Below are 115,343 nucleotides of genomic sequence, written 5' to 3' on the forward strand. Positions count from 1 at the left end.
CGTTATTTCCTAAGACACGCTTTGGAGCATATTAAACCTCTAAAGGCTGCAGAAGTCAAAAATATGACGGAAGTAGACCATGAAGAGTATGGGAAGAAAGTGGATAAAAATGAATACTATCATCAATCTAATGAGTACCTTGAGTTAATCAATGAGGGTAGAAAGCAACCTATCGTTTATAATCATAAGGCAAGATTTAATAATGAAAATGACCGAGAAATTTATCGTCGACTCGAACAAGGGGAAGACTCCACAAGTGAACGTGTAAAAGATATAATGCCATATCAGCATCGTAGCCATATCTTTAAGGACAAATATTTCAAGTTAGTTGAAGATAAACCTTCTCGTACAATCACAGCACATATGAAAATGGATTGTCATTCCCATATTCACCCAAGGCAGGTTCGAAGTCTGACACCAAGGGAAGCAGCAAGAATCCAGTCATTTCCGGATGACTATGTATTTCTTGGACCATACTTGAAAACATATATGCAGATTGGAAATGCGGTACCACCACTAATGGCTCGTGGATTTGCGAGTGTGTTGAAAGGGTATTTAAACAAACTAACTGAAAAAGATCAATTAGTTAAAATTTAATTTATTGTACAGTAAGACTCTATTAGTGTTTGGGAGATTTTCCTCTCTTCATGTTAATAGGGTCTTTTCTATTTCAAGCATTTTCGATATAGTAAAAGTATTATATGTTTTTGGCAGGAGGAATTTTATGCGAATTATTAGTTTTTCAACAAGATTAACTCCAACTTCGATCGGTCAATCAGGTACAAATGATAGCTATATTTATTTTCCAAAAGCAGAGTATATTACAGATCTGTTTTTTGATATCCATTCTAATCATACAATGACATTTACAAGTAAAAAAGATGGTAGTTCACATCAATTTAATATGAAATTTACAAATGAAAATAGATTGTATCAATTTGGTCCTTATGCTAGAAGTGAAGCATTGGAACCGGGAGATGAAGTGATTTTACAAAAAGTTGAATATGATGATGGGCAAAGTCAATATTATTTTGATTATATTAAATATGATAATATCGTTGTTCTATATTATTTAGGAAATCAAAAGTATTTTACAACTTGGAATCAAGAGCGATTTAATCGCTTCGTTCCTTCTCTTCCTTTCGAAATTAATGTTTTGACTACAAGTGGTCAATCAACAGTAACAATCGAGGATAATGGATTGATACGTAAGAGAGCAGATTCTCCGAATGCGTTTCAATCTTATCGTATTGATGGATTATTTAATTTGGTTGAACAGGATGAGTTCAAAAGCAAAAATAAGTTAATTCTAACCAAGTTAGATAACGGAAATGAATATACAATTAGTAGACCAATCAATTGGGAATTTAGTGTTATCGAAAAGGAAGGTGTTAACTGATGAGCTATTGGGTTTTAACGATTCATTCATTAAACAATCCGTTTACATATATCGAAGGACAAAATGTTTTTCAATTTGATATACGAATTAATACTGACGTACAACGTGATGGTGCCGTATTTCGAGGTGATAATATTGAAGTGGGAGATGAAATTTTCGGATTTGTTTCTCCCCCAACAAATGAGATTCGGTATATTTTTGAGGTTATGGAAGTGAATAGTCCTTCCATCACACTCCGTAAAAAATTAGAGTCCGTGCATGGTTTTGGTCTTGAAGAATTAAGAGGGTTGGATCAAGCTCTTTACACAAAAATGATTCATGCTGATCCGAATGAGGTAGGAAAGCTAAATCAAATTGAAGAATCTAATTTTAGAATAATTGAGACGAGATTAGTTGAACCATTTTTCAATGAAGATGACTCGGGTATAGACGATGAAGAACAAGAAGTCAGAGAACCCGACGTAAGTTATGAGCGTCCTAGTGAAGATCCAAAGACTGCAAACAAACCACATAACCGAATCGTATTTGGATCACCTGGTACTGGTAAGAGTTATAAACTGGAAGAAGAGCGTAAAAAGTATTTCGCAAATAACTATGAACGGGTAACCTTTCATTCCAATTACTCTTACGGGCAATTTGTTGGAACGTATAAGCCTAGACCATCTGACGGAGCTAATCCAATTACATATGAATTAGTACCAGGTCCATTCCTACGGTTGTTAGCAAAGGCGTTGACGTATGAAAACCGCAATTATTTATTGATTGTGGAAGAAATAAATCGAGCAAATACAGCTGCAGTATTCGGGGATATCTTTCAGCTTTTGGATCGTGATGATACTGGAAAGAGTGAATATAACATCATGGTATCCGAGGATATAAAGGAGTACTTAGAGAACAAAGCAGGAATTAACCTATCGAATAATGAGCTATACTTACCAAATAACTTTTATATATGGTCAACAATGAATACTGCAGATCAAGGAGTACATCCGATCGATAGTGCATTCAAACGGAGATTTGATTTTGAATACATAGGTATTAATGAAAACGAGAGTGAAGTAGAAAATATATCGATTACACTTCCAGGGATCGGTGATATCGACTGGAACGTTTTTCGTAAAGAATTGAATGATTTCCTACTAGAACATGTACGCCATATGAAGGAAGATAAGTTAATTGGGCCATTTTTTATTAAAAAGTCCGTGTTAAGTGGTGATACAGAAACATTTAACCAAACTTTTAAAAATAAATTGATGATGTACTTAGCAGAAGATGTCCTGAAGACTAATAAAAACATTTTATTTGGACCATCATCTTTTTCAAAAATAATGGAGACATTTGATAGGGACGATGATAACAATGTCTTTTCAGAGAACTTTACAAGAGTGCTTCAAGCTCATGTAAATTAAAAGCAGGGATAACAATGATAGCTTATTTAAAAGAGTGGCAAGCATATACTGAATCAGAGCTAATGACGATCCTTCGTTTAGATATCGAACAATTAGCTGAATTTAAGCGCCGGATGCGTGAAATGAAAATATTAGAACAAAATGAGGATTCGACTTATAGTTTTAAATTTGTTGGGTTATTAGAGTACAATAATCAGTTTGTGTTTTTCATTCCAAAATATATTACAGGCATACCTGATTTATATAACCAAAGGCAATTAATTGACCTTTTTCTCGCCTATTCGAAGCGTGAAAATTTACTGAGCTCTGAAAAGGAAACACTAGGAAACATGGAAGAGGAATCTGAATTTGAGTTGTTTTCTGTTATCGATTTTTTGTTAACGGATTACCTAGAGAATGGACTCTATACTAACGAGAAAACGGAAACGATTATAAATGGCGAAGGAGAAATCGGTTGGAATAAAACTATAGAGGAGCAAGATGCTTTTTTAATTCAAGAAACTCCTATCTATTTTGATTTGTTTACTAATGAGTCACTAAATGATGAGACATACATCATTAGGCAGATTCATCAATATGTTTTATCCCAATGCAGTTCTTACATGGAGCAACTGGTCAATATTGGTTTATTTGATTACCCTAGTGTTGATTTTGATATCGAAATAGATGAGCTGGGATCGGTCGATTATTTATTATATGTTATTGAAAATGAGATGCAGCAGCAATTCTACGACCACAAACTAAAAGTGTTACGGGGACTTTTTTATTTCCTTTCTAAGGAGAATGGAATTGAAGCAGAAGACAGTGTTCAATTGTTTGGTACTAGAACTTTTCATGTGGTTTGGGAGAAGGTTTGTTCATTTGTTTTAGGAAATCAATATGATCAATATAAGGAACGAATTCCTAAGCCACAGTGGACGGGTTTTGTTACGGAAGAAATGGCTGAAACGGATACTTTAATCCCCGATTTAATAGTGGATCAACCGAAAATTCAAAGCTTTTTTGTGATGGATGTCAAATACTATAATACAAGCTTTAGTACATCAGGAAAAAGTGTGTTTCATAATCCAGGTATAGGAGACGTCTCGAAGCAATATTTATATGAAAAAGCGCTACGCTCTGTTTTAACCTTACAGGGCTACAATTGGTATAATATTTTCTTAATGCCCACGGAAGACGAAGAAGGAATTTTTGGGAAAGTCGAGTTGCCATTTATGTCGGAATTTCATCCTATCTATTTACAACGTCTAGATGCTGCGAAAGTTTTTGATTACTATATAAAGAGCGAAATTTATCCGGATGATTTTTATGAGGGAATACAAGTAGTATTGAGGGACAAAAATGGTTAAGACGTTAGTATTTGAAATGAATTTGAGTAATTTGTGTCATATTCTCGCTGCTCTTGACTAAAGCAGCGAGAATATCTCTTTGATTTCAAAGAAATTATTAAAGCATAAAACCCATTTAATATATCAATATATTATAGGGTGTTGAATCTAAAAGAATTTAATCTAATTATAATCTCCCCATTCCTCTCCATCTGCCTAACCAACCCATCCCGCCCAACATTCACAAAAACCTCAACCCTATTCCTAAACACTACAACCGACTGATACGGATTCTGAACATCTTCCTCAATCCCCAAAACATGCTGATAAAACACCCAACAACAATCCAAATCCTTCAACGGATGGGTTGGAAAGGCATAAATACCTTTACTCACACTGATCGGAATAGGAACCTTCCGTTTAAATCCAGTGTGATGCGTAACAGCAGCTTTTCTACCTTCATACGTACTATAGTGGTCCAAGCAACCTCTTTTGATTATTTCAAAAGGGGTTTTCTTGATGTAGAGTTTTCGATCATGTTCTAGGGCAATGGTTTGGTAATCGATATGCTTTCCTGGGAGTAATGCTAAGGTGTGTTCATTGATGTGATAGTGTGGCAGGATATTTTTCAATGAGGGGCACTCCTTTTGGAGAGATACCTTGTCGAAAGGAAGGGGGGATGAATGGTGAGGGTACCTATTCATCCGCCTGACTTTTATCGGATTCGGCTAGGATCTCATCAATCCATTGATCGATGCTGACGTTTAAATGTTGTCTTAATTTAACCAAGGTATCCATACGAGGGACTTTCCCAGCACCTTCCATTTGTACAATTTGCGACATGGAAAGGTCGACATCCTCAGCAAACTTTTCCTGACTTCGGCCTTTTTCAATGGTTCGAATGAGTCTTACTTGTTTTCCAACATATTGTGCAATGTATTTTTGTTCTTCCTTATTCACGGGCTATCTCCTCTTTTAGCCCCATTGTCTAGTTAAATATCAAGCTATTCTATATACGATCGTGTAAAAATTGGTAATAAATGGTATAAATACGAAATTTATTTTTGATGTGCCATCAATTTGAAAAACACCCTAACTTCTTCAATCCAAACTAAAATTCAATTTTCATGATGAAAGCACCTGCCAAAATTGAATTTTCCCCTAGCAAAATTCAATTTTGAAGCGATTTCCCAAAAGTTAGGAAACAGGACAGCTTGTACCCTTTTTTTCTATCCTTAGTTTGCCGGCACAATAAACAAGAATGGAGAGGAGTATATGAGCGATGATGAAAAACGGACCTTCGAAGAGATTTTTAAACAGAATGAAAACAAAATTCATTACTACATCCACAAGCTGCAGATCAACGATACGCATAAGGAGTTTTATGTGGAAGGGCTATATGCCATGTGGATGGCCTATAAAAAATATCAACCAGATAAAGGACCGTTGTCCACATATTTTAACTATATGATCAAGAATCGCATGATTGATTTGATTCGAAGTAAGGCTAGAGACGAAGAAAAAACAGATGCCTATCTCAAGCAAGAACAGATCCATCAAGATGATGGCAATCGATTTGGGGGCTCGGAGCTTCCGATTGTTCCGCCTACGGATATTACCATATCGGATCAAACGATTTGGGAGCAAGTCCAAGCAACCTTAACCGACAACCAATGGAAGTGGGTTTATTACGCCATTATCCAAGAGATGCCCCAGAAGGAAATTGCGGAGGCTGAACAAGTCAGCATTAACACCGTAAAGAGCTGGGGACGAGAGGCTCGGAAAAAGTTACGAGCATCTGGTATTTATTCGGAACCTTGATTGATGAAATGGAAGTCGATACGAAAGTTCGGCTTCCTTCTATTCAATCTTACAATCGAAACGAACGGATCAATCGTGGCATGATTTTTCGGAATATATTTTGGAAAATATGCCACCAAGACCATCTTCTTAGCGATTACTATAGGATAAGAAATGATCGTTTCCGATTAAGTCGATGGAATGTAAGGTAGTTGAAATTAGAGAGGCAAACCTTAACGATAAAAGAAGATGCGGATTACGAAGGAGCTCATACGGAAAAAGTCTACTGCATGGTGTAACTCAAACAAATTTCCCATAGTAAATGAAGGTTCATAAGAGAGTCGATCCATCCATGGCTGGTGGATCAGGAAAAGGAAATTCGAATAGAGAGAGGTTGGAAGTGAAATGGAATATTTTAAAGAGATGAAAGCTTTTAAGGAATGGTTATTATTAAACGAATTATCCACGAGTGCTGTTGCTCTCTGGTATACGTTGATGACGATAAATAATTCAGTTGGCTGGAAAAGTAAATTTAATGTGGCAAACGCTACGGTTCAAAAGCTAACAGGGTTGTCCAAGCAAGGGTTAGCGGATGCAAGGAAAAAGTTAATGGAACATGATTTAATCATGTTTGAAAAAGGGGCAAAAGGGCGTGCTCCGAAATACCAAATGGTGTCATTGGTCAGCCACATTGACCGATCTCCTGACCCAAAGCTTGACCAATCCCTTGACCGATCTGCGGACCAATCCTTGACCATACCTAGAGAAAGACATAGACAAAAAGACAGAAGAGGAGAGACGCGCGCGGAAAAGCTCATTCAATTGCATGAAACATCTATTGGCCGACTTAGCCCAGTAGCGAGGGAAGAATTTTTGCTATGGATGGAGGAGGTAGGAGCAGACATGCTGGAAGCTGCCATTAAGCATGCAGCCAAACACGGTGCAAGGAGTTTTCGGTATGTGGAGAGGATTTTGGAGGAATGGGTGGATAACAATTTAGTGACCGTTGAGGCGGTAAACGCATTCCAGAAACAGAAAGGACAACGTATACATAACACAATTCCATTTCCAAACAAGGAGCGGGATCAGACAAAAGCGTTATTTGATGAGATGCGGAGGGAAGGATCATGAATCGTCAGGAAGCAATAGATATTCTTGAAACGATTAAGGAATTGTATCCAAAGTTTGAGGTGACAAAGCGGAAAGTGAAGATGCTCATTCCACAGCTCGAGCAAATGGAGTATCGCTTGGTGATGGACAAGTTAGCTGCCTATGTTGCCAAGAGCCCTTTTGCACCAACGATTGCAGATATTGCTGCCTTTCCACCAAAGGAAAATGCTTATCTCGATAAGATGAACAAATGGCAAAAGGAAGCTGCAGCGGTTCCGGAAGACATGAAGCTTCGGTTTCGAAATGAATTGATTCGACTCGTAAAGGAGAAGGCTGTGCATGAAGACGGAGAACTTTGAAGCAGAAGCCACGGTGCTTGGAGCAGTAATCCTAGACGGAACACTTTTTAGCGAGCTCATTGTGAATGAGATGCATTTCCATTATGCGGCTCATCAGAAAATCTATCAGGCAATGAAGCGGGCAGTTGATCATGGCGAGTTCATTGATATGGTTGTGGTCACGACCTATCTTGGAAAAGGATTAGATGAGGTTGGGGGCACGATGTATCTTCTGGAAATGGTCGAATCTGTTGCATCTACGGCAGGCTTAAAGCATCATGAACGGTTGATCTTAGATGCTTATCGCAACCGGGAAACAAGAAAGCAGGTCTTGGCTTATGCTTCTGATCCGAGTGATCAGGAATTGGAGTTGCTGATTCGTAGGTTACAAGATTTTCAGAGGATTGGGGGAAAGTCAGTGGGTAAATCAACCTATGATCATTTGCTCGAAATAACGGAGGAGATGTGCTTTCCAAGTGATGAGACAACGGGATTTTTGACAACGTATCATGAGCTAGACGCGATGACAGGAGGGCTGCAGCGTGGGGATTTAATTATCGTTGCTGCAAGACCATCTGTTGGGAAAACAGCTTTTGCCTTAAATTTAGCTGCTGGACATTGCAGAAATGGTGGGACGTCTGCAATATTCAGTTTGGAAATGGGGACGAAACAGCTTCTGCAACGAATGATTTCAGCAGAAGGACGGATTGATAGCCAAAAATGGAGAAGCATGGCTTTTTCAACGAAGGATTACGGAAAAGCTATGGGAGCGATCGGTGCGATTTCCGATTGGCGGTTGAAGATACATGATCAGAAGCGGACTGTAATGGAGATACGAACTGCAATCCGAAAAATGGTTCACGATCATCCGGATGAAAGGCATGTAGCCATCATTGATTACTTGCAGCTGATTAGTCCAGCGGTGAGACGGGATCGAAGGGATTTGGAGGTAGGGGAGATCACAAGAGAGTTGAAATTATTGGCAATGGAAATGAATATCCCCATTGTATTATTGTCGCAGTTATCCAGGGGAGTGGAATCCAGACAGGATAAACGACCTGTCATGTCAGACCTGAGGGAGTCAGGAAATATTGAACAAGATGCGGATGTCATCTCATTTTTGTACCGAGATGATTATTATAACCGCCGAACTGATGATGCCGATCGAGTTGAGATTATTATTGGGAAGCAACGGAATGGGCCAGTGGGGACGGTGAGGATGGTGTTTCGGAAGGAGTTTGGGGTTTTTGAGGGGGAGGTGCAGTTAGTGAACTAATGTATGTTAGGGTGGAACTGGGAAGCTTTTTTTGTCTACAGATTAAAGTTATTAAATGAGGAGACTGTGAAAGAATCTAATATATTAGCTAATTGGTGAAATAAATAATATTATTATATGGGGAAGTTAATTGAGTGGAAGAGGGAAAGAAAAGTGACTAATAAGCTTAAATTCTTTAACGAAAAAGACATTGCTACAAAGATTCATGAATACCTAATCCAGCTTCCAAATGTAGAGTTTGATGATGAGGCTAAGGGTCCTACTATTGGTTACAAGGTAAAAAACCAAAATTATAAATTTGCAACTCTTCACGGTGGAAATTCCTATCAATCACTTGTATTGCATGTTTTGCCTGGTAATCCGCATACATTAGTAGGCAAAGAATTACAAAAAGAGGTTCAAAATAAATTTAATTTTGATATTAGAAAGATTAGAAGTCATGTGTTAAAAGGTCATGAAATTTTTATACCTTTAGAACTGTTGAATAACAAGAATCCATATAATGGTATAAAGCATATTATTTTTTATGCTTTATATGTACAGGAATAATTGAACTTTAGATATAGGAGATATTTATGTTACTAAATTTATTTAAGAAAAAGAAAAAAGTGGATAGTAAGAACAAGCAACATAAAAATAGTAAAACAAAAGGTAATAGCCAGCATGTAGCAAATAGGAAGGGGGAAATCGGAGAATATAAAATAGATATACAGCTTTCTCAACTTCCAAAGGAATATAAGTATTTAAATGATATTATGATAGAAAATTCAAAGTCTATTACTGGTTATTCGCAAATTGACCATCTTGTAATTACACCATATGGTATCTTTGTAATAGAAACGAAAAATTATCAAGGAACAATTTATGGTGGCAAGAATCGGAAAACGTGGCTTGTGAATGGAAAATTTAAGATGTTGAGTCCGATAATCCAAAATTATGGTCACATCAAAGCGCTTAAATATTATATTAATAAAAAATATCACGATACGTTTTTCTCCATTGTCTCGTTTACGAAACGCTGTACGTTGAAAATAGATTCAGAGCTTAGAGATATAAAATCAGATGAATTCGTGATTTATGACCTTTATCTAACAGAATCAATAGAAAGAAAAGTATCTATTCTAAAACTGATACATAAAGAGCCATTATTGACAGAAAAGGATTGTTTGGAAATATATCATGTATTGAAGGATGCTAATATCACGGATGCAAAAGCTCGTGCAGACCATAATTTTAAAATAAAGCAAAATAAAGAAGAAAAAAGTCGTACGGAAAGCCATGCTAAATGTGTGGTTTGTAATAAGTCAGTATCCCAAAAAGTGGCTAGCTTTTGCCTATCTAATAATAGATTTAAAGGGAAAGTATACTGTTACGAGCACCAGAAGACCGTAGTCTAGTTGATATTTTTATGATCTAATCCGAGGTTTTAAAAGCCCCTACTATTGAATGAAAGGGGCTATTCCTACACCAATAGAAATATTTAGAAGACATAATTGTAGTGGGTTTCTATAACTAATGATTTGTTATCGTTACTTGTGAAGGGAGAGGTTTCCATGGCAGTGTGGGTGAATATCGACATACCAACAAAGCATTTTGGGATTCATAGTGAGAATCGGTCTAGAACACCTAAATACAAAGGGATTAACAAACTTTTAAGAGATGGAGGATGGCTAAAATTTACTTCTAAAGAGGAGGCATATAGGTTATATAAAAGTGAATATCCAACGTATCAATTAGTAGATTATATAGAACATTAATAGTAGAGTGAAATGGTTTGTACTTTATCATTGGATAGTTTGATATAAGTAATGGTGGGTTATTTTCTTATTGGGCTTTTACAAATGAACTAGTAAGTAATAAGTTTACTATAAAGAAACTTCTTTTTAACCACTTGTTTCCCCCTCAAGGAAGGATTTACCAGTAATTTGTCGAATAATTTATAAATGTCAGTGTAAATTTTTTTGAAAGAAGGGGAATATAAATTGAACAATCGCATGTCGTGGGACAATATATTAAATGAAAATAGGCCGAGACATAAAAACGATTCGGAGGAAGAAAAGCGGAAAAGAGAAGAAAAACGGAAATTAGATGATCGAAATGAATTTGAGCGTGATTACGACCGTATTGTAGGTTCGTCGTCATTACGGAGGTTACAAGATAAAGCGCAAGTATTTCCATTACAAGACAATGATTTTATTCGAACTAGACTTACACATTCCATTGAGGTGTCTGCAATCGCTCGTTCATTTGGAAGATGGTTAGAAAAGTGGTTACTTAAAGCAGACGAAGGGTTCACAGAAGACCATATCGGGAAAATACCTGCATTATTAGCTGTTGCCGGTCTGGTTCATGATATTGGTAATCCCCCATTCGGGCATTATGGGGAGGATGTAATCAAGGACTGGTTTACGAGATTTGTAGCTGAACATGGCTCGGAAAAACAGGATGCGGAGGAAGCATTTTTACAACAATACTATATTGCAAAAGATGAACTGTACGATTTCTTACACTTTGATGGCAATGCTCAGGGCTTACGTGTTTTAACTAGGCTACAATTTTTGAATGATGAATATGGGATTAATTTTACATATGGTACGCTTTCTGTTTTATTAAAGTATCCGTGGGATTCATCTCATAAAATAGCAAAAGAAGATAAAAAGTTTGGTTATTTCAAACAGGATGTTGATACCGCTTCAGATATTATTAATGGAACAGTTGGAGTGAAAGAAACAAGAAATCCGTTAACCTATCTATTGGAAGCATCGGATGATATCGCCTATTTAGGGTCGGATATTGAAGATGGTGTAAAAAAAGGGATCGTCCCTTGGGAAAGTATATTCGAACAGTTCCTAGCTGGTGAAGGTGAGGAAATAAAGCCACTTATTGAAAAATACTCAAAAGAAATGAATGAGCTAAAAGAAACGTACAAAGATGGGATCAAGGAATTAAAGGAAAAACATGATAAAGCAAAGAAAAATAAATTCCCTGATTATGAATTAACAAGTGTTCAGAACTTTCGGGTTTGGGCACAGGGAGTAATGATAAAAGAAGTGAAAAATGTATTCGAAGAAAACTATGATGATATAATGGAAGGTAATTTAGGGAAGCAAGAGCTGCTTAAAAAATCTTCTAAAGCGAGCGTGTTAAAAGGGTTTTTTACTACTTTGTTGGTAAACTATATCTTCCCTAATAAAGAAGTTTTGTCGTTAGAGCTAGTTGGTGATTCCATCATTCGAGAACTTTTGGATGTTTTTGTTAAAGAATGCATCTTGTCAGACGAAGATTATGAAAGTGACCATAAATGTAAGTCAGGAAAAATATTTAGGATTTTATCGGATAATTTTGTTTTTGTACATTTACTCGAAAAAACAGAGGATGGAGCGTATAATAGAAGAAAGATATCTTCATTAAGCACGTACGAAAAATTATTGATTATTACTGATTTTATTTCTGGCATGACTGATTCATATGCTTTGGATTTGCATAAGAAGATAACTGGGGTTAAAATGCCATAAAGACAAGGAGAGGTGGTTAGTTCATTGAAATATAATCCGAAAATCAAAGAGTCTTTATTTCGATTGTTATCTAGCCGTCCTCAAGCAATGTCATTCATTAAAACATTAGAAGCAGAAGGGGACTTAATATTATTTGGTGGTAGTGTAAGGGAATATTTAGATCACGAATATAATGAGGTTCCGAGGGATTTTGATTTTGTTATTAATACAAATAAAGATATAAGCAACTTAGTTGAAACGTTTGAGCTCCCTTATACGAAGAATAAATTTGGTGGGCTAAAGATCTACTTGGACGGTTTGAAATTTGATATTTGGCGAATAGATGAAACGTGGGCTTTTAAGGAAAGAAAAATTGTATTTGGTGATATTTCTGATTTAAGAAAGACAGTATTTTTGAATGTCGATGCTTTATTTTATAATTTGAATAACTGTCTGCTATATGATGAGGATTTTTCAAAGGCAATGAATAAAAGTATGCTAGATATTGTATTAGAAGATAACCCGTTTCCAGAGTTAAATATTGCTCGAGCTTTCCGATTAAAATACAAATACAATTTAGATTTCTCCAAAGAATTGTATTCCTTCTTAGAAGAATGGTTGAAGAAGTTTGATGACATAGCCGAAGCACTAACTGAATTGCGTAATATTGAAATGAAACGATATAAGCAATCCAGTGTTGATTGGGTGAAGGAATTTGAACAACTATCACATAACAGTAATTCGTTGAAAGGAATTACGAACGATCATGAACGGTATTTGTCTAGTGTTTATAAGTGAGACTCTCTTGCCAAATTGTAAAGAACTTTAGCCACCTTGTAATAGGGTGGCTATTTTACTAAGGTGAAAATAGGATTTTAAAGATGAAGAGGTAGCGTTGCCCTTACATGAGTGAACCCCAAATGAAATGGAGGTCCAACCAATGTCAAATAAATTATTTATTAGCGTTGACAGTCCCATGGTAAATCAGATTATGAATACAGATGAGAGAATAAAATCTCTTATTACCCATATTGGAGACATAGAATTTCCTTTAAGAGAGAATTTTTACGAGTCATTAATTCGATCCATCAATGGTCAGCTATTGTCGGTGAAGGTCGCCGATATCATTCATTTTAGGCTTGTCAATTTGCTTGGTGCGCAGGATGTTACGCCAAATTCAGTAGCACAACTGTCAAATGATGCGTTAAGGGAAATAGGTATCTCAGAAAGAAAGGTTTCCTATATTAGGGATTTGACAGACAAGATTTTACGGGAGGAGCTTATTCTTGAGGAGCTTTCCCAGAAAGAAGATCAGGAAGTATTGGATATATTAACCTCGATTAAAGGTATTGGCGAGTGGACGGCAGAGATGTTTCTATTATTTTCACTTGGAAGAAAAGATGTATTAGCATTAAAAGATATTGGGCTGCAACGAGGGGCCAAATGGTTGTACCAGTTGGAATCCAATCAAGCTGGTTTGGAGAAGCTTAAAGAAAAAAGTGAGCATTGGAAGCCATATCGAACGATTCCCTCTATTTATCTATGGGAAGTCGTAACAAGAAATTACATTCATGATTATGAGAATATATCTGAATTGACGGGGACGTAGGGACAGGGGGACAGGTTTACTGACCCAGTTAAAGTATGGTAATTATATTTCTAGAGGTTACTAGCTAATCTTGGGACAAGGAGCCTGTCCCCTTGTCCCTACCTTTACCATTACTTTCTCACGCTCCAATAGTCTGTTTTTCGTCAAAAGATGATATTTGAGGGTTAGGTGAGCTAGGAGAAGAACCTTAACTGGAATATTTTCACAAAAGGAACGCTTGTTCTTTTTGTGTGGTGTTGTTATAATATGAATAGAATTACTCCCACCTATATCCTCATTATATTCAGAGGAAGTGTAACCATGTCTATAGCTACTATTATAAGAGAAGAAACATCTCATTATCTCCATCACGATCAATTGTTTAAGGTGTTGATTCACCACTTTTTTGAAGAATTTCTCGAAGCATTTTTCCCACAAGTTCATCATCATATTGACTTCAAATCTATGAAACCACTATCAGAAGAAATGTTTACAGACCTACTGGAAGGTGAAAGTAGAAAGGCAGATATTGTCGTAGAAACTAAATTAAAAGGTCAAGATACGGTGTTAAATTATTCATGTCGAACCTCAAAGTTATTACCAAAATAGCCCAAAATTCAATGAACGAATGTATCAATATTTCAGTCTTTTGTATAATAAATATAGAAAACCAATATTACCCATTGCGGTCTTTAGCTATGATGAAAATCGAATAGAACCTGATGAGTATAGAATGGGGTTTCCCTTCTTTCATGTATTGACTTTTCATTTTCTGAAGTTAGAACTTAGAAAAAAGAATTGGCGAGCATACATCGAGTCAAATAACCCAATCGCTGCCGCATTATTAAGTAAAATGGGGTTTTCGAAGGAGGAAAGGGTCCAAGTTAAATTAGAATTTCTTCGTATGATGACAAAGCTGGAGCTCAATCCAGCTAAAGCTAGACTAATTCAAGGTTTCTTCGAGAGCTATCTCAAATTAAATGAGAAGGAGGAGGAACAATTAATGGAAAAGATTAAACAACTGGACGAAGCAGATAAAATATTAGAACTCCCAATATCGTATGAGGAAAAAGGGCGGAGAGAAGGAAAAAAAGAAGGAAAATTGGTTGGAAAACTAGAAGGTGAGCTGATCGCTAAAAGAGATATAGCTCGGACCATGCTGGAAAAGGGCTTTTCGGAAGAAGTGGTTTCAGAAGTAACTGGGCTAGATGAAGAAGAAATTCAAAAGGTAAAGGCTCAACGATAATAGCTTGGAATATTTAAGGGATAGTTTTTCATTGAGTGGCCAACTAATACTATATATTTAGGAGTGCAAATTATTAAATATACTATGCACTCTTTTTTCATTTTAGTTCTAGAAGTCTTTAGATATTGTGAAATGTATTAAGTAGAAAGAAAATGACGTTTTAATAAAGTAGGGACATGGGGACAGGTTGTCTGACCCAGTTAAATTATGGCAATTATATTTCTGAAAGTTACTAGCTAATCTTGGGACAAGGAGCCTGTCCCCTTGTCCCTTTTGTCCCCTTGTCCCTTTCAATTTCACTTCACTTTTCTCACAAAATAAACCGAATCCTCTAATTCAGTAAATCCATTCTTTTGGTAAAAGGAATACGCAGGAACATCTCGTTCCGTCATTAATGTAATATGCTTTATATTTTCCGTTGCTAAGATGTCATAGATTTGTTCCAGGAACAACTTACCTAATCCTTGGTTTTGTTTATTCCTCGAAATGAATAGCTCTTTAATAAAATACTCTTTTCCTTCCCACCAGTGAAATACATAGCCCAGGGATCCACCGACTATGCTTCCCTCGTCATCGACTAAAATTAACGACAATGAATTTTGGTTATCGATTAAATCACGTATGTACAAGTCTAGTTGCTGATCATCTTCCCATTTATCAAACCATGGTTCATTTGAAAACACATCTAGGAATAAAGCTTTTAATCCCTCAACGTGTTCTTTTTGAATGTAAACTGTTTGCATGATATGAATTCCCCCCCCTATTTATACAACATAAGTTTAGTAATGCATAGTCTCTAACTATTACTACTTAACTGAACGTATTGACCTTAACTAAATTACATGTTAATTATATACTAATCTGTTTTTTGTTTCATTGAATCCTCTAAAAAATATAGAATAGTTGTAAAACAACAGTCGATATTGGGACAACAAACCTGTCCCCCTGTCCCAAAATCACATCCATTCCAAAGGAGTTTTTAAATGCTCAACTTTTTAATTCTTTTTATTGTAGTTGTTAACCTAATTGCTGCTATCGTTGCATATTATATAAAGGAAAAATACACCTATGTCACGGATCATCAGTATCCGCCATTTACCAATACCCATAAATGGGGAAATCGTATTCTTACGCTTCTTATTATCTTTAGTGTAGTTGGAGCATTTGTTTTTTCTTATACGGAGGTCTATCTCTTCATCGCAATTGCACTTCTTATGATTCAACATGGATTTAGTGCTTTCATGAAGTATAAATATGAACGAGAAGATAAAGAGTATTTGATAAATTTTGTCTGGATGATATCATCTTTTGTTATTTTAGTTGGATTTCTCTTTTTTACCCTTCCAATAAAAACGATTGATGACGTTACTCAGATTAATCCAGACGAAATCGAACGGTTGGAAATGGTAATGGACGTATGGGACGGAGAAGAAATCCACTATCACCGTGGCACGATTGAAGATAAGCAGACAATAGATACCATCTTATCAGAACTGTCAAAGGTAGAATTTCGAAATAATTTGTTTGACTTTGAGAAGCAAGATGGATCCTATGATTTAACAATTAGGAACAGTGATTATTATTTCATCCGAATCTACGAAGATTATCTGACCATTGATTTTGAAGATTATAAAGTTGTGGGTGAAAATAATCTTTATAGAATGCTAGAAGAAAGTGACATTGATTGGGAAAACCTAGATTAAATGAGTGATTGGCAAAGGGGATCGCTTCCGCTTACACCCGGCTTGAATAAAAACACCTCCATCTCAGTAGATTATGTATGGAGGTGTTTTTTTCATTTATTTGGGAAGTTGCAACACTTGAGGAAATTTATTGTTGCTTTTCGGCAAGCTGTAGAAGTTTGTCATCATGTTGAGCTACTTTACCTAATAGAAAATTGGTGGTTTTTTGTGTGTCCGTTAAATCCATTCGTATTCCGTCTACTTTCTTCTCTAATTGATCAAATTTTTGGTCAAACTTTTTTTCGAGTTGCTCAAATTTGGTGTTCATTTGTTCAGCATGAGTATTTAACGCATGTAATATTTCTTTCAACATCGTTTCTTGTTCCATTTTATGAGTCACCTCCTTGTGAATAGTATAACTGAAGGAAGACAGCTTGAAAAGATAAGTTTTTAACTGGAAGATAGAATTGGAAGCATACAGAAAATGATTGCTTGTCCTTTATTCTGGTAGAATTACTCCGAAATAGATGCTTAGCAGAAAGGAGAAAGTTTAAAATCTTACCACCTTCTCCTTCTTGATTTGTCTCGATGGCTATCCTTCTTCTTTGTAGTTTTATTTCCATTTTTAGAACCACTATTCGTAGATAACCGTTTTAATTTCCGAACAGCGGAATCAAATTCAGACTGCGATAGTTGTTTAGATGCTAGAAGGGAGCATAACATAGCGAATGCAATTGGTGTTGTATCAACTTTTACTTGCACATCTACGTCTGAATTGCCACTTTGACGGATGAGGGATGTATTTTCTATTGTATCTGCAGTTAATAGATTCGTTTTCTCCTCATTAGCAGCGCGCCGTTTTTTTACGTTTCCCATTGTTATTTACCTCCAATGCCTATAAGGTAAAATTAAAGTGGGAGCGTATCCCACTTTAATTCTAGTCCTCAATTTCTACGTCTTGATCTGCATCTGCCTCTGATTCCGAACGAACTTTTGATCTTGAAGCGGAATCAACCTCAATATCTACTTTAGCATTTCCACTATTAATGACTCTTGCAATATTGGTATTACGATTCTTATTCTTTAAGTCGTTCTCGTTATCATTATCGTTGTCATTGTCTAATTCGATGTCACTGTCAAAATCTACTTTCGCTCTAGAATCCGTATCAGATCTCAAGGAATTTTCGTTATAAACATCCCAATTATTTCTCCGTCTACCCATATTTCTTCCCCCTCTCTATGTTAGTTGGTATCACTATATTCAAACTTGGTTTTATTGCAACGTTATATGGCTCATGTCAATACACTATATTTGATAGAAGGAAGATAGAAACCCATTTCGTGATAGAGAAAATAGGATTTTGGAATAAAAAAATTATCATTGCTTTTCAAAAATAACTAGATATATTCACTTCTAATATGAAATAGATACGTGTTTTTTATCAGTAATTGGATACGATAAAAAGAACGAAATAATCTGAAGGAGATGAATGTATGGATGGCAACAAAGAGACACGTACTATATAACCTAGTGATCATAATCCTTCCATGGTTAACAGTACTATTTGTAGGGAAACGGAATATTAAACGCTACTCCTTAGCATGCGTTATTATCGTTGTATTTGAAATCATAAACCATCTTTATGGTCACCAGAAAAAGTGGTGGAAGTTTTTTGATAAGCGGAAGTCATTTATTAGGGATGAACTCCCATTTGATATTGGGCCTTACATGCCGCTTTCTTTGTGGATCCTTAAATTTTCCTATGGAAACTTAAAAAGATATGTTTTGCTGAATGTAATTGCAAATGGTTTATTTTCCTTTGTCGTCGTTAATTTGCTAAAAAAATTTAAGATATTTAGTTTAGATCGGATGAATCATTTCCAATTCTTTGTGTACTTTCATTATAAAGCGTACATATTGTATGGCTTGCAGTATCTATTGGAAAAGGGGAATATTGTCGAGCGTTCTTGAATCATATGTAACCATCGCTTTACCCTAAAAATTATTCCCCATTTTTTCTTGACGCTTACCAGTGTACTTGAAGTTTATTGCCATTTGGATCATAAAAGTGGAAATAGGCATGCCCATTATCTTCTTTAAATTCCTCCACCTCAACCCCATTATTCTTAAGGTGTTGGTGAAATTTAGATAGCTCTGGACTTGTGAAGCCAATGCTGAAGGCTGGTTCGTTGTTGATTGTAAAATGTGCAAATGTTTCATCCGGCGTAGGAACTAAGATAAGTAAAAAATGTCCTTCGTTTATTTTCATAATTGCGAATGGATCCTCTGTAATGGTTACCAATTGAAGACCTAATACATCTTTGTACCATGTCGCAGACTGATCTAAGTCCTTTACAGGAATTCGAATATAGTGTACTTTGTCAATGAATGATTTACTCAATAGATACATCTCCTTTGTTAGATGACTGAATCGGAAATAACAGCATTATAATACATTCGACAAGCAAGAAGTAATTCCTTCTTGAACTAACACGGAAGAGAGAGCGAATCAATTAACTAGGTCAGTGCTACGTTGCACGATTGATAACCACATTACCAATTAACAAACAGAACACTTGGAATTTTATCCAAGTGTTCTGTTTTACACTAGCACTCTTATTTTATTCCTCCCAATTCCACAACTCCACTTCGCCCAATTGCTCTCCTTGAACGAAGGTAGCATCTTGTAGTTTTAACAATTCTTTTGCAGGCCCTGTTACAACAGCGCCATATACAGTGAAACCTTCGTCTTTGATGTATTGATATTTTTCCTCTAAATGTCCGAGGCGCAAGAAATCTTGATAATAGCTTTCAGGCTTTTCCAGTAGTTCTTCTATATTTTTAATCATTAATTGCTTGCTTTCCTCTAACGAACCTTCGTCTAACCAATTTATCCGTAGGGATTGATGATAATTTTCATCATGGTCCATACCGCCTGTTAAACCAATGACATCGGATAGCATGATTAAGTTGTTACTACCACCCCAACCGGACGGATCATAATTGATAAATTCTCCCGTATACAAAGGCATCCATAACACAACGAGGTCGTACGAACGTAGCGCTTTTACTAATTGTTCAGCTTCCATAAAATCTGTCGTTGAAAAAGCTAACTCGCCAACCGTTCCTTCAGGCAGCATTTCTAATGTTTCCCAAACATTTGGGGAAGTATTGGCTTCTAGCTTTTTGTCGGAACGTGGGTCTTTAGGAAGTGAAAAGGAAAATTCACTTAATTGTTGTAGACCAGGATGGGAATACTGAATATTGGACAGTCTATTAGAAAGTTTCTTGGTAACTTGTGCCTCCCCAATAACAAGATCCTCTTTCCCTACCTTTTTCAGTAAATCAAAGGACAAACTTTTTGTTCCGAATGCAGATAAATCTTCTTCTTTGATATCAAAATCGCCTCGAACATTGGGAACCGTCCACTCAAGTGCAAGACTTGAATAATACATGTTTTCGTTACCAATGGCAAGTTTATCCGAAATAATATTCGTTACCATCATATACACTCCATAAATGAATAGGACTGCTACCAATATTCGTAAAATCCGTAATGTTAGGCTGAACTTTGATTTCTTTAAGATTCGTTTTTCTAGGTCTTTATTCCATTCTGTCATACTCCCACCCTTTCTTTTTGGCGAGGGCTGCTAAGCGTTTCCTCGCTCGATGGATCGTCACTTTTACTTGTTCTTCCGTTAGCTGTAACGCCTCCATTATTTCTTTATAGCTAAATTCCTGATACTCCCGCAAATAGATAATAGACCGGTATTGTTCTGGTAAATAGCCCAACAGATCTTCAAGTTGTTGATGCGTTTCTTGCGTTATTAGAGAGTCTTCAGGAATCCCGTACGGACTAATCATTTCTTTCTTCGACGAAACAAGTGATAGAAGAGGAATAGCCTTCCGTCGTTTCTGCTTTCGCCATTCATCTAAATACGCATTTCGCGCTACTTTAAAAAGCCAAGCCCGTGCTTCTTCTCCCTCATATTCATGAAGATGGATCGTTGCACGAACGAACGTTTCTTGAGTCAAATCCTCTGCAAGATGCGCTGAACCACTTAACTTCAACAGATAAAAGTAAAGGGTCTTTGCGTATTGTCTATATAGATTGTCTAATTTTAGTTGATTTCGCATCGGACCCTCCTCTTTACATTCCTATTACATACACGTTTAACCGATAAAAATGTTACAGTACTTTTTGAATTTTTCATAGAGCGTTTTTGCAAAAATTACGTTTGAAATGAATTTGAATGATCGTAATTTCTTTTTTGAATTATTTTTTCTTTATAACGTAATTATTATTGTTTTATAAAGTAAATTAATATATGATGGTTGTAAAGGAGGAGGTTAGCTTATGGATCGTTCATTCAAATTAAATACGCATTTATTGAAAAAACGAGTCCCGAATTTAACGGTTGCTGCTAAAAATGAGGGATTACGGCCTGCCACGGTTTCCAATCTAACAACTGGAAAGATTCCGATCGGTCGAGCTGAGGTTAGAACGTTAGTTGCTTTATCCAAAATAGCAGACTGCACATTGGACGAATTACTCATCTTTGAAGACGAAACCGAAAAAATTGAAACAGGAATCAAGACCATTGATTTATTCGCTCCATTTGTTCGAGGGGGAACAGCCGGCTTAGTCGCACAACCGGGGATGGGACAACTCGTTTTATTAGCAGAACTCTTTTATCGAATGAGAAGGCTGAACTTTTATACAATCCTATTTATGCCCAATGAAGCAATTCAAGGGATTGATGATGCCACTTCGAATGCGGATTGTTTTTGCTCGAATGTAGATGATATCTTGCGGCAAATAGAGACTGTAAATGCTGAGCAGGATATTCTAATTGGCGTCGACCGATCGATTTTACTATCTGGGGACCTCAATGAATTTAAGGAACGAATGAATAATGAGGTAGACGATCCAATTACTTATCTCATCGTTGATACAACGGGGCAAGCAGTAGATGATGATTCACTTTATGGTCCATTGGAATCGCTTTGGTCTTTTGATATGGACTTAGCAACAAGAAATATGTTCCCAGCCATTAATCCAGTTAACTCCACATCCACATTGTTAGAAAATGAATACCTAGAGGCGAGCCATGTAAACAGTATACGTGCTGCAAAAAAACTGCTAAGACGTTACCGAGAATTAGCTTTTCTTGTGGATCGTTTTGGTGAAACCAAATTAGCGGATAGAGACAGAGTGACTTATCACCGTGGCTTACGACTGGAAGCATTTTTTACCCAACCATTTTATATAACAGAACCCTTCACTAAAAAAACAGGGGTGTGGGTGAGCTTACAGGATACCATTAAGGATGTTCAGTCTATTATGGATGGAAAAGCGGATCAGCTTGCGGTAGATGAGTTGATGTATCGAGGGGGGATTTAATGGCTAAACACTATAACCTTGCTCCAACCACCGATACATTACATGGTTTTTTTAGTAAGGATTTAGATCCTGTAATAGAAATTGAATCTGGTGATACGGTTGTTTTTGAGACGTTAGATTCTGCATGGGGGATAGAGAAACGTCCTGCTTTAGGAAAAACAAGACCAAAGTTCACGAATATCAAACCGCATAGACGGCCAGAGCATTTTGGTCATGCTTTAGTTGGCCCTGTCTATATCAATGGTGCAAAACCGGGGCAAGTATTAGAAATCACCATTAACAACATTGTTCCAGGTACATGGGGGTGGACTTCAGCCGGTGGTTTTAAAAGTTATTGGAATGAAAAAATGGCTCTTGAACAAGAACCTGAAGTCATGTTAGATTTTGCAATCGATTACGAGAATAATGTAGCTTTCAGTCAGTTTCATAATTTTAGCTACAATCTCAAGGTGAATCCGTTCATGGGAATCATGGGGATGCCTCCTCCCATTGCAGGTAACCATTCCACGATTGTTCCTAGACCTTGGGGTGGGAATATCGATTGCAAGGAATTACAGGCTGGGAGTAAAGTCTATTTTCCAATACCTGTTAAAGGTTGCTTATTTTCAACAGGAGACGGCCATGCTGTTCAGGGAGATGGGGAAGTGAGTGGGCCTGGACTAGAATGTCCCATGAAGGAAGTTAATTTTACGTTTAACATCATCGATGACATGGAGTTAACGATGCCTAGAGCCAAAACGAATACGGGTTGGATCACAATGGGGTTTCATGAAAATCTTGAAGAAGCGATGTGGATCGCGTTAAATGAGATGGTTCATTTCATTTCTTCGCTGTATAACATCGAACGTACGGAAGCTTATGCTTTAGCCTCCTTAGTGGTTGATCTGCGAATTACCCAAATTGTAAATACGGTGAAAGGCGTCCATGCCGTTTTGCCCTTTGATTCGATTCGCTGATATTGGTCGATAAAAATTAAAAAAGGAGAGGTTTATTATGGCAAAGGGATATATTTCAAGGGATTATGCAACTGTTAATGGAGGTGAAATTTATTATGAAGTAGCTGGTGAAGGGGAAGCTATTATTCTATTACATGGGTTATTTTTAGATTCAAGAATGTGGGATCACCAATTTGAAACTTTATCAAAGACGAACAAAGTAATTCGAGTCGATTTACGAGGTTTCGGAAAAACAATGATTACGGAGGACCCCTTTTCCAATTCGGATGATTTAAAAGGGATATTCGAACATCTCAATATTGAAAACGCTCACATAGTTGGTCTATCTTTTGGTGCAATTGTCGCATTAGAATTTACGATCACATACCCAGAATTCGTTAAAAGCTTAACGTTGTGTTCCTTGAATTTAAACCGTGATGTGTCTCAGGAATTAAAAGAAGCTAGAGGAGAAATGTTTGGAGCATTTCAAAATGGCGAAATTGAAAAGTGTGCAACCATATCGGAAAAAATATGGCTAAACGGAATTTCGTCTCCAGTGGAAATTACAGATGAAGATCATACCCTTTATCGAACGGTGACAATCGATAATCTAAACAAACCTAGAATAAAATCCAATCCTATATTTATGAAAAATATAGCAGAACGGATAGAGGAAGTCAGTGTTCCTACGCTTATTCTTTTTGGGAGATCTGACTTTGAAGACTATCAAAACTTTGCTAACGTTTTAGAGCATTCCATAAAGAATAGCAGGAAGCTAGCTTTTGCTAACTCTGCTCATATGATTAACATCAGTGAACCTGATTTATTTACCAAGACTATCGAAAGTTTTGTAAATAAGAAACAATGACGGGGGAGTGCTGCGCAGAGGGTTGGTTAAACAGAAGGTTAGAAATAGAATTTTTTCAAGTTTGTGAGAAGGTTCATGAACTCCTTCGAGAATAGGTAACACCACGTGATGACTACCCCCAAAGATTTAAGTGGACTTTGGGGGCGGGGGTTTTATATACATCAACATGAAGCGTGTAAATTTCATGATAAATTATCGGAATATTGTGTTACTATATATGGAGGAGAAGAAAATGAATCAAACAAAGGGGAAGAACAATGGATAAATTACTTTTTGATAAGTTAGTAACAGATGCTTTATCAAAGAAGAATATATTTGGTGCCGTATTATATGTAGAAAGTGGAGACAATTCGATATCAATGCTAAAGGGAGCGGGGAATTTAAGAGCTGACCAACCTTATTTCATCGCAAGCGTCACAAAGATTTATGTTACTGCTGTTTTACTTAAGTTGAGATCCGAAAATCGTATCCATCTCCAAGATAACATCTTGCAATACCTCTCAGATGATATCCTCCATGAACTCCACGTATTCAAGGGAAAAGATTATTCCAGAGAAATAACAATCCACCATTTAATGGCCAATACATCAGGAATACCAGATTATTTTTCTTCTGAAGCAGTGAAGGACTTAACAGCAGGAAATGATCAAAGCTGGGGCTTTGAACGGGCAATCACGTACGCGAAACAAAAAAAGCCCAAGTTTGCTCCAGGAAAAAGGGTGCAATATTCGGATACAAACTATCAGCTATTAGGAAAAATTATTGAAGTGATAACGAAAAAAGACATCCATACAGTTTTTAAGGAGTACGTTTTTGAGGAATTAAAATTAGAGGATACGTATTTATACGAAAATGTAAATGATGATCGGCCAGCTCCTATCAATTACAAAGACAGGAAAATTTATTTACCGAACTATATGGCATCCATTGGACCTGAAGGAGGAATTGTATCGACTGCAAAAGACTCGATGATTTTTCTAAAGGCATTTATGAATGGTCATTTCTTTCCGAAAGAATATTTGAATGAGTTGTACGATTGGAAACTTCTTTTTGGTCCAGGATTATTCTTTTATGGTGTCGGGATCGCAAATCAACCTATATCTATCAAAGAATTAAAAAATGGATTGATTGGACATTGGGGACAGACAGGTGCATTTGCATTTTATCATCCAAAGACAGACCTATATTTTACGGGTACAACCAATCAGTTCTACGGGCAAAGTGTCGCAGCTAAAATGATGTTAAAAATGATAAAACATGTAGATCGGTAACGGTTATCTTGAAAGTGGAAGACGGGGATTTAGTAGAAGAAAGTTTAAAGTTGAGGGGGAATAGAATGGAAAATTGTGTGTTTTGTAATCCAGATTTAGAACCAAATCAAAGCGTTATTTTAAGTAATGAGCATTGTCTCTTTTTACAATTAGAACAATCACAACTAAAAGGTAGCACACTTGAAGGTGCAGGGTTAATTGTTCCTAAGAAGCATAGAGAAACAGCTTTCGATTTAACGCAGATAGAATGGGAAGCAACGTACAAGCTACTTCAGCAAGTGAAACAATACATAGATGAAGAACACGAACCTCACGGATATAATCTGGGTTGGAACTGCGGTGAAGTCGCTGGACAGCATATTTTTCATGCTCATTTTCATGTTATACCAAGATATGAAGATGAACCACTTGCAGGTAAAGGCATTCGCTATCTGTTTAAAGGAAAAGAAAATCAGAGGGGAAGTAATTGAGTTTTAACTTTGAAGTTGGTTAGTGGAGGGTTTAATTTTTATATACGAGGAGCATCGTAATGGAAACCTGTTAAGCTAAGAAATGACTGGCTATCCTTCGATAACTTTTCTAAGTTAAAAAAAGAACTAGAAGCATATTCCATAACGGTTAGATAAAACATCTTAAAGCGAGAGGGGAGTAGTATGAAGAAATTTGTAATTGGCATATGTATCATTGTTATCGGTTTTGCTGCTTTCATCATTTACAATCATAAACAAGAACCAACGAAGGAAGATGTATTTCATGCTACGAAGGATTGGTCTCCACGAACGGAGGATGTGTATTATATAAGTAAAATTAATGGCGACTGGTTAACGATCTTTAAAAATCAAAATTCCATCATGATTGGACAATTAAGGCAGAATTGGCTTGGCTCTTGGGAAATTAGAGACGAGAGTGGGAATGAAAGTACGTTGGCTTCCACTTACACTCCACCTGATATAGATGATGATATTACGTGGAGTGCAGAAGTAGATAAGGAAACAGAGACATCCTACTATTTCGGGCAAGTAATAAATTCGAAGATAAATACCATTACAGTGGAAACGAAGGAAGATGTTCATGAAGATGTACCATTACTAACTTCTAATGGAGGGCTTTTTTTCTTTAAGAGGGTAAAAGGACAGGTAAATACGCCAATTAACATAAGAGGTTTTTCTAAAACAGGTGAATTATTATTTTCAACGCTTCCAGAATAACTTAATAGATATGTAGGTTTGTTAAAATATCGGTGGCTTTTGGGAAAGAGGAAATTGTTATACGTAATGTAATGCTGTATTAGTAATTATAAACATTTATATATGTAAAATTAGGCTATTAGGGAATTATCCAAAACTGTCCAGGAAAATTTACACTTGTTTTACAAGAAGAAGATGAAGAAAAATCCATACAGTTTGAAGCGGAAGAAAATCCTGAACTTAAACGTATGTTAAAGGAAAGTCAGGAGCAGTATGAAAATAACCGTGGCATGACAACCTCAGAATTATTAAATTCTATGTCCAAGAAGGACTTTATGTAATGTATGATCGAAGTTATTTGTTCACCTAAAATTATTAAGAATGATGTTGTTATCCTTGCTATCCTTTTTCCAGGTGAAAACTAAATAAACCTTATACATGAATTCATATGAACATATATTAAAACAAGTTATGTTTTTTTTTATTACTATTCTTTCTTAATAACCGAAAATGATAAAGAATTGAGAAGGGGTACATGATAAAAACTTTAGGGGCGTTAATTCAAGAGGATTAACGTTATTATTATTGAACTTATTATACGAAAAAGCTAGTTTAGTGGAAGGTTGTTGGTTAACTTTCATTCCACAATCGGCCATTTTGCGGGATAAATAAACCTATACTGAAATGGGGTCATACAGTGTATCGGATAATCGGTAATGGGCTTATACTTATTTGTTTACTTGTTATAGTCGGTTGTAGTGGAGATGAAGAGAATGAGGTTTTTAAAATTTCCGATGGAGATCCAATTGTTTTAACTCACGATCTAGAAGGAGGTATGGATGCAGAACTTAGAGGTGTACTCGAATACGATACGGAAACGAAATGTTTGTATATTAAGAGCACCATCAAAAATGATTTAAACAAAATTATGGTACCCATTTGGCCAAAGGGTACTACTGCATATACAGAAACGAACCTACATGGTGTTAAAATTCCAAACCATGGAACCTTTCTTGAAGGAGATACGGTAGAAGGTGGTGGTGGGGGAGTTGATGCTTCGAGTTTAGAAAGTGATTGTCTGGATAAAGGGCTCACCTTTGGAGTTACAAGCATCAATAAATAAAAAACGTCGTTTCAGAATGGGGTGCAATAGCTAAAAAAGGCGATCTTAACGGATCGTCTTTATTCTACTTAAAATCTGAAACTATTTTTGGAATATTATGTTAGTATTGAATTGTGTAGATATTAAGCATCGCTTATTGGACTATAGTATAACAGGACATAAATAAAAATATATGGAGGCATCGTTATGTGGGTGATATTAGGCGTGATTGCTATAGTAGCAACTTTTGTAAATCTTATTATGTATAAAGCAGGTAAGGATTATAGGCTTGCTATGGCGATGGGATTATCATTTACAGCATTAACACTTTGTGCAGAATACAGTCTTGTATCTCGGTGGGTAAACGTGGAAGATTGGGCAGCTTTATTGGATGTAGTACCTGGTATGGAAAGGGCATTATGGTTTTTGACAATAGTTTCTATCTTACTAAATATCGCACCAATACTTTTAGAAATGAAAAATAAGAAATGACTATTTCGTGCTTCATTTATATACTATGCAATTATTGTGTAGGTGTTTGTGTAATAGGAAGGGTGCTTTAATGAATGATCATACGGATGGTTTATATTTAGGGAAATATTTATTCATGTTATTGGTGTAGTAAGGAATATTGTGAAATCCGTTTATTCCATTAATGGGTGTGATTGTTCAATTAGAACAGTGCTTTTTGTGCAACTGGCAGGATTGTTTATTAAGAAATAGATAATTGGGAGTTGAGAAAATGGAACACAATATGGGGCTCTATGAAATACCTTTTAATTCCATTAAGTCAGGAAGAAAGAAAGTAGAAGTAAGATTGAATGATGGGAAAAGGAGAAAAATAAGTGTAGGAGATACTATAAATTTCACAAAAATTCCAGATAGAGATGAAACATTAACTGTTGAGGTTATTGAATTAAGGGAATTTCCAACTTTTAAAGAAATGTATGAAACCATTCCTGCAAGTGATTTTGATGCTGTTGGTAGTTCAATTGAAGAAATGGTAGAACAAACTTATAGAATATATACTCCAGAGAAAGAAAAGGAATGGGGTACATTAGCAATTACAATTCAATTATTAGATTCAGGCTTAATAAAGTGAATGTGCGTTTCTGTAAAATGGCAGGAATGCTTTTTACTAACGCAGCAGGTTAGTGAAAGAATCCAAATTGTTGAAACTGATTGGAGGTGCATGTTTGAAAAGAGTACTATCTCTAATTTTACTTGTTGTTATTTTGGGAGCTTGTGGTCAACAGAATAATAGTTCCAATGAAGAAAAACACGAAGGCATCATTGTTAATATTGAGAAGGGTACCTCCACTGGAAAATACATCATATTAACTTTACCAAGTGTGGAGAACATTAATATCTCAGATAAAACAAGAGACGAATTGATTAACCTAGCACAAGAAAATGATGGTGTTTTCTACCATGTCAGCCAAGAAAAGTACGAAGAATTGGGCTTAGAAATAGGTAAACGAATAGTTGGTTATTATAGTGATGTTGGGGAATCAGACCCACCTGTACTTTTAACTGATAAAATAGAGGTAATTTCACAATAGTTATTCGGGTTTTGTTTAACGGAGGAGTTAATTCAAGAAGGATTAACGCTATTTTTGTAGTACGTATTGTACTAAAGTAGCAGTAATATTGAATAAAACATAGTATGTATATTCATATTGCAATTAGTTCATTTAATATAAATTCTTAAACATTCTTTAAACAGAGAGCTTCGGAAGGTGAAAAGAGGTACTCTTCTCATCATTGCCTTTATCGAAGCTAATTTTAACCATTCTTACATTTAACGAACCAAGCTCCTTGATCCATTAAAGCAGCAGGTGTGTGGAAAAAGAGTTTTTTACTTTTTAAAGGAGTATAAAACATCTAAATAATGTGTTATTAACAGAGTGATGGATTGTGCAGGATTACAGAATAAAGCCTGTATTTACATTTATTCCAAGAGGGGTGGAATTATTAATAAAACAGGTATGTTAAACCCTATTAAAAAGTTCATACTAGATAAAACCCGATTATTAAAAATAGAAGAACTGAAATTGCCTGACCAAGCTATTGAAGAGTTTGATAAAATGTTCATAAGATATATATCATCAGGTGATGGTAGTATCTTTACATATAACAGTAGATACCCATTATATATGTTTTTGAATTATGTAATTGAGAATAAGGGCGTATTAATACACGGGTCTAATAATTCCTCCATAAACAAATTTGAGCCAAGAAATAGTTCTCTCTTTAACGGTAAGCCTATTAAAGCTGTTTTCGCTTCATCTGACGGAATATGGTCATTATTTTTTGCAGTTCAAAACAGAAAAGGCTATATTGGATCAATTAGAAACATGTGCTTATCTGTTACTACAAACAAAGGAAAAAAACGTTATTATTATTTTTCAACGAATAATATTGCTCCAAACAGTTGGACAAATGGAACGATATATTTTTTTACAAAGAACCTATTTAAACAAGGTGGAATTAGAGACGAATGGGTTTGTGAAAGAGAATTGGAACCGCTCGCGAGATTAACCGTAACACCAAGCGATTTTCCTTTTTTAGATAAAGTCAGGGTCCATAGAGAAACTGAATCACTAGCTAAAACAATTATAAAAGCGCTACTTTTTAAGATGTGATAAATTTTCTTTTCTAGAATTGCTGAAGATGAAGTAGGCAATATGAATTTCAAATGGAGGGGATAATATGTACCGAAAGATAATAGTATTAATTTAAACTAGATATGCAATCAATGGTTGATATTAAACAAAAAGGTTAGGTTAAGAAGTAAAAAAACTTAGGGGGATACAATTGCAAAAGTGCGAGAAATGTCATACAAAATTTAAATGGATAGATATTTATAGATCAGTTTGGAAATCAACTAATAAAAAAACAATAGTGCATTGTAGGCAATGTGAAACCGAGCATATTATCAATATAGCATCCAGAATAATAAATGGATTTATTGCGTTTGTAACGGTATTTACTAGTTCCTATTTGGTATTTTTTCGTTTCGATATTTATGGGCTTCTTTCCTTTTTCTCATTTATCTTAGTACAGCTGGTTTTAATGGCTCTTGTCTTTACAATAACACCTTTCCTATTTAAGTTTCACTCCAAATATCATTCTAATTATAAGGTGTAAAATGAAGGAATTCTTCTTTTTCATCTTTAATGGAATAGGGAGAATGGCTAGTTCAACTATAGAGACATTTTAGCGAAAAGTTACTACATAACAGAAAGCTGGGATCGAATTGGAATTACTGATTTTTGGATTTCTATTTGCTGTTTTATTTGCAATATATGATGCAATAAGGAAAGTTAACAACAATATCCTTGCGCAGACCGAGGAGTTAAAAAAGATACGTGAAGAATTAAACGATAATAGGAAGAAGTAAGTATTATGTCGGTGAAGTTTTTTGCAAACGGGTTTCGTTACCTACCACAAACATTACAATATATAAGAAATTGACTATTAAATTGTGTGCTAATTTGGTAGTCAATTTTTGTTTTTATTCGTCTGAATTTTACAATAGATTGTGATGAATATGTTAAAATAAATGTAGAGTTTATGAGACTTTGTTCTTTAACTGACGTGGCAGAAGCGGTGAAGAAGATATGCCAAATTACATAAATAAAAATGTGTTGAATTTCAGTTGTATTCAAAAAAAGTTGTTGGAAGGGCTGTGTTAAATAAATGACCATAAGAAAACCGAATGAGTTAGAAATTGAAAAGATATTAACACATTCTCCCCAATCTATATTTGAGGGAACTTTAGGTGAAGCAAAAGCAACGATTGATAAAGCAAAACAACTGGTAGAACCTCTTTTAAGGAAGGGGAGTTATTATTTAATATCAACGGAAAACAATGTTATTACGGGTTGGATTCTTATAGGTGGAAGTAAAGACCAGTTTTCGAATAAGACAATTGGATTTATTTATGAATTGTTTGTTTTAGATGAATACAGAGGTAGAGGTATCTCAAAACAATTGATTAAAGCTGGTGTAGAACAACTAAAAAAAGAAGGATACCTCGAAGTACGTTTAAGCGTATTTGAAGGAAATCAAGCAATTAAGATATATGAGAGTATGGGCTTTAAAAACAGAACAATTACGATGAGTATCTCATTATAAGTAGTCTTGTTTCATTAGTAACCCGTGCAAACCAAAAGATTGATATTTTAATAAGGAAATAGAAGATATTTGCTAAATTGTTTCTTATTCAATCTTATCATCTATGTTCAATAAAACTTTTTACAACACTCACTCGTATATACTAATAAATAAATTGGAAAGGGGTTACCATTATGAAAAAACGGTTTATTTTTCTATTGCTCATATTTGTACTTTTATTATCGGCTTGTAACAATAGCGATGGATTATTTGGAAAAACTTTTGATGTTAGTGTTAGATCGTCACTTAATAATCCTGAAAAATTTGACGCGATAATGACCTTAGAATTTTCAGATGGGAATCTAGTGAAAAATACGAGGGGGTATGAAGAGGGTACCTATGAGTGGAAAGAAGATGAGCTTGTACTTTTATCTGAAAATGAAAACGAGAACTTAGAATTTATATTTACAGTTAAAGAAAGTGATAAAGAATTCAGTAAGTATTCAGCAGTAATTAGTGATATTGTTTATGAAATGACTAATCCGGATAAAATAAGCCACTTACAAAATTTATTTTCTAAATTCGATAAAGAACGGACATACGAATTCATAACAAAATAGAAAACTAACCTATCTAAGTGAAACTTCAGTAATGAACGATTTGGTGCTTTCGTAGAACAAACTAACTCTGCTAATATGTCGTAAACGGGAAAGTAATAGATGGGAGGGGTATTTTGTATTATCAAGATTTTAACACAATCATATTAAGTATATTCCCTTTGTGGGCGGTCTTTCTCCTCTTCCAAAGATTGATACATGGTTATGGTAATAAAGGTAATTGGAAGAAAGATACTATTCTCACTTTTATTCAATCTGTTGTTGTTATATTTATTGTTCTTCCTATTCTAACTAACTTAAATTAATAGATTATAACTTATAAATACTAAAATTTATCTTTTAACTAAGGAGTGCGTTTATTCAAGAAGGATTAACACTAATTAGAGAAGTTGTTTTCTACACCATATGGAAGTAGAAAGTTTACAATTCTTGATTTAGATGGAAATGAATTGGGATTTGTACAAGATAATATTTCTGATTAGAATCTTTTTCTCAACTAAAGAGTAGTTTTATTTAACAGGAAAATATTTAAAAAGGGGATGAGAAAGCATGCCAAAGGTTTTAAAAATAATGTTATTTTGGACGCTCGTATTTCCAACCATCATTACTATCTTTCGTATAATTACAGATTATATTTTAGGCAAGGAAATTGAAATGCTATCATACTCTGCAGTTTTCTTAGGTATAGCTGCTGCGGGATTGATTTTTGCCGGACCATTAAATTATTTAATATCTAAATCCAAAGAAGATTAAATTTGCTTAATAACACTGTCTCTATCATCAAAAGTTCAGCCCCCACAGACTTTCTTCTTATAACCCTTTCTTGTTCATTAATGAGCAAACTTTAACGCCTAATAAAGGCCACCTAAAAAAAGTAAAACATTAGATTAGAAATTCATGGAAAACGATTATCATTTCAAAAAGTTGTCACAAAAGTAATACGGGCGATGAGTGTCAAATGGAATTAAATGCCTAATATGGTGCCGTTTGTTTCCTTATGACATAAAATATCCACACCTTCTTGACTAATTTGTGAAATCTTTCTCAAACTATTGTATTTTCCTTGGGAGAATAATAGTATATATAAGGATTTTAGTTATAAATTTTCGGGAACATGTTATATATACGCAACTTAGGAGAGGGGTAACGACATGAAACTCAAATGGATTTTGTTATCACTATTTATCACTATATCCACAGTGTTAATAGGGTGTGAACCGGTCCTTGTTTTGGATCCAAAGGGTCCACAAGCGGAGACGACAGCAAATGTTATTTGGTTATCGATCGCAACAATGGCCTTTATTGTAATTGTTGTCTTTGTGCTTTTAGTGATTATTTTAGTCAAGTATCGCGCATCGAAACAACGTGAAGATTATGAGCCTCCACATATCGAGGGAAATCATATTTTAGAAGGAATTATCGTTGGAATTCCTGTGTTAATCATCATTTTCCTTTCGATTGTATCGGTGAAGTCAACGTATGAAGTCGAGTCTGTACCTGAAGGGTATGAAGATCAGGAACCACTTGTCATTTACGCTTCATCTTCGAATTGGAAATGGCATTTTAGTTATCCAGAACAAGATATTGAAACGGTCAACTATGTGTTTATACCTACCGATCGTCGGGTCGAGTTTAGACTGTATTCATTTGGACCAATTACTAGTTTTTGGATTCCACAGCTTGCTGGGCAAAAATATGCCATGGCAGACATGGTAACAACGATCCATCTAGCAGCGGAAGCGCCTGGGGAATACATGGGTCGTAACGCAAACTTCAGTGGAGAAGGGTTTGCCGAAAATATATTTAATGTTACCGCCTTGTCGCATGATGAATTTAATACGTGGGTAGATGAGATCCATGCTACGGCAGAACCTCTCACAGAAGAAACATTTGATAGATTATTAGAACCAGGGCATCTTGGGCAAATGACTTTTACAGGAACACATTTAGAGTTCTCACCGGCTCCTGAGGGAGAACATGGTGGACACAATCATGGTCCAAGTGAATCATCAGATATGGAACATGATCATTCAGACCATGACGATCATGGTGGAAATGACGATCACGGAGAGCATGATCATGATAGCCATGAATAGTTTTTCGAGTTTGAGCAGCGAGATGGACGAAATACGGAACCTCGAAAGGAGTATGGAACATGGAATTTTTTGATAGATTCGCCGTCCCACATCCGAGTCCATTGATTTATGCGTCAATGGTAGCGATTGGGCTTACCGTAATTGCGATTTTCTTAGGTATTACCTATTTCAAAAAATGGGGCTATCTATGGCGCGAGTGGTTAACAACGGTTGACCATAAGCGAATCGGGATTATGTATATTATTTCAGCATTGCTGATGCTTTTCCGTGGTGGTGCAGACGCTGTTATGATGCGCTTGCAAACCTCGGTTCCAGATAATGCATTTTTAGATGCACAGCATTATAATGAAGTTTTTACAACGCACGGGGTTGTTATGATTTTCTTCATGGCAATGGCGTTTGTCATTGGGTTAATGAACTTCGTAGTTCCACTTCAAATTGGAGCACGAGACGTAGCATTTCCGCGTCTGAACGCGATTAGCTTCTGGTTGTATTTTGCTGGAGCAATGCTATTTAATATTTCCTTTGTTGTTGGTGGATCACCAGATGCAGGGTGGACGAATTATTATCCACTTGCAAGTACAGATTTTAGTACCTCTGTAGGTATCAACTACTATAATTGGGCATTGCAGATTTCTGGAATTGGTACCCTAATGACAGGGATTAACTTTATTGTTACGATCCTAAAAATGAGAGCACCGGGCATGAAGTTAATGAAAATGCCAATGTTTACATGGTCTTCTCTAATTACAAATATTATTATTGTATTTGCTTTTCCGGTCTTAACCATTGCCCTACTAATGGGTACGTTTGACCGTCAATTTGGAACGAACTTCTTTACTTCGGTAAATGGTGGAATGGACATGATGTGGGCCAACCTATTTTGGGTTTGGGGACATCCAGAGGTGTACATTTTGATTTTACCGGCATTTGGTATTTACAGTGAGATCATATCAACGTTCTCCAGTCGTAATTTATATGGATATAAATCAATGGTAGGATCCATGGCGATCATATCCCTATTATCCTTCTTGGTTTGGGTACACCATTTCTTTACGATGGGGCATGGAGCACTGACAAATAGTATTTTCTCTATCACAACGATGGCGATTGCAGTGCCAACGGGGATTAAAATCTTTAACTGGCTTCTCACCATGTGGAAAGGGAAGATCAGGTTTACCGTTCCAATGCTTTACTCGGTTGCCTTTATTCCACTGTTTACAATTGGTGGGGTTACAGGGGTTATGCTTGCCATGGCAAGTGCTGACTACCAATACCATAATACGATGTTCTTGGTAGCTCACTTCCACAATGTAATTATTCCAGGTGTTGTCTTTGCGATGTTAGCAGGATTAACTTACTGGTGGCCGAAAATGTTTGGATTTATGCTGAATGAAAAAATTGGGAAATGGGCATTTTGGAATTTAGCGATTGGATTCTGTCTAGCATTCTTCCCAATGTACATTACGGGATTAGACGGTCAGGCGCGACGTATGTACACGTATTCGGAAGCGACAGGATTTGGGCCGTTAAACATGCTTTCCTTCGCAGGTGCTGCGATCATGGCCATCGGTTTTGCTCTTATTGTGTATAACGTGTATTATAGCTTCCGTCATGCGCCAAGAAATGTTGGGGATGATCCGTGGGATGCACGTACTTTGGAATGGGCTACACATAACCCAGTTCCGCATTACAACTTTGCGGTAACACCACAGGTTAATTCATCCCAGGCTTTATGGGATTCGAAAAAACATGGTTATCAACTATTCAAGCATGATTTAACAGAAATTCATATGCCGAATAATAGCGGTGCACCGATTATTTTGGCAGGTTTATTCTTTATCTTTGGATTCTCGTTTGTCTTCTTTATTTGGCCAGGTGTCATCGTTTCCGGCATAGCTATATTAGCTTGTCTGGCATATCGTAGCTTTGAAAAAGATGATGGTTACCATATCCCAGTAAAGGAAATTAAAGAAACAGAAGAAAAATTTGGAGGTGCTAAGAAATGAAGATAGATCACTCGCAGCCTCTTGAATATAGCACCGGACAAAATCAGATGAATATTTTAGGATTCTGGATTTTCCTTGGTGCAGAGATTATGCTTTTTGCGACTTTGTTTACTTCCTATTTCGTCTACGAAGATCGGATTGGAAGTGGCCCTGCAGGAGCAGAAATCTTTGGAATTACACCGGTTCTATTTGAAACGTTTATCCTTTTGACAAGTAGCTTTACGATTGGGCTTGCCATTCATGCGATGCGTATTCAACGGACGAAGGCAATGCTTGTCTTCTTAGGCATTACGCTACTGCTTGGAGCTGCTTTCTTAGGGATTGAAATATATGAGTTTACGCATTACTATCATGTGGGTGCTACACTGCAAACGAGTGCATTTACAGCGATCCTGTTGACCACATTAGGAACGCACGGTGCCCACGTAACATTTGGTCTTTTCTGGGGATTGTTCATCATTCTGCAAATTAGAAAGCGTGGATTAACTCCAGAAACAGCCAATAAATCGTTTATTTTTTCATTGTATTGGCACTTTCTAGACGTTGTTTGGATCTTTATCTTCAGCTTCGTTTATTTGAAAGGAATGATGTAAGATGAAAGAATTATTTCCTTTAAAACAAGTAAATGGATTTGTATTCTCCTTGCTGCTTACGATAATTGCGCTTAGCGTTTATTTCTTGGATATGTCGTTTGAGTTAGGGATGACCATCCTGCTCGTGACAGCATTTATTCAAGCTACCGTCCAGCTCGTCGTATTCATGCACGCTGGAGAAAGTGAAGATAAACGTTCGATTTATACGAGTACGCTCTACGGCATTATCATTGCGTTGTTTACTGTATTTGGTTCGTTATTAGCGATGGTGTGGGGATACTTGTAGAAGGTTTGGCGGAATGAGGATTTTTCACCGAATGTGGTGAGGGATACGGAAAACCGCTAGCGGAAGCCTTTTTGCGTAGAATAGCGGAACGAGGATTCATATAGCCTGGTAGGGAGGATCCTCGTTCTGTTATTTTGTATTATTATGGGGTTTGAGGGAGTATATGTAATCGACATTCCGCTAGTTGGTCAATAGACCGGTGTAATGTGGTGGTTTTGGGTATATAGCGGAATGAGGATCCGGAAAACCGCTCGTGGAAGCCTGTTTGAGTAGAATAACGGAATGAGGATCCAAACAGCATGGTAGGGAGGATCCTCATTCCGTTATTTTGTATTATTATGGGGTTTGAGGGAGTATATGTAATCGACATTCCGCTAGTTGGTCAATAGACCGGTGTAATGTGGTGATTTTGGGCATTTAGCGGAATGAGGATCCGGAAAACCGCTCGTGGAAGCTTGTTTGAGTAGAATAGCGGAACGAGGATCCAAATAGCATGGTAGGGAGGATCCACGTTACGTTATTTTTAAAATAAGGTAGGGATGTGTTTCGGGCCAGAATTCGGATGCCACAAAAGAAAAATCCTAACAAATTCACTTGATGAATTTTGTTAGGATTTGATTATATTACCTTCGTTGGATATGAATTAAAGCTTACTCTCGTTTTTATTCCGTTCCAATACTTCTTCGGTTGCAACTAGAAATAATCCCATGATAAAAATAAATACGCCACCCATAATGGCACCATAACCTATACCTATTACATTAGAGAAATCGTTTACAAAACCATAGAAGAATAAAATAGTTCCAATTATTAAGATTGGTACACAAACAAATTTCGTTATATTTAAGATGCGCGGATTTGATGTCATCATAATCAATCCTCCTTACTCTATATTATTCATTTCGTACACAAATTTGTCAAATTTATTTTAACATTTTATGAAAAATTGATAAATACCTTGACATATTTAGTGATGCTAAACTTTTGAATAAATGGGTAACTAGATAAGGAGCTATTTGGTTGTATGAAAAAACCTTCATTCCAAACGTTCGAATGAAGGTTTCTATGTCTTGGATATTTTGCAGCTAAGGAAGGATTATTGTTGCTGCTCGGTAAGTTGAAGAAGCTTTTCCTCATGATGAGCGAATTTGCCTAACAAAAAATTCGTGGTTTTTTGTGTTTCAGATAGGTCGCTTCGTATTCCATCCACTTTTCTTTCTAATTGATCAAAACGTTTATCAATCTGCTCAAATCGCTTATCGACTTGGTCAAATTTTTCATCGATCTGTTCAAACCTTTTATCAATTTGTGCAAACCTATTATCAATTTGTGCGAACTTTTCATCCATTTTCTCTGAATGGATTTTTAATGCATGTAAAATTTCTTTTAGCATTGTTTCTTGCTCCATGTTTTTTCACCTCCTTATATATAGTATAGCTAAACTTGTACCCATTGAAAAGAGGAAATAGATTCCGGGACAGGGGGACAGGTTTGTTGTCCCAGGATCATTTTTCAGGGGACAGGTTTATTGACCCAAGGTTCATTTTAAACAATGATATACCTTTAAAAATACTTCCAACGTCTGTGCTTTAAGCTTACTGATAGTCCTTCTCTGTGAATTTTTTAATAAAAGGCATAAACATATTAATCGTTACTCCGCTTAAAAATGTGATGAGGAGTGTTCCGATGCCTATTGGTCCATTAAAGAAGAAGGCTAATATAACTAGCACGCCGAATAGCAATGCACGAGAAAAGATAACACTCAATCCAGTCAATTTGGTTATGGCGAGCATTGTACCATCAAATGGAACGGGGGCAAATTTTGCTTGAAGGTAGATTGCGATCCCAAATCCGTTCACAACCATGCCGAGAAAAAAGCAAGCCACTTGACTGACTAAAGATTCAGGGATAAGCCGACCATCGAGTATGAGCACCCAAAAGTCGATGCAAATGCCAATCATTAACGCTGTAAGTAAACCTAACAATTCGGGGCGGGATCGTAGTAGTATGGCATTTAGCAACAACATGAGTGCTCCAAGAATGACTTCCCAGCTTCCGATGGTGAGTCCGATTGTTCGATGCAATCCGACGAGCAACGCATCAAATGGGGAGACTCCAAGCCTTGACTGGAGGGTAAGGACGATACCAAGGGTGAAAATCATAATACCAAATGAATAAAGAAAAAATGTCTTTCGTGTTACCTTCATCAATTTCCCTCCCAATCCGTGTTTATAGCCCACACGATTATTAGTGTAACTGGAATCTTCGTAAAAAGATAGTTGAAAACTCGTTATCTATTAGTCTGGGAATGGGGATTGGTTGGAAATAAAACTAACATGCTCAGGATAATGAAATGCATAATACCGAATGAATAAGCAATAAGTTGTATTTCTTCAAAACGAATATTTATTGTAATAGTCTATCTATTCTGTGATAATATGATTAATAATATTCTTACGTTGGAGGTTTCGTAATGAGAAAATACATAACTACTACATAGCGGAGGCTGTGTAGCAAAATATAGCCTTTGCTCTCGCTAATAGAAAAATTATTAGGAGTGGTAAAATGAGCTATAAAAAAGTAACTGACTTATTACCAGAAGATTTATTAGAACTAATTCAAAAGTATGTAGAAGGTGAATGTATTTACATTCCAATAAAAAATGAAAATAAGAAAAAGTGGGGAACTAATACTGGAACGAAAAAAGTTATTAAAGATAGGGACGTAAATATATATATAAAGATTTTTTATCTGGCATAGATAAACGCACATTATGTAAAAAGTATTATTTATCCCTGAAAAGCATTGAAAGAATTATACGGAAGGAAAAAAAGAGTTATATGTAATTTTTGAGCCAATGTGGATCACCGCATTGGCTCAAACTTTTTTATGAATTAACCTTAAGGTATCTTTACCAACTGAAGAAGAAATATAATTAAGACACTCGGACTTATGCTAAATAGAGAAGTTATGGAAATGACAAAGTTGAGCTTAACATTAGATTACAAATAAGAAAAAGGGTGGGATTATGTCATCAGTAACATTTTTTAAAGATTATCGAGGTAATGATAAATTAAGAAAGAGCTTTAATGAACTGTCCAGTTTAGTGTTCGGCATTAATTTTGAAGAATGGTATCAAAAGAACTTTTGGAAACACCGTTACATTCCTTATTCCTATGTGGAAGAAGATAGAGTAATTGCAAACGTTTCGGTAAATTTAGTGGATTTCATTATAAACAATGAGAAAAAAAGAGCTTTACAAATAGGAACAGTTATGACGCACCCTGATTATCGAAATAGAGGGCTTTCAGCAAGTTTAATGAATAAGATATTAGATGAATACGAAAACAAATATGATTTTATGTACTTGTTCGCAAATCAAAACGTACTGGACTTCTATCCTAAATTTGGATTTAAACCTGTTGATGAATATCAATATTCAATAGAGTATGTGGCGGGTCCAACAGATGGAAACGATGTATATAAATTAGCTGGTAATAACGTTGAAGATCTTAATTTTATTTATGATTTTGCATTGGATAGAGTTCCTGTATCGAAACGTTTTGGTACAGACAATACTCCAGAATTATTAATGTTTTATTGTATTTATCAATGCTATTTACTACCTTCCAGATGAAGAAGCAATTGTAATCTTTATTCAAGAGGATAATCATATAGATATATTTGACATTGTAAGTAAAAGAGAGGTTAACATAAATAATATTCTCTCAACGATTTCTAATCAAAACACGAATAAAATAACATTTCATTATACACCTGATTATCGAGGCATAGATATTAAAGGGAAAATCTTTGAGGGTGATGATGTGTTGTTTGTAAAAGCCAGTGGAACCAATGAATTCCCAGCACATGTTAAACATCCAATCACATCCCAAGCATAATGATGTGTTTCTCCTCAGGGTTTTGTGGAATGCTTCTTAAGCGGTTGCGTTTTGATCGTTATTGATAGTAATACAAATTTTATAGATTGGTAAGCTGCGTAACATATTTTATTTGGTCTTTTTGTAAATAAAAAAGCGCTGCGAAATACAGCGCTAATTATAATCTATTTAGTTAGGGGGAGGTAACGGAACTCGTTACCGAGGATTGGACTGGTTTTTAAACTAGAACGAATTTGCGATTGGGACAGTAATCCTGTCCCTGTGTCCCCCGAGCGACATTCCTATTGGGACAACAAACCTGTCCCCCTGTCCCGGCTATTCGCCGATCATTTGATCTACTTTGTCACGGTTGTTTTCGATCCATTCTGCTGCTAAGTCTTCGAATTCTGTTCCGTTTTCTTCATTTTTGCGTATCATTTCTTCAATTTCTGCGATGGAAATGCTCCAGTTTGAGAGAATGTCATATGCTTCCGGGTGTTCTTCTTCAATTCCTTTGTATGATAAAACATAAACATTATCTGCTTGGAAGTATTCTTCTTGACCTTCTAGGAATTTCAAATCATTACGTGCGAAAACAGAGTGTGGTCTCCAAGCTGTGAATACGACCGGTTCTTCTTTATCAATTTTTTCTTGGGCAACGGAAATCATAGCACCTTCACTGGAAGGCTTCAGTTCAAACCCTTGTTCATCAAAGTTCTCCCCTTCGAATAATTCTTGGGAAAGTTCTACAATACCTGCACCTTCTGAAATTGTTACGATTTCTTCACCATATTTCTCAGCATTAGCTTTTAATTCTTCAATGGAGTTCTCTTCTACATACGATGGTACAACCCAACCAAGTTGTGCGTTCTCATAGCTTGTTGCGACTTTTACTAAATCATCCTGGAATTCTTCCCATCTAGCTGCTTCGGTATATGGCAACCACGCATCCATAAAGAAATCAATTTCTTTATTCTTCATACCATCCCAAATTATCGGCTGGGATACGTGTTCAACTTTTATATCATATCCTTGTTCTTCTAAGATTTGCTTTGCGATTTGTGTTGGTGGTGCTGTGCTTGTCCATGGTGTTTGTCCAAATACCAAGGTTCCTTTTTCTTCGGTTGCTTGCTCATTATTCGTTGCATCGTTCGGTTCTTCACCATTCCCGCAAGCGGCAAGTGCTAATAGTACAAATATAGTAAATAATAATAATAGCTTCTTCATGTTTCGTCTCCTTTGATGTTTTATTTTTCTTATGAACTGGCATTACCGAGGACTGGTCTGGTTTTTAAAATTAGAACTTAATTCCGATTGGGACAATAAACCTGTCCCCCTGTCCCGGCTACCGATGAAAATCCTCCGATTTAAAGCTTCAATTTATTGTAAACCTCACGCATCGTTTCTGGAGTGTATTGAAAGCTATCTACTTGATCAGACTCCCATACATTGTAGTTTTCTCCACTAATACGGTTGAGGATGTTTGTTGTGTCATAGACTTTAAGATTATAAACCCAGTTGGCCATCATCATCAGTGCAGCCATGTGGGATCCTTCATTAGAAGCTGAGCAAATGTCTTTGACCAAATGGATATTGTAATCTCTAAAATAGGCATCGAATACAGAGGTTAATAGACAACCATCTGTAACAACTCCACCAATGACAACATCCGTAATATTCATGCTTCTAAGTGTTAAGTCAAGACTTGTTGCATGAAAAGCACTCCACCGGAATTTATCAATGACAATGTCATCATCTTGTGGTTTGATTTCGTCAAAAATCTCAATGCTTTCGTTCCCTGCGTTGTAAAAGTACGGGGTACCATCATCGTTTAGGGGTTCACCTACAGAAAGACCAACCCGATCTGTACGATTAATTTGACGGGTATAAATAATGGGGATGTTTTGTTCCCGGAACCCATTGATAAGCTTTTTTGAATTCGTGATTACTTGTTCCATCTGCTCAAGTCCAAAATTGCTTTCCTTTTGAAGATCGATGAGCACCAATGCTGTGTTTTGCTTCTTCATGTTATTTCTCCTTATCTTCAGTTGTTTTTGGCAGATACTTAAATACTTCACCAGACTCCATCGCATTTGCTAGTCGCATGGTCCAATCAAAATAGTTGTAGGAGTCACGGATGAGCGCAAGATCTTGTTGTGCTTTTTCTTTAATCTGTTGATCAGAAGTTTGACTAGCGATTTCTTCTAAGCGGGGCTCTACCTGTTCGGTTGCTTTCATGATTAAATTTCGCTCTTGGCGAATATTTTTAATGAAAAATGTAATGAAATTCCGCAAGAAATCTTTTTCTGCAATGTAATGATCTTTTCTTTCTCCTTTTTTCCAAACCTTTGTGACCATCTCGGTTTCTAGTAGTTCACGCAAACCATTACTCACACTGGCCTTACTCATTGCTACTTGATCCTTAATTTCATCAAGCGTCAATGGTTCTGTTGCAAAATAAAGGACGCCGTAAATGCGACCGACAGATTGTGTCACACCATAGATAACCATGGATTGTGCGATTGCACTGATCATCATATCTCTCGACTGCTCAATAGATTCCATCTCATTGGACAATAGTATCAACCTCTTTAATTTGTTTAATATGTTTAAGTTATATTAAACATATTATATCATTTGTATAAAAATTGCAAGTGTTTTTTGGTATGGAGGGTGGTTTGATGCGTGGGAAGGCGATAGGGAGTTTGGGGGAAGAATGAGGATATTGTGGTTTTGATAGTGGATCCTAGTTTACGTTAAAAGGAGATAAGCTAGGTGAAATACTCGTGAAAAGGGGGTGGCTTAGGAGTGGAGAATGAGGATCCATACACAAAGAGAAGAGGATCCTTTTTGATTAAAGGGAGCGGAGGGTGTGGGATCGCATGTAATTACGATCGCAACAATGGAAGTGTACAGCAACGGAAAGAACCACCTGATTTAACTATCTCTGAAATATCTACTTCGACCACGTCAAACCCTTTTTCACGCATTTGTTGGTTAGTGTTTTGGTTCATTGGCAAGCTAATCACTTTTTGATTGCCAATACTAAGTACATTTGTTGCTAAAGCATGTTGCTCTTCATAGGAAACTTCAATCAGTTCATAACGCGATGCAAAAAACTGCATGTCTTCTTTTGTGAGGGCGTCTGGATAAACGATGGCAACTTCTGGTGATAAAACATTAAAGACACAATCGAGATGTAAAAACTTATCTTTAAAGGGAATGGCTTTCACTTCATAGTCTCCCATTAAACCATTGATATGATCAATGGCCGCTTGGTTTGTTCGATTACTAAGCCCAATATAGATGGTGTCCCGGTCGATCAGGACATCGCCGCCCTCAATTTTATCTCCGATTAAGTTATAATAAGAAATTCCTTCCTTCTCGAGCCAGAACTTTAGAATATTTTCTTCTCCCCTTCGTACATCATGGGCCATCTCAGATATGAAAAGCGTTTGCCCGAGAGTAAATCCAATGTCGCGTGTATAAGCTTGTTCCGTGAATTCCTTATGATGGGGAAGCAGGACCGTTTCAATCCCATGATTGTTCAACGTTTGAACAAATTCACGGTGCTGCTTTACGGCTAGTTCAACATGACCCTTGACATCGTAGAACTGATTGTTGGGATCATGTAATACTTGTCGGGTAGTCATGAACTGGGGTTCACACATGATCACGCGCTTCAATTCATCGTACTCACTATTACAGTAGATTTTTGGTTGCTGCATGGTACTTCCTCCTGGATATTCGTTCTATAGTAATGAAGGGAAAATTTGCTCCTTTAGAAAGTTTGGTAGCCTCCAAGTACATGCTTGAAGGCTACGACTACTTAAAATTCAGGTAAATTGTCTAAGTTATTCTCCTTGATTCCATCTGGTTCACTGCGGATAATATCTCGTCCGTATTTATGGAATACATCGATATGTGCAATGTTACCTGCCTTTGCTTCATCCAATGCCGTTACATAATCCAGTTCTCTTCCAGAGTTCGTTTTGAAGGCAATGATATCCCCATCATCATTTTTCCGTACCGCGACAATTTCTTCCTTACTTGAGGTGTCTCCTTGGGTGGAATCTGCTTGAATGTCCGTTTGGTTTCGATAGTCATTGTAGATTTGTTGAAAGTCTTTTTCAGGCATATCTGATACCTCCTTAGAACGCTAATAACTCACTCTTAGATTGCTCCAGATAAAGTTGTTTTACTCATTCTAGGCTGGAGATTTTGTATTGTTTTTTCTCCTAACAGCATGAGATAATGAGGGACAGTATTGGCGGGACGGGGGGACAGGTTTGTTGTCCCAACCAGGGACAACAAACCTGTCCCTCTGTCCCAAAATAGGGGGAGCGTTAGATGAGGGCAAAGGCTACATTTATTTTGGTTATGCTTATTTTTGGTAGTATTGGATTATTTGTAAAGAATATTGATCTTTCATCAAGTGAGATTGCGCTATTTCGAGGGGCGATTGGTAGTGTGTTTTTGATTGGCGCAAGCTTTTTTGTGAAACAGAAATTCAATTTGAAAACAACAAAGCGAAATATCGTAATGCTTATTTTATCTGGAACGGCATTAGGATTTAATTGGATCTTTTTATTTGAAGCGTATCAATATACGACTATTTCCAACGCGACATTGAGCTATTATTTTGCTCCTGTGTTTGTCATGGTTTTGGCACCATTTTTATTGAAGGAAACCTGGACGTGGAAAAAGGGACTTAGCATCGTGATCGCGTTGATTGGACTGTTTTTGGTCGTTCAACCAGACACAGGAGCTTCCAGTATCGCCTTTAATCACCCTGTTGGAATATCCTATGGCTTGTTAGCTGCAGCATTTTACGCCGGTGTGATTTTAATAAACAAGTTTATCAAGGGATTATCCGATTTTGAAACGACGGTTATGCAGCTATCGATTGCTTCGATTGTCCTGCTTCCTTATGTAGGAATAACAGAGAATATGAACTACGCTGGGTTAGGGATGCAGTCGCTCGTATTAATCGTGATTTTAGGAATTATCCATACAGGAGTTGCCTACTTAATGTACTTTTCTGCAATGAAAAAGTTAAAGGGGCAAACGATTGGCGTGTTTAGCTATATTGATCCCATTTCCGCTGTGATCATGGCAGCAATTATTTTGCAGGAAAGCATGAGTGTGCTGCAAATTATCGGTGGTATTTGCATCTTAGGATCAACCTTGTTAAGTGAAGTTATGGGGAAGAAGGATGAAGATAAAGTGGTTGCCTAAGCGAAATGAACTGAGAGAGGGGGTCAGAGTAGATTCGCGGAATATAATGAACTGTGAGAAGTTTGGCGATCTACTCGGTGCCTGGCACCAACCACCAGTAAATTTACCAATAGTTGGCTTTCATTAAAGGGATTCTAATCGTTTCCCTCCACTTGCTGATTCTTGTATACTAATATACGCAATTGAAAGTAGGAGTGTAGAACATGTATAAAGAATTAGAAGAAAGTATGATCAAAGCCGTAACAGAAAAGAAAGAGAAGTTGGAACAGCAGGAAAAACACAATAAGAAATATTGGAGTACCATACATGTTCCGATTACATTAGATGAAGGGTTACGTAAATATACAAAGGCTGAGCTCGATGCGATAAGAAAAAGGCTACATATAAAAAACGCTAGTGGTTTAAAAAAAGCTGAATTAATAGCTTTGCTACAAGAAAAGATACCTGAACAAGTGGAGGAGCTTTCCGGTACGTGGGATGAAGAACGTTTTAACTTGCTTAAAGAAATGGCCAATCAAGCAGGGGTTATGGAAGCTCCAGCCTTAACGGTTGATCAAGTGAATTACTTGCGCGAAACAGGAATCATTTTTACTGGTATTATAGAAGATAAACGGATTCTAGCAATCCCTGAGGAAGTAATAGAGCCAATCAAATCATTAACTCATAATGTAAACATACGATCGAAAATTCAACGGAATACGAATTGGGTCAAACTAACAAACGGTCTATTATACTATTATGGAACACTAGAGTTGGACCAGATTGTTCATCTATTAGAAACGTACACAACGGAACCGATAGATCCTTCCGCGTATGTTTCCGTTATACAAGATGCAAATATGTACCAAAATAGAATTTTCACCGACGAAGAAGGATACGCTCATCATCGCGTGCATGATACGAAGCAAGTGAAACAACAACAGCAAACGAGAACGGATATTTCCTATTACAACTTTACAAAAGAACAGCTTCTGCAAGCAGGGGAGCCTGGATTTGTGGAACGGAATGAAAGTTATATTCAATTCGTTCATTTCCTTACAAATACGTATGACATCACAAGCGAGGAAGCCAACTCTATCGTTGAAGAATGCGTTTATGCCACCAAGCAAGGCGTTAGTGCAAACAACGTGTTGCAGTATGTAGCTAGTCAAGTCAACGTTGGAGGACTGGATGCTGTCCAGGCGATCATGGATCATGTCGTTTATTTAATGAATAATACGAGAAAATGGGAACTAAAAGGCTATACTTCAACAGAATTATGGACAGAGGAAAAACAATTAACCCCGAAAACAAAGAACCTAACGAAAAAAATCGGTCGAAATGATCCGTGCCCATGCGGAAGTGGTAAGAAGTATAAAAAATGCTGCGGTAGGTAGTTAGTGGTGGGGTGAAAGGTGATTGTTTGGAGAGGTGTATGGGATTTATTGAAGGGAATTAATGTTTGCGGGGTAGGAATCAACCATTGTCGGGGAGAAATCAACGTTCGTGGAGTAGGAATCAATGTTCGTATCGTCGGAATCAACGTTCAAATCGAAAAATCAACGTTCGCGAGGTCGGAATCGACGTTTAAAGTGAGAAATCAACGTAAGCGAGGTAGGAATTAATGTTTGCGGGGTAGGAATCAACCATTGTCGGGGATAAATCAACGTTCGTGGAGTAGGAATCAACGTTCAAAACGAAAAATCAACGTTCGCGGGGTAGGAATCAACGTTCAAAACGAGAAATCAACGTACGCGGATTAGGAATCAACGTTCGGGCCGAGGAATCAACGTTCAAATCGAAAAATCAACGTTCGCGAGGTCGGAATCGACGTTTAAAGTGAGAAATCAACGTAAGCGAGGTAGGAATCAACGTTCGGGGCGAGGAATCAACGTTCAAAACGAGAAATCGACGTACGCGGGTTAGGAATCAACGTTCAAAACGAGAAATCGACGTTCGCATGGGTGGAATCAACGTTCAAAACGAAAAATCAACGTTCGCATGGGTGGAATCAACATTCAAGACGAAAAATCAACCGTCGCGGGGTCGGAATCAACGTTCAAAACGAGAAATCAACCATCGCGAGAGAAAAATCAACCTCCCAAACTAGAAATCAATTCTCACCCAAATGAACCCAACCACCCAACCATCCACTCAACTCAAAAAAGGAGGCAGTTCCATGCAAATCAAGTTAAATAAAAAAATCATTCAAGAGCGATGCGGGGCTGTTTCCTATAAAAAAGGGGAAGCTTTTTATCGTAATGGCAAAGTGGATATTGCGGAGGTGACTCCTGATTCGTTGCAGGCTACGGTTATAGGCGTAGAGGATTTTCATGTCCATCTTGAAAAACGCAAAGATGACATCGATGCTTCATGTAGCTGTCCGTCGCTTTCTTCTTTTAACAAGGATTGCCAGCATATTGCTGCGGTATTGATTGCATGGCAGGATTTGCAAAAAAATTATTCAACCACGACGTCGCAACCCGTTGAGCAATCTAACCCGGAATTGCCTGAGGAGCTGCTGCAATTATTTCAACTTCAACCCTCCAAACGAACCCCTTCTAGTGGCAAACAGCTTCATTTTGAAAATCGAAAAGTACTCGATCTTCGTTTTTTCTGTAACGTGGTCCATGTAAACAATGGGGATGAAATGATTGGGATTGAGCTATCGATTGCGTCGCAACGTGTCCGTGATGTTCGTGCATTTTTGGAAAGTGTGAGGGAGGGCAAGAGGTATTTTGTTGCTCCTGAGTTCATGTACGATCCGACAGAGCATTGCTTTGACAGTAGTAGTGATGCCGTGGTTCAACAGCTCATTCTGATGATGGCGGATGAAAAGCTATATCGACGTGCTATGCCGTCGAAATTCCAGGCGAACAAACAAATGCTACTTGTTCCAGCTTCATCGTGGAAAACCTTGGAAGCTTTGCTAGATCGCGCTTCTCAAGTGACTTTACAATACAAAGGGAAAAGCTATCTCGGCTTTCGCGTATCGGACGAACCGCTGCCATTGACCTTTGAATTTATGGGAGATGAGAAGCGTGGCTTCCAATTAGTTATGAACGGGTTGCAAGATTTATTGGTATTAAAGGAATATGAAACGGTATTATCGAATGGAAAAGTGATAGCGGTAAAAACGGATGAAGCGCAGCGTCTTTACGAGTTGAAGTGGATGGTTGAAAATACAGGGACGAGCAATATTCCAATTCCTAACGATCAACTGAAGTATTACATGGAAAAATTGTTGCCATCCCTAAGGAAAATGGGCGAGGTTCATTTATCAGGTGCCATTACCGATCAGCTCCAGAAAACGCCATTACAGGCACAGCTTTTCCTGGACAGGGTGAATAATCGATTGCTTGCGGGACTCGAGTTTCACTATGAAAATGTCGTGATAAACCCACTCGATAATCGGCAACCACGAGTCGGTTCGATGATCATACGTAACGTCGAAAAGGAAGAAGAAATTTTGCAGCTGATGGAAGAAGGGCAGTTTAGCCGAACGGAGAGTGGCTATTACCTGCAAAATGAAGAATTGGAATATCACTTTTTGCATCACGTCCTTCCTCATTTGCAAAAAGTCACAAATGTATATGCGACAACAGCTGTCAGAGCACGCATTGTTCCGAAGACCACGATACCAAAGATAAAGGTAAGGCATCGCAAGGAACGAACCAATTGGCTGGAATTTACGTTTGATATCGATGGGATTCCACAACAAGAGATTAAAGACGTACTTGCTGCGCTAGAGGAAAAACGAAAGTATTACCGGTTACGTGATGGCGCCTTATTTTCTCTGGAAACTAGGGAAATGGAAGAAATTAAGCGTTTCTTGCAGGAAGTGCCAGTGCAGGATGACAAATGGGAAAAGCAATTCGCCGTACCCGTTGTTGAAGGGCTTCGGCTACTAAATGTCATGGAGGATAGTGATACCATTTCACTGGAAGCGTCCTTTCGTGAATTTTTGGCAAACATTCAGCATCCGGAGAAATTACAGTTTTCGATTCCTTGCCAATTGGAAGACACATTACGAACCTATCAAAAGCATGGCTATCAGTGGATGAAGTCGCTTGCTAGTTATGGATTTGGCGGCATTTTGGCAGATGACATGGGACTTGGGAAGACAATTCAAAGTATTACCTTTATCTTATCCGAGCTTCCTGTGATCCGTGAGCATAAACAGCCAGCATTGATTGTTTGTCCTTCGTCTGTGACGTACAACTGGCAAAGTGAAATCATGAAATTTGCTCCCGATATTCAGGCGATCATTATCGATGGAACAAAATCCGAGCGTCTTAAGCTCCAGCAGAATAACGAGGATATCGATGTTATTATCACGAGTTATCCATTGCTACGTAGTGATTTGCGCTGGTATGAGAAGCAGGATTTTCATGTTGTCTTTTTTGATGAGGCGCAAATGTTTAAAAACCCGTTAACGCAAACGTTTCGCACGGTGAAAAAAATCCAGGCGAATCATCGGTTTGCATTAACCGGAACACCGATGGAAAATGCGTTAGAGGAGCTATGGTCGATTTTTCATGTTGTTTTTCCTGAGCTATTCCTAGGATTAAAGGAGTACAGCATGTTGACCAATAAAGAAATTGCCAGGAGGATCCGACCGTTTATGCTGCGACGGGTGAAAGAGGATGTTTTGGATGAGTTACCAGCGAAAAGGGAAACAATCGATTCAGCCGAAATGAATGCCGAACAAAAGAAGCTTTACGCAAGTTATTTGGCCAAGCTGCGTCATGATACGTTAAAGCATTTGGATAAAGAAACGATTCGAAAAAATCGAATTAAGATACTTGCTGGTATTACTCGTCTTAGACAGATTTGCTGCCATCCCGGCTTGTTTGTTGATGGCTATGAAGGAAGCTCAGCAAAATTTGAACAGCTTTTACGGGTAATAGAAGAAGCGCAACATGCTGGCCGTCGGTTGTTGATTTTCTCTCAATTTACGAAAATGCTTCAGATGATCGGACAAGAATTAGCATTTCAAGGAATCCCTTATTTTTATTTGGATGGACAAACTCCATCCGAGGAAAGAGTGGATTTCTGTAATCAATTTAACGATGGGGAACGGGATATCTTTTTGATTTCCTTAAAGGCTGGTGGAACCGGGCTGAACCTGACTGGCGCGGACACGGTAATTTTTTACGATAGCTGGTGGAATCCAGCTGTGGAGGAACAAGCAGCAGACAGAGCCCATCGCATTGGGCAAAAGCAAACTGTGGAAGTGATTAAGCTCGTAGCTAAAGGAACCATTGAAGAAAAGATGAACGAATTGCAAGATCGAAAGCGCCATCTGATTGAAGAAGTTATCGACCCAAATGACGAGCGGTTAGAGCGTCTGACGGAAGAGGATATTCAGGATTTGTTGGGTTAGGCATAAGAAGAATGAGAGGACAACCCTTCATTCTTTTTTTGTTCTTTAGCTAATTTTAATTGATCACCTAGCACATCAATAGGGCATGCTGAGATTCGATTGTATTTTTTTATTTGCTTTACGTTCCTAAATGATGAATAAAATAAAAACGGTTATCACTCCGATTAGCATTACCTTTAGTACCATGTAACGCTCCTCTTCTCACATTGTATCATTCGTTCTAACAAGAGTTTCACTTAAGTTAAAGTGATAATTTGTAGGTAGTGAGGTGGGCGGAATAACGGTATATCATAAAATGCTCGTAACTATTTGATATATGAATGGTATGTTATAGGGAGTATTGTTGTTTGATGCTAAAATTAGCATATATGAAGAAGTTTGTGGAAGCATTCGTAGAGTTAACAAAATCTTGAATTTCTTTAATTATATAGGAGGGCAAATTTGGAGACTGTATTCCTTTTTCTATGTATTATATTTGTGGCTTCTGTCCTGCAAACAAGTACAGGATTTGGATTTTCCATCATAGCAACACCTTTCTTGCTGATGTTATTTCTTCCACAAGAAGCCATCCAAATAAACATAATTTTATCGTTACTTATCTCAATATCATTAATATGGAAAATAAGCATAGATATTGATTTTGTAATACTAAAGAGGTTTATTATCGGAAGTGTACTGGGGGTACCATTTGGCATAGTAATCTTTATTTCCATTAATATTAACGCCTTTAAAATAGGAGTAAGTGTATTGCTCCTCGTATTGACATTGCTATTAATATGTAACTTTAGAGTAAAGAAAACTCGTATTAGGGATTTCATCGTTGGTGGGTTATCTGGTCTTTTAACAACAAGTATTGGTATGCCAGGCCCCCCGTTATTGCTTTACTTTACAGGAACTGATACTGAAAAAGCGAAGCTAAGAGCAACTACTTTAGGTTTTTATTTGTTTATATACTTTATTAGTCTTATCACTCAAGTAATTTTTACAGGTACAAATAAATTAATATGGGAATCAAGTCTTTATGCAATTCCAATCGTATTTATGGGTTTGTTTATAGGTCAAATTATTTTCAAACTGCTTAACCAGCGAATTTTTAAGATATTTACATATATCCTTTTGGGTTTTACAGGTATTTATCTTCTTATCGGAAGTTTGAATTTGTAATAATTTCTTATTAACCATAGCAAAGGCTATAAAAGGGGATCCGGAGGGACAGAGGGACAGGTTTCCTGTCCCAGCATCAGGGACAATAAACCTGTCCCCAAGTCCCATTGAAAAGGGGAGCATGGGAGTGTTCACTAATTCTTTTAGCAAAATGCAATAAATGTAAAGATATTGACCTAACATAGCAGGGGTAATTCGTGGCAGGGATAATTGAAGAAGAGAAAGAATATTAAATAATATGGTGCGGGGATTTTATAAATGAGAACCCAAAACGATTTACTTGCAAAACTGCAAACATAGACATATAGAAAAAATATATTTGAAGGGAGGTTGTGTTGTTATGAATGCTACATTTTTTCTGCGTTTTAAAGCGTTCATTATTGATTACATACTGATTTTTGCTTATTTAATAGTTCTTTTCTTACTTAATATATTCCTATTTCCATCATTGCATAATTTTTTCACCGGCTCACTAATCACCGCTCAGTTTACTGGATTTTTATTGGTAACATTGCCTGTATTACTCTATTTTATTATTAGTGATTCTAAAATTGGTGGACAGTCTATTGGTAAAAAGAAAATAGGTATCAGAGTTATTGGAGAAAACGGAGAACCTGTTTCAGTACTACATATAACGTATCGTACTATATTGAAGTTTATTCCTTGGAAGCTATCACACTACTTGGTATATAGATTAATTTATATAGGTGACGGGGAAGTGCCCATCAGTTATTACCTCATAGGAGGAATCATCTATGCACTTATTTTTGCTTATATTTTGACTGCTATTTTCACGAAAAAGAAACAATCTCTATACGATATAATTGCAAAAACCCAAGTTGTTAGGATCTCTTCTCGTTAACAAGTTTCGGAGGTGGGACAGAGGGACAGGTTTGTTGTCTCAGCATCAGGGACAACAAACCTGTCCCCCCGTCCCATTACTTGCCTTTGTATTCTTTTTCTAATTTTCCGATGTCAAATTTTTTCATTTGAAGAAATGCTTTTGTAATTCGATCTATCTGTTCCTGTGTTCCGTTTGCCATCATTTTCCCCATGACTTTTGGCCAAATTTGCCAAGATACACCGTATTTATCTTTCAACCAACCACATTGTTCTGCTTTTGGTTCAGAGGAAAGCTTCTCCCAGTAGTAATCTATTTCTTTCTGATCTTCACACTGAACTAATAGGGAAACGGCTTCATTAAATTTAAAGTTATGTGACTGTGCACTATCCATAGCAGCAAACCATTGCTGCTCTAACAAGAAATCTGTAAACATTACCGTGCCTTCTTTTTCTGGCTCCATGCCTGCTGGGTAGCGAGCGATTTCTCCTCGTTTTGCATCATTGAAAACGGAAAGGTAAAAGTTACTGGCTTCCTCTGCCTTTCCACATACATCTTGAACATACATCAACGACGGTACGATAAATGGTCGATTCTTTCCATCTGAATTTGTGAGCATTAGCTGCCATGTCAAACCATACTTATCCTGGATCCATCCGTATCGCTTACTGAACGGATATTCCTGAAGTGGCATAAGAGTTGCACCATCTTCGGAAAGCTTTTCCCACAGTTCATCTAAATTTTCTCGAGCGTTATCATCTTTTGCAGGATCAAAATGAACAAAAAACGATATCGAAGGATTAAATTGGAAATGTGGACCGCCATTAATGGCCATGAATGAAAAGCCTGATAGGTTAAATGTAACTATATCGCTATCTCCAGATGGTGTGTCGTGAACTGTAGAGGTGCTCGTCACTTTCGAATCAGGAAAAATAGATGTATAAAATTGTGCAGCTTCTTGCGCTTGATGATCAAACCATAAATGTGGGACTATTTTTTGTTCTCCCATTACACTCACTCCTAATGTTTTATTTTTAATTCCCTTTAAATGGCTGTTCAAGTATCGGACTCTATTGTTGAGTTGATCATTCCACAAAAGGAATAACCCGTCAAGTAAAATTCGGAATTTGGGGACAGGGGGACAGGTTTGCTGTCCCGCCACCATTAGGGACAATGGACCTGTCCCCCTGTCCCACGAACCCTATTTGATAATAGTTTGAATAGATTTACTAATAACGCTTGGTAGCTACGTATAGCAATGGTAGATTGATCGCAATTGAAACATTTTACCAATAATTTACGTAGAATTTCAGTTAAGGATGATACTGCTACATATGGGAGGGATAGCGGTGAATAGTAAACTGAAAAAGTCTTCAACGGATAGGGCCATAACTGGAGTATGTGGAGGAATTGCCGAATATTTTGGCATTTCCTCGCTTGGAGTAAGATTGATTTTTATATTTTTACCAGCTAATTTAATTGTTTATTTAATCCTTGCAGTGACACTTCCTGATCAACCACCATCATTGTGAGGGATAGAGGGCCTAGGAAATTTTTTCCACCAGCATCAGGGACAATAAACCTGTCCCCCTGTCCCTTGTCCCCTTGGTTTATTTTCTGAATAATGTGTTATTATTAGAGTGTAAAATTTAGTCAAGAGGTAAAAGGAGATTATAGAAAAGTGGTTTAAATTGGAGAACAATACATTATGAATCTAAGATTTTAAAATACATGGGATTTGCTCATTTATAAAGGTAGTGGATCCTTAACATAAGGAGATTTTTTTATGGGAATTGGGCGAAAAATAGGTGAAGGTGCCAATGCAGAGGTTTATGAATGGGAAAACGATAAAAAAGTTATTAAACTAGCAAAGTCTAATATTGATAAAACGGATTTACAAAGGGAATATGACAATAACCTTGTTATGTGGAAACTAGGTTTACCAGTTCCGCAACCATTTGGAATGGCAGCGTATGATCAGCGTCCTGGCATTGTGTATGAACGAATCTACGGAAAAACGTTAAGAGAGCGCTTTTTTGAAACACTAGTTCAAGTGAACACAGATCAGCAGAAACTTGATTGGGATGATGTGCGATTAACTGCTCGTTTATTTGGGGATATACATAACTCCATTTCCAATGAAAAACTACCAAACGGACAAAAGGAATTTCTAAAGAAACAAATTCAGAGCGTGGATTATTTAAGGGAAGAAGAAACGAAGTTGGTTCTTGCTATTTTGGACCGTTTGCCACAAAAAAATAGGGTGTGTCATGGTGATGCCAATCCGAATAATGTATTGATCCGTAATGATAAGCCAGTACTTATTGATTGGATGAATGCAGCCAACGGTAATCCGGAAGCAGACCTAGCTGAATTTATTTTAATGATAAGGTATGCCGTTCTTCCGCCAAATGTCCCAAATAATGCAGTTAGGGTATTTGACGCCAATAGAGAGAAAATAATTGGGGCATTTATGGATGAATATACACGGTTAACAGGTACTACTTATGATGAAGTCGATCCCTGGATTGTACCGATAGCAGCCCGTAAATTATCCTCAGACGGAATTGGCGAGGAAGAAAAGCAAGTACTTTTGAACGAAATCAAGCGAAGACTGAGGGACAAGGGGACAGGTTTGCTGTCCCAATAAACATTTTTAAAATGATAAATTCAACTGTTTTAAGGATGATATCTAGTGATGATAGCCGATTTATTGGGTTCAACATTGGTCTTAGTTATAAGTGTATTACTTCGTTTTCGATTTCAGAAAATGAGATCCATATCTATAGTTATAATAAGTGTCTTAGTTGGAACCTTTTATACGTTAACCACTTCGGAAGAATATAGACTGTTATTTGATACGCTATTATTCAACAGCCTTGTTTCTCTGTGTGCGGTGTGGTTAGTAAAAATCTCTATAAAAATGAAACCCAACCTAATAAAAATGAGTAATGGCTATGAAAAAATAGAATCGTGATGAGGGAGAACCAGAAGAAGAAATGGATGAACTACCCTCAGAAAATCAGTTTGGTATAGCTACTTTACTTTTAGGTGGAGTCGGTTTTCTTTTTGGACCTCAACTTCTATTTGTTCCGATTATGACTTTACTATTTGGAGTGTTAACTAGTGGGACATATGATAGGAACAAAGAACAAAATCCCTGGACATTCAATTTGGGGATAATGTTTTCCATCATCGGAATAGTTCTTCACCAGATAGGTTATACACATATTTTAATGTGAAGTTAAGACTATACGTTAGATCTGAAGGTGAAATTTTAAATTTCAAAACTAACGTGGGAGATATATTCATTTACTTTAAAAAGGAGGGAGTTCATTGGAAATTATAGCCTTTTCTGTTGCAGCTGGCGCATTAAGTATCGCATGTTTTGCTTTTTCCAAAATAGAAAAATTGGAAAAGAGAATTAGACTGCTAGAGGATAAATAATAGAGGTTTAGGTACACGACTAAAGCCTTTTAGGTAAGTGAAATTATCGCTCTGTAGGGATGATAAGGATGAGCATTAGATTTATAATCTACAGTTTAGGACGAGGAGGAATAAAATGATAAAAAGAAAAGAAGCAATAATTAGTTCCGTTATCCTTTTAGTTATATGCATGTTTTTATTCTTCCCGTTTCCTAATAATGTTATGTTAGAAGGGTATTCTACCTTCATGTCATTCCCCATTCACAATAAGGTAGGGTTTAATATACTCGGAATTATTGGTTCTGTTTTGTTTGTTATCGCCATGATCTTACTTGCCAAGGGCTTAAAGAAACATCACTTTCGAACAATCGTGATTGTTGCCATTGTATATACCATTTTGCCTAGTTATTTAATTACGGTTTACCAAGAAACGCTAGCAAGTGGAATTCATGCCATCTCATACGATGGTAATGGAAGTTGCAGTTTTGATTATGTGAGCAAAGATTTAATGAATGGAAGATGTCATCTCGTTTTACATAATCGTGGCAATGAAGCAGCGACAGTTGAATTAGAGTTTATAGATTCCGTTTATCTAGAAGGTCAAGAACGAAGGGAATCGCTTATGAATTTAGCTGGTCCATATCGTATTACCATAAAAGCCAATCACAAAAAAGCTATTTATTTGCAGGAAATACTTGATTTAACGGATGTTCTCAACCATATTCAGGGAGGATCTTCAGATAATGTTCATATTAAGTTACTAGATAAGGAGAATGATCGCATTTTATAAGTTTGCTTGATTGAGGAGGGACAGAGGGACAGGTTTGCCGTCCCAATATCTGGGACTATAAACCTGTCCCCATGTTCCGCGAGAGGAGGAAGTTAATTTGGTGCTTCAACGAGTAAGTTTGATTACGATTGGTTGTTTTGATTTACCACTTCTTCGTAAGTTCTATAACGACTTAGGGTGGGAAGAAACTGACCATGGCTATGTCGATTATGCAGTTTTTAAAACAGCTGGCGTATTATTATCGCTCTATCCTGTTGAAAAATTAGCAACCGATTCCGGATTAGAAGTTCAACATTCAAAAAATGTTTTTAAGGGAGTTACGTTTGCGATTAATGTGGATAAACCCGAGCAAGTTGATTTGACCATTGAGCAGGTTAAAAACGTTGGTGGAACTATTTTAAGTGAACCAAGTGATGCATTTTGGGGAGGACGTACAGCTTCTTTTGCTGATCCCGAGAATAATTTGTGGGAAGTAGCTTATAATCCAGATTCGACATTTGATGAAAGAGGCGCCATGCTAACCATATAGTCCCTTTGAATGTACATAACTTGAAAATATATTCACCACTATTTTTAAAAAAGTGCCACAAAAGAAAGGAAGATTAGATGAAGAAAATCCTAAACAAATTATAAACTATAATTCGTACAATATCAGTGTGCCCACGAGCCCCTCCATTTGTACTTTTCAAGAATCAAATATATTAAGGAGGGAAAACAAATGAGGAACGAAAAAGAAATGCTGGACGTAATAGTAAACTTTGCCAAGAATGATGATCGTATTCGAGCAGTTTATATGAATGGCTCACGAACCAATCCAAATGTACAAAAAGATCTATTTCAGGATTATGATATTGTTTATGTTGTGAAAGAAACAGCTTCTTTTATCGAGGATAAGACCTGGATTGATAAATTTGGAGATTTGTTAATGATGCAAGAACCTGATAAAAATGATTTTGGTAGAGAATTAGAAATTGATTTTAATCGATCGTATGGGTTTTTAATGTTATTTAAAGATGGCAATCGCATAGACCTTCATCTCCAAATCGAAGAAGTCATGCTTGAAATGTATGGAAAAGATAAACTCACACTTCCCTTAATGGACAAGGATGATCTTTTGCCAGCAATACCGTGTCCTACCGATATTGATTACCATGTAAAAAAACCTTCCAAAGGGGAGTATGATAGTTACACAAACAATTTCTGGTGGTGTTTACAAAACGTTGCAAAAGGCATTTGGCGTGATGAACTTCCCTATGCCAAGCTTATGTTTGAATACACGACACGCGATTCATTGGATAAAATGGTAACTTGGTGGATTGGAATACAACACGATTTCCAAGTTTCTACGGGAAAGTTGGGAAAATATTTTAAGGATTATCTACCTGAGTCCTATTGGATGATGTACAAAGATACCTATTCTAATTCGGATTATACAAATATGTGGGAATCCATTTTTGTGACTTGTGAATTGTTTCGGATCCTATCTCAAGATGTTGCAGCGCATTTTCATTTCACCTATCCGATTGAGGATGATAAAAACATGACACAATTCCTTAAAGATGTTCGTCGTTTACCTTCAAATGCAAAGGAAATATATTAGATAATAGGATTTGCACCTTGCCAAAATAGCAGGGTGCATGTTCCATTCTTAAATGGGAGTTAGTTGATTCTCACATATAATTATGAGCAAAAAATTGTAAAACTGGAATCTTATAAAATTGTAGCAAAATGTATAGGGAGAGATTGTTTGTATTTACTTATTTCAATTATTTTAGGAGCTTTATTAGGTTACGTTTTACTGATAATGGGGCCACTTGTTGGCGGTATTATTGCATTTGGAATTGTAGTAGGCTGTCTTTTTAGAGGATTGTATTTACTAAATGAGATTCATAAAAAAATAGCAGCTATTTCACCGCACGAAGATAAAGTGCAAAGAGCATATAGGGAATATTTAGAAGAAAAAAAGTAACTGCTTCTAGCTGTTATAGGAAGTCGTAATTTATGTTCAGGTTAATAAATTGGTAACTGATTCCAATTAACTATCGTAAACTGAAGAAATGTCAGTGGAGTTAGCTGTCAGTTGTAAGTTACATAGAACAGATAGTCAATTTTCTTAGATAGAGAGATTTATATGACTAAATGGTTTCAAAGATATTAAGAAGCTGAGGGGCAGAAGAGGATAAGGAGGATATTGAGGTTGAATAAAGTTAAACTAGTACGACACCAGTTAAAATACGCCAAAGAAATGTCACATTTATCTTCAGCTCCTCAGGTAAAGAATTCTTTAGGGTTAAAGGAAGAACATACATCACTGGAAGGAACATTAGGATTTATTGAATTTATACTGGAACAAGAAAAATTAGGAAAACAATATTCACGGTGCATTTTAAATGAAAACGAGCAACTTATTGGGGTTATTACGCTTAAAGATATTGATAAAGAAAATAGAACCTGTCACATAGGTACCTGGATCGGTCATCCATATTGGGGGAAGGGGTACAATCAATTAGCAAAGGCAGAAATTCTATATATTGCATTTAATGAATTACGTTTAGACTATGTATTTGCCGGGGCGAAAGTGGATAATATTCGCTCTCAAAAAGCACAAGAAAAGTTACCCTATATTACATTAGGTGTAGAGAAAGATTTTCCAGAAGAACATAAGCAGTTAGAGTCTCAAGTAAATTCAACGTGTTTTTTAAATGTCGTTGAGAAAGAAAAGTTTTTAACTTGGTATAAGATCTCTGATATGTACTTGAACTCACACGAATAGATTCAAATTACTCTCAAGTCGAGACTGTCTAGCATTCGGGACAGAGGGACAGGTTTCCTGTCCCGGTATCAGGGACAACGAACCTGTCCCCCTGTCCCGCATGTCCCCCTGTCCCGCAAAAAGGTAGGAGAGGATGTTTTTATGAAAAGAGTTTTATTATTAAGTTTTATTAGTACGTTATTTGTAGTTGTAGGATGTACATCACATGAAACAGAATTAAACTTACCTGAAGATATCCCGGAGTTTGTACAGAAAAGTCATTTTGAAGAAATTGATTGGGAAAATACAGCTGAAAAATTTGGTGATAGAAATATTATAGGAAATGAGAATAAATCAGGTGTTATTGGCACTGAAATGCCTAGCGTTCGCCAAATACAAAAGTGGATGTGGCATCTTTGGGGAATTGAAGAACCTGGGACTATTGATTTGACGGTTGTTGGATATCATAGAGAAACGGAAACCGTACACAAAATTCTTACAAGTGGATGGACAAATTCCCTTTATGGTCCGAATAACGGAGCAGATGCACATATGCCATCAAGTGTTGAACTCACAGAAACAGGGGAATGGGCTATATTTCTTTATACAAACGATACTCTATTTGACACATTAATTTTTGACATAGATGAATAGGTTTTGTTCAACTAGGGGGAGGGCATTGAAGTAGCCATAAAATAAAATATATTAGCTAAGACTCAGTTCCTATTGAACTTTTTTTTTGCAAACAAAAATATCCGGAACGCAGTACTCCTTCATATACAACCCCGTTACTCTACATAATCATCTTTTATCATAACCAGTAATATGTTTTTGCAATATTATGTTATTATTGATTAACATAATGAATTATCTGAGTTAATTTCACATAGAAAAACAAAGGTAGGCAAACAAAAATGAGGAAATTAATTGTATGGGGAGCAGTACTGGTATGTGTGTTATCTGCTTGTGAACATAACATTTCTGATTCAAACATTATATCTACTGCTGAATTAACAGAGAGAGAAAACACGATACTTTCAACTACTTCCGAAAAATCATTTGTATTTGATTTCCAATTAGATAGTGAATACGAGGAGATATCTGTTTGGATTGAAAAATATGAATTCGGTAAATTGGTTGATGATGAATTAAGTTATATCTCAACGACGGCTGAGCAGGATGGTTCCATTATTTTTACTACCTCACAAAATAATAACGAAATGGGAAAAGCCTTTCATGTTGGAATTGGTAGCAATGGTGGCACAGATACAATAAATGGTATTGATCTAAATTCAAGTGGCTTAGGGGAAATGTCGAGTGTGTGGGGTAATTTTCAGGGAGAGAAGAACTTGGATAATGGAGAAGTAGTATTAGCAAATATTTGTTATTCAAGTGATGAAAATGGCATGCAGTCACTTACTACCAATTTTTATGATGATGTTGAGGGGAATATGGATGAGTTGGAAAAATACGATGTTTCATATCTACTGAAAGCAGAGTTTATGAAATAGGGGACAGAGGGACAGGTTTCCTGTCCCAGCATCAGGGACAACGAACCTGTCCCCCTGTCCCGTAGCAAGGCGGTTAGCGAACGATAGGGGGATTGTATGAAGAAAAAAGTTTGGCTTGTTGTATTATCCATCTTCCTACTAATTATTGTATGTACTGTGCTCGTTTCTAAACAAAAGCCAGGAGATCAAGACTTTGTTAGCTGGATGGAGAATATGTATGAGATAACCTGTCTTGATTATAACTGTAGTACTTTCGAATTCACACATGCGGAAGGAAAAGAACCAATAGTCATGCAAACGGTACATGGAACTTATTCGCCTGGTACGTTTGTCATGGAAGTAGATCGGCAGTATCGAAATCTTGAGGATTCTTCCTATTATTTAGACATAGAAGTAAACGGCTTCCTAAGCGACTTTACACTTGAAGAAGAAATCATAGATGGAATTCCAAAAAAATGATGCCTTATAATTAAGAAAGGTTGAATCGTATGGACATTCATGAAATAAAAGAAGAAATCCTTAACCAATTCCATGATTGCCCCAATAAAAATCGCGCTTATCTTCTTGGGATAGATGGATTAAGCGGAGCAGGAAAAACAACGTTGGTTAATCAGCTGGAATCTGAATTAAGCAATAGCTGCAATGTTGTTGTAATCCATATGGATGACCATATCGTAGAGAGAAAGGAACGATATCATACAGGGTACGAAGAATGGTATGAATATTATTTTTTACAGTGGAATATTGACTTGCTGACGGAAGAATTATTTAAAAAAGTAGAACAGAATGACACCAACTTAACCCTTCCTTTTTACGAAAAGTCTGTGGATCAAGTTGCCAATAAAACAATTTTTATTAATCCGAATAGCATTATTTTGATGGAAGGAATCTTTTTGCAAAGAAAAGAATGGAAATCCTACTTTGATTATACAATTTTTGTAGATTGTCCTAGAGAAAAAAGGTATGAAAGAGTTTTAAAACGAGATAAGTATATTGGAGATCGACAAGCAATACAAGATAAGTATATACGTAGATATTGGCCAGGAGAGCGTTATTATCTTGAAAATGAAGATCCAGTAAACACTGCTGATAAAGTATGTACATGTATTGAATAAAAGCGCAATCCATTTCTGTATACAGCAAAATATTATTCCAGAAGGGCTGTGAAAAAGTTGGGCGGTTATCAAGCAATGCTATTTGATTTAGACGATACGTTAGTCAATAGGGATCAGGCAGTGGATAACATGTTTTTAAAGGTTTTAGAGGCGTGTTATGGGGATGTGAAACAGCCAGTTAAAAATCATATGCTGAATCAATTCAAAGAATACGATAAAAAAAGCTTTGGCTATGACAATAAAATAAACGTGCTGGAATCATTGTTTGATGAATTTCCACCTACATATCGATTATCACGTAACGACATTCAAGATTTTTGGAATCAACATTTTGCCAATTGCTTTTCTATCAACCAACAGACCCTACATATTGTAAATATGATTAAGGAGCATGTAAAAGTTGCTATCATAACAAATGGTTCAACGAAAAGACAAAAAGCTAAGATACGGAACACGAATTTAGATAGTTGTTTTGATACGATCCTTATTTCCGAAGAAGTGGGAATGAAAAAACCTGACAAACGAATATTTGATTTAGCATTAGACATGCTTCATGTGCCAGCGGAATCTGCATTATTCGTTGGAGATGACATGGAAAAAGACATCGATGGCAGTCAACAAGCAAATATGAAGGGGATATGGTTTAACCCACAGCAGCTGACCAATGATACCGAAATAAAACCCTATGCAGAGATCGATTCTCTTGATCGATTATTGCGTTATATTACCTGAGAACTATTTTACAAGGTTAACATTAATTTTAGGAAGGATGTGTTTTAGTGATTTTTGAAACATTAACCGGACAGCTTTCGGTAGTTATTACGCTTGCATTAGGAGTATTGCTTATTGTTCTGTATCCGTTGATCCATAAGGAGAATCGTTACTTTGCTTGGATTAGCTTCGTGATGGGAATAGTCGTTATATTGCTATTATTATGGTTTACTTTTGGTAATGAAGTTATTAGAGATTTAATCTTACACCATGGACTTCAGTAAAGTTATTGATGGAAGATAACTAGACATAGAATTGTCACAACCTTCTGCTACAATTTGTGCGAATTATAGTAAAATTTACATAGAGAATATACATGATGACACGTGACCTCATTCATAACGCTTTGAGGAGAGATAGAATGGTACTTAGGCGAGAATATTTGCGACATGGTTGGCTTTTATTTCTATTTGCAGTAGTTGGTTCGAATGTCATGCTGTACCACACAGCATTTGGAGCTCAAATCATTCCAGCGGATGCCAGTCCATTGGTGATTGGGTCGTTTATTGATTTAGCAATAGTAGCTCCTATCCTTTACATAACATGGTCTCGAAAGTGGAATTGGAAATATATTGTGATAACAATGGCTGCCGGACTTATACTGGTGCGTTTTCTAATTCCAATGCAGTATCTTGAACCGTTTGCTCCAATTACTTGGGTTGGATTTGCAGTTGAAGGGGCAATTCTCTTCGTGGAATTGCTACTTATTGTTACATTCGTTAAATACCTTCCTAGTGTTATTCAAACGGTGAAGCATCGTCAACTCCCGGTAATACATTCGTTTCATCATGCTGTAGCCGAGAAAGTGAAGAACCATCCGGTCATACGAGTCGTTTGCTCGGAGATGTTGGTGTTTTATTTTGCCCTTGCCAGTTGGAAAAAACAGCCCGTATGGAATGACGCTTCGTTTACATTACACCGCAAATCTAGTTATATAGCTTTGATGGTGATGCTGATTCACGCGATCGTTCTCGAGACTATCGGACTTCACATCTTCATTCATGAGATTTCACCAGTTATTTCGATTATGTTGATGGTAATGAATATCTACACGGTACTTTTTTTCGTGGGTGATATCCAGGCTGTTCGCTTAAACCCTGCAGTTATTACAGATGAAAAGCTTTATATTTCATTGGGATTAATGAAGCGGATGGAAATCGATTGGCCGAATGTGGAATGCGTGATTGATGACCCGGATGCGTTAAAGAATAAACGAACAAAAGATACGGTATCGTTTATTGCAAAAGACTTGGAAGAAGTACACCCAACGATTATTTTGCAATTAAAGCAACCTACCGAAGTAGCATTCTATATGGGATTCAAATGGAAATGCAATCGTGTTGCTATTCGCGTGGATGAACCAGATAGGTTTAACAGATTGGTAGGGGAAATGGTAGCGAAAAATAAAAACTAGTAGCTTTGAATTCATCGCATGGTAATTACACAAATTATGATGCGATTTTTTTATAGATAAGGGGAGAGGCTTGTGGGATCTTGTGTTTTTTGTGAAATAATCAATAAAAGGGAAGACGCCTTTATCATTTTCGAAACCGAATATGTCTGCTGCTTTTTCGATAAATATCCAATTAACAAGGGACATGTATTAGTAGTTCCTAAGAAACATGCTCCAGAATTCACCGATGTTGACCCAAAGAGCTTGAGCCAAGTTATTCTAGTTGCACAAAAAGTAGCAAAAGCACTTGAAACTCTATTAAAAACCGATGGGATCACGATGATGCAAAATAACGGTATTTTCAAGGACGTTGATCATTACCATATGCATGTTATTCCTCGGTTTGTGAATGATGGGTTTTCTTGGGTTGAACCTGAGGTGAAGGTTTCCAGAGAGGAATTTACATTATTAAGAGATCGATTAAAAAAAGCTATGCATCTATAAACGAGCATTACTTTTTTTGAAATATTCGAAGATGGTGAACTGGGAAGGAAGGAATTTGACTAAGCAAATAGAAGACTTTTGTGCCCGGCAGAACTGTGGATCAGTCTATGAATTTAAAATTGTTGAAAGGAAGAGGGAAATTGAAATTAAACATTCTTAACAGTGTACGAACGAATAATTTTAATGATGAGCAATTGATACAAAAAATTACAGGATTGTGGGAAGAAGCTTCGAAACATCTTACTGACTCTGAGACTACTACTTTCGGTGTATACCATGAATACGAGAGTGACTATAAAGGGGACTATACATTAAGTATTGCCATAGAGGAAAACAATGGAGAAGGCTTACTAGAAATATCGGACAAGGCAAAATATGAAATCTTCAACGTAGATACAACGAAAGAACACGGTGTTGTTCGCACCTGGAAAAAAATATGGGAGCGTGAAGATGCTGGTACATTGAACAGAGCATACACCTATGATTTTGAAAAATATCTTCCTGGTGGTCAAGTGGAGATTCACATAGCAGTAGCTGAATAATAAAATCGTCTGGTACTTCTTAGTTCTACTTAAGGTTTACAGTTTAACTCGCTGATGTAAGCCCCTAGTCTTATAAAAGTTTATACCTGGGACTCATGGAACCATTACGGAAACGTGATACATTTTTAGTAGATTAATTCATTTCAAGGGTCATTTAGGCGTGGATCAACCTATCAAAGGAGAATGCAGAATGAAGTTCCAAACAAGTGATGGAATAGAATTGTTTTACGAAAAGAGTGGGCAAGGAGTTCCTTGTGTTTATCTTCATGGTGGGCCTGGGTATTGGAGCAAGTCGTTTCAGTTCTATGCACAGGAGCTCTTAGAAGATAATTTCGAAATGGTATATTTGGATCAACGTGGGTGTGGGCGTTCCAATCATAGTGAAACACGGAGTTATTCATTAACTAGATTACTAGATGATTTGGAAGAGTTAAGGATATCCTTAGGTATAAATGAATGGTGTGTCATGGGGCATTCATTTGGTGGGATTCTTGCGGTCAACTATGCCAACCGGTTCCCAGAAAGGACCAAAGGGATCATTTTATCCAATGCGACCCTACATATGTATGATTCTTTTTCCCATCAAATCCATAAAGGGATGGATGTTTTGAACATGGAGAGGGAGACGCTGCAAAGGGATAATTTAACATCTTTTATGGAAACATTCTATTCGATTCTCGGTCAATTAATGGAAAAGCAAGCATATTTTACGTTTCAGTATATGGATAGGAATCATAAAGCGGCTGTAGATGAACTGGATGAAGGCTTGGATTCAGACCCAGCCTTCCAGGAATACGTGTTTTCATCAGAAGAATACTTTCAAGATTTTACTTCGTTAACGAAAACCATAACCAAACCCGTATTGGTGATTGCTGGTGAATTTGATGATGCGGTTGGACCGAATCATCATAAAGCATTTGAATTTCCGAATAGGCAAGTATGTTTATTGAAGGGTAGTCATCATCCTTATATTGAAAATCGGCAAGCATTTAAGAAAGCGGTATTGAACTTTATCTCACATATAACTGGCAGTAATTCCCCATCTAATTGGTAGATTTACTCTATTGTAGGGGAATAGGATTTACATGTCTTTTGTTCCATTCATAAAGAAAGTGATCATTTCAGTGGTCACTTTCTTTTTGTCTAAAAGGAATTAAACTTTTGAAATATTATGTTAGTATAGGTGTGTGATGGAAAGATAGTTAAGCACATGTCGTTAGGTTGAGCGTGTAAAGCTTAGAGGTAGGATACTATTTTAATTAGAGTTAGTTTTAAAGGAGGTAGTAGAATATGAAGGCCATCATACAAAAGGAGTATGGTAGTGCGGATGTACTTTCATACACTGAAATTGATCTACCAAAAATAGGCGAAAATGAAGTTTTAATAAAGGCAAAATTTACAAGTGTAAACTATGCCGACATAAAAAAACGATTAGGTAATAAAGGACAAGATAAGTTTCCGTTTCTTTTAGGATTAGATATCGCTGGTGTTGTGGAAGAAGCCGCAGACGGATCGATGTTTTCAAAAGGAGACAGGGTAATAGCTTTTCCGAAAAACGGCTCCTATGCGGAATATGTCGTGGCAGATCAACGGTTGGTTTTTAAAATACCAGATACACTCTCTTTTAAAAAAGCTGCAACACTGCCAACAGTCGCGATTTTATCGTATATGCTTTTACATGAAATAGGTCAGGTTAAAGAGACGGATACGATTGTCATTCATAGTGCTGCTGGAGGAGTAGGCTCTACCCTTGTACAATTAGCCAAGTTAGCTGGAGTGAAAACAATAATAGGAACGGTTGGGCAAGTAGAGAAAGTAAATTATGTGAAACATTTGGGTGCACAATACGTATTTACATATGAGGAATTTGCAGAGGAAGTTTTAAAGCTAACGGATCATAAGGGAGCAACGGTTATATTTGATTCCGTCGCGGGAGATGTTTCAAGAAGGAGCTTAGAGTGTTTAGGGTTATATGGTACACTTGTCCAATTTGGAAATAGCAGTGGAAAAGCAGGTGCTTTAAAAACAAGTGATTTTCATAGTAGTTGTAGGAATTTGAAAGGATTTAGTTTAGGTACGACAAGAAAGCATGCTCCTGAACGACTAGCACCTGTTGCAGAAGAAGTAATCGATTTATTTGCAAAAGATAGAATAAGTCTTAAAGTAGCAAAGGTGTTCCCGTTAAGCAAAGTTGCAGAAGCTCATAGACTGATAGAAAGCCGTAATTATGAGGGAAAAGTAATAATTAAAATATAATTATTCCTATCAGGTGCAGAACTTTCGAGATTGGAGGAGATACATATGTTATTTACAGGAGGATTTATGATTGGAGATATGATCGTTCAACTCGTATTTTTGATCATCGTACTCGCAATAGTAGGCGGGGTTATTTCTTTTGTTGTTATGCAGGTTAAAAATAATAAACGTGTAAATAGAATGGAGAAGGAGCTAGATGAAAGTTCGGGGAAAGAGGAATGAAATAGATTGTAAATGGTTCGTTCTATAAAAGGAGATCGTCTATGGATATAGCTCTTTATTCTGCACTTAAGCGATTAAAACTTGAAAATATTATGCCCAAAAAAGTATGTGAAATAGATGAAGGTGCTTGGCATACGGTATACAAACTTGAGGGATTAAAAGAAGGAGATCTCGTGCTTCGATTAAAGAAGAAGAGATCGTATGGTGAAATACTATCATTTGATCGAAATGAGTTATTTTCGGAATATGAGTCAACTAGGGCTTATTACCGACATGCTAATGAAAGTTACTTAGATGCATGTCCCACTTTTTATAAATACTTTATCGATGAGGATGTCGTTTTCACGGTCGAAACGTTTATGGGAACCGGGCGAGACTTATCGATCTTAAATAAAACTGAAGCATTTTTTTATGGGGAAAAGTTAGGATATATCTTTCGTAAAATACATAGTAAAGATACTGTGATTGATGGTTTTGGTGACTTATATTTTAATGGAGAGCATCTGCATGGAAGTGATCAACAGACTATCGAAGCGCTTTGGAAAGAAGATAATAACAACTATTTGAAGGTCTTAAATGAATTAAATAACTCATTCTTGGATTTTAATAAGGACAAAGTAACGAAGAAAATAGAATGTATTATTAGACTAAGAGAAACAGAGATCCAAAGGGTGTCATTCGTAAATCAAGATATTACACCAGAAAATATTATTTTTAATCGTAACCAAGTATTCATTATTGATCCATTTCCAAGAATAGATTTTGATTTGAAATATGCTGGCTTTTTTGTTTTTTGTTACAAATTTCTTTTGCCATCTTTCTCAAATGCTCCAAGATATTCTAAGAATTCCTATGATAAAAATAGAAATATTCTTCATTACATAGCTGATGGATATATAAAAGGGTACTTCCATGAATACAGTAGTGATGCGTATAATGCTGAAGTTGAGAAATTGATGAATGAGTATACGTTGTGGATGCTCCAAGAAGCGTATGAGCATTATTTAGTATTAAATACACAAAAAATATCTAGTAAAACCATCCAACAAATGGGAAGCAGAAGAATCATAGAAGAAAGGTTGGTCGAAATCTTAAGTGAGTTAGAAGTATTGTGTACGTAAGATAGTTTTCCATTGATAACATACTAATTCATATTAACAAGTCAATAAGTTTCGGAAACGATTGTCAAAGAACTGTTAGTGGTCACTGGGAATTTTAAAAAGGAGTGTAAGTTTGTTAAAAGAACGTGTTATTGAATTTCTGCTTAATGAAACGAAATACAAAGTGGAGAAGTTTGTGCTGTTCATCTTCTTTTGGCTACTCGTTTTATATTTAGTCATTGGGTTTCATATTTCTCTAATCGCAGTATTTATCACTGTATTATCATTCGGATTGTTTATTTCCTTCCTAAAGATACTGTGGTATAACCGAAAAAAGGGTATCAAGACACGTGGTATCATTGGGTTGGCATTCTTTTAATGGGGATTGTTCTAGGCGTTTGTTTTTATGTTGGTTGATATTCCTTTCATCATAGCTCCTATGACTTTTACTATAGTTATGGTATATTCCTTATCATAACTTATTAAACGTCTTTAATAAGTTCTTAGGGTGGTGAATGAGGTGGATGAAAAGTTGGCAAATCCAAAATCGATGAAAAAGATGATCCTTCGCAGTATTCGTACAACGCTATTAGAAGGTGGAAGTTCAACAAAAGCGGAATTAAGCGATAAATTAGGGATTAGCTTCCCAACTGTTAGTAAGTTCCTAGCGGATATGGAGAAAGATGGAGAAATTATTTCGCTTGGTTTGGATGAATCAAGTGGTGGGAGAAGAGCGAAAAGGTATACATACAATCCGGAGTATATGCTAGGTCTAGCCATTTTCTTAGAGAAATCGGAAACGAATTATACGATATTTAATTGCTTTGGAGAAATAAAAAAGCAAGGAAAAGTTTCTAGTGTTTTAAAAGAGGATGGATTACATCTGTTAACGACGCACATTGAAGAAATCATAACTGCCAATCCGAAGATCCGTTCCATGGCAATAGGTGTTCCTGGTGCGGTTGATCGTGGCCGAATTTTTCATATCCCTGGGTACGAGCAGTTTAAGGATTTAGATTTAAAAGGATACTATGAAAATTATTTTTCGATACCAGTTGCCGTTGAGAATGATATGAATGCTGCGGTTCTCGGTTATTACCATACTAGGAAACGGAAAGATCAATCCCTTGTATATTTATACTCTGGGCAAAATGGTCCTGGAGCAGGGATTATGATTAATGGGACTGTTGTGCGTGGTAGTATGTTTTTCTCTGGGGAAGTACAATTTGTACCACAATATAACGAGCGGAATTTTCAAGAAGCATTAATGAACGGTAGTGGTACGAGAAACGAAACGATCAGTGAGAAATATGAGATCGATGCAATTGGTAGGTTAGTAGCGTCATTTGTCGCTATTATTAATCCTCATACGTTCATCTTTTGCCAAGATGAAGTTAATGAAGCCACCATGGATAAGATTAAGGAGAATAGCTCAACGTATATTCCAGCGGAGCACCTTCCAGCGTTTCAAGTAGGGGATTGGAAGCAGGATTATTTATTTGGTTTGCAAAACTTATGTCTTGAAGTCATGGTTGATAAAATAAGTAACCTTTCATAAAGTAAAACTTCATTCAGGGGGGATTACTGCCCGTTTTAAGCGGGATAAACTGTATTGGGCATTCATCATTCGAGGTTGAATGCTACATTTTTTGCAACTTATTAAACTTCGTTAATAAGTTTTCGTTTTGATTACTTTTTAAACCTGTTTAATAAGTAGGTAGAAATATAGATGCACGTAGAGACAGGATAAGATGATAAACGCAAAATAAATAGAAAGTAGGTCATGAAAATGAAAACGGAAAAAGAAAAAATGTTAGCAGGAGAAATGTATGATCCTACTGACCCTATATTGGTAAAGGAACGAGAAGAAATTAAACAAAAAATAAGAAAATATAATCTAACATTAGATTCAGATGAAGAACGAGTAGCATTGTTAAAAGAAATACTCGGTTCAACAGGAAACGATGTGTATATGGAACCAAATATTCGCTTTGACTATGGGTATAACACCTATGTTGGAGAAACCTTCTTTGCCAACTACGACTGCACAATTTTAGATGTGTGTGAAGTTCGATTTGGCGATAATTGCATGCTTGGACCAAGTGTGCAAATTTATACGGCAACCCATCCACTTCACCCAACGGAGCGTAACTCAGGTCGAGAATTTGCCAAGCCAATTACATTTGGAAACAATGTATGGATTGGAGGGGGGGCGATCATAAATCCTGGTGTAACGGTGGGGGATAATGTCGTTATCGCTTCAGGTGCAGTCGTTACGAAAGATGTAGCAGATAACGTTGTCGTTGGTGGCAATCCAGCTAAAGTATTGAAGGAAATAGCCATTTAAAATATCTTCAACAATTACAGGTTTGGGTCCCTTTTTCATTGCGCCTTTTTTGGGAAAATTATGTTAATATGGAATGGAAGCTATCGTAGTCGTCACTGAAAAGAGGGGAAAATTCCATGGAAGCAAATGTGTCAAACAGCTACACTCCACCAAAACATATTGTTTCAGCTGCAACCATTGTACGTAATGAAAAGAATGAGATCTTATTAATCAAGGGCCCAAGGAGAGGTTGGGAAATGCCAGGTGGACAAGTGGAAGAAGGCGAGTCCTTGAAAGATGCTGCCATTAGGGAAACGAAAGAAGAATCAGGGATTGATGTGGAAATTCTAACGTTCTGTGGCATTTTTCAAAATGTGAATAGATCCATTTGTAATACACTGTTTTTAGCGAAGCCAATTGGAGGAGAATTAACTACTACACCAGAGAGTTTAGAGGTTGGATTTTACCCTATCGAGAAAGCGTTAGAAATGGTAACCGTTGGGAATTTTAGAGAACGAATTGAGTATTGTTTAGATGAGCGTACACACCCGTTTTATGTAGATTTTTAACATTCATTTTTGCAGCTTTTCTTTAATGGAAGGGCTGTTTTTTTGTATGGTGAGTTTCGCCCCGAAGATTTGAAACTTCATGCTAAGAAAAACGTATTACTTAGTAAGGAAAATGTAAATAAAAGGGGGAACTAAATTGTTACCAACTTTTTTATCGATCGTATTAATTATAGCGCTGATCTTTTCAATATCCGTTATCATTCAAAAAAGGAAAAAGGCTGGTATCACTGGGATAAAAAGTGCGTTAACGTCCATTTGTTTATGTCTAATGGCTGTAATGAATCTTCTTGCATATTGGTTTGATTTTATGGGTTTACTGAGCTGGTCAATAACAGTCGTATTGCTAATCTTAGGTACTTATTTCACAAAATATATGCCGAGTTTCGAAAGATGAGCTAGTAGGAATGAAGTAGGGGCGTTGCATTGAAAAACGGGACGGTTCCTAATCCGTTATTGTCGTTCATAGTGATTAAATGGTAGTGCACCTACACAGATCGAAATGCTTGCTTAGGGGGATTGTCGTTTGAATAAAATATTTTTGCACATGGAAGGGTTTGCTGTTTTAGCTCTATGTCTTTTCTTGTACAGTCAGAATCAGTTTAGTTGGGTATTATTTATTGTTTTGTTATTTATTCCAGATATTTCTATGCTTGGTTATGTACTAAGTAATAAGGTCGGAGCGATACTTTACAACATATTTCATACATATAGCTTGTCCATTGTTGTTGTAATTGGTGGGATCCTTTTCTCAAATTCTACTATTTTAGCAATTGGTTTGATCTGGACTGCACATATTGGGATGGATCGAATGATTGGATATGGTTTGAAATATCCTACAACATTTCAAGACACGCATTTGAATCGAGTTTAATTCGTTATTTATTATACAAAGGAGAGTTTCAGCTTGAAATTGTTAGGTGCTTTTATTACGTGGGTATTCATTTTGTTTCTACAAATTATGTAGTTACTCGTGAATTCATCAGACGGAGGGAGTAGTGAGGAGATCTATGTCATTATCGTTGTTACATTAGTCGTTGGTGCTACGGGTTTACATCTACTTCAAAAGAGTGGAAGTTAAATAGAAAAGAGGAACTTTCAATGGCATTACGCCACTTTATCGAATGAAGATCAGGAGTGAAGAAATATCTCAAAGAATATTCTTATAAAAAATATGACATTTCATTATCCATCCATGCTCGAGCCTATTTTTGAGAATGTAAACGTAAATATCAATGAAAATTGGAAGTTAGGTCTTGTTGGGAGAAATGGTAGAGGGAAAACAGCGTTTTTACGGATCCTCCTAGATCAACTTGAGTATGAAGGGTCTATTCAGTCAACTCTAGATTTTAAATACTTCCCAACATATCCAGATCGTGCAGAAGATGTAACAGCTTTAGAAGTGCTATTGGAACATAATCCAACCATCGAAATATGGGAAATAGAACGTGAACTAAGCTATATGGATCTGCCGAATGATATTTTACATAAAAAATTCCAGGTACTAAGCGGTGGAGAACAAACAAAGCTGCTGTTTATCGAATTGTTTTTGAACGAAAATTCGTTTTCTTTAATTGATGAACCAACGAATAACCTCGATTCGCACGGTAGGCAAATTGTTGGGCAATACTTAAATAGAAAAAGTGGATTTATTGTGACGAGTCATGATGAATATTTTCTAAATCAGTTTGTTGATCATATTCTCGCAATAAATAAATCATCGATTGATGTAATTACCGGAAATGTTGATACCTGGAAATATGAAAAAGCAAATGCAGATAGACTTGCAAAAGAAAAGAATTCCAAACTAAAAACAGAAATTAAACGACTTCATGATGTTTCGAGACAAGTTGGGGTATGGGGAACAAAGAAAGAAAATAGTACGAAGGATGCTGCGGAACGGCGTATAGCAGCAAAACAAATGAAACGATCAAAAGCAATTAAAAAGAGAACCGAAGAGATGATCGAAGAAAAGCAGGGTCTGATTCATAATGTGGAAGAGATATCTGAACTTAACATGAAAGTTTCTCAGCCTAGAAAACAAGTTTTATCCTTTCGTGATTTTTCCATCTTAAGGGAAGGTACACCTCTTTTTCAGCCTATCAATATGGACGTACACCCTAATGATCGGTTCTTTATAGCAGGAAAGAATGGCGTAGGTAAATCTAGTTTACTAGATTTTATCCTTGGAAAAGAGCAGCTGGAAACAACTGGGGAATATCACATAAACCTCCCTCACTCTGATCAACTATCCATTTTTAGTCAAAAGAATCAGGAGGACTTAGATCATTCTTCTTTTTTAAAGCAGCTTTCTGCTGAGGGTAAAGAAGAATATTGGCATCTTCTACATCAGTTAGGTATTAAACGAGGCAAATTCTCGGATGATTCTAGTAAAAATTGGAGCTCTGGTGAACAGAAAAAAGCATTTCTAGCACATGCATTATTAGGTGATAATGAGTTATTTATTTGGGATGAAGTGACCAACTACTTAGATATTTTTATTATCGATCAGTTGATCGATGCAATTAATAGCGGTCAACCGACTATGATTGGTGTGGATCATAATGAATACTATGTTAATGCCATTGCTACGAAGAAGATTGAATTAAAACCTTTTCTATAAGTCAATCGAGGAAAAATAGTTTGAAGGAGTAAATCTTTTCCTGAGTAAGGAGTGTTGTAGATGAATGAAGGTTTTCGCTATCATCAATTATCTTCTTGGAATAAGTTGGAAAAACATCCTAATGCATCTCAAGGAAATGACAAACGGGATAGCAACCTCTTTGAGGGCGGATTTAAAATACGTTTGGATTACCAATGTATACCGGAACAGCATATTACTGATGTGATCTCTCGAAGGTATACGGCAAAAGAAATTAGGGCGTTTGAAGATTTTAGTTTGAAGGAGCTAGGAACGTATCTTAAATGGTCTGTTGGAAGAAGGTTCAATGAGAATACAAAGCGGTTTTATCCTTCTGCTGGAGCGAATTATCCGAATCATATATTCCTGTTTATAAAACATCATGCTAGCATAGATAACGGTTTATACTGGTATGATTCAGAGGATCATTCTATCGTAAACTTATCTGGTAATGTAAATTATGAGGATGCCCTTTTACAGGAAGGAATCGCTGCAAATCTATGTGCTGTCATCGCCTCGGATTTCTCTTTATCATATGAAAACTATGGTGAAAGAGGGTATCGCTTTTGTTTGTTAGAGGCAGGACATATGGCGCAAAATATGATGCTTATTTCAAATGCGATAGGATGGAAGTCTGCTCCAATAGGTGGTTTTAAAGACGAAGTGATCAACCAATTGTTTGGAAATGAATTCAAGGCTCTCTATTTAATTCCTATTGGAAAATAGTAGTTTTATAGTGGTATTTCTTCTTCCTTTATGGCAGCTACTGTATGCATGGAAGCTACATCAAGATAAAATACATCAATCGTATTATTCAATGGAATAGTCTTTTATAGATGGCACGAACATTATAATAAAAATAGGGGAGAACGGTATGAAACGTGAGCTAGACAAAGCAATTAAATTGCGCAGTAATGGAGATTATAAAGGGTCTAATAATATCCTTCAACGCTTGGCTGAGGAGTTTCCTGAATCTGCTTCGGTTAATTATCAATGTGCTTGGAGCTTTGATTTAATGGGAGAAGAAGCGAAAGCGGTAGCTTATTATGAGAAGGCAATCTCGTTAGGGCTACCATCAAAGGAAATGGAAGGTGCTTTAATAGGCTTAGGTAGTACGTACAGGACTTTAGGAGAATATGAAAAATCGAAAAGCACTTTGCTAAAAGGTATGGAACAGTTCCCTAACAATAACGCCATAAAAACATTCTACGCGATGACCTTATACAATTTGAACGAGCATCAGGAAGCAATGGAATTGATATTAACTTGTCTAACCAATACGACAAAAGACACGAATATTCTATCTTATAAAAGGGCTATCGATTTTTATTCGGATAAGTTGGATGAAGTATGGGAGTAAAGGGCTAGATAGCATGATGGATGGTTCGAGCATTTTTTGTACTAAAGGAAGGAGAACTGTCAACATAAAGACGATAGTTCTCCTTACGTATTTAAATCATTACCTTGGTTTAATACTCGTCAACGGTTACACCAATAACAGAAGCTCGAATTATATCTAAGTCCTGAAATCGTTTCAATTCACTTGGTTTTCCACTGACAACAGCACCGCTGATTAAATAATCTTTAGCTCTGGAATTAGTATATGGAGAACGCTCCGATACGAGAAAACCATAGGCTTGTTCCCCAGATAAAATCCTATTATCATAATTTGATGTCTTCAGCTCAGTGATTCTTTCTTCACTCGTCTGATCTGCCCATAACCAATCGACATTCTGATACCCTAATGTGTCACCTAACTCGTCAATATGGAGCGGTTCCTTGAACGATAGGGCAACCTCGATTAATGTATTTTCATCTAAACCCACTGCATTGTCTAACTCTTGAGATAGAAAACTGTAATCTAATTCTGGATAATAAAAATCTATTCGCCTTTCATTGTTTAAGTGGTTATATTTAATAGCTCTTTCTTTCCGTGGGTTTACTAAATACTCTTCAGTCCTAACAAATTTACTACCGAGTGTTTTTACTTTCCCGATAGCAGGATATCTCTTTCTGACGATGTCCCAAACAACTTTTTTATCTCCAACCTTTTTATAGTAAGTCGATTTACTATCAACATAAAATAAGTTGGGCGTTGTATATGCTGTATCAATACTGACAATCCCTGCACCTTTTACTGGTTCTTCACTCACTATAGGATGATTTTCGATTGCTTTCCTTTCAGCTTTTTCTATTTTTTTATCCATAAGATATTGTCCACCGATGGATAGTAATACTATTAAGAGGGTAATGGATACTATTGAAACAACGATATAGAGACTAAATTGTTTTAATCTACTTCTTCTAACAGTCTTTTGAAATTTGGCACTACTAACAAAATCCTTCTCTTCTTGATCTCCTGTTTTATTATTCTCGTCCATCATGTTCCTCCTTGTATAACTTAACCAATTTTTTTCTCGCACGAAATAAGTTCGTTTTAATCGTACTTTTACGAATCCCTAGTAACTCAGATATTTCAATATATGATAAATTCGATTGATATTTTAGCAAAAGAAGCTCGGCATATTGAGGTTTCATTTTTGACAGTAATTGATTGAGTTCCTCTGTTCGTTCTTTTGCTAAAAGGATAAATTCAGGGAGTTCAGATTTATCTTCTTCATTTCTGTTTTCTTCAAAATTTAATATGTATTTTTTGTTTTTTCGACACTGGTCATAGTAATTGTTTAGACTAACCCGAATTAACCAGCTGCGAACCTTCGATGCTTGAATTGAGTCGAAAAATTTAAGGTATTTATACGCGGCTTCTTGGACTGCATCTTCGGCATCGATGTGTGGAATTCCTTTACGAACTAAATATTTGTAGACAATATTTAGTTCCGTATTTAATTCTTCAAACAGCACTCTATTATCCATTTTCCCTCCCCCATAACTATAAGACGTTTGAACTGGGAAAAAGTTTACATTTTCAAGATAAATACATTAATAGAATTAATTTTAGCATAGTCATTCTGTTCTTTTTGAATATGTCTAAAACTCATCAAAATATTTATAACATTATGGTAATATGAAGTTGAAAGATAAAAAAGCGAGCAGCATATTATTGGAGGTTGGTGTTTCATGGAATTTAAGGATTTCAATGCAACTCAAATTCGAATAGCTAGACCTACCGATAAATTTGAAGAGGTCATTGATTTTTATGAGAATGGCTTAGGGTTGGCAAGGATTGGAGAATTTAAGGGGCATCGAGGATATGAAGGAGTCATAATTGGATTGCCAGATGTGAATTATCATTTAGAATTTACACGTCATATTGATGGGAGTCCGTGTCCTGCTCCAACCAAGGATAATTTATTGGTCTTTTATATACCGGATAAAGCGGAGATCGATATCGTTTCTCAACGGTTAAGCAAAATGGGATACGAAGAGGTAGAACCAGAGAATAAATACTGGGAAGAAGAAGGAATTACAATAGAAGATCCGGATGGCTGGCGAATCGTTTTGATGAATCGGGTGTTTGAATAAATGAGCTATATCTTTTGACTGTGAAAGGATATATCCAAAAGGGGGATAAAATGAAAAAATTGCTAGGAGTCGTATTATGTCTTATTGGGGTCGCTACTTTTGGCTGTTCGAATGATGAACTGGCTGATGAAAAACCTCCAGAGGCTGTTATTGACGTGGAGGAGAATTCGTATGAAACCTTTCTTGGATCTTATTGTTGGGGATCGAATGGTCAGACTACGTGTGTAGATGTTGCTGGGCCGAAAGATGTTTTAAGAGAAGAGGATCCGATCGAGGTTAGCCCTTCAGACCAAGTTATGTTTACGATTGATGGTGAAGAAAAGCCAAATAAGATTCATGTCGTACAGATAGGCATGGAGGAGGAAGTTGAGGTAACTGTTGAAGACAATACGTTTACTGCACCAACAGAAGAGGGGATTTATTATTATTCCTATGATGTTTGGTGGATGGATGATAAAGTAGAAAACGTATCGAATGGAAGCGCATCTTATCATTTTGCTTTACTGGTGGAGTAGGACTTTTATGGGGGAATTAATTTGGACAAAAAAACAGGAATCGAAGTTATTGTTCTAGTAGTAGTATTAGCTGCACTCGTTCTTTATGGGGTAAACGATTCGAAATCGCAAGAGAAGAAAAAGCGTAATTTGAGAGAAGATACCTATGCATACATACTAGAGAATGGGTATGACCAAGCGGAAATAAAAGAGGTATATGTAACAGATTTCTCCGAACAAATTGAAAATGAAGAAATTGATCAACACCTGGCAATAGTTGTATTGGAAGATGAAACAAAGGAATACCCTATTTATACCTATCGAAAGAATTCAAACGAATTAATCGAATTTGATATAGAAAATAATGAGATAATCGAATTGTCGGAATAATATAAGTTCCAATCAGCGTAGTAAAGGAGTTCAAATTAATGGGAGACATCCGTGTTGTTCCAGTCATAGCAACTATAGTAGCATGGCTGGCTATCATTTTAGTAATCTATTGGAGATATAAAAAAGTAAAAGAAGAAACAAAACGATGGAAGGTACTGCTCATTGTTCTAATAGGAATGTTTTCCCTCTCTTTTAATTGGGATTTCCATGGAACAGTGTTAAGGTTGCCGGTTGTTCCGTTAGGTGTTTTCATATTGATGATTATTTTCAAGGTTAAAAGAGCGCCATGGCAATTCTATCGCTCATTTGCATGGTTAGGATTCTTTTCCCTATTTTGCTTTATCATTACGACATTATTAACAATACCTATCAATCAGGCCTTGTACCCAGAAGATGAGCTGTCCACCTATGTCGCAGATGTTGAACATGCATCAATTATTCAAACACATCCATCAGCAGAGGAGCGTTCATTAAATCGAGACGCTTTAAAAAGCTTGGAGATGGAGAGGGATACGATTTACAGTGAAATTTGGTACCAACAAGCGGATAGCGACATGGAGTCGAGAGAAGTGGACGAACGGTTCCCGTATCTATTAACTGGTGTACAACCAAAGTGGGGCAGTGGTGCTGAAGCCCTTATTTATGTGGAGGAGGACGGAAAGGGATTACTCCTTACGACCCTAGAGAATCAATATTATTTCCGTTCAGAAGACGCATTGATTGAGGAGGGAGCCAATGACTAAAAAACGCGTTACATTCCTTGCAATTATAGCCATTTTAATCGTTACATTCTATCTCGTTTATTTGTTTTATTTTTCAAAACCGACTAATTTTCCAACAGATGAGCAATTGGTTGAAAAGATAAATGAAGTTTATCCGCAAGCGCGTGTCGAAACAATTTTAGACAGTTTTACACTAGATCAAGAACATGTATATGTTCCGTTTAAATCACATGATAATGAATACGGAACAAGCTATTGGGTGTGGGAAAAACACAAGTGGAAGCCAATGTATATCGATTCAGTCGGTGAACCACGTTTTTGGAAAATAGATCCAAAAGATCCTTCTCGTTCGTACATTATATGGAACGTACATCCAGATGACCAGGTTACTGGTGCCAATTTTTATTTGATTCGGGATCGCAACTATCATATCTCCTATGACGTAAATGAATATATCCCTCGTGTACAAATGGAGGAATATGTGGATTTTGAAGAGAAATCCTATGGAGTTTTAGAACTTCCAGATGATTGGCGTTCCTTCTTATCCCAATCAACTAATGTATCAGCTGCTCAGAATTCGGAAATGCCGTTCTTAAGTATTTCAGATGTTCATACCTCAATTGGATGGATGCCATTGGATGATAACCAAGAAATGACATTTCCTGAGAACTCTGTAAACGGACATGGTTTTATAAATGGAGAAATAGTCTTGGATTTTGTACTGACTATGGAAGAATTTGATTTAGAAAAATAAAGTTATCAATGTGGCAAGGTTTCGGGAAAACCAGGAAGTTCGCCCTCCTTTCTACCAATTTCTATCTAGTCCAAGGGGAAATTAAATTGTGGGAGTTGAATAAAAATGGTTCACGCGAAGACAGTTTTATTAGACCAGTTGTTAGCGAACGCTAATGATCGAAGTTGGTATGCTTCCTTTGAGGAATCGGTTAATGGAATTTCGAATAAAGATGCCTTCTGGAAGCCGGATGAAAACAGTCATAGTATCGCTGAAATTGTACAACATCTTATTTATTGGAATAAAGTGTGGCAAATTAGGTATGAAACGTTCGATTTTCATGCAATCCAGTCAATAGATGAAAATGCAGATACTTTTCTGATCGCCGAAAACACGAACTTCACGGAGCTTAAAGAGAAATTAATAGAGGTCCTATTACGCTGGCAAGACTTGATTACAGAGAAAAAGCTGGAATCAACGGTCAATGGCTTTCCAGTAGATGCGGAGTGGTGGGCATTAATTGGAAATGCTACTACACATAATGCTTACCATATTGGGCAAATAAACTATATCCGCAAGATGAAAAAGGATTCGGTGTAAAAATTGCATTCAATTTTGTGTCCTTATTCAATTTTTGAACGATAAGTAGCGAATTTATATGGAAGGGAGAAGCTAACAATGAACAATTATGGCAAACTAGAAAAAAATGAAGGTAGGTACGTTTTGGTATTTGAACGGCCGTATCCTTTTAACCCTGAAGAAGTGTTTCGTGTTTTAACGAATCCAGATTTTTTCACGCAATGGTATCCATTTGCTACCGGAGAAATGGATCTTCGCGTTGGTGGCAAGATTCAGTTTGATGATGGAGAAGGATCTGAGTATGAGGCAGTCATTACAGACATAACACCTCCATATTCTTTTTGTTTTCAGGAAGTGGATGATTTGTTAGAAATGACAATAGAAAAAGCAGATCAAGGGAGTCTATTCACATTCAAGCATACATTTGATGATCAATCGATGGCGATGTATGTAGCTGCTGGATGGCATCGATGTTTGAACGTTCTTGGTCAATTAATCCATGGACAGCCTGTAGCGTGGGAAGATAACGCAAGTGAATTAAGGGAGTACTATAAAGAAGCTTTTCATCATTAAACTTAGGTCGATCCATTGTGGACGTTTAATTCCACATGTAATTGGCAGGCCGACATAAACGCGATGTTCTGTGCGTCGTAAGCCCCACTGTTTGAAGAATCACTTCATTGTTGCAAACAGGGGAGATGTAGCGATCAGCATTGATCGCTTTTTCTTTTTGGAAAATTATTATAACAGAAAGGAAATTGTATGATAAAGTGAGAATATATCGCTCAAATGCAGGGGGATCATATGAGGAAACGAATTCTTATTTTGTTACTAATCGTATTAAGTTTAACGATAACAGGATGTAATTACATACAAGAAAAAAAGGCCAAAAGTTATATAAATAATTATTATCAAAGCATCATGGACGAAGATTATGAAGAAGCGTTTGAACAATTGCATCTTTTTGATTTTGAAACGAGTACCGAGGAAAGTAAACTATCCGAAGGCACTGTACTTTCCAATGAAAAGGCAAAGCAATTCTACTTAGATAAGATAGAAGTCTTGAAAAATCATAATTATAAATTAGTAGACTATGAAATTGGAGAGGTTGAATATGCAGATGGTCATACTTTTTGGTATCACATAAATCTTGAAGTGGAACGAAATGAAGAATTAGTTGAGTGGAATGAAGTAGCGCATCTTTATGAAGGGAAATTATTGGTTGGTGGAAGAGACGATCCATTTGTAATTTTCCGAGATGGGAAAATGAATTTTGAAATAGATGAATTAGAGTGAAGGGAACCAGGGTGATGAACTGGATCAAATTAATCAACTCAATGAAATAATAATTGAAGTTACAAAAAATAGTAATCTATTATTTAATTAAAGACTAAAAACATACCATTCTATTTGGTAACCTGTATGGTCCAAATAGTGGAGAGGACTAGAAGAATGAGCTTAAAAACACGCTGGAAAATTCTTTTGGCTATCAGCATATATGGTGTATTGGTAAGTTTATCGATTCTATTTCATCAGCAATCCGATGACTTATTGGTTCATGATGTAAGTCGCTTATTCCCAGACCATGTAAACGAAATTGTGGAAGGTAACGAAATCGAATCTTTTCAAAACGCGATCCATGATGCCAATGAAAATGACTTAGCTGTTTCCATTGGTGGTGCCCGTCATAGCCAAGGCGGACATTCCTATTATGAGGATTCGGTTTTCCTGGATATGACATCCTACAACGATATTGTATCGATCGAGCCGGACGAAAAGCTTATTACCGTCGAGAGTGGTGCAACGTGGGCAGATGTTCAGGAAGCCGTCAATCCGTATGGTTTATCGGTGAAGGTCATGCAGTCCTCCAACGTATTTACAATTGGTGGCTCCTTGAGTTCCAATGTTCATGGACGGGATCCGAGGTATGGATCAATAATTGAGACCGTACATTCATTTCGGCTTCTTCAATTCGATGGCACAATTGTGGATGTAACTCCTGAAGAGCATCCGTCGTTATTTCAATCGGTAATTGGAGGATTTGGGCTGTTCGGAGTCATTTTAGATGTAACGCTAGAACTACAAGACAATGAAATCTACTTGGCTACAACGGAATCAATTGATCTGGATGAGTATCCAGAATACATCCGCAAACACGTCATGGATCAAGGTGATGTTGGTTTACATTTTGCACGATTATCCGCTAGTCCAGATGATTTATTAGAGGATATGTATTTTACAACTTACCATGTCGTCGACGAGTCGGAATCTGATTATCCAACGAAAGAAGAATTGGATGATTTAACTCCATTACAGGAAGAAGAGCATGTTCTCCGCGATAAATTCGCTTTCGGATTATCACGAAAATTCGATTGGGCGAAAACGGCTGTTTGGGATTTGCAACAAAAGCTGTACGGAGAAAACGATGAAGATGAATGGATCACAAGGAATAATGCCATGCGTCCACCAATCGAGTTTTTGGAATATGATTCGAGTCGTAATACGGACATTTTACAGGAATATTTTGTTCCCGTAGATCATTTTCCGACATTTGTGGGTGACTTAAGAGAGATCGTGAGGAAGGAAGATTTGAATCTATTAAATGCGACGGTTCGTTATATGCCAAAATCAACGGATGCAACGATGAGTTATGCGAAGGAAGATATGCTAGCGATTGTTATCTATGTCAATCATTCGATGTCTGATAAGGGAATCGAACATATGGAACAGGCAACACAGCAGATGGTCGATGCTGCATTAGATTTAGGTGGAACCTATTATTTAACGTACCAGCTATATCCGACAAAAGAACAGCTAAAAGAAGCCTATCCAAACTTTGATGAATTTTTGCGGCTTAAAGAACAATTCGATCCAAATAAACGGTTTATGAATAATTTCTATGAGGAGTATGAGTCATGATGCTAAAATGGGTGGTTCGTTCCCAAAGTGTTTTGCTGTTTGGAACAGGGCTTGTGTTTCCGTTTTATATTGTGTTTTTGAGTGAGTCTGGTGCGAGTTTTTCTGAATTTGGATTGGCGTACGGATTATTTACGGTATCGGCTGCGCTCGTACACCATTGGGTTGGCAGATATTCGGATCTTTTTGGGCGTAAGATTTTTTTGTTAGTGAGTGCATGGGGCAATGCAATCGTTTATTTGGTTTTCCCGGTCGTTCAAGAAATGTTGGCCGTTTATATCATTCAAGTAGTTCTTGGTATATTGGGCGCCTTGCAAAAGACCAGTGAAAAAGCGCTAGTCGCTGATTTTACGGACGGAAGTAATCGTGGCGTTCTAATTGGACGGTACCACTTTTGGATATCGTTATGGAGTGGAGCCGCTGTAATGGTTAGCGGATTTTTAATTGACCTGCTTACTTTATCGGTAATTTTTTATTTGGGTTCATTTATTTGTTTTTTGAGTGGAGTGTTGACGCTTTTTATACAGGAGGAAAAGGAACTTGGAAGTTAAGGGGGTTACATACATAGTGAGTCAATTTGTTTAGCCTATGGGTAGCATCAATTTACTATTTTTTCAGCCTTTTTTATTGTCAATTCGTGAATGTTTACTATTAATCTAAAAATATACAAACGGAGGTAAAGGGCATGTGGAAAAGTGAAATTGTGGAAACTTCTCGTGGAAAGTTTGAAATCTTTATAAAAGGAGAAGGAGATCCTATTTGTATAACGCATTTGTATAGTGAATTTAATGAATTAGGGTCTTACTTTGCTGATGAATTTACAAATTATTTTAATGTGATACTGGTTAACTTGAGGGAAGCTGGGAATTCATGCAAAGCGGAAGATGATAACTTACTAAGTATGGAAGAAACAGTTTATGATCTAGAAGCGATTAGAGAGGCCCTTGGCTATGAAAAGTGGGCATTTGGTGGGCATTCAACCGGTGGAATGCTAGGTTTGAAATATGGTCTTATAGCCCAAAGTTCGCTAACTAAAATAATCGTTGGAGGCGCAGCTGCTTCAAATAAATATATGGAACATCCTGAAAGTATGTATTGTCCAAAATCACCATTGAATAAAAGGGTATTAGAAATTTTGGATATATTAAAAACCTCTAATAATAAAGAGGAAAGAGTGAGTGCAAGCATTGAATGGTCTAATATGTCCTTATATTATCCAGAAAAAAGAGATGAATATTTTAAAGATCCAAGTAGTGGAAGAACGGTAGCGAAGCGCTTAGATTATTACTCATATAGAGAATTGCCAACCTATAATTTGGTAAACCAATTAAGTAATGTAAAAGTTCCAGTTTTTGTGTATTGTGGAGTCCATGACGCCCAATGTCCACTTGTGTTTTCAGAAGAGATAAATACAAATTTACATAACTCAGTTTTATATAAATTCCATTCTAGTAATCATAGTCCATTTATTGAGGAAAAGAACAAGTTTAATAAAATGATTGTAAACTTTAAAGCAGTGCAAACTGATGAACTATTAGAACTGGGGAGAAGTAAATAACAAATTAATTCAGTAAAAGGTTATTCCTCATTGTTAAAAAATCTATGGAAAAGAACCTACCAATCTCTATATAATAAGGTAAGACAAGAAATTAGGAGGTATCGTATGATAAAGCGAAAAATCTTAACCATGTTATTCGCAATCCCTGTTTCGTTATTTGTTATTTTTGCCGTGTTCTTCGGAGAGTGGAAACAGCCTTTTGAGTTAGTAGTCATGACAGGGGCGTTTAGTTTGATTTTATCACCTATTATCATTCTTTATGGTGCTCCAGTTTCTTTCTTATCGGAATATCTCAGCAAACGATTCACCGCGAATAAGAGAATAGCTGTTGCTTTTGTTATTCATATCCTATTTGGAGTGGCGTTCGGGATTATTTTTCCGTTTGATGCAAGCTTTTCTCTATTTGGTGTTAAAATGGATTTAGCGATCATCTTCGCATCGATAACGGCTTTATTCTTTTGGGCAATCGATGAGCTGTTACGAAAAAATAATTTTCATACGAGACTACGCTGTAAGTGCTGCTACAGCTTTGCCAAATAAAGATTATCATAAGAAATACAGGGGGAATGGGTATGAAGTTTTTCAAGTTTGTTTTTATCGTGATTTTTGTGTTGGCTATTTTAGGATATGGGGTTTATTATTTTGGAACCAATATCGCATCCGAAAAGATAATGGAAGTCGTGTCGTCTGAATTAGAGAAAAGTGGTCAAATGGAGACGCTAAAAGAAACCATTGAAAATGATCCTGAGTTAAAAGGGTTTATTGAAGATGCAGAATCTGTTGATGAAGATACATTACCATTTACAACGAAAGAAGAAGCAACGAGAATGTTGGTGAAAAAGGTAGGCATATCAGAAATTCAAGATATCCAATCAAAGGTAGAAAGCGGACAACTTAACAAAGAAGAGCTCCTTCATGAAATGCAGAGAAAACTAACGGAGGACGAATTAACGGCATTGAAAGTGATTGCTTATAAAGAGTTGTATAATTGAGTAGTGGATTAAGGAAAATAGTATTGCATAATTTAACTGGGTGACTAGTTGACAAGGTAATCATTGGGTATGATTGCCTTTTTGTTTTTCTGAAGATAGGAAAACTTTATTTTACTAATGGAACTCGGAGGTGTTGAACGTGAAGAAGGGTTTACTTAGTTTATTCCTTTTGTTGTTCATCTTATCTGCTTGTAATACTCAAAACGTGGAAACAAATTATTATTTATCCCTTAACGGTGCGAGTGAGACTTGGGAAATAAGTGGATATGAAATAGTGATAACTTCAGATGAAATGAAGGCAGGGAATGGAAAACTATTCATGAAGAATCATAATGAATTTTTCACAGACTCCTTTCGTTTTAAAACTATTGCTATGATCGACGGTGTAGAAACTACAATACACTCTAGTTCCGTAACTGGTGAAACAGATATCTCGGAACAGATGACCGGAACAATTGAAGGAGAAGGTGGGAATTCCATAGACGTTGATAATCTAAGTGAAATATATATGATTGTGGAATGGTGGGATGCAGATAAAAATGAAACGTTGAACGAGAGAATTGATTTATATCAAAAGCCAGAGAGTGAAGACACGTTTTTACATTAATGGACCATTTTGAGAAAAAATCTTTATAGCAGATTAATACGGAAGGGACTGAGGACTCCCTCCCTTCCGTCCTCTAGTAAAATTATTTTCTATTCCATATTCACAAACGGAGCAGGATAATCCAGTTCTCCTTTTATTTGTTTGATATTACTATTTATCCCTTGCATCCATTGATCAAAATCAAAAATTACTGGATTGCGATTTGGCCCGATTATGAACCATGCTTTCCTTTCTTTCGGAAAGTAAGCAGACGTGTGTATAGTTCCAGCTGCTGCATCGTATTTATTGGAAAACACCTCATGACTAGGGTCATTCATCACTTTGAAAGCTTGATAAGGATTTGTAGCATGCATTTGCTGCTGTTGTATCCTTTTTTCTCTTTGTTGCGTTTCCTCTAACCGATACCGATTTTCTTCATCAAGCAAATGAAAGTGATTGGTGCATACATTCGATTTGCGAACGGCGACATTTCTAGGCGAAGCTTCGACTACATAGGACTCTCCATCAGGATCCAATAGCACGTAACTAAATGAATGTCTGTGGGGAATTTCTTTTAGGAGAGTAACGGCCTCATCCACATTTGCACAAGTTTCTAGAATAATTCGAGCGATCATGTTGCAGAGAAATCCATCCGCAGATTTTTTACTATGGGTGAAGTTATACCCAATGACGAGTCCTTTTTCATTCATTCCATCAATCCGTCCCGTGATTTGCATGGAAGGACCAATAACTGCAAGTCCCTGATCGGTAGGTTCATATAGCATATAACGCCCTTCATATCCTTTAGGGTTGCTATCGTAATTACGAACCATGAAATTAGAATCGGTAAAAATCGAGCAACCACTTCGCGTAAACTCCAAATAATACCCGCCAAATAGACGGTAGGCCTTTTCCAAATCCATTTGAAGGGAATCAGCAAGTCCACGAATCTCGTCTAATATGGATGGTGCTATTTTTACCATGATTTGTTTATAGGCTTCGATGTCAATGATAAAGTGTCGATCTTTCTTTGGTTCCCATTGTTGTTCCCGGTTGGGCAAAATCGGTGAGTTCTTGAGAAGTTCCCCTTGAAAATAACCGAAGTCATAATGGGTTCCTCTATATTGAATGACATCACTGTGAAAACGTTTCATATGATCATTCCTATCTCGTGTTGCTACTGTCAGTTTACGATAGGTGAAGATGAAAGTAAATTTTAGGAGCTTACTTTTGTTTGTTATACCTTTCTTGGCAAGTTGTGTATATTGTTTGAATGTTATGGTAATATGGTGGTAGCAAATGGAAGTTAAATGATTGGTAAAATGGGAGATGAAAAGAATGAATAAGCGAAAAGTAATCGGACTGGTAAACCTTTTCATCAGTGGTTTTTTTGTCTATATGATTTCGATGTTTTTTGCAGGAGGTACAATTGCAGAAAACTATACAGATGAAACTTTTGTAGCACCGGAATTCTTCTGGATTCTGGTAATTTGGGGGATTGGTGCATTATTTGTATTATTCCAGTTTTTTAAGAATTCCCTAGCCTTCTTGATTCTATCTCTTATTATCACTTGGGCATCTATTCCGATAGGGGTTAAAGTTGGCTTTGCAATCGCATAAGAGAGAGACAGACGGTTTAGCATGGTTTGAGGTGGTATAACAATGCTTAATATAGATTCGAAAGGTTCCTCTATGATTCATTTAACCAAGAAGCAATATTACGTATTCATTTTTCTATTTTTGGTTGTGGTTTTCTTTGGTTATATGAAACATACAGAAGTACGAAATCAACAAGACTACTTGAATCCCCATTTAATCGACATGATGCATACGATACAAAATGAAGTACATATAACATCGAGTATTTTACATACAGCAATGGAGGAAAAACAAATACCATATGCGCAGTGGAAACAGTTAAAAAGTGGCTTTGAAGCCATCGAGCATTCTAGTTATGAAATTGAGAAAATGGGGAGAGCAATTTATCCGAACCGCGCTCAAGGATTAGCAGGTACAACAAAGGCAACTTCTCATTTTATTGTAAGTGACCTATTGCATCTAGAAGAAGAATATTTGGAAGCAGACATGGATCCATTGGATGAAGTAATATTTCCACCAGAAACCCATTCCATATTAGAGCCAATCTATACTACTGCCTCGGAATGGAAGGAAATATCAAATGAGTATCATGTACGAACCAATAGTGTTAATCAAACGTATTGGGTAGAAATGATGAAGGAAATGAAGAAGCCTTCGGTTGTATTTCAAGAGCAATTGTAAAGTGTATGAATAATGATAGGGTTCACTCGTGATGGAGGAGTATCGAATGCACTATTTTTTAAAACTAAATGTTGTTAGTATGTTGTATGCTTTTATGGTAGTTGTTCCTCTTGAATTAATGCTGAATGTGTACCGAATTAGTAGAATAACGAATTTAGAAATTGGTACGGTAACTATGTTGATTGGTATAATAGTGGTCATTGAATTAATAGCTGGAACAATACTACTCTTGTTTTTATCGAAGAAGTGGATGGTTGGGAGAAAAGCAAACTTTTGGACCGTCATTCTTTGGATCCCTTACTTTGTGCTTTTTGTATACCTATTTGCATCCATGTTTCCGATATCAAATGAAGGAGATCTACCAAACCCAGCAATGGGGCTGTTAGCATTAGGTGGATTAATTGGTTATCCACTTTATATCGTAACGATTAATTTTCTTAGTGTGGTAAGGAATGATAAAACCATTAGGGCTAGTTAGAATAACTAGATAAGATGCTCTAGTTTTCTCCCGCATATAACTCGCAGTCAGTTCCCCGCTTTAAACCTACGAGGTCAAACCGAGAAAATGGGTGGGGGTTCAACTGACAGTAGAGGTGCGATTCGTTCATCTAACAATTAGTGGGAGGAAAAAACCTACTGATGGCAGGTTCCCTTTGCTTTAAAACCGTTACCGTTTAAAAAAGGTAGCGGTTTTTTTGGTCATTCATTTAAAAAACGGAATAAAACGGAAAGAAAATGATTATTTTATTGACAAAACGGAATAATGAAGCATATTATAATAGTAATTTAGTTTATGTTAGTGGCTGGGTTTTCTTGAATAAGGACATTTACAGTGATTAATCCGACGAAAGTACGTGAAATTCAGTCAAGAGCATCCAACCATGGAACGTGAATAGGAAATAATTGAAGGAGGAGTGAAAATGCTGGCTGAAGAACGAAGACAGAAAATACTTGATATTCTGCAAAAAGATGGTAGAGTTATTGCTAAAGAGCTTTCTGAATTATTTCAAATCTCCGTGGATTCGGTTCGCAGAGATCTTGCTATAATGGAAAGCCAAGGACTGTTACAAAAAACATATGGTGGAGCAATCGCATTGAAGCCAATTCAAAAGGTACGAACATTACCTTCCTCTGAATCCAAACGATATGGCGAGCCAAAAGCTCATCAAGATGCGATATCAAAACGAGCTGCTTCTTTTATTCGTTAGCATGACACCGTATTTATTGGAGGAGCGGGTATTCAATATGGAATGCTAAAGCACCTATCAAAAGATTTTCCTTTCACAGTAGTGACAAACTCCATGAAAATTGCAGAAATGATACGCAAACAAGAAAATATAACCTCCTATTTAATCGGCGGAAAGCTACGAACAGAATCAGCCGGAAGTATGATTGATACACTTGCATTAGAGATGATGAGTAAATTCTCATTAGATATCGGATTTATTACAGGTGGTGGGATAACAGTCAATGGAATTAGTACGGCCACACCTGAGGGAGCAGCATTTGCCCGAAAAGTAGGAGAGGTATCACGGAAGAATATTTGCTTAGCCCCACATGAAAAAGTTGGACAGCAAATGTTCGTTACTTCTGTCTCATTAGAACAAATCGACTTAATCATAACTGACGAAGCAGCATCAGAAAACGTGATCCGAGAAATTGAAAAAAGACATGTAGAAATTCATGTTGCAGATGCTACTTCTCCCATCTAAGGAGTGAAACGATTGAAAGCAATTCGAGTAGATTATTCACCGTCCGTGAACGGTGTTGTTCAAATTCCAGGTTCCAAAAATAGTTCCTTGGCGTTGCTTGCAGCAGCTTGTCTTAGTGATGAAACGATTACCTTTCAAGGAATACCTAATATAGCTGATTTTCGTGTTATTAGCGAAATGGGGAAAGAAGTTGGACTCAACATGAAGCGTGAACGAAATGGAGAGGTATCCATTGATCCAAGATCTATTTTCTCTACGTCATTCGACCCAAAGAAGTCTTCCTCTTTTCGAACTGCATATTATTTTATCGGGGCGTTACTCGCGAAATATGGAAAAGTATCCGTCGGTTATCCAGGTGGCGATGATTTCGTTAGCCGGCCGATTGATCAGCATATAAAAGCATTCGAGATGATGGGTGCAACGTTTACGTATCATCAGGATTATTATGAAGTTGAGGCAAAGGAATTACATGGTGCTACCGTTTATTTCGATACCATCACGTCTGGTGCTACGATAAATGCCATGTTAGCTGCCGTTAGAGCAAAGGGTGAAACCGTATTGTTAAATGCTGCACGTGATCCAGAAGTTATCGATACGGCAATTTTTCTAAACAAGATTGGGGCCGATATCAGTGGTGCGGGAACAGACACGATTCGGATTACAGGTGTAACCCAATTACAAGGAGGATCCCATCGTGTCATCCCAGATCGGTTGATAGCAGGTTCATTTTTAATTGCTGCTGGTGTAGCGGGAGGTAACGTAACCGTAACAGATGTTATCCCAGAACATTTAGGTTCCTGCATTGCAAAGCTTGAAGAAGTTGGCGTAGAAATCGATGTACAAGATAATGCGATAACTGCACGTTCTACAGGAAAATTAGCTGCTTCACGCATTAGAACGGGAATGTATCCAAGTTTTCCGACAGACCTTCAACAACCAATGACCACTTTATTTACGCAAGCGGAAGGAAAAAGTATTGTAGCTGAAAAAATATATCCAAATCGCTTCAAGCATGTTGGTCAACTAAGAAAAATGGGAGCAGATATTCGAATGCGGACTGGGGTTGCTTTTGTGAAAGGAAAAAGTAGTTTGCAGGGAAGTATCGTAATGGCTTCCGATATCCGAGCTGGTATATCCTTGATCCTCGCAGGCATGGTAGCAAAAGGTACTACCTACATTACTGGGGTGGAGCATATTGAACGTGGATATGAAGATGTCATTCGAGCATTTCATTCCATCGGAGTACAAATAAAAAAAGAGGATATTCAATTTGGTTTGGATAATCAAGTTTTGGGTGAAGTAAAGTAAATGGACAGTTTTGGATCGCTAAAGGCGTGCTAAATAATACGTTTAGCACATTCTTTATTGTGTAGTAATTTTGAAAAGTTGCAAAATTAACGCTTGTTTATTGAGTTTGTTTACAATATAATGGAGAAGTACATAAAATGGAAAGGGGTGAGGTTGATGTTAGTTAATTCAATAAGTATCGTTCATCCATCCTTGCCTGTTGTTAATAAATAGTTATTATTTTAATCCTTTGGATGGAGCGAACGAGGGGCTTCCATTTGAACAGATTCTATACAAACTAGCTTTTAATAAAACGGAGAGCCAAAGAAAGTATGAATTTTTGGGCTCTCCTTTTTTATGTGAAAATAGCCTCGTAGCTTATTGAATATTTTATCAATATTCAATAGAAGGGACGTAATCGTTATGATGAAATTGAGTACGATGAAAAAAGTGATGGATACCGTTGACGGGGAATGGAAAAGCCCGCTAGGAGAAAAAATTCTAGAACATTGGGGTTATGATAAGGGTTCTGTTTCTTTTGTACGAGCAAGTGCAAATTTTATTTTTGAATTTACGAGAGAAGGAAAACCATATTTTCTAAGATTTAATGAATCATCTGAAAGGGATTTTTCGTCAATTAAATCTGAACTGCGGATAGTAAAATATTTACGTAACAGGATCAAAAACGTTGTTCAACCAATTAATTCGTTAAATGGAAATGATATGGAAGTGGTAGAAACTGAAATAGGAACTTTCTATGCTGTTGTATTCGAAGCTCTCGAAGGAAAACATTATGAATTAGACGAAATTTCAAACGAACAAGCTTATTTATGGGGGAAGTCGTTAGGTATTTTACACGAAACCCTTAAACAGTTGCCAAAAGACTTTCGAATGGATCGACCTAGCTGGAAGGACCTTCTAGTAAAAACAAAAGAAACACTTCCTAAAAATGAACTAGCAGCTCATAGAGAAATTGATAGATTATGGACATGGGCAGATGAGTTATGTGTATCAAAAGAAAATTATGGAATGATTCATTATGATTTTGAATTGGATAATGTACTTTTTGATAACAACACAATCAGAATGCTAGATTTTGATGATTCTTCTGTTCACTGGTATGTAGCTGACATTGTCTATGCATGGAGAGATGCAGGAAGCTTTAATCTTGAAAATCCAGCGACAAAAATATTTATCGAGGGATATAAAAGTGAAACTAGTTTAGACGAAGAAGTTCTTCAAGCGTATTCTAGTTTCGAGAGATTACATCATTTAACTTCCTTAGCTAAATTGATAAGAGCTGTTGACATTGGAGAATCTGAAGACCATCCTGAGTGGCTTGCCGATCTTCGAGTAAAGTTATGTAGTATTACAGAAAAATACCGTCTTTCCATTGAAAAGTTTGATAAATAGTAACAAGAATGAAGGAGCTAATAACATTAACATTAGCTCCTTTAAATCTAATTTTATAACATAATAGGTTCTATTAATTTAAAACGAGTCAAAAGATAATTGTTTTGGAAAAAAGTTATACATTATCCCGGTATTTAAATTCGTTACAAATCACTGTTGTAACGAATTTAAATACAACAAACGATCCCATGGTTTAACGGACAGTATATAATTTAACCGGAAAGGAAAACATGGTAAAAACAAGATCTTTAGGTGGATTCTAAATGGATAATTACACAAATGACAATACAGCTAGACGGTATAAGGCACATGTTAGTACGCTAGGAACAACACAAATTCATCTAAGGAACCCCTATATTATTGCTTGGTGGAGTGCAGCTTTTCCGGGATTCGGACATTTACTATTATCCAAATATATTCGAGGGTATCTATTGTTTATGTGGGAAGTAATTGTTAATGTCCAAGCAAATGTTAACCTTGCGATGATATATTCGTTTCAAGGGAAAATTGATCTTGCCAAAGAATCGTTAGACACACGATGGTTGCTCATTTATATTCCTGTTTATCTCTTTGCCATTTGGGATAGTTATCGAACAACAGTTGATATGAATAAAGTATACATTTTAGCTGAACGGGAAAATCACCGTTTTAATTCGTTTGTCATATCCCCAATTGAAATTAACTACTTAGATAAAAGAAATCCTTTTATAGCTTTAATTTGGTCTTTATTTATGCCGGGACTTGGGCAACTTTATATTCATCGAATTTTAACCGCAGCTTTTGTCGTGATTTGGTCCGTCATCTTTTTTTACTTTTCTCATGCACTTGAAGCTGTTACTTTATTATTTTGGGGAGAAATCCAGAAAGCAACTTCTGTAATAAATCCTGAATGGTTGCTGTTTTTCCCATCTTTATACGGATTTGCTACGTATGATTCGTATACAGCAACTGTTGAAAATAATAAACTATATGAGAAAGAACAACGAGACTATTTTAAAAAATATTACCAAAACAACCATTTTCGAATACTAAAAGGAAAAAAAGTGAAGTGATTATGTTGCAGTTATTTTCAACGTTTGAAAATAATGCTTTTTTAGAATTAGCTATTTCCACACTTGAGAAGAAAGGGATTAATCGTGAAAATATATTCGTGGTTCCGCTTGATAACCGAAAAGAATCACGTAAATTATTTGATACGTTACATCGCTCAGACGGTACAAGTCTTATCGATATTGGATTAGCAATTGCTACAGCTTTTTCTGTGATTGGGGCTAGTATTGGATTTGAATTAGCATGGGGACCAATTTATTGGGGATTGATTGGTGCCTTCGTCGGATTTGTAGTTGGGGTTGTTATTCGACTATTTACGGAGATAATTCTAAAAAAGAAAAAAAGAAGGTTACAAGGAAAACATTCAGAGATTATTCTGATTGTTGATTGCAAAGACGGATTAGCCGAATTTGTAGAAAATGTACTTTGGAATCACTATGCACTTGGTGTAGCAAAAGTAGTTTCCGATGAAGCGAAGAGTAAGTAGTTTGGCGTTCTGTTTTATGTGAAGTAGATTAGATGTTAGTAAAATGTTCTGAGTTGGATGAGGTTATGTATTTCTACCATTAGTTTTTATGCTAGGGTACACAGTACAAGCTGTGTAAATAGTTAAAAATGAAATTATTGTAGGATGAAAAGTCATGCAGATGCATGGCTTTTTTTAGGGCGGTAAGTAAGTTGCATATGTAAAGTATGCCTAGTTGTTAATTTTTTATAATGATAACTTCTTTAGCTACCGTAATCATACCAAAAATCTACATATTTTTTGAAATAGTATGGTAGGATTACATTATGAACTTATTTTTCACATAATTATAATAACGGAGGTTATATGGGTTATTTCGTAATGCTAGGTATTTTAATATTATGGTTTTACATTGGAAAAGCATTGAGGAGAAAACTGAATCTGCCTAAAAGAAGTTGGGTTTATAAACACTGGAGTAATAAATTTGCTATTTTATTTTATATTACAATAGTAGTAGCTTTCCTTTATGGAACTATAGGTCTACATGGAAACTTATTTCTTTTATTCCCATTTTTAGGTGCAATCGTCAATTTGTTTTTTAGTATGGAACAAGCTATTTATAAAAAAGGAAGCAGGCTACATACACGATATTTACTTGATGCCATTGCTTGGTTTGGATTAGGGATTACTGCAACGATCTTTTTTTAATAGGAATAGTTGCTGCTATTGCCTTTTTTGTGTTGCGGTTGATTTGCCTCAACTGAATAATATAATTCATATTGAATCTGTTAGTTGGAAGGCAAACGAAGAAGTAGAATTTCCGATCGTTTTAATTCAAGATTATGAACAAAGTACAATGGAGTAATGTATGGTGAAGAGGGTGAAAATATGTTCATCCTGTTTTTTTATAGGATTAAATCAAATTCGGATTTGTATATGCCTTTTGAAAAGAGATAGAAAGGATATATGGTCACTTATTACATATTGGAAGTTATGGGAGGTGTTTCTATGAAGCGTCGTTTCCGTGTCGGAGAAGTGGCTAAATTGTTCCAGCTATCCACTTCGAAACTTCGTTACTATGATGAAATCGGGATCTTTCAACCGAAATACACAGACCCTGATAGTCGTTATCGATACTACACGATCGAACAATTCGTAGTGCTGGATACAATCATTTTCTTGAAGAAAAATGGATTTTCCATTAAAGATATTCAGCAACATTTAGCGCAGCGCAATCCAGAGAACGCGAAAGGACTTTTGGAACGAAAGCTTCAAGAAGTCGAGGAAGAAATGGAGCGGTTAAAGAAGGTCTCGGAAAAAATTAAAAGTAAAATCACAACTATTGAGGAGGGGCTTTCCCTTCGTGATGATCCAACATTGACATATCAGTGGTTCCCAGAACGTCCAATTTCTTATTATTACAATGATGTCCCAATTGATTTAATCAAGGATTCGGATGAATTGTACCTAAAGGACTTGGAAGAGCTATCTTTAAGTGGAGCTGATTATGAGGGTTTCTTTACCGGTGATTTTGGGTATATTGTGGATCTTGAAAGTTTCTATCAGGAAGGTCCTGTGAAATATCGGGCAGTATTTGAATTACTACAGCAGAATAAGCAAGATGACTTAGAGACCTTTTATTTGGATGAAGGCATGTATGCATGCTATCCGCATATTGGCCCATATGAAAAAATCAAAGCAAGCTTTTCATTCGTCTTAACACGCCTAAAGCAAGAGGGCTATCGTGTGGCGGGGGCACCGGTTGAAATTGCAATGCTTGATGAGTCGGTTATCCAAGATGAAACGGCTTATATGAGTTGGATTCAGATTCCAGTTGAAAAAAATTATTGACCTTCAAGTAACTTGAAGGTGTATACTTTTCTCTTGTAAGGAACTGCAGGAGGAATGCCAGATGAGTAAAACACATGAAAATCTAAAACACCTGTCCGTTAAAAAGGTGTTTTTTCAATATTTCTTTCCATCGTTATTAGGAATGATGCTCATGTCCGTGAATATCCTAATCGATGGAGTATTTGTAGGTAATGGGGTTGGATCGGAAGGGCTTGCTGGAGTAAACCTTGCCATGCCAATCTTTTCATTAATTTTCTCGATTGCCCTTTGGATTGGTATAGGTGGTGGAACCATCTATTCGAACTTCATTGGGAAAGAGAATGTCGTTAAAGCTAGGAGTGTGTTTTCATTAGCTGTAGCGAGTACGCTTGTGCTTTTATTGCTTGTTGGCATTATTGGTTATTTGAATGTGGAAGGGATTGCGTATTTGCTTGGCGCAAACGCAGATACCTTCGCTCACACGGTTGATTACCTGAAGGTTATGTTTCTGTTTGGGTGGCTGATTGCTATAGAGCAGTTACTCAGTGTCTTTGTGCGTAATGATGGTAGTCCGACCTTGTCTATGGCTGCTCTCGGTACGACTGCAATCGTTAATATTGCATTGAATTACTATATGATTTTTATATTGGAGCTTGGCGTCTTTGGTGCGGCGCTTGCAACAGCACTCGCAAGCCTTGCTGGGTTCCTGGTACTCTTGATTCACTTTTTTAAAAAAGCTTCGAATTTGCGTAACCCTTCCTATCAGTGGACATGGCGCATGCTCGGAAGTATTTTTTCAATAGGCTTTCCGAGTTTTCTTACAGAAGCGGGTGCATTGGTCTTTGTTGCTAGCTATAATTTGGCGGTTGTAGGTTTACTCGGAACAGAGGGAGTCGCTGCATTTTCCGTTGTTAACTATCTACATGGCTTTATGTTTCTATCGTTTTTTGGAATTGAGTCAGCACTACAGCCCATGATTAGCTACTATCATGGTGCAAAAGAAAAAGGGCGCATTATAGAGAGTGTAAAAATTGGTGAGAAGGCTTCATTCATCCTTGGGGGAATTCTGCTTCTTATTGGACTTTTTGCAGCTCCCGTACTCGTCTCGCTATTTGGAGTAGAATCCGAAGAGGTTCGCCAATTAGCTGTTCAAGGAATCCGGTTATTTTTCTTTGGTTACCTTTTCCTTGGTTTTAATTTTGTTTACATGACTTATTTTCAGTCGATTGGTGCGATTCGTCCGTCGACCATTATTATTCTTTTAAGAAGCTTTGTGTTTATTTTGATCTTACTTTGGCTTCTACCAAAATTTATGGGGATCGTTGGCGTTTGGCTTGCGTTGCCTGTTGCAGAAATGCTTGTGGCTTTATTGCTCGTATTTTTCACCAGAAATCATGTGGTTAGGCGGAGAGCGGTATAAAGCAACAATGGAAATAACTAGATATTGCTGATGCAGGAAGCATTGGAAAATGGCGATCATCTTGAATGATCGTCTATTTTGAGAGTTATATTATTGGGATATTATGTTGGAAGTAAAGAATTACAAAATGCCCACTATAGTGAGGGCATTTTGTAGAAGCTATTTATCCTTAGCGATTCTTTTTCTGTCTGGAGCCAAGGGTGGTTCCTCTAACCATTTATTTTTCGTCATTAGATTAAACCATTCCTTGGTAATCATTAGATTTTTTAATATAATTTTTTCATAAGTTGTCGCAAGGTCTATACGCATTGCAGATGCAAGTCCTGCCCCATGGTATGATTGGGCAGATTGTAATAAAAAACCAATATGATACAACATTAACTTATCAGAAAATGGTGGATCCTGTGAAATTGTTACTTCTGTTTCCCAAGACATTGGTACGGGTAAATTATCCCCTTTTAGTATTGTACTCAGTGATTGGATTTGTTGGTTCGAAGCATTTTGTGCGCTTTCTAGAAATTTTCTAACTTCTTTTGATTGTGTCACTTGACTAAATCCAATAGAAATTGATTTCTCCATGATCTTCTTTTTTATATTAAGTGATAGAGCAATAATTTCAGTTGCGGCTAAAGGACGTTTATCTCCAAAAATTCCAACAACAAATTTCTGTCCAGAAATAAACTCTGGATTTTCGTCAGGATAAAAATAAGGATCTCTTTGGAAATGTCCTTTTTCTAGTAGCAATTCAGTCGTTTTATGATACATGCTCATCCCTTCATTGCTACAATTATCATAGAAATGCCTTAGGTCCTTTCTTACAGATGAACTAAGTGAAGTTGTATGACCTAATAAACCATGTAGTGTCATAATATGTAAATAATGCAAACAGAAGATGTCAGAAAATAACCTTTTAGCACCTTTTTTTAAGTCCGATTCATTAAAACCAACTGGAACTGGGAATCCTTCATTTTTAATGAATTCTTGTAGTTGGCTTTTTTGTTTATCGAATATCTCTATTGCCTCTTCAAAAAGCAATTTTATTTTCGCGTCTTCAACAATGGATAACATATACTTATTTACAATATCTACAGCAGTTCCATTTACATACTCCCCCCACAATGTTCCTATTTCAGCAGAAGTTAAGTTTAAATCGTCTTTATTCATTGAATCACCTCCTCCTAATGTTTCCCAAAATAATAGAATTTATTTCGATTGCTTTTTAATAGGGAGAAATCATTGGGGAGTTTGTTTTGGGCTTTTCACTTAACTAAAACCTTTGATTCTTTTTAAAAGAATAACCCCCTGATGAATAGCCTTTGTAAATAAAATATAATCGTTGAATTTAATTTGAGGTTAGCCTGATATTTCTAGATAAAGCAATAAAAATATACTAATAATCATTAATTATTTATTGTAAATCAATAAATTTCATGTTAAGATTCAATTGGAATTTAAGGTTGGGTTTCATATTGGGGGCCAACCTAAAAAGGAGGCCAATCCATGAGAGTGATAAACCAACTCGTTCGTTTCGGTTGGGAGCAGGCTCTATCCTGTTTATTTCCGGTCGTTATTTTTGTTTCGTTGGCTGTTACCCAATTCATAACATTACCCTTCCTACCACGGTATGACTGGCTGCTCATTATTTGCCTTTTGATGCAATGGTGGATGATACGCTCAGGGCTGGAAACAAATGATGAACTGAAGGTTATCACATTGTTCCATCTAATCGGACTCGCTCTTGAGCTCTATAAGGTGCATATGGGCTCTTGGTCTTATCCAGAAGAAGGATATTCCAAAATTTTTGGTGTACCTTTGTATAGTGGATTCATGTATGCGAGTGTTGCCAGCTATTTATGTCAAGCGTGGAGAAGGCTGAAAGTGGATCTTGTTAATTGGCCACCGTTCCTAATTGTTGTTCCTCTTGCTACTGCCATATATTTGAATTTTTTCACCCATCATTATTGGATGGATCTACGCTGGTTTTTATCTGGACTTGTCATTATTGTCTTTTGGAAATCATGGGTTACCTACGAGGTGGGGAGGACGCTTTACCGTATGCCACTTGCCCTTTCGTTTGTGCTCATTGGATTTTTCATTTGGATCGCCGAAAATATTGCTACTTTCTTTGGCGCTTGGCAATATCCGAATCAAACCGATGCATGGAGCCTTGTTCATGTAGGGAAGGCGAGTTCATGGCTGTTATTAGTCATTGTTAGTTTTCTTATTGTTGCTACGTTAAAACAGGTTAAGGGGAAAATCTACTAATCAGATAAAAAGGTCGGATTACTAGCACTGAATGGTAGGAGGACCGTTGTTTCTGATAGGTGTTTTTTGGCTTTAGGTAGGGGAAGGAACGGTAATTTGGTAACCATACCTACCTCTAAACAATAAAAAAATCTCCAGCAATGTGGAGATTTTTTTACCATCTGTAGGCACTTTCGCACGTATCCGCCTGTGGTTCATAATAGCAATGTTGTTTATATTGGCCGGATAGTGGTTGATCATACCATGTAGGTGGGCATGCACCATATGGGTTGAAATACCATAAGGAATACTTAGAAGGATGCTCTCTCCAATAGTCTAACGTTTGTTTTGCTAATCTTTTTTCTACACTTCTTGCTCTGTTGTAGAAAACATTTCCTTTTTGCACTGCTTCAAATGAATAATTGCCTCCTTGCACTTGATAAATGACGTCCGATATGGTTTTTAAATCTTCAAAATCCAAACAATCTGCTTTTGCTCGATTAACAATAACATTTCCAACCATGAGCATTCCTTGTTTTCCTTCTCCTTCTGCCTCAGCACGCATCATTCGTGCAACTAAATCAACGTCTTTGTCTGTATATTTAACCCTAGCCATTTTTATCACCTCTAAAAAAATTGTATGTAAGTAGGGTGTAATAGGTTCAGGAATTTGAAAATGACAAATTTAGATTTTGGTAGTTTGTTTCATAAATTCATATCCGTTTATCGTAATTGGGCTGCCAAATAATCATAGAAAAAGTGATGCGTGCACATTTTAGGGGTATTACTTTAAAACGCAGGAATGCTCCTTTTTATTGAGTAGATGACGTTTAACCATTAAAAATATAACCAAAATCAATATTTATTTATTGTAAAACGATAAACTACATGGTATATTACATATTGTATAATTAATTTGTGAGGTGCTTTTTTATGAAACATGGAACAACACTCTTTTTAAAGATAGCTGTTATTCTTATTGGTATTCCAATTCTTGCGATGTGTATATTTTTGGTACCTGGAATAGCCAACTTTGCAGCAGATATGATTCCTGAAATTACTTTTATGAAATATCTTGTTTTCATATTTTTGTATGCAACAGCGGTTCCTTTTTACTTTGCCCTGTATCAAGCTTTTAAACTATTAAGCTATATTGATAAAAACAAGGCATTCTCGGAATTATCCGTAAGAGCCTTAAAGAATATAAAGTACTGCGCAAACATAATCAGTGGTTTTTATGTGTTGGGTATGCCACTGTTTTATTTTGTAGCGGAAAGAGACGACGCTCCTGGTATCATCATAATTGGTATGATTATTATTTTTGCTTCAACCGTTATTGCGGTCTTTGCGGCAGTTCTTCAAAGGCTTTTACAGGATGCAATTACTATAAAATCAGAAAATGATTTAACGATCTGAGGTGAGTTACATGGCAATAATCATTAATATAGATGTGGTGCTAGCGAAACGAAAAATGAGCGTAACGGAGCTTTCGGAAAAAGTTGGGATCACAATGGCGAATCTTTCGATATTAAAAAATGGAAAGGCCAAAGCAATTCGATTATCAACGTTAGAGGGAATTTGTAAGGCATTGGATTGCCAGCCTGGTGATATATTGGAGTACAAAGATGATGAAGAAGATGACGGATAGATTCGATTGAGTAAATTGGGAGGGGGAAGCAATGATGGATAACGAACAAAAAGTGGTTTATGTTTTGCTAACAGATACAGGTACAGTTTTTACAAAGTTAATCCAAAAATTTACCAATGCGCCGTATAATCATGCTTCCATTGTTTTTGATGAAAACCTTGATGAAATCTATAGCTTTGGCAGAAAATCTCCGAGAAATCCGTTACTAGCTGGATTTATCAAAGAGGATGTCTATTTTGGCACCTATCGATATTTTGATAATACGAGATGCTTATTGTTAAAAATGGAGGTTCCGTTGAAGGAGTATTTACGGATCCGAAATGAAATTCAAGGCTTTCGTAATCAAAAAGACATCTATTCCTATAACTTGTTAGGGCTTGTTGGCGTGGCGGTACGTCGCCCGATTCATCAACGAAACAAGTACTTTTGCTCTCAATTTGTAGCAGAGGTGTTCGAAAAGAGTGGCTTGAACCTGTGGGAGCTTCCTTCTGCTCTCGTTACGCCGAATCACTTTTTGATGCATCCGCGCTTTGAAATAGTTTATGAAGGAAGATTGTATGATTATCCATTATTAGATCAAATGATGCTCTCGATGCCGGTGGGGGATTTTGGAGCTTCGCTTCGAAGTTCTTTGAAGCTTATCCGAAAGAAATTGTCTTTATAGAGAGACGTTGCTCCTATTTAAAGGAGGCGTCTCCTTATATACATAGAATTTCTATGTAATTTGTGGCCGGGTCAATCTCGGTTAGAGAACAATACGTATAATGAGGTGATATCATGGGTTTCTATTATTTTATTTTACTTTTTTTAGGGATTATTCTAGTTTTAAGGTCGGTTCTATCAGGATTCCTTACGAACGGTTTTAAGTCGAAAAAAAACATTATACTAGGTGTTATTGGGATATTGTTGATTGGCTTGTCAATCTTTCTGTTTAGTCCAGGAAGTTCTGAAATTATTGCTGATTTATTGCAGATGAATGAGTAGAAACGGTTCATTAAGAGGGAAAAGGTGATCATGGAGTTGATTGCCTTTTCTTTTTTTATATAATTCCTTAAGAAACCTTGGACATTGATCATAAAATTAGAATTAATGCCGGGATTTATTTGGATATATTAATAAAATTCGTTGGAATAGTTAGTTGGGAGCAGTGAATGCTTTAACGGACGATTTTAAATTATCACTTGAATAAAATTCAAATAAGTAATAAAATATAATTAATTTCAATGAATCGGAGGTGGGTTAGATGTTAAATCATGCTGTTTTAGTGCGCGGATTTTGGAATGAATTCCTATATTTTTGCCGTGCAAAATTTGCGGTTGAAGTTGTTAACGGGATACGTATGTCCTTTTTTAACAACTTCATAGCAATCTAAAACGGTGAAAACATCTCTTAGCCCACATGATAGAAGAACAGTCGGAAGGAGAGCATTTTCATGCTCTCCTTTTTGTGTCTGTAGGTAAGGGTTTCCCTTATCTGTATCGAGCAATTCGGCTTTCGCTTTAGGCTTGGCGATTGCCAAGGTTAAAAATCTCTCGATAAGCAAAAGCATCTTCATATGTGCCATGGGAAGGTATGTCTTCTCATGGCTTTTTTTATGTATGAAAAATAAGTGCAACTTAAGATTTCGCCATAGAGGCAGCGTATGCCAAGTTTTCTCATTTGATCGGTTTGTGTTGGCTGGGATGTATAGAACAGCTTGGTATGGCTACCAAGTGAAATTTTTTAGGAGGAATGAACAATGATTATTTGTAGTGTAAATAAAATTGCAAAGATGTATGGAGGGAACTCCATTTTTGAAGGTATCTCATTTGAAATGAAGGATAAACAACGAGTTGGTTTAGTTGGGAGAAACGGTAGTGGTAAAACGACATTAATTCGCCTACTGGCTGGAGAGGAAACGCCAGACTCAGGGCAAATTCACTGGAAAAAGGGGGCGACAGTCGGTTATTTAAAACAAATTCCCAATTACCCAGGTACGACGACAGTGAAGGAAGTTTTACGATCGGCATTTTCCGCGTTGATCCAGCTGGAAGAGCAGATGAAGAAGCTAGAGAAGGAAATGGGAATGGAGGCTGATGCAGACAAACTAGAAAAACTAGTAGCGGATTATGGAAACTTGCAGGATCAGTATGCGATAAATGGAGGATATGAAATCGAATCCAACATTGAAAAAATTGTCCACGGATTAAATATCGAGTCATTACTGGAACAAACCTTTGCTAACTTAAGTGGAGGAGAAAAGACGAAGGTTGTTCTAGGTTTAATGTTACTTCAACAACCAGACCTGCTGCTACTAGACGAACCAACAAATCACTTAGACTTACTGGCAGTCGAATGGCTTGGCAATTTTCTAAAGGAATACAGAGGGACGGTTCTTGTGATTTCCCATGATCGTTACTTTCTGGATGAGGTAGTGAACATGGTAGTTGATTTAGAAGATGGCGAACTAACCTCGTATCACAGTAATTTTTCAGGATTTGTAAAAGAAAAAGAAGAGCGACTGTTACGGGAATTCCAGGCCTATGAAGAACAACAAAAGAAAATTAAAAAGATGAAGGAAGCGATTAAACGGTTAAGAGATTGGGCTAATAGAGCCAATCCGCCCAATGCCGACCTACACAAACGGGCAAGAAACATGGAACGAGCTTTAGAACGAATGGAAAAACTGAATCGGCCTGTGTTAAACCGAAAGAAAATGAACTTAGAAATGGAAGTCACAGATCGAAGTGGGAAGGACGTTGTAGTGCTTAGCGATGTTTCTAAGTCCTTTGCTGATAAGTGGTTATTTTCCAACGTAAATATGCATGTATCATACCAGGAACGAGTTGCTTTAATTGGCGAAAATGGAACAGGAAAATCTACGTTAATTAAGTTGATTCTGCAGCAACTGGAACCAGACGAAGGGGAGGTTCGGTTAGGTAGCAATGTCAAAGTTGGGTACGTCTCCCAAGATATCTCTTCTGAATTGGAAGAGGAAACAGTTATCGGTGCTTTTCGAAATGAAGTAAGCGTAGCAGAAGGAGAAGCTAGGCATATTTTAGCAAGGTTTATGTTTTATGGGTACGCCGTATTTCGAAAGGTATCCCAACTCAGCGGAGGAGAAAAGATGCGCTTGCGATTAGCTCAATTGATGTATCAGGATATAAACTTGCTCATCCTAGACGAACCAACGAACCATTTAGATATTGAATCAAGAGAAGTGTTGGAAGAAGCACTGGATGATTTTCAGGGCACGATCTTGGCCGTCTCCCATGATAGGTACTTTCTTAATAAACTATTTGGCAAGATATATTGGATTGAGCAGAAAAAGCTCCATTGTTTTGAGGGAGATTATAATTGGGCGAGAAAGAAAATGACAGAACGCAGAGAACGTGCAGTTGAAATTTTATCGGAGAAGCGGCAGGAAATCAGCTCAAAAAAGCCGCAGCCGGCAAAGGAAGAAGTAAAGGAAAATGAAAACGTAGAACGGGATTTAGGCTTATTAGAAGAAAAAATCACAGCCTTAGATGAACAGTTATTGGAAATAGAGGATGTAGAGTTGTTACAACAGTTATATCTAGAAAAAGAACATTTGGAGGAGGAATGGGAAGTGCTTTGTGATCAATTGGAGAGTTAGTTGGAAGGGAAAGATGTCAGTCTCTGTGAAGAGGATGGCATCTTTTTTAGGAAAAAGAAAAAACACCTCTACCCTTAATAAATTTGGAGACGAGCTGTGTTTTGAGATAAACTATTAGGAAATTACACCCAAACTGGTGTTCGTTTTCAGGAACAGTTAAATTAGAGCAGGCTATTGCCTAACTTCTATAATATTAGTATAAACGAAAGTTAAATATAAGTCTATATTTTTTCAGAAAATTAATTTAAATTAGTACTACCTGGCCAGGAATAATTGAATGAGGGGAGAAACTTGTGTGCAATGGCTTTCGTGGGACGTGAATCTTAAAACGAGATTGATTGGTGAGACACTGTTTAATTTATTGTTCTGGATGTATTTCCCGTTTATAACGATTTATTTTAGTGAAGCATTTGGCCCTGTTATTGCAGGGGTTATGATGACAGTCCCTTCTGTAATTAGTATTTTCGGAAGTATGATCGGTGGGTATGTTACGGACCGTCTAGGGAGACGCCCTACGATGTTGATTGGTTCCTTTATGCAGGTAGTAATGTTTGCGTTATTTGCTCTGTCGTTATCCCATTGGTGGGACTATATCTCATTTGTTGGAATTAGTCTGGGGAAATCATTGTACAGACCAGCGAGTGCTGCAATGGTAGCTGATTTAGTCTCGAAAAAGGAAAGAAGACAAGTATTTGCAACATTTGTAACAGCAAATAACCTAGGTGCCGTTTTAGGACCCGTTATTGGGGCGGTATTATTTTTTAATTATCGAAGTGAACTGTTATGGACCTGTACACTCGTCACGTTATGCTACTCTATTGCGATTTTCTTTATGGTTCGAGAGACCATGCCTAAAGAGGATAGAAAAGTAGAGTATAAAAGCGGAGTACTTTCGGTAATAAAAGGACAATGGATGAGCTATTATGTGATTTTCCGTGATAAGGTATTTTTCCTTTATATTCTAGGAGGAATTTTTATTACCGTATCCATTATGCAGTTGGATCTCTATTTAGCTGTCTATGTGAATGATCATGTGCCAACACAGGATTTAGTTGCGACGAAGAATCTTCTCTTGACACTAAGTAGTGAAGAAGTATTTGGATGGATGCTCGGTTTGAATGGGTTAATGTTTGTGTTTTGTGTTGTACCGGTAATGAAGCTATTGAAGAAGTGGAGTGATCGAAATACGTTAATATTAGCCACTGTGCTATCGGGACTTGGTATGTTTTTGGTTAGTGTCACGTCAAATGCCTGGCTTCTATTTTTGTTCACGTTTATTTTTACGTTAGGAGAGATTATTCATGCCCCTGTTGTACAAAACTTTGTAAGTACCTATGCACCTAAAAATGCCAGAGGACAATACATGGGAGCATCAGATCTTCAGTTTTCGGTTGGCCGTTTTATCGCTCCGGTAACGGTTATTCTTTCTGCGACAATGTCACCATTGTTTGTTTTCGGATTTATATTAGCTTGTGCGTTGGTTAGTGCAGGTCTTTATTTTGTTTTGTTTCGGGTTTTTTCGGAAAATGACCCTATGGAAAGCATATGTGAAACATGATACTGTTTTAATAACTAAAAAACACCTTCATTTCTTTAACTGATGAAATGGAGGTGTTTTTGGTTGTGCAGCGCGAGTTTTGATTAACTATTTGGCTTGAATAATGAAGCTATTTAATGAATGTTGTTCTGTTTCATCCTTATTCATCAATTCGTAATAACTATTTACAATCGTTTGTATCCTTGGAAGTGCTTGAACAAATTCCTCGCGAATGCTGTTTGCATAGTTTTTTTCCCATTGGGCATCTTGCAAATATGTTGCATCAACAATATGTTGTTTTTCTATGTGAAAGTCTGCTTGCACTAGTAATCTTTGAATCTGTTTTTTATCAAATAGGTTTTGGATATTGCCTTCATTTGAAACGAAGGTTGAATAAATTGCTAGAATAGTAGCGGCACAAAAATGGGCGCGCTGATTTATGCTAGTGAAGTCAAGGTCCCACTCCGCAAAGCATATCCTTTTGGTCATTGGACGAAGCAGTTTAAAGGTATGAAGTAAATCTTCGGGCTGTTTGAAGTACCAAGAACTATGGGATAACACGGCAACATCAAACGGGGCAAAGGACTCCATTTGTGTCACATCGGTTTCAAATTGAAAGGTAATTCGATCGCCCAATTGGCTATTTTTAATACGGTCAGTAGCTTGACCTAATGTTAATGGCGCTCCATAGTCAGGGTTCGCTATATCCATCGCTACAACATGTCCATCTTCTCCAACTGCATCGGCCAGTGCTGCGCTGGTATCCCCTTGCCCACATCCAATTTCTAAGACGCGCATCCCTTTTTGAATGTCAAATGCTTCTATTAAGCTTAAGCGATGTTGGAGTTGTATCTGTTGATTAAAGTCGTCTTTATATAATTTATAGGTATCTAAAAACGCGGATGTTTTATTGTTTAATTGAAAAAATGTCATTATGTTCGGTTTGAATTGCTTAACTGCAATTCAACACCTAACTCCCTTCACATTAAAATTTGTGTTTATGTAAGGCCCAAAAATGCAAGGGATTAACGAACGAAGCAAAGTTACGTATTCACTAGGCTTGTGTTATTGTAAACGTTAATAAGTAAAGGCACCATCCATTCATCCACTCCTTCAATGTTTCCTCTATTTAATCACAAACGGTTCATCTTGTATATCTGTTGTGGAAAAGTGGAGAGTTTATTAGAAAGGTTTTTACCGTTTTACGTCGAATAGAGATTAAAATTACAAAGGCTGATGAGTTCGTAAAGGAGTTACTTTGTTTGTGATCCGAAGATTGGTAGTTTTCTTGTTATGTGTTGGTTATAAACTAGTAAATAAGTGTTACGGAAGATTTATAAATAGGATAGCACTTTTAGGGGGAGTTAAGATGAGAAAAGCGTTTCTATTATATAGTGTGGTTTTTGTCATTTTACTAGTCAGCTGTGATTCATCGAACGGTGCTTCTGATCACTCAGTTCTAAATAATGAGGTAGATAATTATGAGGTTACCCAGACATATGCTGAGACAGCTCAAGGGGATTTTGTTTTCCGCCTTGTTAGTGGACGGGAGGAGTATCAGGAAGGGGAAAGTGTGCAGCTCTATGGGGAAATAGAATACGTTGGTGAAGAACCTATGTAACCATCGTTCATGGTTCCCCAGTTGTAAGTATGAATTTTGAAGAGCGGGTGAGGGACTATTTTATTGGAAGTATGGTAAAAGAAATCGCGGAGTTTACTGAACTTAAACAAGGGAAGCCCTATCGAGAGAAATAAAGTAAAAATACTTCATTTGCCAGTTTGGAGCAGAAGTCAGGTGCGTACGATCAGTTTTTCCAAGACTTTATGGATCGCGATGCCTTTCCAGCTGGATATTATGTTGTGAACGGGACAGCACAATTCTCAGTAGATGGCGAACATTATAACATAGAGGCTAAGATAGATTTTAAAGTGTTGAAGTAAGAATTTGGTGCCAGGCACTTGTCTAATTTTGTCGGTGCCTGGCACCGAATTCTTTGGGAGGAAATTTTTGGTTTTTGTCGAATAGGTATCGTGTGGAGGGGATTTTCTGTGAAAAGGGGATATTTATGACGTCGAATCAATTTGTAAAAGCTGCTTATTCCTTTATTAGTGAAGCGTTAATCATCTTTTTACTCATACTACCTGTTTTGTATTTCTATGATGAAGTGATCCCTTATTGGGGTTATTTAGGTATTGCATTTCTTGCATGCTTTCTATTTAGTTTCATTTCAATAAAGAACTTAAGTAATACACTATACCTAATTGCAGCTCCAATTCTACTCGTTCTTTTTATGTTTATAGGCCTTCCAATATTTTTAAGCTTTATAGTAACAGCACTATGGATTTGGAGATATGTATGGATGAGAAGTGGAATGGTATTAATCCATCCAGTTTCATATATTTCTTTTACGATCTTATTGAGCTTGATGATGCTGCTCGTGACGAAGGAATCGTACATCATTGTTTATCTGTTAGTACAGTTCTTCGTGATTGTCTTTGGGAATAGCTTGAGCCATATCGTTGAAATGAAAAGAGATGAACGAAAACAAGTAAATTACGGAATGGGGTTATATTTTTTCCTAGCTTTGATCATCGGTTCTATTAGTGCGTATTGGATTCTCCAACGACCAATTGTATATTCTCTATTAACCGGAGCAATGGATTTTGTTTTTTCTGTTGTCGGTAGATTTGTAGGATTATTTCAATTCCTAGAAGATCAAAAGTTTGGTGAAGATAAGGAGCAGTTGGAAATTGATAATGGAACGGCAGCTTCTTTTGGTGCCGATCCGAATCAACCCGGACCACTTTCAGGGGACAGAATATCTAGTGGAAGCAATTGGATTTGGCTAGTTCTAGCAATTATCACACTCCTTTTTTTGACCTACCTTTGGAAAAAAAGAAAAATCTTCGTACGTAAACAAAAACTGAATAATGAGGATTCAGTTACCGTCCATCAAAAAGAAAATAACACCAAATCTAGTTTTAAACGGAAACGGAGAAGGTTTACAGAACCACAGCATGTCATCCGTAAGCTAGTATATCGCTTTGAAAAGAAAACCTTACATACCAAATATGAAAGAAAATCGTTTGAAACATTAGAGGACTGGCTAAACCGAATTGGAGTCACGTCTTATCTTCATGCGTACCAAAAGGTTAGGTATGGAGAGCAGCCAGTTAGTGAACAGGAAATTACAGGACTAAAACAAGAGCTTAAAATAATAGAGAGAAAACTTGGTGGGACAGGGGGACAGGAAAGTTGACCCAATAGTCAGAGGGGGGGACAACAAACCTGTCCCCCTGTCCCGCTTCTCTTGTCTCTCAGCGAATGATCCCGTCTCCTTCCGCATATGAGTAATTATCAAGGAATTTGTGGAGGAGCTTATGAAACGGTTATCATTACCAGTTATCTTGTTTGTTATCTATATTTTTCTGTTGTATTTACATGTTTATAAGAATTTTAGCTAGATCCTTAAGAAATGGTACTTTCCTTTCTGTGTGAAATCTTCTTTAAATAATGTACAAAATATCTCTTCTTTATCCCTCCTGGGACAGGGGGACAGGAAAGTTGACCCAGTAGACAGAGGGGGGACAACAAACCTGTCCCCCTGTCCCTTTTTTTCGAATAAATGGACTTTCTTTTGCATACGAATGGTGGTAAAAAATGATTGGAGGTGAACGTCATGGCATCTAGATCTAAGTTCAAGGATCCTGGTTTGATTTTAACGGTTGTATTGGTTCTCTATGCTATTTTTGTTTTTGCTTGGTGGCCGACAGATATTTATCTTGCAGGGATTTCCTTGGTTGGATGGTTGATGTTTATTGGATTGTTCTTCTGGTTTTTACTAGCAATTATTTATTGTTTATGGATTGAAAAGATCGAACAAGGAAGAGAATAGACTTTTTCAAAAAAGGAGGGAGTTTACCATGCAAGTTACCGAAGCAATTATCTTATTCATTTACTTGATTGTCATGACTGTGATCGGGATTTATTTCTATCGAAGGGCACGTCAATCGGAAAGTGACTATTTTACAGCTGGACAAAGTATCAACACGTTTGTTGGGGCATTTGCCATTTTTGCAGCTGTTGCGAGTTCCAGTTCCTTGATGGGAGCAGTTGGGTCTGGGGTCGCTTTAGGTGTCCCATACTTTTTCACCTATGCTTTCGGGGTTATCGCCATTATGCCATTTGCGATGTTTCTCATTTCAGGACAAATCCGCCGTTCAGGTGCGAAAACCATGCCAGACTTTTTTAATCAGCGCTATGGAAAGTCGGTACAAATTGTATCCGCTGTCATTGTTGTTCTGGGAATGACATTTTACATGGTACCGCAGTTAACAGCTTCTGGACTGATCGGATCCTACGTACTAGGTATTGACTATACAACAGCGGTTATCGTACTTGGATTAGGGTTCACCCTTTATGCGGCACTAGGAGGCATGTGGGCGATCACCTATACAGATCTACTTCAAGGTGCCATAATGCTACTGGGTATTGTCGTTCTTGCTGCGTTTATTTTGGTAGATCATAGCGGACTCAGCGCATTGATTGATGATGCCCTTGCAGCAAGTCCATCTTTTGGGGATATTACCCAACCATGGATGTCGTATTTTGGGTTGTTTATTGCCTTCTTGTGGTTTGGAATTATATCTCCATCTGTGGTCATGCGGAATTTTGCTTCGCGTGATGCCAAAACAGCTCGTCGTTCAGCCATGTGGGCTTGTTTGTTGTATTTAACCTTATTCGTTTCCGGCTTTATGGTGACATCCGCCGGGGCAAGTCTAGGAATTATTGACACACTAGATAATACGGATATGATTTTTGTGTCTGTCATTGAGCAATATTTACCACCAATCTTAGGGGGGATCATGCTAGCTGGGCTAATGGCAGCAATTATGTCTTCAGCAGATGCGATGCTGTTGGCGATATCTGCAGGGATTGCACACGATATTTATAAAGGGCACATCAATAAACAAGCTTCTGAGCGATTTGTTACTGGGCTTGGGTTAGTTGTTATGATTGTCGCAAGTATTATTGGTGTCATTATTGCAATTGATCCACCAGGACTGATCGCGATCATGGTTGGTTGGGTCGGAGGATTTTTATTATCCTCGTTCGGATTTCCACTTGTGCTAGGTTTATGGTGGAAACGAGCCAATACGAAGGGGGCACTTGTTGGTATGGTCGGTGGGGCCGTTACGTTTTTAGTGCTAATTATTGGACAGTGGCTCCCAACAAATGCGGAACCGATTATCGGTGCTCCAGTATCATTACTATTAACGGTAATTGTTAGCTTAATGACCGAACCTCCATCAAAAGAAATACAAGATCGAGTGGATTATTATCATACCCATTTGGAAAAATGAACAAAAGAGGATGACGAATCATGAATATAGTAGAAAAGAAGAACGTTACCATACAACGGATAGGAGCAGGGGAAATTGTAAGTGAGGCGGAAGTCTATCAATCTGTTTATAAAAATCTTGGACTACGATATAAGTTAAATCGAGCCATTGATGAAAAACATGTGCGAGATTTTATGACGGAACGAAAATTGATTTATCATCCTTTTTGGGTTGCCAAAACACTTGTCATTGCCGAGCGACCACCTTTTCCTGCAAAAAAAATCCCAAACGTCATTTTTGTGGATGGCGTTTCTGGATACCGCGGTGTATTTTCCAAAGTCCCTCCAATGACGCAAGAAGAGGTGGAGCCTGATTCGCTCGTTCCCGTTCGAATTCCAGATGAAAAATCGGCTCGTAACTATGTAAAGGATGTACAACAAAAACAAATCAATCGTTCCTATGTATTGAAGAAACCGATCCATGAGATAAAGGAAATTTCACTAGACTACTTGCCTTTGTGGAAAGTCGTGGTGAAGAGTGAGTTAATCAGTGAAACATTTTATATCAACGCCAATACCGGCGAATCCGAGAAATATTTGAGTGGGACATGGGGACAGGAAAGTTGACCCCGCGCGGGACAACAAACCTGTCCCCCTGTCCCTTTGTCCCCCTGTCCCTTGTAATAAGGCAAATGTACAAATCGCGAACTATCTGCATAGGATATTTTGACAAAATGTAGAAAGGAATGGAATTTCATGTATTATGTAACCTATGTACCTGTTTATCCATATTCGCTACCACCTGAATATTCCTATGAAAGACAATCAATGTACTGGCCTCCCCAGAATGTTACTGATTCCGCAAATTCACCACACTTCTATCAAAACAATATGGAACGAAGAGATTACGGTTCAAGTCCGTTTGTAGTCAATATCGATCAAGCTACAAGACAAAACAACACATTCCGTACGGCGATTTGGACTGGGACTCACCTTCAAGTTACCTTAATGAGTATTGATGTTGGAGACGATATCGGCCTGGAGGTTCATCCAGACGTGGATCAGTTCTTGCGAGTGGAAGCTGGACAGGGGATTGCTCGTATGGGAGATACCAAGGATAATTTAACGTTTGAAAGACGTGTTCAAGATAATGATGCAATTATGGTGCCTGCTGGTAAATGGCATAATCTCATCAATACTGGAAGCACCCCATTGAAAATTTACTCGATCTATGCACCGCCAGAGCATCCATTTGGCACTGTTCATCGAACAAAAGCAGATGCGATGGCTGCAGAAGAAAATCAATAAGCATTACCGAATTAAGTTAACCCCCTTTACCCGTAGAGGGGTTTTTCTTTTTTTCCTAAATTAGAATAATTTTATTTAAGAAGATATAAATCAATGAATTCCTTCATAAAATTTAATGAAAAGGAGGGACTGAGTTGTGAGCAAGAAACACCAAGGAAATGAGAACACCAAAAAT

General features: G+C 36.9%; 136 protein-coding genes and 2 pseudogenes (2 of these 138 cut by a window edge). 114 read left to right on the top strand and 24 right to left on the bottom strand.

Annotated elements, in window-relative coordinates; all coding sequences use genetic code 11:
* The 4 genes from BMX40_RS00360 to BMX40_RS00375 all read left to right on the top strand — a co-directional run.
* Positions 1-597, top strand: the final stretch of a protein-coding gene (locus BMX40_RS00360) for a DNA cytosine methyltransferase (protein WP_090865652.1). It extends 957 nt beyond the left edge of the window; 597 of the gene's 1,554 nt are visible here — the last part of the coding sequence; its start codon lies beyond the left edge, outside the window; its stop codon occupies positions 595-597.
* 127 nt (positions 598-724) lie between these two features.
* Complete coding sequence (locus BMX40_RS00365; RefSeq protein WP_090865654.1) at positions 725-1,399, top strand: hypothetical protein; 675 nt, start codon at positions 725-727, stop codon at positions 1,397-1,399.
* Entirely contained in the window at positions 1,399-2,808 is a 1,410-nt protein-coding gene (locus tag BMX40_RS00370; RefSeq protein WP_090865656.1) for an AAA family ATPase, read from the top strand. The genes BMX40_RS00365 and BMX40_RS00370 overlap by 1 nt, the downstream gene beginning before the upstream one ends.
* Before the next feature lie 14 nt (positions 2,809-2,822).
* Entirely contained in the window at positions 2,823-4,157 is a 1,335-nt protein-coding gene (locus BMX40_RS00375) for an LlaJI family restriction endonuclease (protein ID WP_090865658.1), read from the top strand.
* Between the two features lie 131 nt (positions 4,158-4,288).
* Here BMX40_RS00375 and BMX40_RS00380 read toward each other — a convergent pair whose 3' ends face one another.
* Positions 4,289-4,768, bottom strand: coding sequence for a competence protein ComK (locus BMX40_RS00380; RefSeq protein WP_170840610.1), 480 nt, complete (start codon positions 4,766-4,768; stop codon positions 4,289-4,291).
* A gap of 64 nt (positions 4,769-4,832) precedes the next feature.
* On the bottom strand, positions 4,833-5,096 hold the full coding sequence (locus BMX40_RS00385; RefSeq protein WP_090865662.1) for a helix-turn-helix domain-containing protein: 264 nt from the start codon (positions 5,094-5,096) through the stop codon (positions 4,833-4,835).
* A gap of 315 nt (positions 5,097-5,411) precedes the next feature.
* Between BMX40_RS00385 and BMX40_RS00390 the strand changes: the two genes are divergently transcribed.
* The 11 genes and pseudogenes from BMX40_RS00390 (at position 5,412) to BMX40_RS00440 (ending at position 14,988) form a co-directional block, all read left to right on the top strand.
* Positions 5,412-5,957: a sigma-70 family RNA polymerase sigma factor gene (locus BMX40_RS00390; protein ID WP_090865664.1), complete on the top strand. Its 546-nt coding sequence runs from the start codon at positions 5,412-5,414 to the stop codon at positions 5,955-5,957.
* Positions 5,958-6,341: 384 nt separating this feature from the next.
* Positions 6,342-7,067: a DnaD domain-containing protein gene (locus BMX40_RS00395; RefSeq protein ID WP_090865667.1), complete on the top strand. Its 726-nt coding sequence runs from the start codon at positions 6,342-6,344 to the stop codon at positions 7,065-7,067.
* Positions 7,064-7,405 (top strand): replicative helicase loader/inhibitor, encoded by a 342-nt coding sequence (locus BMX40_RS00400; protein ID WP_090865669.1) that lies wholly within the window; start codon positions 7,064-7,066, stop codon positions 7,403-7,405. Before BMX40_RS00395 ends, BMX40_RS00400 begins: the two co-directional genes overlap by 4 nt.
* Positions 7,386-8,660 carry a replicative DNA helicase gene (gene dnaB, locus BMX40_RS00405; RefSeq protein ID WP_090865671.1) on the top strand — a complete coding sequence of 425 codons (1,275 nt, stop codon included), beginning with the start codon at positions 7,386-7,388 and terminating at the stop codon, positions 8,658-8,660. The genes BMX40_RS00400 and dnaB overlap by 20 nt, the downstream gene beginning before the upstream one ends.
* A 117-nt stretch (positions 8,661-8,777) precedes the next feature.
* On the top strand, positions 8,778-9,209 hold the full coding sequence (locus tag BMX40_RS00410) for a hypothetical protein (protein WP_170840611.1): 432 nt from the start codon (positions 8,778-8,780) through the stop codon (positions 9,207-9,209).
* 26 nt (positions 9,210-9,235) lie between these two features.
* Entirely contained in the window at positions 9,236-10,057 is an 822-nt protein-coding gene (locus BMX40_RS00415) for a nuclease-related domain-containing protein (RefSeq protein ID WP_090865675.1), read from the top strand.
* Positions 10,058-10,213: 156 nt separating this feature from the next.
* The gene (locus BMX40_RS00420) at positions 10,214-10,417 is read left to right on the top strand and encodes a hypothetical protein (protein WP_090865677.1); all 204 of its coding nucleotides are present in this window, start codon (positions 10,214-10,216) and stop codon (positions 10,415-10,417) included.
* A gap of 225 nt (positions 10,418-10,642) precedes the next feature.
* Positions 10,643-12,175, top strand: coding sequence for a dGTP triphosphohydrolase (gene dgt, locus BMX40_RS00425; protein WP_090865679.1), 1,533 nt, complete (start codon positions 10,643-10,645; stop codon positions 12,173-12,175).
* Between the two features lie 24 nt (positions 12,176-12,199).
* Positions 12,200-12,952 (top strand): hypothetical protein, encoded by a 753-nt coding sequence (locus BMX40_RS00430; protein ID WP_211753604.1) that lies wholly within the window; start codon positions 12,200-12,202, stop codon positions 12,950-12,952.
* A gap of 142 nt (positions 12,953-13,094) precedes the next feature.
* Positions 13,095-13,763 (top strand): DNA-3-methyladenine glycosylase family protein, encoded by a 669-nt coding sequence (locus BMX40_RS00435; protein WP_170840612.1) that lies wholly within the window; start codon positions 13,095-13,097, stop codon positions 13,761-13,763.
* 300 nt (positions 13,764-14,063) lie between these two features.
* A pseudogene (locus tag BMX40_RS00440) lies at positions 14,064-14,988 on the top strand (Rpn family recombination-promoting nuclease/putative transposase).
* Between the two features lie 296 nt (positions 14,989-15,284).
* On the opposite strand, the gene BMX40_RS00445 reads toward BMX40_RS00440, so the two are convergent.
* Positions 15,285-15,731, bottom strand: a complete 447-nt coding sequence (locus tag BMX40_RS00445) for a GNAT family N-acetyltransferase (protein ID WP_090865684.1) — start codon at positions 15,729-15,731, stop codon at positions 15,285-15,287.
* Between the two features lie 240 nt (positions 15,732-15,971).
* Between BMX40_RS00445 and BMX40_RS00450 the strand changes: the two genes are divergently transcribed.
* Positions 15,972-16,691 carry a DUF4181 domain-containing protein gene (locus BMX40_RS00450; protein WP_090865686.1) on the top strand — a complete coding sequence of 240 codons (720 nt, stop codon included), beginning with the start codon at positions 15,972-15,974 and terminating at the stop codon, positions 16,689-16,691.
* Positions 16,692-16,818: 127 nt separating this feature from the next.
* Here BMX40_RS00450 and BMX40_RS00455 read toward each other — a convergent pair whose 3' ends face one another.
* From BMX40_RS00455 to BMX40_RS00465, 3 genes are all read right to left on the bottom strand, one after another.
* On the bottom strand, positions 16,819-17,058 hold the full coding sequence (locus BMX40_RS00455) for a hypothetical protein (protein ID WP_090865688.1): 240 nt from the start codon (positions 17,056-17,058) through the stop codon (positions 16,819-16,821).
* A 170-nt stretch (positions 17,059-17,228) separates the two neighbouring features.
* Positions 17,229-17,546, bottom strand: a complete 318-nt coding sequence (locus BMX40_RS00460) for a hypothetical protein (RefSeq protein ID WP_090865690.1) — start codon at positions 17,544-17,546, stop codon at positions 17,229-17,231.
* Positions 17,547-17,607: 61 nt separating this feature from the next.
* Positions 17,608-17,892: a hypothetical protein gene (locus BMX40_RS00465; protein WP_090865692.1), complete on the bottom strand. Its 285-nt coding sequence runs from the start codon at positions 17,890-17,892 to the stop codon at positions 17,608-17,610.
* 276 nt (positions 17,893-18,168) lie between these two features.
* Here BMX40_RS00465 and BMX40_RS00470 point away from each other — a divergent pair, with 276 nt between their 5' ends.
* The gene (locus BMX40_RS00470) at positions 18,169-18,642 is read left to right on the top strand and encodes a hypothetical protein (RefSeq protein ID WP_090865694.1); all 474 of its coding nucleotides are present in this window, start codon (positions 18,169-18,171) and stop codon (positions 18,640-18,642) included.
* A 55-nt stretch (positions 18,643-18,697) separates the two neighbouring features.
* Here the strand turns inward: BMX40_RS00470 and BMX40_RS00475 are convergent, their stop codons facing one another.
* The 3 genes from BMX40_RS00475 to BMX40_RS00485 all read right to left on the bottom strand — a co-directional run bounded on the left by BMX40_RS00475 (position 18,698) and on the right by BMX40_RS00485 (position 20,808).
* A complete protein-coding gene (locus BMX40_RS00475) occupies positions 18,698-19,072 on the bottom strand; it encodes a VOC family protein (RefSeq protein ID WP_090865696.1) in 375 nt (124 codons plus the stop codon).
* Positions 19,073-19,292: 220 nt separating this feature from the next.
* Entirely contained in the window at positions 19,293-20,291 is a 999-nt protein-coding gene (locus BMX40_RS00480) for an anti-sigma factor (protein ID WP_090865698.1), read from the bottom strand.
* Positions 20,275-20,808: a sigma-70 family RNA polymerase sigma factor gene (locus tag BMX40_RS00485; RefSeq protein WP_090865700.1), complete on the bottom strand. Its 534-nt coding sequence runs from the start codon at positions 20,806-20,808 to the stop codon at positions 20,275-20,277. The genes BMX40_RS00480 and BMX40_RS00485 overlap by 17 nt, the downstream gene beginning before the upstream one ends.
* A gap of 220 nt (positions 20,809-21,028) precedes the next feature.
* Between BMX40_RS00485 and BMX40_RS00490 the strand changes: the two genes are divergently transcribed.
* The 19 genes from BMX40_RS00490 (at position 21,029) to qoxD (ending at position 37,158) form a co-directional block, all read left to right on the top strand.
* A complete protein-coding gene (locus BMX40_RS00490; protein WP_090865702.1) occupies positions 21,029-22,075 on the top strand; it encodes a F0F1 ATP synthase subunit beta in 1,047 nt (348 codons plus the stop codon).
* On the top strand, positions 22,075-23,031 hold the full coding sequence (locus BMX40_RS00495) for an acetamidase/formamidase family protein (protein WP_090865703.1): 957 nt from the start codon (positions 22,075-22,077) through the stop codon (positions 23,029-23,031). Before BMX40_RS00490 ends, BMX40_RS00495 begins: the two co-directional genes overlap by 1 nt.
* A 37-nt stretch (positions 23,032-23,068) precedes the next feature.
* Positions 23,069-23,878 (top strand): alpha/beta fold hydrolase, encoded by an 810-nt coding sequence (locus BMX40_RS00500; RefSeq protein WP_090865704.1) that lies wholly within the window; start codon positions 23,069-23,071, stop codon positions 23,876-23,878.
* Positions 23,879-24,135: 257 nt separating this feature from the next.
* Positions 24,136-25,149 (top strand): serine hydrolase domain-containing protein, encoded by a 1,014-nt coding sequence (locus BMX40_RS00505; RefSeq protein ID WP_090865706.1) that lies wholly within the window; start codon positions 24,136-24,138, stop codon positions 25,147-25,149.
* A 65-nt stretch (positions 25,150-25,214) separates the two neighbouring features.
* On the top strand, positions 25,215-25,619 hold the full coding sequence (locus BMX40_RS00510) for an HIT family protein (RefSeq protein ID WP_090865708.1): 405 nt from the start codon (positions 25,215-25,217) through the stop codon (positions 25,617-25,619).
* Between the two features lie 183 nt (positions 25,620-25,802).
* Complete coding sequence (locus BMX40_RS00515; protein WP_090865710.1) at positions 25,803-26,357, top strand: hypothetical protein; 555 nt, start codon at positions 25,803-25,805, stop codon at positions 26,355-26,357.
* A 676-nt stretch (positions 26,358-27,033) separates the two neighbouring features.
* Positions 27,034-27,459 (top strand): hypothetical protein, encoded by a 426-nt coding sequence (locus tag BMX40_RS00520; protein WP_090865712.1) that lies wholly within the window; start codon positions 27,034-27,036, stop codon positions 27,457-27,459.
* 186 nt (positions 27,460-27,645) lie between these two features.
* Positions 27,646-27,930, top strand: coding sequence for a hypothetical protein (locus tag BMX40_RS00525; RefSeq protein WP_090865714.1), 285 nt, complete (start codon positions 27,646-27,648; stop codon positions 27,928-27,930).
* Between the two features lie 250 nt (positions 27,931-28,180).
* Positions 28,181-28,540 carry an ASCH domain-containing protein gene (locus BMX40_RS00530; protein WP_090865716.1) on the top strand — a complete coding sequence of 120 codons (360 nt, stop codon included), beginning with the start codon at positions 28,181-28,183 and terminating at the stop codon, positions 28,538-28,540.
* A 94-nt stretch (positions 28,541-28,634) separates the two neighbouring features.
* A complete protein-coding gene (locus tag BMX40_RS00535) occupies positions 28,635-29,000 on the top strand; it encodes a hypothetical protein (protein WP_170840613.1) in 366 nt (121 codons plus the stop codon).
* A gap of 348 nt (positions 29,001-29,348) precedes the next feature.
* Positions 29,349-30,083, top strand: coding sequence for a hypothetical protein (locus BMX40_RS00540; RefSeq protein WP_170840614.1), 735 nt, complete (start codon positions 29,349-29,351; stop codon positions 30,081-30,083).
* 172 nt (positions 30,084-30,255) lie between these two features.
* Positions 30,256-30,588 carry a TIGR04104 family putative zinc finger protein gene (locus BMX40_RS20880; RefSeq protein WP_170840615.1) on the top strand — a complete coding sequence of 111 codons (333 nt, stop codon included), beginning with the start codon at positions 30,256-30,258 and terminating at the stop codon, positions 30,586-30,588.
* Positions 30,589-31,140: 552 nt separating this feature from the next.
* The gene (locus BMX40_RS00550) at positions 31,141-31,578 is read left to right on the top strand and encodes a GNAT family N-acetyltransferase (RefSeq protein WP_090865724.1); all 438 of its coding nucleotides are present in this window, start codon (positions 31,141-31,143) and stop codon (positions 31,576-31,578) included.
* A gap of 173 nt (positions 31,579-31,751) precedes the next feature.
* Complete coding sequence (locus BMX40_RS00555) at positions 31,752-32,177, top strand: hypothetical protein (RefSeq protein WP_090865726.1); 426 nt, start codon at positions 31,752-31,754, stop codon at positions 32,175-32,177.
* 546 nt (positions 32,178-32,723) lie between these two features.
* A complete protein-coding gene (locus BMX40_RS00565) occupies positions 32,724-32,927 on the top strand; it encodes a hypothetical protein (RefSeq protein WP_090865730.1) in 204 nt (67 codons plus the stop codon).
* 398 nt (positions 32,928-33,325) lie between these two features.
* Positions 33,326-34,270 carry a cytochrome aa3 quinol oxidase subunit II gene (qoxA, locus tag BMX40_RS00570; protein WP_090865732.1) on the top strand — a complete coding sequence of 315 codons (945 nt, stop codon included), beginning with the start codon at positions 33,326-33,328 and terminating at the stop codon, positions 34,268-34,270.
* 59 nt (positions 34,271-34,329) lie between these two features.
* Entirely contained in the window at positions 34,330-36,279 is a 1,950-nt protein-coding gene (gene qoxB / locus BMX40_RS00575; protein ID WP_090865734.1) for a cytochrome aa3 quinol oxidase subunit I, read from the top strand.
* Positions 36,276-36,872: a cytochrome aa3 quinol oxidase subunit III gene (gene qoxC, locus BMX40_RS00580; protein WP_090865736.1), complete on the top strand. Its 597-nt coding sequence runs from the start codon at positions 36,276-36,278 to the stop codon at positions 36,870-36,872. The genes qoxB and qoxC overlap by 4 nt, the downstream gene beginning before the upstream one ends.
* Before the next feature lies 1 nt (position 36,873).
* Complete coding sequence (qoxD, locus tag BMX40_RS00585; RefSeq protein ID WP_090865738.1) at positions 36,874-37,158, top strand: cytochrome aa3 quinol oxidase subunit IV; 285 nt, start codon at positions 36,874-36,876, stop codon at positions 37,156-37,158.
* 643 nt (positions 37,159-37,801) lie between these two features.
* On the opposite strand, the gene BMX40_RS00590 is transcribed toward qoxD, so the two are convergent.
* The 3 genes from BMX40_RS00590 to BMX40_RS00600 all read right to left on the bottom strand — a co-directional run bounded on the left by BMX40_RS00590 (position 37,802) and on the right by BMX40_RS00600 (position 39,365).
* Positions 37,802-38,029, bottom strand: coding sequence for a hypothetical protein (locus tag BMX40_RS00590; protein ID WP_244513295.1), 228 nt, complete (start codon positions 38,027-38,029; stop codon positions 37,802-37,804).
* Positions 38,030-38,254: 225 nt separating this feature from the next.
* Positions 38,255-38,566, bottom strand: coding sequence for a hypothetical protein (locus BMX40_RS00595; protein ID WP_090865741.1), 312 nt, complete (start codon positions 38,564-38,566; stop codon positions 38,255-38,257).
* Between the two features lie 187 nt (positions 38,567-38,753).
* Complete coding sequence (locus BMX40_RS00600) at positions 38,754-39,365, bottom strand: YczE/YyaS/YitT family protein (protein WP_090865743.1); 612 nt, start codon at positions 39,363-39,365, stop codon at positions 38,754-38,756.
* Positions 39,366-39,723: 358 nt separating this feature from the next.
* Here BMX40_RS00600 and BMX40_RS00605 point away from each other — a divergent pair, with 358 nt between their 5' ends.
* Positions 39,724-39,918: a CD3324 family protein gene (locus BMX40_RS00605; protein ID WP_211753605.1), complete on the top strand. Its 195-nt coding sequence runs from the start codon at positions 39,724-39,726 to the stop codon at positions 39,916-39,918.
* Between the two features lie 268 nt (positions 39,919-40,186).
* Positions 40,187-40,795, top strand: a complete 609-nt coding sequence (locus tag BMX40_RS00610; protein WP_244513296.1) for a GNAT family N-acetyltransferase — start codon at positions 40,187-40,189, stop codon at positions 40,793-40,795.
* Between the two features lie 580 nt (positions 40,796-41,375).
* Here the strand turns inward: BMX40_RS00610 and BMX40_RS00615 are convergent.
* From BMX40_RS00615 to BMX40_RS00635, 5 genes are all read right to left on the bottom strand, one after another.
* Positions 41,376-42,266 (bottom strand): glycine betaine ABC transporter substrate-binding protein, encoded by an 891-nt coding sequence (locus BMX40_RS00615; RefSeq protein WP_090865745.1) that lies wholly within the window; start codon positions 42,264-42,266, stop codon positions 41,376-41,378.
* 140 nt (positions 42,267-42,406) lie between these two features.
* Complete coding sequence (locus BMX40_RS00620; protein WP_090865747.1) at positions 42,407-43,066, bottom strand: cysteine hydrolase family protein; 660 nt, start codon at positions 43,064-43,066, stop codon at positions 42,407-42,409.
* Position 43,067: 1 nt separating this feature from the next.
* A complete protein-coding gene (locus BMX40_RS00625) occupies positions 43,068-43,616 on the bottom strand; it encodes a GbsR/MarR family transcriptional regulator (protein ID WP_090865749.1) in 549 nt (182 codons plus the stop codon).
* Positions 43,617-43,927: 311 nt separating this feature from the next.
* A complete protein-coding gene (locus tag BMX40_RS00630) occupies positions 43,928-44,767 on the bottom strand; it encodes a dimethylarginine dimethylaminohydrolase family protein (RefSeq protein ID WP_090865751.1) in 840 nt (279 codons plus the stop codon).
* 101 nt (positions 44,768-44,868) lie between these two features.
* The gene (locus tag BMX40_RS00635; RefSeq protein ID WP_090865753.1) at positions 44,869-45,177 is read right to left on the bottom strand and encodes a DUF3892 domain-containing protein; all 309 of its coding nucleotides are present in this window, start codon (positions 45,175-45,177) and stop codon (positions 44,869-44,871) included.
* A 212-nt stretch (positions 45,178-45,389) separates the two neighbouring features.
* Between BMX40_RS00635 and BMX40_RS00640 the strand changes: the two genes are divergently transcribed.
* The 6 genes from BMX40_RS00640 (at position 45,390) to BMX40_RS00670 (ending at position 53,668) form a co-directional block, all read left to right on the top strand.
* Positions 45,390-46,277, top strand: a complete 888-nt coding sequence (locus tag BMX40_RS00640) for a DMT family transporter (RefSeq protein WP_090865755.1) — start codon at positions 45,390-45,392, stop codon at positions 46,275-46,277.
* Positions 46,278-46,480: 203 nt separating this feature from the next.
* Positions 46,481-47,653, top strand: a complete 1,173-nt coding sequence (locus tag BMX40_RS00645; protein ID WP_090865757.1) for a YecA family protein — start codon at positions 46,481-46,483, stop codon at positions 47,651-47,653.
* An 18-nt stretch (positions 47,654-47,671) separates the two neighbouring features.
* Positions 47,672-47,881, top strand: coding sequence for a hypothetical protein (locus tag BMX40_RS00650; RefSeq protein ID WP_090865759.1), 210 nt, complete (start codon positions 47,672-47,674; stop codon positions 47,879-47,881).
* 554 nt (positions 47,882-48,435) lie between these two features.
* Positions 48,436-51,642 (top strand): DEAD/DEAH box helicase, encoded by a 3,207-nt coding sequence (locus BMX40_RS00660; RefSeq protein WP_090865763.1) that lies wholly within the window; start codon positions 48,436-48,438, stop codon positions 51,640-51,642.
* 441 nt (positions 51,643-52,083) lie between these two features.
* The gene (locus tag BMX40_RS00665; protein WP_090865765.1) at positions 52,084-52,806 is read left to right on the top strand and encodes a sulfite exporter TauE/SafE family protein; all 723 of its coding nucleotides are present in this window, start codon (positions 52,084-52,086) and stop codon (positions 52,804-52,806) included.
* Positions 52,807-53,146: 340 nt separating this feature from the next.
* Entirely contained in the window at positions 53,147-53,668 is a 522-nt protein-coding gene (locus tag BMX40_RS00670) for an RDD family protein (protein WP_090865767.1), read from the top strand.
* Between the two features lie 76 nt (positions 53,669-53,744).
* Here BMX40_RS00670 and BMX40_RS00675 read toward each other — a convergent pair whose 3' ends face one another.
* Complete coding sequence (locus tag BMX40_RS00675) at positions 53,745-54,656, bottom strand: VOC family protein (protein ID WP_090865769.1); 912 nt, start codon at positions 54,654-54,656, stop codon at positions 53,745-53,747.
* A 340-nt stretch (positions 54,657-54,996) separates the two neighbouring features.
* Between BMX40_RS00675 and BMX40_RS00680 the strand changes: the two genes are divergently transcribed.
* The 29 genes from BMX40_RS00680 (at position 54,997) to BMX40_RS00825 (ending at position 76,922) form a co-directional block, all read left to right on the top strand.
* Positions 54,997-55,179 (top strand): PspC domain-containing protein, encoded by a 183-nt coding sequence (locus BMX40_RS00680; RefSeq protein ID WP_090865771.1) that lies wholly within the window; start codon positions 54,997-54,999, stop codon positions 55,177-55,179.
* Positions 55,180-55,433: 254 nt separating this feature from the next.
* Positions 55,434-56,297, top strand: a complete 864-nt coding sequence (locus BMX40_RS00685; RefSeq protein WP_090865773.1) for an aminoglycoside phosphotransferase family protein — start codon at positions 55,434-55,436, stop codon at positions 56,295-56,297.
* Positions 56,298-57,209: 912 nt separating this feature from the next.
* A complete protein-coding gene (locus BMX40_RS00700) occupies positions 57,210-57,863 on the top strand; it encodes a hypothetical protein (protein WP_090865778.1) in 654 nt (217 codons plus the stop codon).
* Positions 57,864-57,963: 100 nt separating this feature from the next.
* Entirely contained in the window at positions 57,964-58,392 is a 429-nt protein-coding gene (locus tag BMX40_RS00705; RefSeq protein WP_244513318.1) for a VOC family protein, read from the top strand.
* Between the two features lie 189 nt (positions 58,393-58,581).
* Complete coding sequence (locus BMX40_RS00710) at positions 58,582-59,463, top strand: aminoglycoside 6-adenylyltransferase (RefSeq protein WP_090865781.1); 882 nt, start codon at positions 58,582-58,584, stop codon at positions 59,461-59,463.
* Between the two features lie 147 nt (positions 59,464-59,610).
* Positions 59,611-59,832, top strand: a complete 222-nt coding sequence (locus tag BMX40_RS00715) for a hypothetical protein (RefSeq protein ID WP_090865783.1) — start codon at positions 59,611-59,613, stop codon at positions 59,830-59,832.
* 228 nt (positions 59,833-60,060) lie between these two features.
* Entirely contained in the window at positions 60,061-60,636 is a 576-nt protein-coding gene (locus BMX40_RS00720) for a GNAT family N-acetyltransferase (protein WP_090865785.1), read from the top strand.
* A 141-nt stretch (positions 60,637-60,777) separates the two neighbouring features.
* Positions 60,778-61,269: a hypothetical protein gene (locus BMX40_RS00725; protein WP_090865787.1), complete on the top strand. Its 492-nt coding sequence runs from the start codon at positions 60,778-60,780 to the stop codon at positions 61,267-61,269.
* A gap of 260 nt (positions 61,270-61,529) precedes the next feature.
* On the top strand, positions 61,530-62,126 hold the full coding sequence (locus BMX40_RS20510; RefSeq protein WP_211753606.1) for a hypothetical protein: 597 nt from the start codon (positions 61,530-61,532) through the stop codon (positions 62,124-62,126).
* A 96-nt stretch (positions 62,127-62,222) separates the two neighbouring features.
* Positions 62,223-62,585, top strand: coding sequence for a hypothetical protein (locus BMX40_RS00735; protein ID WP_090865793.1), 363 nt, complete (start codon positions 62,223-62,225; stop codon positions 62,583-62,585).
* 29 nt (positions 62,586-62,614) lie between these two features.
* Positions 62,615-63,241 (top strand): kinase, encoded by a 627-nt coding sequence (locus tag BMX40_RS00740; protein ID WP_090865795.1) that lies wholly within the window; start codon positions 62,615-62,617, stop codon positions 63,239-63,241.
* 75 nt (positions 63,242-63,316) lie between these two features.
* Positions 63,317-63,973, top strand: coding sequence for an HAD family hydrolase (locus tag BMX40_RS00745; RefSeq protein WP_090866425.1), 657 nt, complete (start codon positions 63,317-63,319; stop codon positions 63,971-63,973).
* 47 nt (positions 63,974-64,020) lie between these two features.
* Positions 64,021-64,236, top strand: a complete 216-nt coding sequence (locus BMX40_RS00750; RefSeq protein ID WP_090865797.1) for a hypothetical protein — start codon at positions 64,021-64,023, stop codon at positions 64,234-64,236.
* Between the two features lie 137 nt (positions 64,237-64,373).
* Positions 64,374-65,426, top strand: a complete 1,053-nt coding sequence (locus tag BMX40_RS00755; protein WP_090865802.1) for a beta-carotene 15,15'-monooxygenase — start codon at positions 64,374-64,376, stop codon at positions 65,424-65,426.
* A gap of 72 nt (positions 65,427-65,498) precedes the next feature.
* Positions 65,499-65,909: an HIT family protein gene (locus tag BMX40_RS00760; RefSeq protein WP_090865804.1), complete on the top strand. Its 411-nt coding sequence runs from the start codon at positions 65,499-65,501 to the stop codon at positions 65,907-65,909.
* A 140-nt stretch (positions 65,910-66,049) separates the two neighbouring features.
* Positions 66,050-66,451, top strand: a complete 402-nt coding sequence (locus BMX40_RS00765) for a GyrI-like domain-containing protein (protein WP_090865806.1) — start codon at positions 66,050-66,052, stop codon at positions 66,449-66,451.
* Positions 66,452-66,641: 190 nt separating this feature from the next.
* Complete coding sequence (locus BMX40_RS00770; RefSeq protein WP_090865808.1) at positions 66,642-67,505, top strand: alpha/beta fold hydrolase; 864 nt, start codon at positions 66,642-66,644, stop codon at positions 67,503-67,505.
* 236 nt (positions 67,506-67,741) lie between these two features.
* A complete protein-coding gene (locus BMX40_RS00775) occupies positions 67,742-68,707 on the top strand; it encodes a quinone oxidoreductase family protein (RefSeq protein WP_090865810.1) in 966 nt (321 codons plus the stop codon).
* 45 nt (positions 68,708-68,752) lie between these two features.
* Positions 68,753-68,929: a DUF4083 family protein gene (locus tag BMX40_RS20005; RefSeq protein WP_170840616.1), complete on the top strand. Its 177-nt coding sequence runs from the start codon at positions 68,753-68,755 to the stop codon at positions 68,927-68,929.
* A gap of 41 nt (positions 68,930-68,970) precedes the next feature.
* Positions 68,971-70,050, top strand: coding sequence for a hypothetical protein (locus BMX40_RS00780; protein ID WP_090865812.1), 1,080 nt, complete (start codon positions 68,971-68,973; stop codon positions 70,048-70,050).
* Positions 70,051-70,162: 112 nt separating this feature from the next.
* A complete protein-coding gene (locus BMX40_RS00785) occupies positions 70,163-70,408 on the top strand; it encodes a hypothetical protein (protein WP_090865814.1) in 246 nt (81 codons plus the stop codon).
* Between the two features lie 141 nt (positions 70,409-70,549).
* Positions 70,550-71,587: an ROK family transcriptional regulator gene (locus tag BMX40_RS00790; RefSeq protein WP_425287835.1), complete on the top strand. Its 1,038-nt coding sequence runs from the start codon at positions 70,550-70,552 to the stop codon at positions 71,585-71,587.
* Between the two features lie 231 nt (positions 71,588-71,818).
* Complete coding sequence (locus tag BMX40_RS00795) at positions 71,819-72,376, top strand: sugar O-acetyltransferase (protein WP_090865816.1); 558 nt, start codon at positions 71,819-71,821, stop codon at positions 72,374-72,376.
* A gap of 116 nt (positions 72,377-72,492) precedes the next feature.
* The gene (locus tag BMX40_RS00800) at positions 72,493-72,924 is read left to right on the top strand and encodes an NUDIX hydrolase (RefSeq protein WP_090865818.1); all 432 of its coding nucleotides are present in this window, start codon (positions 72,493-72,495) and stop codon (positions 72,922-72,924) included.
* Between the two features lie 136 nt (positions 72,925-73,060).
* A complete protein-coding gene (locus tag BMX40_RS00805; RefSeq protein ID WP_090865820.1) occupies positions 73,061-73,318 on the top strand; it encodes a hypothetical protein in 258 nt (85 codons plus the stop codon).
* Between the two features lie 129 nt (positions 73,319-73,447).
* Positions 73,448-73,795 (top strand): DUF4260 domain-containing protein, encoded by a 348-nt coding sequence (locus BMX40_RS00810; RefSeq protein ID WP_090865822.1) that lies wholly within the window; start codon positions 73,448-73,450, stop codon positions 73,793-73,795.
* 300 nt (positions 73,796-74,095) lie between these two features.
* On the top strand, positions 74,096-75,544 hold the full coding sequence (locus BMX40_RS00815) for an ATP-binding cassette domain-containing protein (protein WP_244513297.1): 1,449 nt from the start codon (positions 74,096-74,098) through the stop codon (positions 75,542-75,544).
* 60 nt (positions 75,545-75,604) lie between these two features.
* Complete coding sequence (locus tag BMX40_RS00820) at positions 75,605-76,288, top strand: SagB/ThcOx family dehydrogenase (protein WP_090865832.1); 684 nt, start codon at positions 75,605-75,607, stop codon at positions 76,286-76,288.
* Positions 76,289-76,436: 148 nt separating this feature from the next.
* Positions 76,437-76,922 carry a tetratricopeptide repeat protein gene (locus BMX40_RS00825; RefSeq protein ID WP_090865834.1) on the top strand — a complete coding sequence of 162 codons (486 nt, stop codon included), beginning with the start codon at positions 76,437-76,439 and terminating at the stop codon, positions 76,920-76,922.
* 109 nt (positions 76,923-77,031) lie between these two features.
* Here the strand turns inward: BMX40_RS00825 and BMX40_RS00830 are convergent, their stop codons facing one another.
* Together BMX40_RS00830 and BMX40_RS00835 are read right to left on the bottom strand one after the other, a co-directional pair.
* Complete coding sequence (locus BMX40_RS00830; protein WP_090865836.1) at positions 77,032-77,943, bottom strand: anti sigma factor C-terminal domain-containing protein; 912 nt, start codon at positions 77,941-77,943, stop codon at positions 77,032-77,034.
* On the bottom strand, positions 77,930-78,436 hold the full coding sequence (locus BMX40_RS00835) for an RNA polymerase sigma factor (RefSeq protein WP_090865838.1): 507 nt from the start codon (positions 78,434-78,436) through the stop codon (positions 77,930-77,932). Before BMX40_RS00835 ends, BMX40_RS00830 begins: the two co-directional genes overlap by 14 nt.
* 204 nt (positions 78,437-78,640) lie before the next feature.
* Between BMX40_RS00835 and BMX40_RS00840 the strand changes: the two genes are divergently transcribed.
* From BMX40_RS00840 to BMX40_RS00905, 14 genes are all read left to right on the top strand, one after another.
* Positions 78,641-79,045 carry a VOC family protein gene (locus BMX40_RS00840; RefSeq protein ID WP_090865840.1) on the top strand — a complete coding sequence of 135 codons (405 nt, stop codon included), beginning with the start codon at positions 78,641-78,643 and terminating at the stop codon, positions 79,043-79,045.
* Between the two features lie 50 nt (positions 79,046-79,095).
* Positions 79,096-79,560, top strand: coding sequence for a hypothetical protein (locus BMX40_RS00845; RefSeq protein WP_090865842.1), 465 nt, complete (start codon positions 79,096-79,098; stop codon positions 79,558-79,560).
* 21 nt (positions 79,561-79,581) lie between these two features.
* The gene (locus BMX40_RS00850; protein WP_090865849.1) at positions 79,582-79,929 is read left to right on the top strand and encodes a hypothetical protein; all 348 of its coding nucleotides are present in this window, start codon (positions 79,582-79,584) and stop codon (positions 79,927-79,929) included.
* 38 nt (positions 79,930-79,967) lie between these two features.
* Positions 79,968-80,672: a transporter permease gene (locus tag BMX40_RS00855; protein WP_090865850.1), complete on the top strand. Its 705-nt coding sequence runs from the start codon at positions 79,968-79,970 to the stop codon at positions 80,670-80,672.
* A complete protein-coding gene (locus BMX40_RS00860; protein WP_090865852.1) occupies positions 80,665-81,405 on the top strand; it encodes a hypothetical protein in 741 nt (246 codons plus the stop codon). Before BMX40_RS00855 ends, BMX40_RS00860 begins: the two co-directional genes overlap by 8 nt.
* A 105-nt stretch (positions 81,406-81,510) precedes the next feature.
* The gene (locus BMX40_RS00865) at positions 81,511-81,984 is read left to right on the top strand and encodes a DinB family protein (RefSeq protein WP_090865854.1); all 474 of its coding nucleotides are present in this window, start codon (positions 81,511-81,513) and stop codon (positions 81,982-81,984) included.
* A gap of 78 nt (positions 81,985-82,062) precedes the next feature.
* Complete coding sequence (locus tag BMX40_RS00870; RefSeq protein ID WP_090865862.1) at positions 82,063-82,536, top strand: SRPBCC domain-containing protein; 474 nt, start codon at positions 82,063-82,065, stop codon at positions 82,534-82,536.
* Positions 82,537-82,767: 231 nt separating this feature from the next.
* Complete coding sequence (locus tag BMX40_RS00875; RefSeq protein WP_090865863.1) at positions 82,768-83,259, top strand: hypothetical protein; 492 nt, start codon at positions 82,768-82,770, stop codon at positions 83,257-83,259.
* Between the two features lie 156 nt (positions 83,260-83,415).
* The gene (locus BMX40_RS00880; protein ID WP_170840617.1) at positions 83,416-84,882 is read left to right on the top strand and encodes an FAD-binding oxidoreductase; all 1,467 of its coding nucleotides are present in this window, start codon (positions 83,416-83,418) and stop codon (positions 84,880-84,882) included.
* Entirely contained in the window at positions 84,879-85,430 is a 552-nt protein-coding gene (locus BMX40_RS00885) for an MFS transporter (protein WP_244513298.1), read from the top strand. The genes BMX40_RS00880 and BMX40_RS00885 overlap by 4 nt, the downstream gene beginning before the upstream one ends.
* 134 nt (positions 85,431-85,564) lie before the next feature.
* Positions 85,565-86,437, top strand: coding sequence for an alpha/beta fold hydrolase (locus BMX40_RS00890; protein WP_090865871.1), 873 nt, complete (start codon positions 85,565-85,567; stop codon positions 86,435-86,437).
* A gap of 105 nt (positions 86,438-86,542) precedes the next feature.
* Positions 86,543-86,977 (top strand): hypothetical protein, encoded by a 435-nt coding sequence (locus tag BMX40_RS00895; protein WP_090865880.1) that lies wholly within the window; start codon positions 86,543-86,545, stop codon positions 86,975-86,977.
* 32 nt (positions 86,978-87,009) lie between these two features.
* Complete coding sequence (locus tag BMX40_RS00900; protein WP_090865882.1) at positions 87,010-87,429, top strand: hypothetical protein; 420 nt, start codon at positions 87,010-87,012, stop codon at positions 87,427-87,429.
* Between the two features lie 139 nt (positions 87,430-87,568).
* Positions 87,569-88,036 carry a hypothetical protein gene (locus tag BMX40_RS00905; RefSeq protein ID WP_090865884.1) on the top strand — a complete coding sequence of 156 codons (468 nt, stop codon included), beginning with the start codon at positions 87,569-87,571 and terminating at the stop codon, positions 88,034-88,036.
* 89 nt (positions 88,037-88,125) lie between these two features.
* Here BMX40_RS00905 and BMX40_RS00910 read toward each other — a convergent pair whose 3' ends face one another.
* On the bottom strand, positions 88,126-89,169 hold the full coding sequence (locus tag BMX40_RS00910) for a C45 family autoproteolytic acyltransferase/hydrolase (protein WP_090865886.1): 1,044 nt from the start codon (positions 89,167-89,169) through the stop codon (positions 88,126-88,128).
* 184 nt (positions 89,170-89,353) lie between these two features.
* Here BMX40_RS00910 and BMX40_RS00915 point away from each other — a divergent pair, with 184 nt between their 5' ends.
* The 11 genes and pseudogenes from BMX40_RS00915 (at position 89,354) to BMX40_RS00965 (ending at position 99,473) form a co-directional block, all read left to right on the top strand.
* Complete coding sequence (locus BMX40_RS00915; protein WP_090865888.1) at positions 89,354-89,635, top strand: hypothetical protein; 282 nt, start codon at positions 89,354-89,356, stop codon at positions 89,633-89,635.
* Positions 89,636-89,677: 42 nt separating this feature from the next.
* Positions 89,678-90,295 carry a hypothetical protein gene (locus BMX40_RS00920; protein WP_090865890.1) on the top strand — a complete coding sequence of 206 codons (618 nt, stop codon included), beginning with the start codon at positions 89,678-89,680 and terminating at the stop codon, positions 90,293-90,295.
* Between the two features lie 46 nt (positions 90,296-90,341).
* Positions 90,342-90,773 carry a hypothetical protein gene (locus tag BMX40_RS00925; protein ID WP_090865892.1) on the top strand — a complete coding sequence of 144 codons (432 nt, stop codon included), beginning with the start codon at positions 90,342-90,344 and terminating at the stop codon, positions 90,771-90,773.
* A gap of 442 nt (positions 90,774-91,215) precedes the next feature.
* Positions 91,216-92,007 (top strand): annotated as a pseudogene (locus BMX40_RS00930) (DeoR/GlpR family DNA-binding transcription regulator).
* A 12-nt stretch (positions 92,008-92,019) separates the two neighbouring features.
* The gene (gene murA, locus BMX40_RS00935) at positions 92,020-93,315 is read left to right on the top strand and encodes a UDP-N-acetylglucosamine 1-carboxyvinyltransferase (RefSeq protein ID WP_090865894.1); all 1,296 of its coding nucleotides are present in this window, start codon (positions 92,020-92,022) and stop codon (positions 93,313-93,315) included.
* 402 nt (positions 93,316-93,717) lie between these two features.
* A complete protein-coding gene (locus BMX40_RS00940) occupies positions 93,718-94,707 on the top strand; it encodes a phosphotransferase enzyme family protein (protein WP_090865897.1) in 990 nt (329 codons plus the stop codon).
* Positions 94,708-94,970: 263 nt separating this feature from the next.
* Complete coding sequence (locus BMX40_RS00945) at positions 94,971-95,759, top strand: hypothetical protein (protein WP_090865898.1); 789 nt, start codon at positions 94,971-94,973, stop codon at positions 95,757-95,759.
* A 5-nt stretch (positions 95,760-95,764) separates the two neighbouring features.
* Positions 95,765-96,244: a hypothetical protein gene (locus BMX40_RS00950; protein ID WP_090866428.1), complete on the top strand. Its 480-nt coding sequence runs from the start codon at positions 95,765-95,767 to the stop codon at positions 96,242-96,244.
* Between the two features lie 345 nt (positions 96,245-96,589).
* Positions 96,590-96,931, top strand: a complete 342-nt coding sequence (locus BMX40_RS00955) for a DUF4181 domain-containing protein (protein WP_090865899.1) — start codon at positions 96,590-96,592, stop codon at positions 96,929-96,931.
* Between the two features lie 300 nt (positions 96,932-97,231).
* On the top strand, positions 97,232-98,074 hold the full coding sequence (locus BMX40_RS00960; RefSeq protein ID WP_090865900.1) for a MerR family transcriptional regulator: 843 nt from the start codon (positions 97,232-97,234) through the stop codon (positions 98,072-98,074).
* A gap of 61 nt (positions 98,075-98,135) precedes the next feature.
* Entirely contained in the window at positions 98,136-99,473 is a 1,338-nt protein-coding gene (locus BMX40_RS00965; protein WP_090865901.1) for an MATE family efflux transporter, read from the top strand.
* Positions 99,474-99,632: 159 nt separating this feature from the next.
* Here BMX40_RS00965 and BMX40_RS00970 read toward each other — a convergent pair whose 3' ends face one another.
* Positions 99,633-100,637 (bottom strand): DUF3231 family protein, encoded by a 1,005-nt coding sequence (locus BMX40_RS00970; RefSeq protein WP_090865904.1) that lies wholly within the window; start codon positions 100,635-100,637, stop codon positions 99,633-99,635.
* Between the two features lie 336 nt (positions 100,638-100,973).
* Here BMX40_RS00970 and BMX40_RS00975 point away from each other — a divergent pair, with 336 nt between their 5' ends.
* Complete coding sequence (locus tag BMX40_RS00975) at positions 100,974-101,738, top strand: DUF817 domain-containing protein (RefSeq protein WP_090865906.1); 765 nt, start codon at positions 100,974-100,976, stop codon at positions 101,736-101,738.
* A 154-nt stretch (positions 101,739-101,892) separates the two neighbouring features.
* On the opposite strand, the gene BMX40_RS00980 is transcribed toward BMX40_RS00975, so the two are convergent.
* The gene (locus tag BMX40_RS00980) at positions 101,893-102,333 is read right to left on the bottom strand and encodes a cell wall hydrolase (protein WP_090865908.1); all 441 of its coding nucleotides are present in this window, start codon (positions 102,331-102,333) and stop codon (positions 101,893-101,895) included.
* A gap of 317 nt (positions 102,334-102,650) precedes the next feature.
* Between BMX40_RS00980 and BMX40_RS00985 the strand changes: the two genes are divergently transcribed.
* The 7 genes from BMX40_RS00985 to BMX40_RS01010 all read left to right on the top strand — a co-directional run bounded on the left by BMX40_RS00985 (position 102,651) and on the right by BMX40_RS01010 (position 108,539).
* Complete coding sequence (locus tag BMX40_RS00985) at positions 102,651-103,133, top strand: DUF2975 domain-containing protein (protein WP_090865911.1); 483 nt, start codon at positions 102,651-102,653, stop codon at positions 103,131-103,133.
* Positions 103,134-103,143: 10 nt separating this feature from the next.
* Positions 103,144-103,365 (top strand): helix-turn-helix domain-containing protein, encoded by a 222-nt coding sequence (locus BMX40_RS00990; protein ID WP_090865913.1) that lies wholly within the window; start codon positions 103,144-103,146, stop codon positions 103,363-103,365.
* Between the two features lie 34 nt (positions 103,366-103,399).
* Positions 103,400-104,029, top strand: coding sequence for a hypothetical protein (locus BMX40_RS00995; RefSeq protein WP_342028656.1), 630 nt, complete (start codon positions 103,400-103,402; stop codon positions 104,027-104,029).
* 113 nt (positions 104,030-104,142) lie between these two features.
* A complete protein-coding gene (locus BMX40_RS01000; RefSeq protein ID WP_090865915.1) occupies positions 104,143-104,349 on the top strand; it encodes a hypothetical protein in 207 nt (68 codons plus the stop codon).
* 259 nt (positions 104,350-104,608) lie between these two features.
* On the top strand, positions 104,609-104,737 hold the full coding sequence (locus BMX40_RS20745) for an RAxF-45 family protein (protein WP_280139662.1): 129 nt from the start codon (positions 104,609-104,611) through the stop codon (positions 104,735-104,737).
* A gap of 366 nt (positions 104,738-105,103) precedes the next feature.
* Entirely contained in the window at positions 105,104-106,981 is a 1,878-nt protein-coding gene (gene abc-f, locus BMX40_RS01005) for a ribosomal protection-like ABC-F family protein (RefSeq protein ID WP_090865917.1), read from the top strand.
* 295 nt (positions 106,982-107,276) lie between these two features.
* Positions 107,277-108,539 carry an MDR family MFS transporter gene (locus BMX40_RS01010; RefSeq protein ID WP_090865920.1) on the top strand — a complete coding sequence of 421 codons (1,263 nt, stop codon included), beginning with the start codon at positions 107,277-107,279 and terminating at the stop codon, positions 108,537-108,539.
* Positions 108,540-108,626: 87 nt separating this feature from the next.
* Here the strand turns inward: BMX40_RS01010 and BMX40_RS01015 are convergent, their stop codons facing one another.
* On the bottom strand, positions 108,627-109,451 hold the full coding sequence (locus BMX40_RS01015) for a class I SAM-dependent methyltransferase (protein ID WP_090865922.1): 825 nt from the start codon (positions 109,449-109,451) through the stop codon (positions 108,627-108,629).
* A gap of 436 nt (positions 109,452-109,887) precedes the next feature.
* Between BMX40_RS01015 and BMX40_RS01020 the strand changes: the two genes are divergently transcribed.
* The 8 genes from BMX40_RS01020 to BMX40_RS01050 all read left to right on the top strand — a co-directional run.
* Complete coding sequence (locus BMX40_RS01020; RefSeq protein WP_090865928.1) at positions 109,888-110,139, top strand: hypothetical protein; 252 nt, start codon at positions 109,888-109,890, stop codon at positions 110,137-110,139.
* Between the two features lie 158 nt (positions 110,140-110,297).
* Positions 110,298-110,459: a hypothetical protein gene (locus BMX40_RS20015; RefSeq protein ID WP_170840619.1), complete on the top strand. Its 162-nt coding sequence runs from the start codon at positions 110,298-110,300 to the stop codon at positions 110,457-110,459.
* 125 nt (positions 110,460-110,584) lie between these two features.
* Entirely contained in the window at positions 110,585-111,778 is a 1,194-nt protein-coding gene (locus BMX40_RS01025) for a hypothetical protein (protein ID WP_090865934.1), read from the top strand.
* Between the two features lie 420 nt (positions 111,779-112,198).
* The gene (locus tag BMX40_RS01030) at positions 112,199-112,414 is read left to right on the top strand and encodes a hypothetical protein (protein ID WP_090865936.1); all 216 of its coding nucleotides are present in this window, start codon (positions 112,199-112,201) and stop codon (positions 112,412-112,414) included.
* A 28-nt stretch (positions 112,415-112,442) separates the two neighbouring features.
* Positions 112,443-113,882 carry a sodium:solute symporter family protein gene (locus BMX40_RS01035; RefSeq protein WP_090865937.1) on the top strand — a complete coding sequence of 480 codons (1,440 nt, stop codon included), beginning with the start codon at positions 112,443-112,445 and terminating at the stop codon, positions 113,880-113,882.
* 20 nt (positions 113,883-113,902) lie between these two features.
* Positions 113,903-114,487, top strand: a complete 585-nt coding sequence (locus BMX40_RS01040; protein WP_090865939.1) for a hypothetical protein — start codon at positions 113,903-113,905, stop codon at positions 114,485-114,487.
* A 129-nt stretch (positions 114,488-114,616) separates the two neighbouring features.
* Positions 114,617-115,168, top strand: coding sequence for a cupin domain-containing protein (locus BMX40_RS01045; RefSeq protein ID WP_090865946.1), 552 nt, complete (start codon positions 114,617-114,619; stop codon positions 115,166-115,168).
* 136 nt (positions 115,169-115,304) lie between these two features.
* Positions 115,305-115,343: the beginning of a catalase gene (locus BMX40_RS01050; protein WP_090865947.1), read on the top strand. Its footprint extends 2,001 nt past the window's final position; the window shows 39 of its 2,040 coding nt (coding positions 1-39); it begins with the start codon at positions 115,305-115,307; the stop codon falls past the right edge of the window.

Source organism: Oceanobacillus limi (assembly GCF_900111445.1).
GTDB classification, from domain to species: domain Bacteria; phylum Bacillota; class Bacilli; order Bacillales; family Amphibacillaceae; genus Ornithinibacillus; species Ornithinibacillus limi.

Excerpts from the sequence above, each read along its gene's own strand:
- BMX40_RS00595 (WP_090865741.1), bottom strand. The coding sequence starts at position 38,566 with ATGGAGCAAGAAACAATGCTAAAAGAAATTTTACATGCATTAAAAATC.
- BMX40_RS00605 (WP_211753605.1), top strand. The coding sequence starts at position 39,724 with ATGAGCTATAAAAAAGTAACTGACTTATTACCAGAAGATTTATTAGAA.
- BMX40_RS00415 (WP_090865675.1), top strand. The coding sequence starts at position 9,236 with ATGTTACTAAATTTATTTAAGAAAAAGAAAAAAGTGGATAGTAAGAAC.
- abc-f (WP_090865917.1), top strand. The coding sequence starts at position 105,104 with ATGATTATTTGTAGTGTAAATAAAATTGCAAAGATGTATGGAGGGAAC.
- BMX40_RS00495 (WP_090865703.1), top strand. The coding sequence starts at position 22,075 with ATGGCTAAACACTATAACCTTGCTCCAACCACCGATACATTACATGGT.
- BMX40_RS00460 (WP_090865690.1), bottom strand. The coding sequence starts at position 17,546 with ATGGGAAACGTAAAAAAACGGCGCGCTGCTAATGAGGAGAAAACGAAT.
- BMX40_RS00685 (WP_090865773.1), top strand. The coding sequence starts at position 55,434 with ATGGGAATTGGGCGAAAAATAGGTGAAGGTGCCAATGCAGAGGTTTAT.
- BMX40_RS00615 (WP_090865745.1), bottom strand. The coding sequence starts at position 42,266 with ATGAAGAAGCTATTATTATTATTTACTATATTTGTACTATTAGCACTT.
- BMX40_RS00435 (WP_170840612.1), top strand. The coding sequence starts at position 13,095 with ATGTCAAATAAATTATTTATTAGCGTTGACAGTCCCATGGTAAATCAG.
- BMX40_RS00500 (WP_090865704.1), top strand. The coding sequence starts at position 23,069 with ATGGCAAAGGGATATATTTCAAGGGATTATGCAACTGTTAATGGAGGT.
- BMX40_RS00725 (WP_090865787.1), top strand. The coding sequence starts at position 60,778 with ATGAAAAGAGTTTTATTATTAAGTTTTATTAGTACGTTATTTGTAGTT.
- BMX40_RS00995 (WP_342028656.1), top strand. The coding sequence starts at position 103,400 with ATGGATAACGAACAAAAAGTGGTTTATGTTTTGCTAACAGATACAGGT.
- BMX40_RS00780 (WP_090865812.1), top strand. The coding sequence starts at position 68,971 with ATGGATATAGCTCTTTATTCTGCACTTAAGCGATTAAAACTTGAAAAT.
- BMX40_RS00470 (WP_090865694.1), top strand. The coding sequence starts at position 18,169 with ATGGCAACAAAGAGACACGTACTATATAACCTAGTGATCATAATCCTT.
- BMX40_RS00675 (WP_090865769.1), bottom strand. The coding sequence starts at position 54,656 with ATGGGAGAACAAAAAATAGTCCCACATTTATGGTTTGATCATCAAGCG.
- BMX40_RS01015 (WP_090865922.1), bottom strand. The coding sequence starts at position 109,451 with ATGACATTTTTTCAATTAAACAATAAAACATCCGCGTTTTTAGATACC.
- BMX40_RS00550 (WP_090865724.1), top strand. The coding sequence starts at position 31,141 with ATGACCATAAGAAAACCGAATGAGTTAGAAATTGAAAAGATATTAACA.
- BMX40_RS20510 (WP_211753606.1), top strand. The coding sequence starts at position 61,530 with ATGAGGAAATTAATTGTATGGGGAGCAGTACTGGTATGTGTGTTATCT.
- BMX40_RS00855 (WP_090865850.1), top strand. The coding sequence starts at position 79,968 with ATGGGAGACATCCGTGTTGTTCCAGTCATAGCAACTATAGTAGCATGG.
- BMX40_RS00370 (WP_090865656.1), top strand. The coding sequence starts at position 1,399 with ATGAGCTATTGGGTTTTAACGATTCATTCATTAAACAATCCGTTTACA.
- BMX40_RS20005 (WP_170840616.1), top strand. The coding sequence starts at position 68,753 with ATGTTATTTACAGGAGGATTTATGATTGGAGATATGATCGTTCAACTC.
- BMX40_RS00660 (WP_090865763.1), top strand. The coding sequence starts at position 48,436 with ATGCAAATCAAGTTAAATAAAAAAATCATTCAAGAGCGATGCGGGGCT.
- BMX40_RS00875 (WP_090865863.1), top strand. The coding sequence starts at position 82,768 with ATGAGGAAACGAATTCTTATTTTGTTACTAATCGTATTAAGTTTAACG.
- BMX40_RS00390 (WP_090865664.1), top strand. The coding sequence starts at position 5,412 with ATGAGCGATGATGAAAAACGGACCTTCGAAGAGATTTTTAAACAGAAT.
- BMX40_RS00365 (WP_090865654.1), top strand. The coding sequence starts at position 725 with ATGCGAATTATTAGTTTTTCAACAAGATTAACTCCAACTTCGATCGGT.
- BMX40_RS00840 (WP_090865840.1), top strand. The coding sequence starts at position 78,641 with ATGGAATTTAAGGATTTCAATGCAACTCAAATTCGAATAGCTAGACCT.
- BMX40_RS00895 (WP_090865880.1), top strand. The coding sequence starts at position 86,543 with ATGATAAAGCGAAAAATCTTAACCATGTTATTCGCAATCCCTGTTTCG.
- BMX40_RS01045 (WP_090865946.1), top strand. The coding sequence starts at position 114,617 with ATGTATTATGTAACCTATGTACCTGTTTATCCATATTCGCTACCACCT.
- BMX40_RS00480 (WP_090865698.1), bottom strand. The coding sequence starts at position 20,291 with ATGACAGAATGGAATAAAGACCTAGAAAAACGAATCTTAAAGAAATCA.
- BMX40_RS00465 (WP_090865692.1), bottom strand. The coding sequence starts at position 17,892 with ATGGGTAGACGGAGAAATAATTGGGATGTTTATAACGAAAATTCCTTG.
- BMX40_RS20745 (WP_280139662.1), top strand. The coding sequence starts at position 104,609 with ATGTTAAATCATGCTGTTTTAGTGCGCGGATTTTGGAATGAATTCCTA.
- BMX40_RS00525 (WP_090865714.1), top strand. The coding sequence starts at position 27,646 with ATGTGGGTGATATTAGGCGTGATTGCTATAGTAGCAACTTTTGTAAAT.
- BMX40_RS00700 (WP_090865778.1), top strand. The coding sequence starts at position 57,210 with ATGATAAAAAGAAAAGAAGCAATAATTAGTTCCGTTATCCTTTTAGTT.
- BMX40_RS00515 (WP_090865710.1), top strand. The coding sequence starts at position 25,803 with ATGAAGAAATTTGTAATTGGCATATGTATCATTGTTATCGGTTTTGCT.
- BMX40_RS01040 (WP_090865939.1), top strand. The coding sequence starts at position 113,903 with ATGAATATAGTAGAAAAGAAGAACGTTACCATACAACGGATAGGAGCA.
- BMX40_RS00900 (WP_090865882.1), top strand. The coding sequence starts at position 87,010 with ATGAAGTTTTTCAAGTTTGTTTTTATCGTGATTTTTGTGTTGGCTATT.
- BMX40_RS01030 (WP_090865936.1), top strand. The coding sequence starts at position 112,199 with ATGGCATCTAGATCTAAGTTCAAGGATCCTGGTTTGATTTTAACGGTT.
- BMX40_RS00590 (WP_244513295.1), bottom strand. The coding sequence starts at position 38,029 with ATGATGACATCAAATCCGCGCATCTTAAATATAACGAAATTTGTTTGT.
- BMX40_RS01025 (WP_090865934.1), top strand. The coding sequence starts at position 110,585 with ATGACGTCGAATCAATTTGTAAAAGCTGCTTATTCCTTTATTAGTGAA.
- BMX40_RS00920 (WP_090865890.1), top strand. The coding sequence starts at position 89,678 with ATGCTTAATATAGATTCGAAAGGTTCCTCTATGATTCATTTAACCAAG.
- BMX40_RS00830 (WP_090865836.1), bottom strand. The coding sequence starts at position 77,943 with ATGGACGAGAATAATAAAACAGGAGATCAAGAAGAGAAGGATTTTGTT.
- BMX40_RS00610 (WP_244513296.1), top strand. The coding sequence starts at position 40,187 with ATGTCATCAGTAACATTTTTTAAAGATTATCGAGGTAATGATAAATTA.
- BMX40_RS00925 (WP_090865892.1), top strand. The coding sequence starts at position 90,342 with ATGCACTATTTTTTAAAACTAAATGTTGTTAGTATGTTGTATGCTTTT.
- qoxB (WP_090865734.1), top strand. The coding sequence starts at position 34,330 with ATGGAATTTTTTGATAGATTCGCCGTCCCACATCCGAGTCCATTGATT.
- BMX40_RS00985 (WP_090865911.1), top strand. The coding sequence starts at position 102,651 with ATGAAACATGGAACAACACTCTTTTTAAAGATAGCTGTTATTCTTATT.
- BMX40_RS00445 (WP_090865684.1), bottom strand. The coding sequence starts at position 15,731 with ATGCAAACAGTTTACATTCAAAAAGAACACGTTGAGGGATTAAAAGCT.
- BMX40_RS00505 (WP_090865706.1), top strand. The coding sequence starts at position 24,136 with ATGGATAAATTACTTTTTGATAAGTTAGTAACAGATGCTTTATCAAAG.
- BMX40_RS00990 (WP_090865913.1), top strand. The coding sequence starts at position 103,144 with ATGGCAATAATCATTAATATAGATGTGGTGCTAGCGAAACGAAAAATG.
- BMX40_RS00510 (WP_090865708.1), top strand. The coding sequence starts at position 25,215 with ATGGAAAATTGTGTGTTTTGTAATCCAGATTTAGAACCAAATCAAAGC.
- BMX40_RS00975 (WP_090865906.1), top strand. The coding sequence starts at position 100,974 with ATGAGAGTGATAAACCAACTCGTTCGTTTCGGTTGGGAGCAGGCTCTA.
- BMX40_RS00400 (WP_090865669.1), top strand. The coding sequence starts at position 7,064 with ATGAATCGTCAGGAAGCAATAGATATTCTTGAAACGATTAAGGAATTG.
- BMX40_RS00555 (WP_090865726.1), top strand. The coding sequence starts at position 31,752 with ATGAAAAAACGGTTTATTTTTCTATTGCTCATATTTGTACTTTTATTA.
- BMX40_RS00970 (WP_090865904.1), bottom strand. The coding sequence starts at position 100,637 with ATGAATAAAGACGATTTAAACTTAACTTCTGCTGAAATAGGAACATTG.
- BMX40_RS00740 (WP_090865795.1), top strand. The coding sequence starts at position 62,615 with ATGGACATTCATGAAATAAAAGAAGAAATCCTTAACCAATTCCATGAT.
- BMX40_RS00490 (WP_090865702.1), top strand. The coding sequence starts at position 21,029 with ATGGATCGTTCATTCAAATTAAATACGCATTTATTGAAAAAACGAGTC.
- BMX40_RS00825 (WP_090865834.1), top strand. The coding sequence starts at position 76,437 with ATGAAACGTGAGCTAGACAAAGCAATTAAATTGCGCAGTAATGGAGAT.
- BMX40_RS00915 (WP_090865888.1), top strand. The coding sequence starts at position 89,354 with ATGAATAAGCGAAAAGTAATCGGACTGGTAAACCTTTTCATCAGTGGT.
- BMX40_RS00485 (WP_090865700.1), bottom strand. The coding sequence starts at position 20,808 with ATGCGAAATCAACTAAAATTAGACAATCTATATAGACAATACGCAAAG.
- BMX40_RS00870 (WP_090865862.1), top strand. The coding sequence starts at position 82,063 with ATGAACAATTATGGCAAACTAGAAAAAAATGAAGGTAGGTACGTTTTG.
- BMX40_RS00565 (WP_090865730.1), top strand. The coding sequence starts at position 32,724 with ATGCCAAAGGTTTTAAAAATAATGTTATTTTGGACGCTCGTATTTCCA.
- BMX40_RS00540 (WP_170840614.1), top strand. The coding sequence starts at position 29,349 with ATGGATTGTGCAGGATTACAGAATAAAGCCTGTATTTACATTTATTCC.
- BMX40_RS00965 (WP_090865901.1), top strand. The coding sequence starts at position 98,136 with ATGAGTAAAACACATGAAAATCTAAAACACCTGTCCGTTAAAAAGGTG.
- BMX40_RS00735 (WP_090865793.1), top strand. The coding sequence starts at position 62,223 with ATGAAGAAAAAAGTTTGGCTTGTTGTATTATCCATCTTCCTACTAATT.
- BMX40_RS00910 (WP_090865886.1), bottom strand. The coding sequence starts at position 89,169 with ATGAAACGTTTTCACAGTGATGTCATTCAATATAGAGGAACCCATTAT.
- BMX40_RS00945 (WP_090865898.1), top strand. The coding sequence starts at position 94,971 with ATGGATAATTACACAAATGACAATACAGCTAGACGGTATAAGGCACAT.
- BMX40_RS00845 (WP_090865842.1), top strand. The coding sequence starts at position 79,096 with ATGAAAAAATTGCTAGGAGTCGTATTATGTCTTATTGGGGTCGCTACT.
- qoxA (WP_090865732.1), top strand. The coding sequence starts at position 33,326 with ATGAAACTCAAATGGATTTTGTTATCACTATTTATCACTATATCCACA.
- BMX40_RS00880 (WP_170840617.1), top strand. The coding sequence starts at position 83,416 with ATGAGCTTAAAAACACGCTGGAAAATTCTTTTGGCTATCAGCATATAT.
- BMX40_RS00530 (WP_090865716.1), top strand. The coding sequence starts at position 28,181 with ATGGAACACAATATGGGGCTCTATGAAATACCTTTTAATTCCATTAAG.
- BMX40_RS00800 (WP_090865818.1), top strand. The coding sequence starts at position 72,493 with ATGGAAGCAAATGTGTCAAACAGCTACACTCCACCAAAACATATTGTT.
- BMX40_RS00450 (WP_090865686.1), top strand. The coding sequence starts at position 15,972 with ATGCTCAACTTTTTAATTCTTTTTATTGTAGTTGTTAACCTAATTGCT.
- qoxC (WP_090865736.1), top strand. The coding sequence starts at position 36,276 with ATGAAGATAGATCACTCGCAGCCTCTTGAATATAGCACCGGACAAAAT.
- BMX40_RS00745 (WP_090866425.1), top strand. The coding sequence starts at position 63,317 with ATGCTATTTGATTTAGACGATACGTTAGTCAATAGGGATCAGGCAGTG.
- BMX40_RS01020 (WP_090865928.1), top strand. The coding sequence starts at position 109,888 with ATGAGAAAAGCGTTTCTATTATATAGTGTGGTTTTTGTCATTTTACTA.
- BMX40_RS00815 (WP_244513297.1), top strand. The coding sequence starts at position 74,096 with ATGACATTTCATTATCCATCCATGCTCGAGCCTATTTTTGAGAATGTA.
- BMX40_RS00820 (WP_090865832.1), top strand. The coding sequence starts at position 75,605 with ATGAATGAAGGTTTTCGCTATCATCAATTATCTTCTTGGAATAAGTTG.
- BMX40_RS00775 (WP_090865810.1), top strand. The coding sequence starts at position 67,742 with ATGAAGGCCATCATACAAAAGGAGTATGGTAGTGCGGATGTACTTTCA.
- BMX40_RS00835 (WP_090865838.1), bottom strand. The coding sequence starts at position 78,436 with ATGGATAATAGAGTGCTGTTTGAAGAATTAAATACGGAACTAAATATT.
- BMX40_RS00770 (WP_090865808.1), top strand. The coding sequence starts at position 66,642 with ATGAAGTTCCAAACAAGTGATGGAATAGAATTGTTTTACGAAAAGAGT.
- BMX40_RS00940 (WP_090865897.1), top strand. The coding sequence starts at position 93,718 with ATGATGAAATTGAGTACGATGAAAAAAGTGATGGATACCGTTGACGGG.
- dnaB (WP_090865671.1), top strand. The coding sequence starts at position 7,386 with ATGAAGACGGAGAACTTTGAAGCAGAAGCCACGGTGCTTGGAGCAGTA.
- BMX40_RS00710 (WP_090865781.1), top strand. The coding sequence starts at position 58,582 with ATGAGGAACGAAAAAGAAATGCTGGACGTAATAGTAAACTTTGCCAAG.
- BMX40_RS00635 (WP_090865753.1), bottom strand. The coding sequence starts at position 45,177 with ATGCCTGAAAAAGACTTTCAACAAATCTACAATGACTATCGAAACCAA.
- BMX40_RS00860 (WP_090865852.1), top strand. The coding sequence starts at position 80,665 with ATGACTAAAAAACGCGTTACATTCCTTGCAATTATAGCCATTTTAATC.
- BMX40_RS00640 (WP_090865755.1), top strand. The coding sequence starts at position 45,390 with ATGAGGGCAAAGGCTACATTTATTTTGGTTATGCTTATTTTTGGTAGT.
- BMX40_RS00885 (WP_244513298.1), top strand. The coding sequence starts at position 84,879 with ATGATGCTAAAATGGGTGGTTCGTTCCCAAAGTGTTTTGCTGTTTGGA.
- BMX40_RS00455 (WP_090865688.1), bottom strand. The coding sequence starts at position 17,058 with ATGGAACAAGAAACGATGTTGAAAGAAATATTACATGCGTTAAATACT.
- BMX40_RS00620 (WP_090865747.1), bottom strand. The coding sequence starts at position 43,066 with ATGAAGAAGCAAAACACAGCATTGGTGCTCATCGATCTTCAAAAGGAA.
- BMX40_RS00645 (WP_090865757.1), top strand. The coding sequence starts at position 46,481 with ATGTATAAAGAATTAGAAGAAAGTATGATCAAAGCCGTAACAGAAAAG.
- BMX40_RS01000 (WP_090865915.1), top strand. The coding sequence starts at position 104,143 with ATGGGTTTCTATTATTTTATTTTACTTTTTTTAGGGATTATTCTAGTT.
- qoxD (WP_090865738.1), top strand. The coding sequence starts at position 36,874 with ATGAAAGAATTATTTCCTTTAAAACAAGTAAATGGATTTGTATTCTCC.
- BMX40_RS00410 (WP_170840611.1), top strand. The coding sequence starts at position 8,778 with ATGGGGAAGTTAATTGAGTGGAAGAGGGAAAGAAAAGTGACTAATAAG.
- BMX40_RS00420 (WP_090865677.1), top strand. The coding sequence starts at position 10,214 with ATGGCAGTGTGGGTGAATATCGACATACCAACAAAGCATTTTGGGATT.
- BMX40_RS00375 (WP_090865658.1), top strand. The coding sequence starts at position 2,823 with ATGATAGCTTATTTAAAAGAGTGGCAAGCATATACTGAATCAGAGCTA.
- BMX40_RS00670 (WP_090865767.1), top strand. The coding sequence starts at position 53,147 with ATGAATGCTACATTTTTTCTGCGTTTTAAAGCGTTCATTATTGATTAC.
- BMX40_RS00600 (WP_090865743.1), bottom strand. The coding sequence starts at position 39,365 with ATGAAGGTAACACGAAAGACATTTTTTCTTTATTCATTTGGTATTATG.
- BMX40_RS00865 (WP_090865854.1), top strand. The coding sequence starts at position 81,511 with ATGGTTCACGCGAAGACAGTTTTATTAGACCAGTTGTTAGCGAACGCT.
- BMX40_RS01035 (WP_090865937.1), top strand. The coding sequence starts at position 112,443 with ATGCAAGTTACCGAAGCAATTATCTTATTCATTTACTTGATTGTCATG.
- BMX40_RS00960 (WP_090865900.1), top strand. The coding sequence starts at position 97,232 with ATGAAGCGTCGTTTCCGTGTCGGAGAAGTGGCTAAATTGTTCCAGCTA.
- BMX40_RS00980 (WP_090865908.1), bottom strand. The coding sequence starts at position 102,333 with ATGGCTAGGGTTAAATATACAGACAAAGACGTTGATTTAGTTGCACGA.
- BMX40_RS00630 (WP_090865751.1), bottom strand. The coding sequence starts at position 44,767 with ATGCAGCAACCAAAAATCTACTGTAATAGTGAGTACGATGAATTGAAG.
- BMX40_RS00795 (WP_090865816.1), top strand. The coding sequence starts at position 71,819 with ATGAAAACGGAAAAAGAAAAAATGTTAGCAGGAGAAATGTATGATCCT.
- BMX40_RS00955 (WP_090865899.1), top strand. The coding sequence starts at position 96,590 with ATGGGTTATTTCGTAATGCTAGGTATTTTAATATTATGGTTTTACATT.
- BMX40_RS00890 (WP_090865871.1), top strand. The coding sequence starts at position 85,565 with ATGTGGAAAAGTGAAATTGTGGAAACTTCTCGTGGAAAGTTTGAAATC.
- BMX40_RS00755 (WP_090865802.1), top strand. The coding sequence starts at position 64,374 with ATGGTACTTAGGCGAGAATATTTGCGACATGGTTGGCTTTTATTTCTA.
- BMX40_RS00395 (WP_090865667.1), top strand. The coding sequence starts at position 6,342 with ATGGAATATTTTAAAGAGATGAAAGCTTTTAAGGAATGGTTATTATTA.